The organism is Desulfogranum aggregans, assembly GCF_055398265.1.
In genome coordinates, this window is sequence record NZ_AP042447.1 from 1,226,029 (window position 1) to 1,341,371 (window position 115,343).

Below are 115,343 nucleotides of genomic sequence, written 5' to 3' on the forward strand. Positions count from 1 at the left end.
CCGACGATAGTTACTATGTCATCAAGAGGTTCGTTTTTTACGACCGCCTTGTTGAACGTTTGCAATATATTGTCACAGTTGATGATGGAACCACTGTACTCAGAGAACGATGCAACAGGTACTGCTATTTCTGCCTTCTCTTGGAGCACGTTCTGATTGGCGGCAACCAGTGCAATCCGACAATTCCCAAGCAGCGTTTCCAGTGCCTCACCGTGTACGCTGGCTGAGAGATCATTGTTGAAAACTACCAGCAGATCGGCCTCTTTCATCGCGGCTTCAAAATGCTCTTTTGTTGCATCTATGCCGAGCAGCTGCATTCCTTGACGATTAGCAGATTTATCATCCTGAATGAGGTAGTCATCACCGTCACCATTCTTGATGTACCCGTCACTGAAACCACTGACAACCGCCCCTTTGGTCTCGCCTAAACGCTTGATCGCCACCATCTGCTCTAATGAACAGCTTGGCGAAAGCAGAAAAACCGGATGAGCAGCTGAAGCAATCGCATTTTTCAAGCCGTCAACGGCACTACTCACGGTAGCAGTACCGTTATTGACTTTTGCTTCAGTCATTCGATCTCCGTTTTCTTGCTTGTAAGTCATGCGCCCTTCGTCGCATATAAAGTACCCGTTGACGAGTTCGTTGAGTCGAGGGCGAAAACGGTAGATGACATCATCCTTATATTTTTCGCGATTATGGTCGATGAAGATATTGCAGCCTTTACTGCACCCGTGGCACACACCCTTATCCCTGCTGAGAAACCAGACCCGTTGTTTGAAACGGAAATCGCTACTGGTCATGGCTCCTACCGGACAAAGGTCAACCACGTTGAGCGCATAGCGGTTGTTGAGGGGACGGCCGGGGAAAATATTGACCCTGGCATCATCGGTCCTGTTGACAATGCCAAGCTCACCGGTCTTGGTCACCTGCCGGGTAAAACGAACACAGCGGGCACAAAGGATACATCGTTCCTGATCGTGGATTACACCACACCCGAAATCGAGTTTCTTCCCCTTCTGTACCTGCGGCACTCGCATACGGCTGTCCTGGCAATCGTACTCCTGGTAGTAATCCTGGAGCGCGCACTCACCGGCCTGATCACAGATAGGACAGTCTACAGGATGATTTATGAGCTCAAGCTCCATCACATCCTTTTGAATTTTTTTAATTTTTTCCGCATCAAGTTGAACCTTCATCCCCTCAGCTGCCGGCGTTTTGCAAGCAGGCACCAAAGGTGGCCTTCCGTCTTCGATTCCAACGAGGCACATCCGACAGTTACCGTCTGCACCGAGTGCAGGATGATAACATAGATGAGGAATTTCTATGCCGACGGCGCCAACAGCATCGATCAGGTTCTTCCCTGCTTCGACTTCGACTTCCTGTCCATTTACGAACAGTTTTACCATTTCTGCCATGGTTCTTACCTATCCCTATTGCATTGCTTTTGACAATGAAGCCCTATTTACTGCACATAAGCTTCAAATTCATGCCGGAACTTGTCTAAAAAGGCTCGCACAGGCATCGTACATGCTGCTGACAGCACACATACTGTTTTCATTTCGATATTGTCGCAGAGCTCCCTGAGCAGGTTGACATCATCGATTGTCCCCTCACCATTGATAATTTGCTTCACAATCTTTAACATCCAGCCAAGTCCCTCACGACAGGGCGTACATTGGCCACAGCTTTCATGGTGATAAAAGTCAATCAGATTCTTGACCAGCTTGACCACATCCACGTCCTCATCAAGGACGACAATACCACCAGAACCGAACATGGTTCCGTGCTCGGCCATGGATTCGTAGTCAAGGGTAACGGTTTCAACCTGGTCAGGCGTGAGCACAGGAGTGGAGCTTCCGCCGGGTATAACCCCTTTAAGCTTTTTCCCACCTTTCACACCGCCGGCAAGTTGTTCAATGACGTCTTTCAGCGGCACCCCAAGGGGCAGTTCGTACATTCCAGGCTTTTCAACCAAACCGGATATGCCAAAGAGGTGGGTCCCGGGACTCTTTTCGGTTCCGTACGCCTTATAGGCGTCAGCGCCCTGTGCAACTATATAAGGAACGGAGGCGATACTCTGCACGTTATTAATGATGGTTGGACAACCATACAGTCCTTCTACCGCTGGAAACGGCGGCTTACTCCGAGGTTGCCCTTTTTTCCCTTCAATGGATTCGAGCAGTGCGGTTTCCTCGCCGCACACATAGGCTCCAGCGCCGCGATGAACAGTGACGTCTACCCTATAATCGTTACCAGCGGCCTTTTCACCGAGATAGCCGGCAGCATATGCTTCATCAATGGCGGCCTGAAGAATTTTCACCTGGGTGGTGTACTCGCCGCGGATATAGATGTAGGCATCGTGACTGCCAATGGCGTAGCAGCTGATAATAATCCCTTCAATCAGCAGGTGCGGGTCGCGCACAAGGATGTAGCGATCCTTAAAGGTTGCGGGTTCCGACTCATCGGAGTTAACAGCAAGGTAAACTGGCTTATCATTGTCCTTGGGCAAAAACGTCCATTTCAGCCCTGTAGGGAACCCTGCACCGCCACGACCGCGCAGCCCTGAGTTCTTTACCTCCTCAGTAACCTGCCCCGGCTCCATGCTGAAAGCTTTTTCAACCACGGAGTAAGCTCCGTGCTTAAGTGCCACCTCAAGTTTATTGCAGTCTTCGATATCAAATCGTGCACTGAGTAATTTTACTTCCATCGGTGTTCCCTCCTATTTCAGCGTGGCCAAAAGTGCTTTCATTTTTTCCACGTCCATATTCTCGTGGAACTCACCGTTGACCTGCACCACCGGAGCGGTCCCGCAATGGCCAAGACATTCAACCTCTTCCAGACTGAACTTACCATCTTTGGTTATTTCCCCAGGTTTGAGTCCTAATTCCTGTTCAAGATAGTCTACGATCTGTTGTTTTCCGAGAAGATAGCAGGAAAGCGTACGGCAAACGCATATGTGATATGTACCCATGGGATGAAGGTGGTACATCGTATAAAACGTTGCCACCTCAAACACCTTACTGGCATAGGTACCTATTCTGTCGGCAATGTAGCCGATTGCTTCAGCGCTGATCCAGCCTTCCTGTTCCTGGGCAAGCCACAGGGCGGGAAGAATCATGGATTCACGAGTCGGATAGCGCTTGACGAGTCTCTCGAATTCTGCATCTCGTTCTGCGTCAAACTGAAATGGCGTTCCAGTTTCAATTAGTTGTGATCTATCGCTCATCTGTCCAACTCTCCACCGATAATATTGATGCTACTCAGATTGATAACTGCGTCGGCAACCATTTCACCTTCAACCATTTCATGGAATCCCCCCATGGTGTAGAAACATGGTGGCCGAACCTTGCACTTATACGGTTTGCCTGAGCCGTCAGATACAAAATGAAAGCCTAATTCGCCGTTGGCGGCCTCAAAAGAGTCATACCACTCACCAGGAGGCGTCTTTACGCCTTCAAATATGAGTTTGAAATGCCCGGCAAGACCTTCAATGTTGTCATACACCTTGTCCTTTGGTGGCAGCGACACTTTATTGTTGTGCACATTCACAGGACCACCGGGGATCATTTTCATCGCTTGGCGAACGATGGAGATACTCTGAAATATCTCCTCAAACCTCACCATGATCCGATCGTAAATATCGCCGTTGGTGCCTACAGGGATAGAGAAGTCAAAGGCCTCATAGTTGTAGTAAGGGCTGTCTTTACGGAGATCGAAAGGTACCCCGGAAGCCCGCAGGTTGGGACCGGTAAAACCGTAGGAAAGCGCCAGTTCAGGGGAAAGGGAGCAGACGTCCTGGGAACGTTCGTGCACGATACGGTTTTTCGCCACCAGGGCCAGGGAATCAGCTACACCTTTTTCAATGCCTTTGAGGTGGTTTTCCATATCAGCTTCCCACCCCTCATAGAAGTCCCGATACATACCTCCTATTCGAGTGAAGGAACTGGTCAGGCGAGCACCGCACAGTCTGCTGATAAAATCATAGGCTGCTTCCTTCTCATTGTACAGGTACCAGTAGTTGGTCAGCCCCCCCATATCGACGAACAGCGCGGCGAGGCAGACGAGATGGTCAAGCGCCCTGTAGAATTCCGAGAGTATCACCCGCATGAACTGAGCTCTCTCCGTAATCTCTATGTCCAGCCAAGACTCAACTGCTTTTGCAAAGGCGACATTGTTCATCAGGGATGAACAATAATTGAGCCTATCAGTCAAAGGGATGATCTGGTTATAGGTCCTGTCTTCAGCTGTCTTTTCAAAGCCACGATGAAGATAGCCGATTTCATTGACATTGGCGACGATGCTTTCGCCGTCAAGAGCGGTAAGAATTCGAATCGCACCATGGGTGGCGGGATGGGAAGGACCAATGTTCAAGAACATGATTTCCGTGTTGATGTCCTTCATGGTCTGCGCATCAACACCTTTGACTGCTAATCGTGCCTTAATTTCTTTTTCCAGGCTATCGGAGTCGTAACAGATCTGACGATCGTCAATCCGATAGTCTTTTCGTAATGGATGCCCTTCAAACTGCCAGTGGTTGAGTATTCGCCGAAGGTCAGGGTGCCCTTGGAAGTTAATCCCATACTGATCATAGGTTTCCCGTTCACCCCAGTTTGCCGAATCCCACAGATGGCAGGCGGTAGGCACCCCAACTTCGGGGTCCGCTACCGGAGTCCGAACCTGAACCAGCAGGTTCTTTTCCCAGTTTCGGAGAGTATAGACCACACAAAACCGAGTTTCGGTTTGCTGCGGATAATCTAAATAGTCGATTGCAGTGACATCTAGCAGCAGACCAAAATCCAGGTTCGGATCTTTCCTCAACTTCGCAAGTGTCTGTTCTAGCTCCTCTGGTTGAACCGTGAGGACTACCGAATCCACGCTCGTTTCACAGGGAACCTCCGGGAAGGCGCCCTGAATGAGTTCCAGTGCCGTCGTATTCATATCAGTCGAGAATCCCTTTGAAATCTTTATGGCGATCATCCAATACGCTTTCACCTTTGATGTGGTCCTGGATCTTCATGAGAGCATCAAGAACCGCTTCTGGTCTAGGTGGGCATCCGGAAATGTACACATCGACGGGGATAATCTCGTCAATTCCCTGCACTGTACAGTAATTATCATAGATACCGCCGGAACTGGCACATGCGCCCATTGCTACTACCCATTTGGGCTCAGGCATCTGTTCGTAAATCCTCTTAAGGATTGGAGCCTGCTTGTAACTGATAGTCCCGCAGACAAGCATCAGGTCAGCCTGTCGAGGCGAGAATCGTACAACTTCTGCACCCCATCGTGAAATATCGAGCTGACTGGCTGCAGCACTCATGAACTCAATAGCGCAACAGGCAGTACCAAATACCATAGGCCAAAGTGAATACTGTCGGCCCCAGTTGACAACGACATCAAGTTTTGTTGTCAATACCGAATCGCCCAGTTTTGCTTCTAATCCTAACGCCAATTGAGCACCCCTTTCTTTAAGATGTAAATAAGCCCTGTAAGGAGCAGCACCATAAAGACCAACATTTCCGTGAAACCAAACCAGCCCAGTTCACGAACACTGACGGCCCATGGGTACATAAACACTGCTTCAATGTCGAACAGGAGAAAAAGAATTGCGAGCAGATAGAACTTGACACTGAACTTCTGTTCAGCAAGTCCAATCATTCGCTTGATACCGCTTTCATACGGATCGTCTTTTATCTCGCTTTTCACTCGTGGCCCCAGCACCGTGGCTGCGACCATGAACAACGGGATAAATACGGCAATCCCTATGAGAGCAATTGCCGAGAGAACCAGTTCAGTTGTCATCGCTTCAACCTCTCAACTCTGATTGAATAATTTCGAGCTGCTTGAACATAACCAGCTTCAATTGTTGGACTAAAATAGAAAAAAAATGAACCGCTATTCATTAACTAGAGACGCTCCTTCTGTCAAGAAAAAACAATTAATTCATAAAAATGGGACTTGACACTCCCTCACGAGTGACTAACCAGTTATGCAAGTTGTGCAAACCATGATCACCCTGCCAAGGAATTCCTGCCAGCATTTTGCAGCCTTTTTTGCCCAAGTGCGCGAGCACTGCCCTTTCCTGTAGCCGCTGATGGCCTCATAACTTAAAGCACATTTTGCACACAATCATTCTTCCGTCTCAAGGGTTGCTCGTTTCCCTTATCTTCCGCCTTCTCCATTCCCCTCAACATCAACTCTACGCAGAAGAGACACACCACATCCCGGCCTGCTCCACGATTTTTCCATTCGCACCTGAAAGGGCATGGACGTATTGATCACAAAATGGTAGTAAACAACCAGTCGCCTGCAATACCAACTGCCTGCCTTTTGCGACAGATACTGATTTACAACTCTCAATACGAGCCTCTAGCAGACCATGAGCAAATATCCTCCCGGCAAGCCAGTACCGCCCAAATGGCTAACTCATTTTGATACCCACCTTATAGGTGAAGGCACCCACGAAAAGGTGTATGAAAAACTTGGCGCCCATCTGATTGATGCCGATGGAGAGCGCGGGGTCGTGTTTGCCGTGTGGGCCCCCAATGCGCACAGGGTAGCGGTCATTGGGGATTTCAACAACTGGGATACGACTGCACACGTTATGCGCTCTTCAGATTCCGGGATCTGGAGTATCTTTATCAGCGGCCTTGGAGAGCATACCGTCTACAAATACCATATCACCACCCAGGACCATCAGGGGTTTGACAAAGCCGACCCGTACGGCTTTGCCATGGAGGAAAGACCGCGGACCGGATCAGTTGTAGCCGACCTCGATGCCTACCAGTGGCAAGATCAACAATGGATGGCAGGGCGCCAGGAGCGGCAGGACCTTGCCAGCCCCATATCCATTTACGAAGTCCAGCTCGGCTCATGGCGAAAGCCCTCTGACCCCACCTACGGCGCCCGTTTTCTTACCTACAGGGAACTGGCAGACACCCTTGTACCCTATGTGCAGGAGTTGGGTTTCACCCACATTGAAATCCTGCCGGTGGCCGAATACCCATACGATGGGTCATGGGGATACCAGGTGCTCGGGTTCTTTGCCCCCACGTCCAGGTTCGGGACCCCAACCGATTTCATGTACCTCATCGACCAGTGCCACCAAGCCGGTATTGGCGTCATACTTGACTGGGTGCCCGCCCACTTCCCCAAGGACGGGTCAGGGCTTAATTTTTTTGACGGCACCCATCTCTACTCGCACAAGCATCCATTTCAGGGAGAACATCAGGACTGGGGAACCTTGATCTTTAATTTCGGACGCAACGAAGTCCGCTCTTTCCTCATCTCCAATGCCCTTTTCTGGCTTGATAAATATCACATCGACGGCCTTCGGGTCGATGCTGTTGCCTCCATGCTCTACCTCGACTATTCCCGCGAGGATGGACAGTGGATCCCCAACGAATTCGGCGGGCGGGAAAACCTGGAAGCCATCCACTTTCTTAAAAAGACCAATGAAGTCGTTCACGGTGTGTATCCCGGGGTATTGACCATAGCCGAGGAGTCCACCTCCTGGCCGATGGTCTCTCGTCCGACGTATCTCGGCGGACTTGGCTTCAGTCTCAAATGGAATATGGGGTGGATGCACGACACCCTCAAATACATGCAGACCGATCCCCTATACAGGAAATACCATCACAACCGCATGACCTTTGGTATGCTGTATGCCTTCCATGAAAACTTTGTCCTCCCGCTCAGCCACGATGAGGTCGTGCATGGCAAGCGTTCCCTGTTGAACAAGATGCCCGGTGATGAGTGGCAGCAGTTTGCCAACCTTCGGGCCTATCTCGCTTTCATGTGGGGATACCCTGGAAAAAAATTGCTATTTATGGGAAGTGAATTCGGTCAACGCCAGGAATGGAACTACGATTCCGGCCTGGAGTGGGACGCCTTGGAGTCCCTACAGCATGCCGGTGTGCAGCGATTGACTCGAGATCTTAATCTTGTTTACCAGCATCAGCCTTCCCTATACGAACAGGAATTTGACTGGACCGGGTTTTCATGGATTGATGCCAACGATTCCGACAATTCGGTGCTCTCTTTTATCCGTTATGCAAAAAATCCTGATGACTTTCTGATTATTATCTGTAATTTTACTCCTGTTGTTCGTTCGCAATACAGAATTGGAGTACCGAAACCGGGGTGCTATGCGGAACTCATTAATTCTGATCTTGAAATCTACGGCGGCAGTGGTGTGGCCAACGCTCAGGAAATCTATGCGGCTCCTGAACCCTCCCACGGCCAGGCACACACCCTAACCCTTACCCTTCCGCCGCTGACCACATTACTACTGAAGCTACATTAATCGCTCTCCTGAGGAAACAGACACAAACCCAAACTGAAAAGGCTTATGAAAACACGTACGATTCTCCTGACAGTGGTTGGTATTGTTGTTTACATTTTCATCGCCAGGTACCACGGTGAACTGAAAAAAAACAATCCCCTCCCCAGTGAAACCGCTCCCGTAGCCGTGGCACACGATGCACCTGCTGCGCCGGCTGAACCAGATGCCCTCCATTCTGAAACGCATGAAGAGCATGCTGTAGAAAAGGCAGCGGCAGAACATCCCCCCGAGGTTGCCACTGAACATTCTCCAGAAGTTGCTGAGCCGCCAGCGGCAGAGCCCTCTACGGCAGTATCCCAACAACCCACGCCGGAAGATGCAACACCTGCTGAGCCAGCTGCCCCCTCCCCGGCTCAACCGGATATGGCCGTTGTTGACAGCCAGGAACAACTCAGCGATGAACTGGCTCAAAAAGAAAAACAGATCCTCCAGCTCCTGGAGGCTCAGGAAATTGTAGCAAAAAAATATCAACAACTCCTGCGTCAGCGGGAACAGGATCAAGCTATTATTCGCGCCCTGCAAAAGGGGAAACAGCATGTAGAACAGCAACTTGAGCAGCGTCAACATGCTGAAGAGGCGCTGCAGACAACCCAAGTTGCCTTGCAGGAAGCGGAAAAAGCCGTGGTTACCGCCAACGACCGAATCCGTGGACTCGCAGAGAAAAACAGCGACCTCAGCAAAGAGTACACTGCTGCCAAAGCTGCTGTTCAGCAACTCAAGGCAGCTCTTGTTGACGCTGAGCTGACCAACAGCAAAGCAGAAAAAATAGTAGAGGATAATCAGAACCAACTGAGCAAGCTTCAGGACCAGGTGGAAGCGCAAACCGGAGAAATTGGTCGGCTTAAGGCAAAATTAAGCGATGCGACTTCCCAGCTTGCCATCACCAAAAACAACCTGAAAAAGGCCGACCTCAAAGCTGAGGCGATGTTTCGCTTCGGTCAGGAAAAAGAAAAAGCCCTGCTTCCCTATGAAGAGGAAATTGCCCGCCTGCAGAACCTGATTCTCGACAAAGAAACAGCTCTGTCCGCTGCTGTGGGAGAGGGTGAATCCCTCCATAAAGCAATGAGTTCCGCGTCCGAAGAGATCGAGACGCTCCAGGCCAAAATCAGCGAACAGGCGGAGCAGTTCACCCTGCTCCAGGAAGCTGCCACCTCTACCCAGGCTGCTCTGGAATCTGTGCAAGCCGATCTCGCCGGCAAGGAAGAAGAGCTGGCCACAGCGCTTGAATTGCTGGAAGAGACCGAGGCCAAAAGGGTAGCGACAAGTGACCAGTTCAACGCATTGACCGAATCCCATGCCGCTGCAACCCAGGAACTTGAAGCCCTCTCCACAGCTCAGCAGACCGCCCTGCAAAAAATTATCGATCTTGAAGCTGCACTGGCAGAAAACCAGGCATCATCCAGCGCTCTCCAGGCCAAACTCGATAATCTTACCGAGACAGTGCAACCTTTGCAGGAACAACTGACAGAAAAAGACACTACCATCGAGCAACTCAACAGCCAGTTGCAGGAAATGGTGGAAAAGCATACTGCACTGAAGGAAGAAAACCTCACCCTGGCAGGAAAGATCGATGCAATGATCGCTGACCAGGAGGCGGTTGAGGGACTCAGGCAGGAACTTGAGCAGGCCACCACCGCTCTGGCGGCCCTTGAAGCAGAAAAAGAGGCCTTTGCCGCCGCTCAACCCCAGATAGAAGAACTGCAGTTGCAAGTACAGACCCTGGAAGCATCCCTGGCTGACAAGGAGACTGCAGCGGCTGAAACAGCAGCCCTTGTGGAAACATTGATGCCGTTGCAGGAACAATTGGTCCCTCTCCAGGAGCAGGTACAGACCTTAGAAGCGGCTGTAGCGGCTAATGAAAACGTGATAGCCGAGAAAGAAGCGGCTCTGGCAGAGTCAATGGCTAAAATGGAGGAGCTTGCTGCTGTACAGACGCAGCTGGAGGAAAGCGGACAGAAAAATAGCGAGCTCAACGCCGCCCTTGAAGAACAGAGCGGGCAGCTGGCTGCAGTCAAAGAAGAACTGACCGTTATTCAGGAACAAAACACCGCCTTGACAGAACAGCTTGCCGCGGCACAGGCCGCTGTTGAAGAACAGAGCGGACAGGTGACAACAGTTAAAGAAGAACTGACCGTTGTTCAGGAGCAAAACGCTGCCCTGACAGAACAGCTTGCCGCAGCACAGGCCGCTGTTGAAGAGATTCCGGCACTCAAACAGGCCATTGAAGAAAAAGAGGCCGCGGTCGCTGCTGCCGAACTTCAGCTGCAGGAACTGCAAGCCGTGGACCAGGAAGTTAATCAGCTCAAATCCAACCTGGAAGAGGCGGTCAGTGCTAAAACCGCACTGTTGCAGCAAGTAGATGGCCTTGGCGCTCGCATCCAGGACATGAACACCGCGCTCAGTGAAAGCAACGCCAGCGTCAGCACGCTTGACGAACAACTTGCAGCTACCCAGGCGGAGGTTGCATCCCTTACCACAGCCCTGGAAGAGAAAAAGAGCGAAACCGCCGAGCTTGCAGCGGCACAGGCCGAGAAGCAGGAACAGCTCCAACGTCTTGAGCAGCAGGTTACCCAATTAAACGAGCAGCTCGCCGTCTCAGAGGCAGACAAAGAGGCATTGCTGGCCGCTGAGCAGGATATCAGCGCGCTGCAGGAACAAAAGAATGAACTGGAGGCACAGCTGAACGGTGCGCAGGAAGCAACCGCAACACTTGAAAACCAGGTTGCGACCCTCCAGGCCGAACTTGAAGCCATGAAAGCTCAGCAGCTGCAACTGCAGCTGCAAACCGCTGATAGTGACAATGACGGTGTTAACGATGCCGAAGATAAATGCCCTGAGACTGCCGCAGGGGTAAACGTCGATGCCACCGGCTGCGAACCAGATACCGATGGCGATGGTCTGGTGGACAGCCTGGATCTTTGCAACGATTCCACTCCTGACAGTACTGTTAACGCCCTCGGATGCGCTGCAGAAGAAAACATTATTCTCAGCGGGGTAACCTTCACCATCGGTACCGCTGACCTTACTCCAGAGGCCAGAGAAAGCCTGGACTCAGTGGTGGCAGCGCTGCTCAAAGCACCTGGCATTAGGCTGGAAGTAGCCGGCTACACAGATTCCATAGGCGACGCTGAACGGAACCTGCAGGTATCTACCCAGCGGGCCGAGTCAGTCGTGGCCTATCTGGTGGAACAAGGTGTCGACGCCGAAAGGCTGGTGGCCAAGGGGTACGGCATGGCCGACCCGATTGCTGATAATGCCACCCGTGCCGGCCGGGCCAAAAACCGACGGGTTGAGCTACATCAGTTGGCCGAATAACATCACCAACGTTTTGCTTTACAACCAAGGCCCGCTGCACCTCCTGGTGCAGCGGGCCTTTCTCTTTTTCTCCTGCCTTTTACCCCTCGCAAAAATATCCCGCCGAGGATAGACTCTTGAACGCGAAAATGGTAAACACACCCGTGAGAGGTGTGCGAGCCGGCATGCCGGTTTCTCCAACAAAAATACTACTCAATAAACGACCACCCCCAGTTAAATCCTCATGGAAAGAGCACTGTTAATCGCCTTTGCGGCGGCATTGGGTACCGCTTTTTATATTTGGTTTGCACGAGCGGTGCACACGGAAAAAATGCAGGGATTCATTGATCGTCACCTCTGGCTGATGCATCCCAATGCGATCTGTTACTGGCGCACAGCGATGGCTCTCTTTGCTCTTGGCCTTTACTTTTTTGTCGGCATGCAGTCTATCGCTATCCTTATTTTCACCTTTGCCGCCATCCTTGACGGTGTAGACGGCACAGTGGCACGAGCATGCGGCCTGACCACCAGCTGGGGAGAGTGGCTGGATCCCTTGTGCGACAAAATCACCTACCTCCCGCCTTTAATCGGTTTTGCCTATGTAGGTATTCTTTCCATCAACCTGGTGTGGGTCCTGGTCGGAATAGAACTTTTTGGCCAGTTTTTTGCCCGCCATATTCTCTCGCGTCTCAGCTCTTCTGTTGCAGCCAATAATTTTGGTAAAATCAAAGCGATTATCTGTTTTACCCTGATGATATTCTGTGCCCTGCTGGAGGCGAGCTCCGGTATAATTAACATTGCCGACGAGATTCTGGTGGCATGCATTATCCTGGCCGCTGCCTCGATCTTCTTCAAATTCATTCCCAATCGATTATACGCCGATATCCTTTCCACCCTCAATTTCTTTTGCGGTCTCACCAGCCTTGTCCTGACCCATAACAAGCAATTTGTATGGGCCATCTTCGTCATCATCCTAGGGCAGCTTTTTGACCTGTTTGACGGTCGCATGGCTGAAAAACACGGCGGGACCAAATACGGCCCCTACCTTGATGATGTTGCTGATTTTGTCAGTTTCGGGCTTGCCCCTGCCTATGTCATCATTCAATCAGGAGGGGGAATGGCGTGGGTATTTGCCGTCATCTTCTTTTCAGGAGTAGCCTATCGGCTGGTGCGTTTTGTCACGGTGGATAAAAAACGAACCGATATCCCTGAAGGGGTGTTTAATGGGCTTCCCAGTCCTGCCGGCGCACTGATCGTCCTGGGAGCGGCACTGGTCGCTCCCACTCCCGTACTGTGGTTGATCACCACCCTCACCGTCGGTCTGATGGTCAGCCATGTCCGGTTTGCCCATTTTGCCAGAGTCATCCTCAAACACACCCCAAGGCCGCTGTTTATCCTCACCTGTGCGACCATTACCGTTATGATTGCCTTTATTTTAAAAACCAAAAACGTGGAGATGTTCGGTTTTTTGATTCTTCTGTCCGCTTTTCTCTATCTGGTTATCGGCCGAAAATGGGCCACGCCCCCTCAATCTTAAAAGTCAGGAGGCATAGCCCCTCCACCCGCCCCAGAACCCGGCGTTGGGTCAGGAACCGTTTCGTCGGTTTCCACCATCCTGTACGCCCTGCGGTCGCCCTGGCCATCCCGCAGGCTCTGCTCCACCCGAGGCTGGATTTCAGCAAGCAGCTCTTCCCGCTCCAGATATGGGCATGGTGAAGAATAGGGAAAGTCCCGGCATTGTCGCGGTCTCGCCTCGTGAATGCCACAACGCCTGCACATTCGATCTGTACGAAGAAATACACAGGACCCGTCCGTACGAACTTTGAATGTATTTTTACCTTCCATGTAGCGTTTGCGCACTTCCCCATCGGTTATGGTAAAGTGCCTGGCTATCCGATTAATATCCGACGCGTCCAGGTAGAGGGTTGCCCCTTCCAGTCGGTAACAGCAATAGCCGGGACAGTAGTTGCAATACAGAGTACTGGTTGCCAATACGTATGGTGGCTGATGTTGATGCATTTCCTGCTCTGCTCCTTGCGCCGCGCTCAGGGCGGGCAGAAATCTCGTTCTGGATGTCTTGAACATGTCGATTTTACTCAAGTATAAAGCATAGAGGCAAGTTCGCTTAAGCCATATACCAATGGGGGAAAAGGGACACCGAATCATCAGCGACCGATGGAGCGGAGGAGACAAACACTCCGCTCCATGGCTTCAGCATTAAAGGCGCATACTGCACCAGCGGCCGCTGCAGTTATTCATCCCACAGACTACTCAGGGTATATGGTCCACCTGGCATTTGCCAAAAATCACCGGCAACATACCGTCGATTCCGGTCCAATCCGGCGAGTTCCTTCATGTCGCGCTCGTTCAACTCCAACTCAATGGCCGCCAGGTTCTGCTGCAAACGCTCAGGATTGGATGATTTCGGTATCACTGCCGTCCCCCTGTGCATTGCCCAGCTGATCAACACCTGTGCCGGTGTGGCTGCATGCCTTTCAGCTACAGCAGCAACTGCAGGATCCTCAAGCAGCACAGGCTCATCCTGTGCCTTGAACTGGGCTGGCCGATCCTTTGACCCCAATGGTGAATATGCCGTAAGATAAATATCGTTGCCCTGACAGAAATCGAGCATCCTGGGTTGTTGCAGGTAGGGATGAAGCTCAACCTGATTCATTTCCGGCTTTATCCTTGCTGTTTTCAGCAGGCTATCCAACTTATTGGTGCTAAAATTGGACACCCCGATATGACGGCAGAGGTTCGCCTCGACAAGAGATTCCATGGCTTTCCAGGTTTCGGCAATAGGCATCTCTTCCAGCGACAGAAAACCATCTGCCGCCGAAGGAAAAACAATCCCCTGACGGTGAGCAATCGGCCAATGGATAAGAAAAAGATCGAGGTAGTCGAGCTGCAAATCCTGAAGTGTCTTCTCCACAGCCGGCTGAACGTCAGCAGGCGCATGAGCATCATTCCACAGCTTGGAGGTAATCCATAGATCCGACCTGGCAACGACCCCTTCTGCCACAGACTCGGCAATTGCTTTGCCTACTTCGCCTTCGTTCCCATAAATCGGTGCACAGTCAAGATGACGGTAGCCGATTTTCAGAGCCTCCTTGACGGCGGTATAAACGTCGCCCGGAGTGGCCTTCCAGGTGCCGAGTCCGATAAAGGGCATCTTGTCGCCATTGGTAAATTCCAGCATTTTCATCTTAATCCTCCAGAGTAAGAGAGGCTTTGCGTCGCAAGTCGTTTGCGTCGTCACCCTCTTTTTTCATTCAACGTAACTCCCCTACCCGCGGGGTGGTAACTCCACAGTTTCGTTATCCTCCAATCCGTAACTGTTCTCTGGTGCCCCAAAATTTGGTCAAGCATTTTTCCTCGCATAGGCGGACTATAACGAGAAATAATGCTTGACCGAAGGTGGATTGCACATGAGCAGTTACCATAAAAGAAAATAATAACAAAACAGTACAAACCACTCACTGCCTGAAGAAGTGTAAGTACTTACCTGCAGACGGTCAAGAAGAACGCACCGCTGTCATTGGTGTCTTGCGCTGACGGAAGCCTTTCGGCATAGATCTGCCATGGCATTACTGTCTTATCCCTTGTTGTACGGTTGCCGGGAAGGTGATGACCTTATATGCGGCTTGCCCTGTTGCCCGAAAAACGCAGCATCCCCCCCCTGTTGATTACTCAAAAAAAACATATAGTATAGGTGGAGTGAACTACTCGGCACCATTGGCGACCGGACCACCATTTAACCTATTATTCCTTTCTGTGGAGCCGGAAACCCACAGCGGCAGCTCGTGATAAGGTCGTCCTAGAGAAAAGCAAGCAAGACCTATAGACTGTATTCTGACGTGTATCACGGTATCGGTGCAACATCGCTGCCCCTGCATTTACCTATCCTTCATCATGGCACGAAAAACCTGCAGCAAAGGAGACGTATAAGCGACATCAAGAACAGACAAGGGGAAACAATGGCTCAGATTTTTATTTCCTATCGACGGGAGGATGCCCGGTACGTTGCCGGCATGCTCAGCCAACGCTTACGCAGGACATTTGGCGATGATTCGGTGTTTATCGACCTTGATGCCATCCCTTTAGGGATGGATTTCCGCGAATATATCAATAAGGCTGTGGCAGAATGTGTTGTGCTGTTGGCCATCATAGGCGACAAGTGGTTGACTGCGACTGACCGGCAACACCATCGAAGAATTGACGATCCCTCGGATTTTGTCCGTATTGAGATTGAAGCAGCGATCAGCCGCAATATCCCGATCATCCCCATACTCATTGACAATGCGACCATGCCCGGGCCGGACTCGCTCCCGGAATCGATGCATCCCCTCGCCTATCGGAATGCCGCGGAGTTACGCGCAGGGCGCGATATGGATCACCATATGAAGCGACTGGTTCACGCCTTACAGCGCTTAGTCGGCCAAACCAGCGCCGGGGACAAAATACCGGTTGTTGACTGGCCTAAACCAAAGGACACATCACCCGCAGGTCATTCCATGGCCTCCTTCCGCTTCACCAGAGACACCGGGTGGGCGGGGATGCTCAGTGCCTTCACCCTGCAGGTAGACGGTAAAGTGGTCGGTAAGCTGCGAGTCGGTGAATCGCTTGACGTTTCCGTCACCCCTGGCACCCATCAGGTACGGGTAAGCGGCGCCGGCACCTTCTTTGACTGGGAGCGGGAACTCACGATTGAGGCTGGCCAGTCGCGAGCATGGAAAGTGGCCTACACCATGGTCGGAGGAGTGAAGATGACAGAGGAATGACCGCCCCCCTCCACGCCCACCAGCAGGCCGCTCATCAACCGGAGCTTCAAACCAATCGAAGGATCAGCAGGTTGATGCAGCCGATAAGAAAGCCAAGCAGGGCGCCAAAGAGATTGATGTACTTGAACTGCTCCTCCATGATGGACAACAAGAGCCCTTCCAATTTCAACAGGTCGAGAGAATCCACTTTTTCCCTGACCAACTGGTTAATTTTCAAGGAACCGACCAGTCCCGGCACCTCCTTGAGCAGCATGTTATTGGTTGTCAGGACCGCATATTCGACAATTCCCTTCTGCACTCCATGGGGAATAATTGCATGCAGACTGCCAACCGGCCGATCGAGAATAACATCCACCGCCTTATCCGTCAGGATATGAAGCAGTCGTTCAATATTGGCTGACCGAATCAGACCGACACACTCCCGTGCGATCCACTGGCGAATCTCGACCTGGCGATCCGCGGTATACATCTGATCACTGAGGGTACTGATGGTTAATTCACCCTGATCACACCAGGCCTCCAGACTCTGCTGCAGAATGCCGGGCTGTTCACCGCGCAGACTGGTCAACAGGGACAGCAGCTGCCGAGCCACATCCTCGCTCAGCTTCTGCAGGTTCTCTTGACCCACCTGCTCAAGCCATTCTCCCACCGGCCGATCAAGAGCCGCATCCACCTGGCTGCAAAGCACGCCGGCGATGTGGTCAACCAATTCCGGTTCCTGCAGCCAGCGAACGACATCCTCTTCTTTGTCGGTAAGGTAAGTATCAATGGTTGCTGTAAGTGAATCCATATCAATGAATCCACGGGCCATAGCCCCCATGGGTCCCATGGATTCAATAAAATGGTCCACTCCGCCGAGGATACCCTTATTCAACCGTTCCCGGATAAATGGTTCAGAAAGCTGACGGCCCATCTGTGCCAGGAGATCCGGTGTATGTTTGCGAATAGTCCCATGGAGGAGTTCAATCACCTGTTCAGGTAACTGGGCCCGCAACGGGTGCTGGCTGACTGCTGCTGAGCCGAGCCACCGACGCAAGGTGCGGGCAACATGCTCCAGGGTAGCCGGATGAGCTACAATGTGTTCAATAATCCCCTCCAACACTGCATACAGCGTTCGTCGAGATGGCTGACTGACCAGTTGATTGATCTGTTTATCGCCCATCTCCTGCAAACGTTCAGAGAGAAAACCATAAACCTGCTCCTCCCACTCCTGCCTAGCGAGAAAAGCTCCGAGCCCAACTCCAAGCCGCCTTTTGAGGGTTTGTACGGCAATTTTAAAATAGGACTGAAACCGTTGCGGGATAAACGAAGAAAGGGGCCCGAGGTCTTTACCGAATAATTGATGCAGACGGTTATCGATAAGGGAATAAAGATGTTCCTGAAACGGCTCTCTGGAGAGGGCGGAACCGATCTCCATGCTGGTCAACAGGTGTTCCCCGACCATCTCCCCTATGTTTTCAGCAAGTTCATGCCGCTTGGAAGGGATAACGCCGGGAGTCATGGGGATGCGCAGGCCAAACACATACCACGGTTTAAGCGGCCGAAAAAGCATGCGAATGGCAATACGGTTGGTCAGATAGCCGATAAAGGCACCAATAACCGGTGGCCCGGCATAGGTGGCGAGGAAGAGGAGATCTACGGGTTCCATAGAGGTTGGATAAAAAAAGAAAAGGGATTACAACAGGATGAACAGCATCATCCTGTGACGATATCAACAAGTTGCATGGGGTGTTCTATAAGATAGGTTGCCCCGTGCTGCCGCAGTTCATCGGCTTCCCTGAAGCCCCACAGCACGCCGACACTGTCCAGGCCGGCAGCGGCCGCTGTCTGCATATCCACAGCGGTATCGCCGACGTAAAGCACCCTGCCCTGATTGACCGGCAGCAGCTGCAAAATCTCCCTGGCGCCAGCAGGATCGGGTTTTTTCGGGACCTGCTCACGCTGACCAAGAACCGTATGAAACCGCCATTGGGGCAAAAGCCGATCAACGCAGATTCGGGTAAAGTTGTCAGGCTTATTGGAAAGAATGGTTAAGTGCACCCCCATCTGCGATAACGAATTCAGCATTTCAGGCACACCCGCGTAGGCATCGGTTTCCCTGTCCCAGTTGGCAGCGTAATCCTCACGGAAAAGTTCAATGGCCTGAGCAAGCATTGCCGGTGTTCGATGGTGATCGGGCAGAATACGCTCAACAAGCGTTGCCATGCCGTCGCCGACGAAGTATCGATAACTGGCCACGGGATGAGCTTGCAGGCCCAAGGCTTCCAGAACACGATTGCCGGTCCCGGCCAAATCAGCCAGTGAATCGAGCAGGGTACCATCCAGGTCAAAAATAACAGCTGTATAACGCATGATGTGTGTTTCTCCTGGTGGTTCGTACGCATCAACGCCCGAAGGCTCTTTTCATGTGATGCAGCGGTGACGTCCCTTATACCAGTCAACGATTATCATCGTAAGCCTTTTTTTTTCTGAACACCTTCAGGACCCGCTCTTCGATCCCGATACACAGGTCTGCGAGGCTGGCACTTTTCCGCGGCTCAAAAGGACTTGCGGCACCGATGAGCTTTTTGCTGGGAAAACCAGGGTGGTTACGCTATATATTCTTGTCATTGTGATTTTGTCCAGTCAGCTGACCGGCTGATAAAGAAAGCGGACCACATCACACTGCATGCAGAGTAGGATAAATCGTCGCCCATGCAAGCGATACGCACTATACACCTCTCCCTCATTCTTTCAAGCGCAGGTACCTCAACCAGATGGAGCAAAATACGCCGTCCTCCAAGATCATCATCGATCTGATCAAAGTCAGTAAAATGTATACTCCTGATGTTGTGGCACTGGAAGATATCACCTTTTCCATTCATGAGGGAGAAATGGTCTTCTTAACTGGCAGGAGCGGTGCCGGCAAGACCACGCTGCTCAAACTCATCAGTAAAGTGGAAACGCCCACCAAAGGCATGGTCGAAGTAGACGGAGTGGACATTTCGAAAATCCCCAGAAGTAAACTCTATACCCTACGCAGAAAAATCGGCATGGCCTATCAGGATTTCAAGCTCCTGCCCGAACGTTCTGTTGCCGCCAATATTGCGGTGTCAATGGAGGTTGTGTACCGCAAGAACTCCTTTATCACCAAACGCACCAGAGAGCTGCTCGAACAATTAGGCCTGCAGTCAAAACACCAAACTCCAGCCGCAGAACTCTCCAGAGGCGAACAACAACGAGTAGCCCTCGCCCGGGCCGTTGCCAACCATCCTGAGATCGTCCTGGCCGATGAGCCGACCGGCAACCTTGACGCCCAGACCACCGAACGGGTGATGACACTGTTCCACGAATTGCACCGGCAGAAGACGACCCTCCTCATTGCAACCCATGATGCCTCGATATATGATGCTCAGCAGAACCGGATTATCCAGCTTCAGTTCGGGCAACAGCACGAACAGGCCCAACCCAACGTCGCTCTCCCCCTTTACGCCACCAACTGATAGCCGCTCATGAGCCTCTTATCCTCCGCATTGCATCACACGGGCCGTAATATGCTCCATACCTGGAAATCCCAGGTCATGACCCTGTTTACCGTCTCGCTTTCAGTACTCATTTTTTCTTTCTTCTACCTTTCCTACGTCAATGCACTCTCTGCCGGAAAAGAGCTCGGTGACGATCTGCGGCTGATTGTCTATCTCGACGAAGAGCCCTCTGCCCCTTTGCAGGAAGAGTACCGAAGAAAAATCACAAAGTTCGATGCGGTCGAACAGATCACCTTTGTCAGCAGCAGCCAGGCCTTTGATCGATTCGCCCAACAGCTGGGCGATGAACGAGATATCCTCCTGGATATCCCCAAAGATTTTCTCCCCCCCTCCATAGAGGTTTCCCCGATCAAGACCCTGGATAGCCTTGCGCGGATCAAACGTTTCTCCGACTACCTCCACACCTTGCCCGGAGTGCTGAAAGTCCAGTACGGAAAAGAGTGGATTGAACGGTTCTATTCGTTTATCCAGCTGATGCGAATCGTGGTCATTCTCTCCGCGGGACTGCTGGTCATGACCACCACTTTCATGGTGGCCCATACCATTCGCCTTACCCTCCTTACCAGAAGAAAGGAACTGGAATTGCTGCGCCTGGTTGGTGCGACCAATAACTATATTCGGATGCCGTTTATCATCGAGGGCGTCTTTCAAGGGCTGGTCGGAGCCAGTCTGGGTCTTGCCGCACTTTATCTGCTCTTCAAATGGATTCTGCTCCAGTTTTCCGGCTCAACCCTGTTCCAGCTCTTTCCTTTTTCGTTTCTTCCGCTGTCAACAGTCGGCATATGCATTGGTGTATCGACTCTTCTCTGCGCCTTTGGCAGTTTTTCCTCTACCAGAAAGACCCTGCACCTTTGAAGTTTTTCATGTGCGTTTTCTCCTCATTTCTGTGCTTTTTTTTGCTGCTGCCGCTGAATAGCGCCCGGGCCGACAGCCAGCCTAGCGATCCGCCGATCGAGCGCCACACCATCAACATTGGAAAACTGCGGAAAGCCATTCAGCGACACCAGGAAAAGGTCAGCGAAACCGGCCGTAAGGAAAAAACCATTCTCGAAGAAATTGAGAGTGTGGATGCGCGTATCGAAGAACAGCGTAAAAAAATAGCCCTGATTGAACAGCAGATACAGGAACAGGAAGCCCTGATTGCAGCCAAGGAACGGGAAATCGAGACCATCAATCAGGAAAAAGAGGCGCTGCAGCAGCACCTGATACAGCGGCTTACATCCTATTACTACATGGGTAAAATCAATTTGCTCAATGTCACCTTTTCTCAGGAGAACCTGCCCGACCTCATGGTGTTTAACGACGCGTTTCGTTCCCTGGTCACCTATGACCGTGAGGTATTCAACGCCTACCGCCAGAAAAAATCCGCCGTACAACAGGCGAAACAGGCCCACGAACTGGAAAAAACGGTCAAGCTCTCCTTTCTGCACCAGTCCGAAGAGGAAAAAAAGGCTCTTGATTTCATTGCCGAGGAAAAAAACACCCTCCTGCACAAAACAAAAAACCAAAAAAACCTCTACGCCCAGGCACTCACGGAGATGCGCAAGGCCGAAGGCGACCTCACTTCCACCATACTGGAATTAAAAGAAAAACAAGAAAAAAAGAGCAAGGGATTTCTCAACAGCAAGGGCACATTACCCCCGCCGGTTGCGGGATCGCTCCTTTCACCATTTCAACAGGGAAAGGAGCAGGACAGTCCTCTGAGCAACGGTATAACTGTTACCACCGACGATGGGACCAAAGTTCATGCCATTTATGAGGGAAAGGTTATATATGCCGGTTATATGCGCGGATTCGGCAAAACCGTGATCATCGACCACGGCCACCTGTATTATACGGTCACGGCCAGACTGGACGCACTCATGATCGAGAAAGGGGACGCGGTGAATGCCGGACAGCTGATCGGCACCACCGGCAACATCGCCACCCTGTTTGGTCGGGGGCTCTACTTTGAAATCCGTCACGGTTCCACCCCTATGGACCCGTTAGCGTGGCTGAAACCTGGAGCTTACGGACAGTAATCAGCCCGCTTGCCGCGGGTTCTGCGCCGCACTGGTTTTTCCATATAGAGATTGCTTCTCCGCCCCTTTCCCAGTAGGGTAGGTGGTGTTCCCAGTTCACCCTAGATAATCAGCTTGAATGCCATGAACCATACCCTGCGCTCCCCCCTCTTTCGACCGGCAGCTCGCTGGATTCCCCTCTTCCTGTTGCCGCTCTTTCTGTTTTGCGCGTTGACGGCGGCACTGGCCGAGGACAATGACCGCCACGCACGCGATACCTATCAGCAACTGGAAATTTTTTCCAATGTTCTGGTACTCCTCCAGCAGCACTATGTAGATGATGTGGACACCGAACAACTTGTCGCCGGGGCCATCAACGGCATGCTCAACTCGCTTGACCCCCATTCATCCTACATGACGCCTGAGGACTTTAACGAACTGCAGGAGGAAACCCAGGGAAGTTTCAACGGTATCGGGATTGAGATCACCATTCGCGACAACGTCCTGACGGTCGTCGCCCCCATTGAAGGGACGCCTGCGGCGGAAAAAGGACTGCAGGCCGGGGACCAGATCCTCCGTATCAACGGAACGCCGACAAAAAATATGAACCTGGTAGATGCAGTTAAAATTCTGCGGGGCAAGATCAATACCGAAGTGACGCTGACCATCTTCCGGGAGGAGTGGAAAAAAATACGGGATATCACCCTGCGCAGGGATGTGATACCGCTGCAATCGGTCAAAGCAATGCTGCTGGAGCCCTCAATTCTCTATACCCGCATCAGCAGTTTTCAAGCCTCGACGACCAGGGATTACCGCAAAGCGCTGCGTGCTGCCACCCGTGAGCAGCCGTTAAAAGGTCTTGTGCTCGATATACGCAACAACCCCGGCGGTCTCTTGGATCAGGCAGTAAAAATTGCCGATATCTTTCTCGACCAAGGGGTAATTGTTTCCACCAAAGGCCGAGACGGCAAGGAAGAAATGGTGTTCGAGGCGCATAATGGCGGCCCATACAACGATTTCCCCTTGGTGGTTCTGGTTAATGGCGGCTCGGCCAGCGGAGCCGAGATTGTCGCCGGTGCACTGCAGGATCATAAACGCGCTATCGTCCTCGGGACCACCACCTTTGGCAAGGGGTCGGTGCAAACCATACTGCCAATGCCGGGAGGGGCGGGCATACGACTAACCACTGCCCGTTACTATACCCCCAACGGCACCTCCATTCAGGCAACCGGCATCCACCCGGACATTGTTGCCCCACCTATCAAGGTGGTACGGAATGAGGAAACACCGTTCAACGAACCCAAAGTGCGGGAAAAGGACCTCCCAGGCCACTTCACCAACATCGGCCAGGAAGCTGGCAAAGACGAAGAAGCGTTACCGCCTGCGGCCACAGAAACGGAAAACGCTCAAGAGACGGAAGAGACGGAGGCAGTTGCCGACATGCTTAGCAGCGACAGTCAACTCCAGACAGCGCTGATCATCCTGAAAAGCCTCGACATTGCCGCCGGTGGCAAGGTTCCTCTCCCTTAGTTACGGGACGCTGACTAGCCAGCTGGGCAGAGCTCAGCCGAGACCGAGTTCCCGAAGAATGTGCTCATTACCGGTCCAGTTCTTGCGGACTTTTACCCATAGTTGCAGACGAGCTCTGCATCCCAGCAACTGTTCGATGTCCCGCGTCGCCTGGGTACGAATAGTGGCAAGCATTTGGCCACGATGACCGATGATGATCCCCTTCTGGGTGCTCCGTTCAACCACGATAGTGGCATGAATAACCACCGGGCCATGGGGATCACTTTCATCAAAGGAATCAATGACCACTGCAGTGGAATACGGGACTTCTTCTCTGGTCAGACGAAATATCTTCTCCCTTATAATCTCCCCCACGATGAAACGCTCTGATGCATCGGTGGGAATATCGTCAGGGTAGAACTGCGGGCCCTCAGGAAGTCTCTGCACAAGCTCTTGAACCAGAACGTCCGTCCCCGAACCGTTGAGCGCAGAGATCGGGACCACCGCATCGAAGGTATGGTGCTGGATGTACCAGTCGGTCAGGGGTAACAGGCGCTCAGGACGAATCAAATCGATTTTATTGAGTGCAAGAATAGTCGGCACCGATATTGCCGCAAAATAGTGCCGGTATTCTTCTTCCCGCTTGGCAAGTAATTCTTCCGTCAACTCCGCACTGTCATCGATAAACAGGACCAGGTCGGCCTCAGACAGGCTTTCCAACGCCACCCGCATCATCTCCCTGTTCATAATGTCACGCGCTTTATGCAGCCCCGGGGTGTCCAGGACGATCATCTGGTAACCGTCACCGGTGACAATTCCAAGGATACGATTGCGCGTTGTCTGCGGCTTATTGGACACAATAGCTATTTTCTGGCCAAGCAGGTGGTTAAGTAAAGTTGACTTTCCTGCGTTGGGTGGCCCCACAATAGCGACAACCCCTGAACGGTAACTATCTTGACTCACGTTTTTACTCCGGTTTACATATTGACATGAAGGATAGCCTCAAGGGATTTACCGGTCCACCGGCGCCCCAGCGTGGTAGCTGATGCAGCGGCCCACTCGCCCATGAGCGACTGTCCCAGTCAAGAAAATAATGTAAAGAATATAATGACAAAGCGGCATATTCCTGCTATCCACTGTAAGGTTACCATGACTTTCGAACTTCGCAATGTGTTAGATACATGATCAGCCCCGGCAACATCGTTGAATATATCGACGGCGGTAAATTTATTTGTGCCCTCATTACCAGCATTTCTGATAAACGCGTCCACCTTATCAATCAAAATGGTCGTGAAATCAGTCTGCCGCAATCCCGAATCGTCACCCTCTCGCAGCACCGGCATCCGCACGATACCACACGGGAGGAACAAATCCAGCTGCTAAAAAGCGTTGCAGAAAGGCGCGCCTCCCTGTCGCAGGCAACCAATCTTGAAGAATTATGGGAGGTAATTAACGAAGAGGAGCAGAGCAGGTATTCGGTGTCGTTTTTAGCCGAGCTCGTCCATGGAACGACCCTTGACGATGACCATATTGCAGGATTTGTGCGGGCGGTTTTTGCTGATCGCTTTTTCTTCAAATACAAAAACAATCAGATAACCGTCCACACAGAAGAACAGGTTGAGCATCTCCGGGAGGAGCGGAAAAAACAGCTGGAAAAAGAACAGCTCCTGCAGTCCGGTGCCAGGTATCTGCGCAAAATAGCAAAAGGAGAATCGATTTCCACTGAGGAATGGCCGGATAGGGACCGATGTCTCTACTGGCTGTCGCAGTACGTGCTCCACGGCAATGACGGAGAGGAAAGCGCCTTGGTGCGGGACCTGCTCAAAAGGGCTGAGCTGACGGCCCCCCACGACGGCTTCTCCACCTTGGTCAAAGCTGGATACTGGGATGCCGACGAAAACCTGCCGCTGCTGAAATCGGAACATCCTGATGAATTCTCCACTGCCAGCCTGATCAATGCTGAGCAGGTCATAGAGGCGCCTCTGGAAAAACTGCTCGAGGACCCTAAACGCAAGGACTTCCGGGAGCTTCCCATACTCACCATCGACGGGGCCTTTACTCGCGACTTTGACGACGCACTCCATTTCGAGCAGCTGGACAACGGCAAGGTACGCATAGGCATCCATATCACCGATGTCAGTTACTACATTTCGCCTCGTGCGCCCCTCTTTGCCGAGGCCCAGGAACGGGCAACCAGCCTCTATTTTCCTGAAGGGCACGTTCCGATGCTGCCTAAATCGTTATCACTCGATGTCTGCAGCCTGATCAAGGGAAGGACGCGACCGGCGATCAGTTTTCTGGTAACTCTGGACGAATCGGGCATGATCACCCACAGCACGATTGTCCCATCCGTCATTCAGGTGCATCGCCAGCTCAGTTATCGGGAAGCCGACAGCATGGTGGAAAGCGATCCAGCCCTCGCAGGCCTGAACGCTGTCTGGAAAAAACTGCGCCAGAACCGGGTTGATCGCGGCGCACTGCTGCTCCCCTTTCCTGATGCCAATATCGACATCCGGGACCGCAACAATATTCATGTGTTCCTGGCGCCCGTGGATACTCCGTCGCGCAGCTTGGTCTCAGAGCTCATGATCCTTGCCAATGGCGTGGCAGCAGATTACCTCGCCGGCAGAGGCGCTCCGGGTCTCTTCCGCTCTCAGCCGCCGCCAAAAAAACGCCTCATTTCCGGGAGCAGCAACAGTCTCACCGATATAGCACTCCAACGCCGCTTCCTCTCCCGCGGCGAGTTGACAGCCCACCCAAAACCCCACAGCGGATTGGGCCTCAACAGCTATACCACCATCACCTCGCCGATTCGTCGTTTTCTTGATCTGGTTATGCAGCACCAGATCAGCCACATGATTCACGGGAAAGGCATCCTCTTTTCCCAGGAGGAGTGCAAAACCTTTGCCGGCACCATCCAGCAGAAACTCAGTCGGGCCAATGCCATTCGGCAGCAGCGGCATCGCTACTGGATTCTCCGCTACCTCGAACCGCGCCAGGGCCAGATGCTGAGTGCGCTTGTCGTTGGCCAGGGGCCCAAACGGGTAAACCTGCTGCTCACCGACTGCCTGTTTGACATTGACCTTCCGGTCAACCCCTATTTTCCGGTGGAGGTAGGTGATACCGTTCGGGTAAAGATAACGCGGGTCAATCCTCTGGACAATCTGCTCAGGGTGGAGTGGTAGGCCGCTCAGTCCTCGTACACATCGGCCTCGGCAAACGACGGGGCCGCCATATCCTTTGCCGACAATAGCGGCTCACCTTCCAGCGGCCAGTCTATCGCCAGCTGCTTATCATTCCAGATGATTGCCCGCTCATGCTCGGGTGCATAGTAATCGGTCGTCAGATAGAGAAATTCGGCAACATCAGACAGTACCACAAAACCGTGCCCAAAACCTTCCGGCACCCAAAATTGTTTCTTATTCTCTGCACTCAGACGGATACCCGCCCACTGGCCGAAGGTCGGAGAATGCTTGCGGAGATCAACAGCCACGTCAAATACTTCTCCGGCAATCACCCGCACCAGCTTTCCCTGGGGCTGGCGAATCTGGTAATGAATGCCGCGCAGGACCCCGTGTCCTGAACGCGAATGGTTCTCCTGCACAAAGGGCCGCATCAGGCCTGTCTTTTCCTGCCACCGTTTCAGGTTGAAACTTTCATAAAAAAAACCGCGTTCATCACCAAAAACGGTAGGTTCGATAATAAGGACATCGGGAATGGTCGAGGGTGCTACAATCATAGTAAATCCTGATAGGGTACTTATCTGTTGCTGTACATTGTCTCATAGTATTGCCGGTAGGAACCATTGATAATACGCTCCATCCACTCGGCATTGTTCAGGTACCAGTCAATGGTTTTCTCTATCCCCTCCTCAAAGGTGTAGCGGGGTGTCCACCCCAGGTGGTCTTCAATTTTCCCGGCATCGATGGCGTAGCGGCGGTCGTGTCCCAATCGATCACTGACAAAGGTGATCAGTTCCCTCCGCGGTCGACCCGATGGCAGCAGCCCCACTTTGCGGTCCAACAGGGAGCACAACAGCTCAACCACCTCGATATTCTTTTTTTCATTGTGTCCGCCGATGTTATACGCGTGACCAACGGCTCCCTGTTCAATGACCCTGACAATGGCTTCACAGTGGTCAACCACATACAGCCAATCGCGGATATTGGCTCCATCCCCGTATACCGGCAGTTTTTCCCCTTTGAGGGCGTTGTTGAGCATCAAGGGAATCAACTTTTCGGGAAACTGGTATGGTCCGTAGTTATTGGAACAGTTGGTTATCAGAACAGGAAGCCCATAGGTGTGACCATACGCCCGAACAAAGTGATCGGAAGAGGCCTTGGACGCAGAATAGGGCGATCGTGGATCATACGCTGTGTCTTCGGTAAAATACCCGGAAGGTCCCAGCGAACCGTATACCTCATCGGTGCTGACATGCAGAAATCGCTTGTCCTCCGCTCTGCCGCTACCCTGCAACCAGGCTTTTCGGGCGGCCTCCAACAGGGAGAAGGTGCCAAACACATTGGTTTGCACAAAGGCCTCCGGACCGGTAATCGACCGGTCTACATGCGACTCAGCGGCAAAATGCACCACCGTATCAATAGCCTGTTCAACGAACACATCTTCCATCAGCTGCTGATTACAGATGTCGCCATGTATAAAATGATATCGGACGTTGTCGGCCACGTCCGTGAGGTTTTCAGGGTTGCCTGCATAGGTCAGTTTATCCAGGTTGAACACCTGCCACTCAGGCCGCTCGGCAAGCAGCAGGCGAACAAAGTTGGCACCGATAAATCCGCACCCTCCGGTAACGAGTACATTTCGTTTCATGAAATATGTTCCTTCTCTCTCCACCCTATGGGGCGGGTTATTCCTTTTCAGTGACGGCGAGTGTTTCTTCAGCTTGAGGATGGTAACAATGAGAGCGCTGAAGACGCCGGACAACCGATTGGCCCATCAGGGCTCCCCGCCTGGGGGAGTATCCTCTTCCTCATCTTCAACCGCAAAAATAATGGCTGCTCCGCTGGACAAGGCCTGGGCTACTTTTTTTCGTGCCGAGGTCAGCGTACGCTGCACCGTTCCTCTTGATACGCCCATCTGCTCACCAGCCTGTTCTTGAAACAAACCTTCACCATCGCATAGTCGCAGTGTCTCAAGCTCATCCTGGTACAGGTACACCTTGGGCAAATCATGCAATGGCGTCCCTGCCGGTTTGAAAGCCCGTTTACAAAAAGGTCCTTGACATCGACGTATTTTCTTGGGTCGTGGCGACATGTTTCTTTTTCTGGTAAGGGTCCGCTGCTCCGGTTACGAAAAAAAACCGATCGGTCCAGGGCACAAAAAGTTCAGGATGCCCGCTGCTCGAGACTGGCTGCACACCGCCCCCTCTCAGATCACAGGCAGTATATCCAGCGTGTGGCAGTCATACTTTTTTTCATCAAAATATACAAGGAAACTTCCCCCTTCTCCTCTCCATTATGCAGCGGTTGAACACCCCGGCAGAAAAAAAAGCCATGGTTTCACTCCAGGGAGATAATGGACAAACGATAGCCTATGCAGTAAGGTAGCAGGTTTTGTACTTTCATCGCTTTTCGTGCCGACAGCACAAGCGCAGCCCCTATACTACTGTTTCTATGAATCGCTTTGTCCCACACCTGATATTACTGCTCCTGCTGTGCCTGGCAGCGCCTTTTGCCAACCAGGCAGCGGCTCAGGATCATCTTCCTCCGGAGCTGAAGGATATCATCGTCACCACTTCCAAGACAGACCTGTTACTGTTTGCAACGGTGGAAAACTCTTTTACTCCCGAAATGATTACCGGTGTGCAGAACGGTATCCCCATTATCTTCACCTTTTATATCGAACTCAACCAAATCAGAAACAACTGGTTTGACTCCACGCTGGTCGACACGACCATTGCCCACACCATGACCTACGACACCATCAAGGAAGAGTACCGCATCGAACATTCAACCAAACCGGGCAAGGTGCAAACCACCCGATCACTGGAAGAAGCCAAGGAGCTTATGGCGGAACTCAACAGTATGCGGGTGATCTCCCTGGATCAACTGGAGCCCGACTCCCCCTATTCGCTCCGCCTGAAAGCCACCCTGGAGAAAAATACCCTTCCCCTGGGAATGCATTACGTACTTCCCCTCACCTCCCTGTGGGACTTTGAGACCGATTGGCGAACCATTGAATTTCGCTACTGATTATGATGCAGCTCCGGATGGACTATGCTCACTCCTGAACAGAAAAGAAAAAAACAACGGCTGATACGCTATGTCATCATATTCTGCCTGCTCCTGATCCCGATCCTCGGGTACCTGCAGCGCGGTCTCCTCAAAGGCGATTTTCACCTTCCCTTATCCAGCACGGTCCTCATTTTTGCTCTGATCAACATCAACGGGCTGCTGCTGCTGTTGATGGTCTACCTGGTATTACGCAACCTGGTGGAACTGGTCTTTGAGCGCAAGCAGAACATTCTCGGCTCCAAGCTGCGAACGCGTCTGGTCGCCTCCTTCATTGCGCTATCCATGGTGCCCACTATCCTGCTGTTCGTCATCGCCCTCCGATTTGTCTCGACCTCGATGGACTACTGGTTTAACTCCAATGTGGAAGACTCGCTCGAGGCCTCTCTCAAACTTGCCCAGTCGCTTTTTCATGATACCGAACGACGCACCGAGGTCATCGGCACCCAGTTGGCGGAACTGCTGGAGAATTACACTGTCGATATCACCGATATAGCTGCCCTGGAACAACTTTTTCAGCGAACCCTGGCCATCGCCCCACCGGGAGCTCCGGACAGCATTGCCCTCATTGACGACAACGGCCGACAACTGCTTGCCCGTCGCGGACCACGGCTGCAGCAGATCGTATTGCCGGCCGTCCCTTCCGAGGCAATGCGTCAGGCAGCCAACAACAACGCCACCGAACTCATCACCACCAACACCAGTGTGGGCGAGCTGATCCTGGCTATTGTTCCGGTCCACGTTCCCCTGCACTACCGTCAACCGGCATTCCTCGTTACCTCGCTCCTTATTCCAACGGCCAAACTGGAGCAGATGCACGCTGTTTCCGATGGCATTACAGGCTACAGACAACTGGTTATCCTCAAAGCACCGATCAAACTCAGCCTGATCATCATGATGCTGATAACCACCCTGCTCATACTCTTTGGAGCAATCTGGTTCGGCTTTTATATTGCCCGGGGCATCACCGGACCGATCAACAAGCTGGCCCTTGCGACCAGGCGGGTCGCCGACGGAGATCTCAACTTTGTTATAGAAAAAGAATCAGAGGACGAGATGGGGCTGCTGGTAGACTCTTTCAATTCGATGACCTCCGATATCAAGGCCTCCAACGAAAAACTGGCGGTCACCCACAAAGCGCTCCAGGAAAGCAACCTTATTTCCGAGCAGCAGCGGCATTACCTGGAAACTATTCTGGAGAATGTCGCTGCCGGGGTTATTGCTCTGGATGAAAAAAACAAGATAACGACCATCAACCGCTTTGCCGAGGAGCTCCTCCATATCCAGCCGAACCGGCTCGTCGGCAAGGATTTTCACGAATTTCTGCCCAAGCCGCACATCATGATCGTGGAGAGCTTTCTCAACGAGTTGCTTCACACGGGCAAACATTCCATTGAGCGCCACCTGCGAGTAACGGTGCGAAGGGGAGAGACCCTCTCACTCCAGGTCAACATTACCCGCATGGTCGACAAAAAGAGTAACCCCATCGGTTTTGTCATCGTTTTTGACAACCTGACCAAACTCGAAAAAGCACAGCGGCTGGCTGCCTGGCAGGAGGTTGCCCGGCGAATTGCCCATGAAATAAAAAATCCGTTAACCCCTATTCAGCTTTCCGCACAGCGGTTGCGTAAACGATACCTGGACAGCATCACCAAAGACATCGATATCTTTGATCAATGCACTGCCACCATCGTTAATCAGGTGGAAGAAATCAAGCGGCTGGTCAGTGAATTTTCCGATTTCGCGAGAATGCCGAAAATCCATAAGGAAAAGGCCGATATCCAACAGATGATCGAGGAGATCTATTATCTCTATCGCGAAGCGCACAAGCACATCGCCTTTACCCTGGAAACTGATGACCAGCTACCGCGATTCTGCTTTGATCCGGTGCAGATCAAACGGGTAGTCATCAATCTGCTGGATAATGCGGTGAGCGTAATGGAGAATGGCGGCACCCTGTCCATCCGCCTTACCTTCCAACAACAGGCTCCCCGCACAGTACGCCTTATCGTCGCCGACGATGGTCCCGGAATCTCCGAGGATGTCAAGCTGCGTCTTTTTGAGCCTTATTTCTCAACCCGCAAATCCGGTACCGGCCTCGGCCTGGCCATTGCCCATACTATTGTCACCGAACACAACGGGGCGATCCTGGTTCACGACAACACGCCGACCGGCACGGTATTTACGGTTGAATTACCCCTGGACTCCTGATATTGTAGGTCGTCCGTCCACCACAGTCGACTTTGTATTTTCCGATCCATCCACCGCCCTCCGCCCATGGCCATACATATCCTCATCATAGACGACGAACAGCCCATCCGTGAGTCGCTCTCCGGAATTCTTGCTGATGAGGGGTTTGCCCCGCTTTCTGCCGGCTCGGCAGAAGAAGGTCTGCAGCTGCTTGCTGAAGAGGAAGTCGACCTGGTCCTGCTCGATATCTGGATGCCCGGCATGGACGGGCTTGAGGCATTACAACTGATCAAAGAGCAGTTTGACCTTCCCGTGATCATGATCTCCGGCCATGGCACCATCGACACCGCGGTACAGGCCACACGAATCGGCGCCTTTGACTTCATCGAAAAACCGCTTTCCTATGACAAGATCATCCATTCCATTGGCCGCGGCCTGCATGTCGCCCGGCTGGAGAGGGAAAACCAACTGCTCAGGGAAAGCGGGCCAAGCAAACCCGATATTACCGGCAACAGTGCGCTCATCACCTCCCTTCGTGAGCAAATCGAGCGGGTTGCCCCAACCGATGCATGGGTACTGATTCGCGGCGGGCATGGAACCGGGAAGGAGCTGGTCGCCCAGACCATTCACCGCAAGTCCTCACGCAACAACCAGCCAATGATCGAAGTGAACTGTGCCGCAATACCCGAAGAATTGATCGAGTCAGAACTGTTCGGCCATGTCAAAGGAGCATTTACCGGGGCCACTGAACCCAAAAAAGGCAAATTCGATCAGGCCAACGGCTCAACCCTTTTTCTTGATGAAATCGGCGACATGAGTCTCAAAAGCCAAGCCAAGGTACTGCGCATCCTGCAGGAACAGAAATTCGAACGGGTCGGAGGGGCCAAAACCATCAATGTCAATGTACGGGTTTTGGCTGCCACCAACAAAAACCTGGAAGAGGAAATGCATAAGGGAAATTTTCGCGAGGACCTCTTCTATCGTCTCAACGTGGTCCCGATCAACGTGCCTGACCTCAAGGACAGACGCGAAGATATCCCCCTGCTGGTCGATGTTTTTTTGCACAACTACCGCAAAAAAGGAATTGGCAACAAAAAGATATCGCAGGAGGCACTCACGGCACTTATGCGTCACGATTGGCCCGGCAATGTTCGCGAGTTGCGCAACATGATCGAACGGCTGGTGATCATGACCCCTCAGGACGTTATTGCCGACAGCGATGTGGCCCTCTTTCTTGGCGGGGAAGCGGTTGCTCCCGTCGCCTCCAGCTCTCCGCTCCACCAATTCGCCCACCTGCCCTATAAGGAAGCCCGCCGTGCCTTTGAAATTGATTACCTCAAGGCAAAAATCATGGAAAACGAGGGGAATATTTCCAAAACCGCTGAACAGGTCGGCATGGAGCGAAGTCACCTCCACAAAAAATTGAAAGCGCTCGGCATTGATGTCGCTTCCATAAGCAAACAGGCGCATTAAACCACCGGCACCTGCCCCGAGCCCATCCATAAACTCTTCGTTACAAGGTCTAATCATGGTTTTTCCAGAATACCGTCCGCGCAGAATGCGGCAAAATGCAACCCTGCGCTCCATGATCCGGGAGACTCGCCTCTCCCCCGATCAACTCGTTTATCCCCTGTTTGTCTTGCCTGGCAAGGACAAGCGCGAGGAAGTACCTTCCATGCCCGGCGTATTCCGCCTGTCCATCGACAGGCTGCAGGAGGAGGCAAAAGAATGCCTTGCCCTTGGGGTTCAATCGGTCATCCTCTTTGGTCTTCCGGAAAAAAAGGATGGTGTCGGCTCAGGGGCCTATGCCAAAAACGGTATCATTCAGCAGGCAATCAGGGAACTGAAAAATCGGACACCGGAACTCAACGTTATCACCGACGTGTGTCTGTGTGAGTACACTGATCACGGTCATTGCGGCTGCCTCCACAATGAGGAGGTGGACAACGATGCCACCCTGGAGTTGCTGGCAAAAACTGCCCTTTCCCACGCCCAGGCCGGGGCAGACATGGTTGCTCCATCAGATATGATGGACGGCCGTATCAGCGAAATTCGCGCCGTGCTGGATGAAAACTCCTATCACATGACCCCAATCATGTCCTATGCGGTCAAGTATGCCTCTTCCTTTTATGGTCCGTTTCGTGATGCTGCAGACTGTTCGCCCCAATTCGGAGACAGAAGAAGCTACCAGATGGATCCGGCCAACAGTCGGGAGGCGTTGCGGGAGGCGACATTGGACGTTGAGGAGGGAGCAGACATCCTGATGGTAAAACCGGCAGTTGCCTACCTGGATATCATCAGGCAGCTGCGCGACGAGTTTGACCTGCCGGTGGCAGCGTACCATGTCAGTGGTGAGTATGCCATGATCAAGGCAGCTGCGGAAAAAGGGTGGATTGACGGCGAACGCGTCATGGCAGAGACCCTGCTCTCCATCCGTCGAGCAGGTGCAGACATTATTCTTACCTATTTCGCCAAGGACATGGCCAGATTGCTGGCTAAGGCCCAATAGTAGCATTGCCCAAAAACAGCGAGCCGGCGCCACCTCGCGTCGGCCCTGTTTTCCCCTTGCTGCTGCTATGGCTGGGTCGCGTAGCTTTTCTCCCCCACCCTGAGATACCGCCAATACAAACCCACCGCAATCAACGCCCCCACTCCATCGGCCACCATATCGGCTGCTGATGCTTGGCGACCGGCAATAAAGAACTGGTGCACCTCGTCACTCATGCCATACAGGAGGCAGAGGCCCCACACGGCAGCAGCTGTGGCTCTGGGATGATATCGCCAGGAAGATGGCGGCGATGCCAGGCAGCAACTCCAGCCAAGAACGGCATACACACCGGCGTGGAGAACCTTGTCCAGGTTGCTGATCTGGGGGAGCTGCAGGGCATCACCCGGCTGATGGGAAAGAAAAAAAATGATTCCCATGACCACGATCATGGGAAGAGAGCGCGCAATCCGAAGGTACATGCCTCCTACCTGCCTTTATAGCCGGTCTGATTAGCTGGAAATGTGGACCTGATCGAGAAGTTCCGCAGAGTATCGTTTGTGCACCCTGCGGATGGCGGCGTGAATCTGCTGCGTTGGTGCTCGCTCCAGCTGGATTTCCTGCGTATCACTATAGGCGGTGAGGAACAATTGCTTGTCGCGGATCGCAAAGGTGTGACTCCAATTGATCTCGATGGTCTCGCTGTTTTCCTCGATGGGTATCGCAAGGGGTTCACCGGCTTGTGCTACCTGCACCGCATCCGTATCCGTCACCTCCAGCAGCCAGGCATCTCCCATGACGTCACTGTAAAACAGAAAAACACCAAGCTCAAAAAAGCTCCCTTTTTTTTCGGCCGCAGCCTGCTGTATCCGCTCGATAGCATTAGTCAGGGTCAGCTTAACCTGGTCGTCCTGGGTCTTGCGCTGCTCCAACTGTTTGGCTGTCAGGCAACAGTGCTTGTATTTCTTTCCCGATCCACACGGACAGGGCTGATTTCTCCCGATCTTCCCCATTGTACCTCTTCCCTGGTGATTACATGATAAATTACCCCTACCCACCGGAAACTGCGGTGGGTAGGCACAGCAATTAACAGATTATGCCAATCCACACAAGTGGCAATGTTCCGCGTCCATGCAACGCAAAGTCAAAACCGTATTGAACTATCCTTGAGTGAACCCTGTATGGATTGCTCAACACTACTCCCACCCCTGGCGAAAATGAACAACCACCTGTATAGATTCGACAAAACTATTCTTGAAAAGAGCGGGTCGACGAGCATTGGCAGAAGCCTTAGGAGCATTTGGAATAGCCGCAATCATGGCAGACTTCACACCCTTCCTCAAAGATCAGTTTACCGCTGCACTCCGGACAGATGGAGGCAAATCCGTGCTGGGTGCCGGCCATGAACGATTTAAGGAGTTTGCCAAGCTGTGCGGGCAGGTCGAGCATATGGCCGCTTGAGCGGTCAAGCTGCTTGATGATCTCATCCATGGGGATCTGGTAGCGCAATGCCAGGGAAACCAGCCGGCAGGTAGTGGTCCACATGGTTGATTTATCCTTGAGGTCGACCCGATTATCAAAAGGAAATTTGGCAAAAACCTCCATGGGGTTTTCATTCTCGTCAAAACAGACAATGATATACATGGTGTTTTCGTTGATATCCTTAAGCCGGTACCGTTTTGCACTGAGCACATCCGGCAGTGTATTTTTCCTGACCGGTCCTGTTGAGGAAACCACAGCCGTCTGCTCGTTGCCGGTGGCAACCGTATTAAGCACCTGGTGGTCGCGGGAACCGTCTCTATAGACGGTCAGCCCCTTGCACCCCAGTTCAAAGCCAAGCAGGTAAGAGGTCCGCACATCATCCAGGGTAGCGGATGAGGGGAGGTTGATGGTCTTGCTGATAGAGGAATCAACTCCATTCTGCTGCAGGATCCCCTGCATGCGGATATGTTTTTCCGGCGAGATATCCTGGGCAGTGCGAAAAATCTCCTGCCATTTTTCAGGAATCTGTTCATGACCGATAACCGTACCGGATTGCGCCACTTCCTCCAACAGCGCATCCGAGTAAAAGCTCTCACTCTTGGCTATTTTCTCAAACAGCTTGTTCACCATCAACAGCCGATCGCCATCCATGACGTTTTTTTCCATGACAATGGAAAAATAGGGTTCACACCCCGACGCACAGTCAGCAATCATCGAGACGGTTCCGGTCGGCTGAATGGAGGTCAAGGCTGCATTTCTCCGTGCGGGATAGGTGTTGATTGCCGGATCATAGGCTGGAAACGGCCCTTTCACCTTGGCGACTTCAATGGACGCCTGCTCGGCCTCGCGACGAATAAAGGCCATCACTTTGGCCGATGCCTCGCGTCCTTCTTCGGTACCGTACGGGAGTTCCATCTGGATCAGCATATCGTGCAGCCCCATGATCCCCAACCCTACCTTCCGGGTTTTCTGGGTCATCTCTGCGATTTCTGGAATAGGAAACCGATTACAGTCGATAACATTATCTAAAAAGCGAACAGCAAGGGCTACGGTTTTACCGAGTCGCGGATAGTCGACCTTGCCCTCCTGCACGTACTGGCCCAAGTTGATGGAGCCAAGGTTGCACGACTCATACGGCAGCAGCCACTGCTCTCCGCAGGGATTGGTCGCTTCAAAGTCACCCAGCTGCGGGGTGGCATTGTCGCGATTGGCGGCATCAATGAAGAGCACCCCCGGCTCGCCATTGTGCCAGGCAAGATCTATGATCTTATTGAACACGTCCGCTGCCCGCAGACTTTTCACGGCCTTGCGGGTTGACGGATCCACCAGGTCATATTCTTGGTCGTCTCGGACCGCCAGCATGAACTGATCGGTAATCGCCACACTGAAGTTGAAGTTGGTGTACTTATCCTGCTCCTGTTTGGCACTGATAAAATCAAGAATGTCCGGATGATCGACCCGTAAAACCCCCATGTTGGCACCGCGTCGTTTCCCGCCCTGCTTGATGGTCTCAGTCGCCGCATCAAAAACAGCGGCAAAGCTCAGTGGCCCTGATGCAACACCCTGCGTTGAGCGCACAGCAGAATTTTTTGGCCGGAGCCGGGAGAAAGCATACCCCGTACCACCGCCGGTTTTATGGACCAGGGCACCATTGCGGATGGAGGTAAAAATACCGTCCATGGAATCTTCCACCGGCAGGACAAAGCACGCGGACAACTGACCGAGATCAGTGCCTGCATTCATGAGGCAGGGCGAGTTGGGTAAAAAATCAAGGTTGAAGATCATGTCAAAGAATTCATCACGGACCGTTTCGTAATCTTCCAGGTCCTGGTCGACCTGCGCCACCGCATTTGCCACGCGACGGCAGAGCGTCTCCCAATTCTCGATAGGCCTCCCCTGCTCATCTTTCAGGTAGTAGCGACGGTTTAACACCGTTTCAGCGGTTTCAGTCAGCTGGTGTCTCGGCATTTCACGGGTCATGTGTGTTCCCTCTCTCCCATGGGTAGCAGGTGTCAAAACGTGTTGACCATACATATACACGTTCGGTTACCGGTAAGTTAGTTATATAAGCACATCAGCTCTGTTCCACGCAGGATAGGATGGCACAAGGCGGTCACCAGAGCTGTGGTAGTAGCAATAAAATGGAAATCTGCGCTTGAAAAAGCTGGGTTTAAATAATGATGCAAACCTGTATCACTGCCTTCTCTACGGCCTGCGTGTGCGCGTACACAACGGTAATGATGCAGGAGGCAATGAAATTGCCCATACTGTACAGGTATCGCTCAATGCAATGCCAACGCCGCAAAGGTACGTGGTCTGGACGAACCATGTAACGTCGTGGTGAGCCTGGGTTGTGTACAGATAGCGCTCATGCGTTGACAAACGCGCTCCGTAAAAATTCAAGCCCCAAGAGGTCACGAATGGGGATGCCCAGGCCAATGAACCACAGACCGACAAACCACTTCGCTGGGATGAATGCATTCGGGCGATCTGAAAAATTCAACGAACAAACAGGAAGAAAAACCGCACGGTTTCCTGCCTGATCGCAAGCCACATTATCACAACATATAGCACCCTTCAAGAAGAAACTGCCCCATATATTGTGTTTTTGACAGAAAAATAAAAAACCGCCCATTATCAATGGGTTCAGCCCAAAATCACCTGGCGGTGGTAAAAAAAACACCATTTCCACGCAAAAGGGTTGCCACGACTCCACTGCTCACAACCGAAAAAAGGTCTGCCATTGAAGGGATGCATGCATGTCAGCGGCAGCAAAGTCCTGATGAAGTCCAAGCGTAAACCGCAGAGCAGAGTTTTTGGCCACAGTCTTGGAGTAGATGAAGGAAACATCATACACCATCTCATGAGCTTCCAGGCCCATATAGGCGATTTGCCCCTGCACACCAAAAAGTGATTCCCCCCTCGCGGGAAGAACCGCACCAAAAGTGAACAAAGGGCCGAAATCCACTGTATCCGCAAAACGATCCGAGGCAAGCAGCTCCGCACCTAAAAGCCCAAAGAGCAACGTATGCGAACCGGCAATGGTGCTGACACCGAAACCGAGACTTCCATCAGCAATCAATGCCTGTTGCTCATCACCAAAGGTGAACTGCCGCAGAGACACCTCCCCTTTCCAGGCAAGGGGACTAGCGACCGCGCTTACAGGAGAAACCGAAAGAATATTGAGCAGCTTCATTGACTCCAGCTCAAACCGCTGCTGCTGCGGATAGAAGCGAAACCGCGGATACAGCACCTCTATTTCCGCCCCCTGGTCGTACCCTCCAGGAGGATCAAACAGATCATGGAGTACCGGACGCACCCCCACCTGGAAAAACGGTTGTTGTTCATCCCAGCCCAGCCCGATATCCATTCGAGCGGTATCATGTCCCTGGTCCGGTCGAACCAAAGGGGCTGTCCAATGCGGCTGCGGTGCAGCATTTGTGATGGTGCTGCGCACTCCAGCGAGCCGATGGAGTGTCTCTTCCGTCTGCCGCCCTGCAGCGTCATCCATGGAGGCCATTCGGTAGCGTAAAGCGGTGTAGGCGAACTCAAGCACCCGGGCGGCATCCGAGTCGCTCACCCCCAGGCCCCTTAAGTCCTCGGGGTTGACCTCACCTTCGACCACCCTCCTGGCAAGGGTGACTAACCACCCGTCCATGCTGGTTGCCCGTTGCTCCAGCTGGGTGCGCAGGCTTGGTCGATAGCTCACCTGCTGCCCCCCTCCCAACGCAGCATACAGATCACGAACAGTATCCACAGGAAGAGTCCACAGGGAGAATTGATCGGTCAGCCGGAGTTGGGGTCGCACTACTTCCAGCAGGTTCAGGAGTTGATACGAACAATTTTCGTCGAAAAAGAAGTAGGTGAACTCTGCCTGCTGCAGTTCCCAGGCATGGAGCAGGAGCAAACGGGTCTCTTCAGTTGTCAGACTGAGGGGGTACTCCCATATATCGCGGTTTTCCAGCTGACCGTATCGGGTAGCGTGGAGATAATATGGTTCTGCGGTGAATGCACCGACATAGCCCCCGAAAATGCCCTTTAGCGCATATTCCATCCCGCGCTCTCCGTCGGTGCGCGCTGCAAACCCGATGCTGGCAGAGAGAAGCGGATGGGCAGGCGAAAACTCTGCTGAATCGATTCGCAGCAGCGTATGCCCGAACATGGAGGCGGGATTATTAAGGTAAGATACAGGATACACCAGGGTAACCCCGGAGGGGTTTATGCCGGCCAGCCACTCTTCCAAGGCTGGGCAGCGTGGGGGCGAGAAAGGCAACGACGACAACTCCTTTGCCAGCACGTGTTGAAGAAACTGGTAACGGGCCGGAAAACGGCAGCGCACATCTTCTTTCTGCTGGTCCAGGGCTTGGTTCAACAGCTGCGCGAGGGTTGCCTCGCCCTCAGCTACAGGGTCATACCGGCCCCGGGGAGAGAGAAAAAAATCGCCTTCCTCAATGCTGCTTTTTCCTGCTCCGGTAGGGCCTGCATCTCTCGGATAGTGCAACAGGCGACGCCACTGGGCCGACGCCCACACTCCCTTTTCTGCAGCAGCCTGCAAAAGCAACGTCCGGTCATCGGCAAAGCAACAGCTCTCCGCGCCAGCCAGCAGCAGGATTACCAGGACAACCGCGTGGTACCTACAAAGGGCCACAGACAAGATGGGAAGCGGTGTTCGGCTGGACGGTATGCCAGTGGCCACAGCGAAGATTTCAGACGGTCAAGGGTGAACCAGTGACGCAGCGACGAGGGTATGGTTGAGGATGAGCAGCATATCTTCCGGGGTGGTGGCTGGCGAGGGATAGAGCTCTCGGTAGTTCTCCCTGGTCAATTGATAGAAGGTGTCCCTTTCTGCATCGGGGATATGCAGGAGGGCGCCAAGGGCTGCCAGGTGCTCTCCATTGCCTGCGGCCATTTCCCCTTTGAGGCTGGCAAAATTTGCCCGGGTAAAGGCTTCTACGCCTGCACTGCCGCTGCCGGAAGCCCCAGGACTGCTACTGGAGCTGGCATCAAGGGTGACATTCACTGTTTTGTCCAGTGTGTTGGTGGTACTTTCAGTGGGAGCGGTAGTGGTTGCGCAGCCTGACAACAGCAGCATTATTGCCAGCGCCATCGGCAACCCGAACCATGCCCCGCCTCCGGTGCCCGCTCCAGTTTTAGGTGTGGTGAACATGCAACGCTCTCTTCTTGTAGTTTTTTGCCAAAAGCCGTGAACGCCCAACAGGGTGAAGATGCGAGACACCCGTCTCTGTGGCATCTTACAGCGCTTCATGGCTTGCCGACCAAACCTCCCGGCTTGACGACAGCATCCCGCACAGGTGACGCATCAGGCAAGCAGAGGCATACGAGCTGCTGCATATCGCTTGAACAGGCAACTTTCAAGACCCAGCCTCAGCATCGTCAAGACCCCAGCGTTGGAGGCGTGCACACCTGCAGGATATTCGACCACCACCGTGCCGTCAACCGGCAACCGCTCTGCCTCCCCGCCTTTTTTGCTTGCGGCTTGCCAATTCATGCAACCTTCATTATAGTACCAGCAGCATTCCTGTCGTGTAACTATTTCGGGCCTTTTCAGGCCTTTTCTTTTTTTTAGAGGAAATCACCCATGCTGAAGACCCTGGCTCTCTGCACCCTGCTGTTCGTGCCCCTTAGCCTGCACGCCGCCCAGACAAACACCACCATGCGTTCCGGCGACCTGAACTGGTCGGTCCAGAAAAAATGGACCATGTGGGTTACCCCGCAAGCCTTTGTTCACTCGCTGGACAACAAAAAAACCTTTGTCCTCGGGACAGATTCCAAGGTACATGTTTTTGACCTCACCGGGAAAAAACTGGGAAGTATACCCGTTGCCCCTGATGTGGTCGACATTGATATCTCCCCCCGTGGTGAAATGCTCTATCTCCTCGGCAAAGACGACCGCAGCTTCACCGTACTCGACATCAGCGTCACTCAGACCATCGATATCAGTACGGCCCCCATCCTCGGCAATCCGCAAGCTCCGGTGACCCTGGTTGAATTTTCTGATTTTGAGTGCCCCTACTGCAGCAAGGTCAAACCCATCCTCGACCAATTACTGCAGGCAAACCCGAAAACCCTCAAGGTAGCGTTTAAGCATCTGCCCCTGCGAATGCATCCCCAGGCCGAGCATGCCGCACGAGCAGCCATTGCCGCTCAGCAGCAGGGAAAATTCTGGGAAATGCATGACGCACTTTTCGCAACCGAAAAAGTGACTCCCGAATCCATCGACGCAGCAGCGGTCGCCCTTGGGCTGGATATGGAACAATTCCGTAAAGACAAGGAATCCAACGCAACCCGCCAACAACTGGCCAGGGACATGTTCGATGCGCAGAATGCAGAGGTTACCGGAACCCCTACCCTGTTTGTCAATGGTGTGCGGGTCAAAAGCCGCTCGCTCAAAGATCTGCAGGCGATGATTGACCAGGAAATGAAACAGGCAGGCGAACAGTAAGATGGGCTCCAAGCATGCAGTCAACTCCATGGTCAGCAAGGACATGGAGTTTATCGACAACACCACCGCCCAGATACTCTTTGGCGAATTTAACCGCAACCTGCACACCATTGAGCAGGCCACCGGGGTCAACATCCATGTACGGGGCAGCAATGTACAGATTGAAGGACGAAGCCATGCAGTCGGTATAGCCGAGTCCACCCTTCGCCAGCTCTATGCCCTTATTCAAAAAGGGTACCCGGTCTTCAGTCAGGATATCGCCTTTGGCGTAAAAATCCTTGAATCCTCGCCCCAAACACCCCTGGAGGAAATTTTTCTTGATAAGGTATACATCACCTCCCGCAACCGGGTAATTTCACCCAAGTCCGTCAACCAGAAACGCTACATAGAAACCATACGCAACCATGATATTGTCTTCGGAATCGGCCCTGCCGGTACCGGCAAGACCTATCTGGCCGTGGCCATGGCCGTCTCCGCATTGGCCAGCGAAAAGGTAAACACCATCATCCTGACCCGGCCCGCGGTCGAAGCCGGAGAAAAGCTCGGTTTCCTTCCCGGAGATATGGCCCAGAAGGTTGACCCCTACCTTCGCCCCCTGACCGACGCCATCAACGATATGTTGGGTCAAACCAAAGCCCAGGAGCTGGTAGAGCGCGGAGTGATCGAGATCGCCCCGCTGGCGTTCATGCGCGGCCGTACCCTGAATAACGCCTTCATCATTCTGGACGAAGCCCAGAACACGACCCAGGAACAGATGAAAATGTTCCTCACCCGGATCGGTTTTGACTCCCAAGCGGTTATTACCGGCGATGTTACCCAGATCGACCTCCCCGGCAATCAGCGCTCAGGCCTCATCCAGGCCAAACGAATCCTTGACGGTATTCAGGGGATCGGCTTCAGCCACTTTTCCAAATCCGACGTGGTCCGTCATCCGCTGGTACAGGAAATCATCCAGGCATACGAAAAACAGGCTACGAGCCACCAATAACAACCAGTGCCCGCCCTTGGTCTGCCATGCATTTCACCTCTACCGAAGCCGTCAGCAGCTACACCATCAATCGCTCCCTGCTCAGGCGCCAGACTGCGGAGCTCCGTTCCCTGCTCAAACTGGGCAAGGCCCAGCTCAGCGTTGTCATGATGAGCGATCGGGAAATGGCCGATTACAACCAGCAATACCGCAACAGGCCGGGTCCCACCAATGTCCTTTCTTTTCCGGTTGATCCGACTGACAGCGGATTCATTGTTCCACACGGCGAGCTCGGCGATATCCTCATCTCCGTGGAAACCGCTGCCCAAGAGGCCCGTCGGATGCACATTTCACTCCACCAGCGGTTGGTGGAACTGATCATTCATGGCCTTCTCCACCTGCTCGGCTACGACCACGAACGTTCGGAGGAGGAGGCTGTAGCCATGTGGGACAAGGAAAAAGCACTTTTCCGTCAACTTCTACACACCAGGAGAACAACCATGCCGCAACTTGCCATTAACGTTGACCATGTTGCCACCGTACGTCAGGCACGCGGAACCAGTGAACCTGATCCGGTTATTGCCGCAGGCATCTGCGAACTTGCCGGTGCCGAGGGCATTGTGGTCCATCTACGTGAGGACCGGCGACATATCCAGGACAGGGATGTACGGCTCCTCCGGCAAACCGTCAAAACCAAGCTGAACCTCGAGATGGCCATTGCCCGCGAGATCATCGACATTGCTCTGGAGATACAGCCGGACATGGTCACCCTTGTACCGGAAAAACGTCAAGAGCTGACCACTGAAGGCGGCCTGGATGTAGTGGGAAACTTCAAGCGGGTGAAAAAGGCGGTCGCTAAAATGAACAAGGCCGGGATTCCGGTTTCCCTGTTCATTGATCCCGATGCCGTGCAGGTGGAGGCATCAGTCGAGGTAGGAGCCACCTTTGTGGAACTGCATACCGGACGCTACTGCGAGGCAACTGCAGACGAGGAGATTGATCAGGAGTTTCGGCTGATTGAACAGGCTGCGGAACTGGCCGATGACTCCGGCTTACGGGTAAATGCCGGACATGGTCTTGATTACACCAACGCCGCGCATATTGCAGCCATCCCCACCATTGAAGAATTAAGTATCGGTCATGCGGTGATCAGCAGGGCGGTAATGGTCGGGCTCGACCAGGCTGTGCGCGAGATGCGCGCTATCGTTAAAGCTCCTTACCAAGCGCTGTAATATCCTCATACGAGCCGAGAACAATCAGGATGTCGCCTGTATAAATACAGGTGTCGGGCTTGGGGTTGAACAGGAAGGTACCATCCTCCCGCTTGATGGCAACCACAATGACGTCATGTTTTTTCCTGATTTCCGCCTCGATCAGGTTTTTTCCGATCAAGGGTGAGCTTGAACTCGCCCTGAGCTCCTCCATGAGCAGGTCCAGCTCCCCGGCCCGCATGGTCAGGTCGATGAAGTCAGTAACCGTTGGACGGACGATAAGATGAGCCATTCGTCTGGCGCCGATGGCATAGGGCGAAATCACTTTGGAAGCGCCGGCCCGCATAAGCTTGGTCTGCACTCCGGAAGCCCCGCTTGACCTGGCCAGGATATACAGTTCGGGGTTCAGCCCCCTGGCTGTCAGCGTGATATAAAGGTTGTCGGCATCAGTGGAGACAACCGACACCAGGCCCGTGGCCCGTTTAATCCCGGCACTCAGCAGGACGTCATCATCGGAGGCTTCCCCCTCATAGGCCAGGTAGTGAAGCTCCTCAACGTCATGTATCACCTCCGGGTCATTATCAATCACCACAAACGAACGGTCATTCTCTTCCAGGATCTTACAGATTTCCCTGCCGATTCTGCCAAAGCCGCACACCAGGTAATGATCATGGAGACGGGCCACATGCTGGTTCATCTTTCTCCTCCTGAATATCCCACGTATCTCCCCTTCGATCATGGTTTCCGTAATCTTGCTGAACGTGTACATCACAAAGCTCACGCTGGTGATGACCAAAAAAACAGTAAAAACCTTCCCGGTCGGATGGATGGGAACAACGTCACCATAACCAACTGTAAATACAGTTATAATTGTAAGATACATCCCTCCCCAGAAACTGGTGTTCTCAAACAGCATATAGCCGATGGTCCCGGCAAAGAGGAGCATGAGGAACAAGCCAGTGATAATGAGGGCTTTACGCATGAGGTGGCCAAAGTCGGGGTATAAAGGGTAACTGCTTGATTATATTTTTACTGTTAGCCCTACTATAGCACATTCTCCTCATTTTCCACGCGGTGATAGCACTGCAAATGTGATTTGACAAAAATATTTCAGCTGTGTATACAGTACCGCATTGTGCCCGGATGGCGGAACCTGGTAGACGCAAGGGACTTAAAATCCCTCGGCCGTATGGCTGTGCGAGTTCGATTCTCGCTCCGGGCACCAAGAAACAGCAAGGGTTAACAAGCTGAAATAAAACAGCTTTTTAACCCTTTTCTTTTTTCCAGTAGCCCCTCTCCTTCCCTCTGATCTCAGTTTTATTTTGCCTTTTTCTGCTCCTTTTTTACTATATTTTGTGGAGCAAAAATGGAGCAAAAATGATATTGAGAAAAAAAGATAGCCAGGATTGGCCCCAGAAAGGGAAAGAAAAAAACATCATACTCTGTGACCATTCGCCTCAAAGGGTATAAATCTCTTACCAGGACTTTCGATACCAAGGGAGAAGCACGAACGTGGGCCGCTGAGGTCGAGACTGAGGTTAAAAATACATGATTTAAAGCCCCTCGCCATGCACAAATAACCCCTGAAGAGGTCTTGGAAAAATACCTCAAGACGGTTACTCCCCAAAAAGCGCTGACAACCCAGGAGCGAGAAAGAAGAATTGCAAAACTGCTGAAAGAAAATTTTGGCAGGGATACATTATTACCTGATATCACCGCCGCTATTATTGCCAGGTATCACGATACACGCTTGAAGAGTGTGTCCGCGTATGCAGCTCGACTTGAACTGGCCATCATTTCCCACCTCTTCACCAAGGCCCGTAAAGAAGGGGAACTCCCCGTTGAAAACCCCGTTAACTCCATTGAAGGTCCGAAGGTTCCCAGAGGCAGAATATACGCTGCAAACACCCCTTGATAAAGAGCAAATAACATCGCGCCAGCATAGGGGAGGTATGATATTTTAGACAATCATTCCATCCTCTATATGCACTGATCGCGTAGCCATCCTCGCGTAAGCTGGGTCGTGGGTCACCATTACCAGCGCAAGTCCGTCCTTATGCAGTTCAGAAAGCAAGTCCATGATTTTTTCACCGGTACCCTTATCAAGGCTGCCGGTTGGCTCGTCGGCAAAAAGGACCTTTGAAGACTTTACCAACGCCCTGGCAATTGCAACCCTCTGTTGCTCGCCACCGGAGAGATTTCCTGGTAGACGATCAGCCTTATCGGAAAGTCCAACCCGTTCCAAACAGGCCCGCGCTTTTTCCGTCGCCGCTTTTTTCACTGGTTTTACAGACTGCATAAAAGGTAATAGAGTATTTTCCATTACCGTCAAATAGGGCAGCAGATGGTGGAATTGAAAAATCACTGAGAAATCAGACTGCCGCAGCCTATTTAGACGTTTTTCTGAGAGTGCCGACAGGTTGTCATCTCCATAATGAAGCTCTCCACTATCGGGACGAACAAGGGTAGACAGGACATTCAACAGGGTGGTCTTGCCGGACCCGGATCGGCCGACAATGGAGATAAATTCTCCATCATTAATATCGACTGAAACATCTTTCAAAACCGGCACGACCTTATTATCTGTAATGAAATGTTTAGATATATTCTTTGCTGACAACATCATTTCTTATTCCTTAAAGCGCCACCAGCGCTGTGGACGGTTCGACTCTAGCACCCTTCCAGGCAGGGTAAGCTGCCGCAAATACGGATACCAAAGAAAAGAGCACTACGGTCATGAGCATATGGGTCGTTGAAAAAAGAGGAGTCCCTCCTTCGCCCATATCCAGAAATTTCAAAACCTGAAAACTTGCACCAAAACCTACCAGGTAACCGATAAACCCAGAGAGCATGCCGATTAAACCAGCTTCTATACAAAAAATGAGAAAAACCTGTGGCTTGCCGTAGCCAAGAGAGCGAAGGATACCAATATCTTTCTTCCGTTCACTCACCGCCGACATCATGGATAACCCCACCATGGTCGCAGCAGTCACCAAAATTACGAGACTTATACCAAACGCCAGTTTCTGGACAAAATGAATGGAAGCCATACGCTGGTTTATCACCTGCTGCAAGGCCTTCACTTCGGCTCCTGGCAATTTTTCCTGGAGTTGTGCAACAATATCTTCGATAGGGCAACCTGAGCAGAGCGCCGCCACCTCGATAAAGCTTGTGGCCCCAGGTTTACCCTGCAGCTCCTGAAGAGCTGATAGGTTCATAAAGATGACGGTATCGTCATCATTGCCGGTCTCATAGAGGGTAGCTGAAACGGTAAACTCTTTGCCCAGAAGAGGAACACGATCTCCGGTTTTCAGTTGCAGTTTTTCCGCAGCCTTACTGCCGACAAGCACCTCATTGAGTTGCTCAGGAAAAGTGCCTTTGGGCGCCCAGTAGCTTTTGATGCGACGCTGTTCATTCCAGCGAACTCCAACTAAGGCAACAGCCGTATTTTTTACCATGGTCATGGTTACCAGGTTGGGCGCAACAGCACTGAGCCGTTCTTTAAATTCAATACCGCGAATTGCCTGTATAGACTTCTCCTCATCAAGATCTCGAATATCAAACAGCATATCACCCATATGCAGCCCACCGTAGCTCACGCTCAATTTCTCAGTCAGCGGCGAGATAATGATGTTGGCACCAAAAGCGATTAGCTTTTTCTCAAGGTTGTGCCCCACGACCTTTGAAACCTCATATAAGGCCACAATGGATATAACTCCAAGGGAGAGGATCAAAAGGAGCAGCAGCGTTTTTGACGGTTTTCTGCGGATATTCCTTATAGGAATAGTGAGAATGTTCATGGTAAACCTCTAGAAAAAACGAGCGCCTGAAAGAATATCTTCAACCTTGATCACAAGGTTCCCCCCTACTATCTCCCGGCGAAGCGGTGCCGGGTTGCAACCGCCTTCTACTACGTTGATCTGGCTGGAATGAAATCTCATACCGCAATTGTTACAGATCACGAATTCTCCATCCTGGCTGTAGCCCTTTTTTTCGCGAAAACAAACATCGCAGGCATCAAAAGCTGCGCGCAGAATTCCATCGCTGCTCTTAATGACAAAAAACTTAATTTTGGCATTACTCCCCTTATAAACGTAATAATGGGCTTTACCGTCATCTACGGTCTTGACAGGAATGAGCAATTCGTCACCAGCAGCAGAAACGCTTTCATACCTATCGAAAAAACCAAAAGCATGACCTTCTCTCGTATTCACAACGCCACACGCGATTATTACAATCGCTACGATTGAAAAAAAATTTGCATACATTTCTAAACCTTACAAATAAACAGAGACATTCCGAGTTCTTATCGGAATTAGATTAGGCTAACAATGGGCAGGGGCGGACGACTGACTGCTTATTAAATAATTAAAGAGCAGTGAAGGGTATAGAAGGCGGGTTGTCTCCATTGAGCTGGGGACTTTAGCGAAAAAAAGTGGTACCTCACCGGCAATTCCTGCACCAAGATTGCTATAGCAGGCTTGACAAAGGTCATATCGTTTACAACTGGACGAGTAACAGCTGAGGCTCTTTTTTCCACACCACCGCTGTCGCAATAGCCACCATGAGAGCAATCAGACTGAGGTACTCTCTCTTCAGGTGGGGGCGCAGCGGCCTTATGAGAATATAATTTTTCGCAGCAGGAAGAGGTATCGCTTACAATACCGCAATGGCTACAATCAGGTGGACAAAAATACCCCCCTGCTGGCGCAATACCAATGCCAACAATTGCTACAACTAGCAGATGGATAATGGAGTGGTGAAAAATTATCTGCATTGTCAAAGGGTAAAAGGAATGAACCTGAAAGCGAAAATATACTACCTTGTGGCACAAAAAGTCAAAAGTATTTCACCCTCCACCGCAACTATCGTTTTTTCGGTGCTCCGAGTTATCGGTTAGCACGAAGAGGTTGTTCAACCCAGGAACAGGTCTTGCGCCGGCAACGCTTACATCTTAAATGAGGTATTTCTTAATCTTATTATTCAGAGTTGTCCTGGTGATGTTAAGGAGTTTAGCAGCTTCGCTCTTGTTACCTGCAGTTTGTTCAAGAGTTTGGATGATTGCCTCTCTCTCGATCTCCTCCAATGGAAGTCCTGCCATTTTATTTAACTGCTCACTCTGCAATTCCGCTTTTGCAACAGATTGAGCAACCGTAGGTGGTAATTCCCTTTCAGTAATGTAGTTTCCAGTACAAAGTACAACTGCGCGTTCAACAGCGTTTTCAAGCTCACGCACATTTCCAGGCCAGTCATACTTAACAAGGCAATCCATTGCCAATGGGCTAAAATCGACAATGTTCTTTCTATTTTTTTCAGCGTGTCTTTGCAGGAAATATTTTGCCAATAGAGGGATGTCATCCTGGCGTTCTCTGAGCGAAGGGACCTCTACAGTTACAACGTTTAATCGGTAGTAAAGGTCTTCACGAAAGCGGCCTTCTTTGACTCCATCAAGTAAATTTTTATTCGTTGCTGCAATAATTCGCACATCTGCGTGTAAAACTGTATCACTTCCAACCCGCTGGATCTCCCGTTCTTGAATGGCTCGCAGTAATTTGGCCTGCATAGGCAGGGGAACCTCACCAACTTCATCAAGAAAGATAGAGCCCTTATTGGCTTGCATAAAACGACCGTCGCGGCGCTTGTCCGCTCCAGTAAAAGCACCTTTTTCGTGGCCAAACAGTTCCGACTCAAGAAGGGTGTCCGCCAGCGCTGCACAGTTGACTGACACGAGAGGTTTATTGTTTCTGCTGCTACACCCATGGATAGCTTTGGCTACCAACTCTTTACCAGTTCCACTCTCCCCAAAAATAAGTATAGTGGCTTCTGATGGTGCAATGGCTTGAATCATTTCTTTGAGCTCTTTCATCGGTACGCTTGAACCAATAATTAATGAAAGGGCGTCAGAGGCAGAGAGCAGCTGCTTGAGAGACTTATTTTCTCTGCTCAGTTCTTGATGCGCTAAAGAACGCTCTAAGGTGAGCTGCAGTTCGTCAAAATTAAGTGGCTTGGTAAGGTAGTCATATGCTCCGAGCTTCATTGCTTCAACAGCTGTATCAACTGATGAATATGCAGTCATAATGATAATTGGTATAGAAGGGTTCGTTATTTTGATTTCTTTTAACGCCTCTATGCCACTTATATTAGCCATGCGTACATCCATGAGGATGCAATCAAAGGGTTTTTCATGAACCTGGTCGATGGCACCTGAACCATCTTTTGCTTCCACCGTATCAAAGCCCCACCCACTTAAAACCGTTTTCAGCATCGACAGGTGTGCATTATCATCATCAACAATAAGAATCTCGCCTTTCATACGTGTTAACCTTTTATTTCTTGAGGCAAGTAAATAGTAACTTCAGTACCTTTTCCCTCTTCAGAGAAAATAGAAATCTTCCCGTTGTGTGCGTCGATTATTTTCAAAACTATTGCCATGCCAAGGCCTGTGCCTGTCTTTTTGGTTGTAAAGTATGGGTTAAATAGCTGGTTCCTGGTGTCTTGCGACATCCCTCTGCCGGTATCTGTTATTGTGATTTTGATTCTGTCCCCAGCAGAGGCTACTGTAGTTTTCAAAAGTCCTCCATCCGGCATTGCCTCCAGACTGTTGAGATAAATATTCATCAAAACCTGTACAAACCGATCAGGATCGACATAGATAGTTTCAATACCATCCTCAACCTCTAACACCATATCTGGTTTCGCCTGCTGAGTTGAATCAGGTTGAATAAGCCTCAGTGTTGTATCAAAAACAGATTGAACATCTACGAATTTTGGTTTTATGTCAGATGGTCTCGAGATCTCAAGCAGTTCTGTGATTACTCGATTAAGCCTATCGGTTTCATTGACCAGGACCTCTGCCGCTTCACTGTTCTCAGGATCATCTTTAAACAGAGACTTGAAATATGTAGCGTATCCTTTAATTGAGCTTAGAGGATTCCTTACTTCATGCGCAACTCCAGCAGCGAGGTTGCCAATTGCCGCCATTTTTTCCTTTCTTTGTATCTCTGCTTGTAGCTGTTTAATTTGTGTCAAATCTTTAATGAGGTACATTCGCCCGACGAAAAATCCGTCATTTGTCAGCACCTCAGTTGCTATAACAGAAACGGGTATTTCTTTTCCGTTTTCATGGTAGAGCACCAACTCTTTCTCTATTACTTTATTACTTTTTTCCGTAATTATCTGCATTGAGTTAACTGCAGACGGTAAAACCTCTTGAGAACTACACCCAACCACTTCTTTGACATCGAGACCTAATAAATTTCCTGCTATTTTATTCATATAATAAATGTTGAGGTCACCATCAGTTAGAATGATCCCTTCTGGTAGGTTGTTGATCATTTCTGAAGACATAGCACTAATATTACTCAATAGTTTCCTTGACCTAGTGTAGTTTTGCGCCCAAAATAGCGATACCACACCAGCGATACCAAGTAGCAGTAAAATGCTAGAAATAAGAACCATAAGTTTAATATCTTCAGCCATAGCCTCCTCGAAGGATGCCGTGTCCATGCCGATTATAATAACTGGTCGGTTGTCCGGATGAAGCAGCTTTTCGCTCTGGAGTCCTTTGGTCCACTCTTTCCCATGCCATACGCCCATTCTGTTTTTCATCATTTGTCTTCCATTTTTCATCATATGTCGCATGTGAGACTGGGGCTGGCCAGGTAGTACGGGAAGAAATAATTTGTATACTTCGAAAGCTGCAAGAGAGGTGCTTGGCACTGTGCGCCATTTCACCTCTTTATCGGCTTCAAGAGCTGTCATGGCGTTTTGGTCGAGAAATATTTTCCCTATTTGCTCAGGTTCACTGTGAGCAATTATCTCGCCGCTTGAATCTACAATGGCAATATATAAAATATCTGGTTGTGTAGCGGTTTCCTGAATGAGGGTTTCAAGTCTTGGCAGAGTACCAAACGCACCCATCATTCCCGTTCTCGCTCCAGCTTCAAAGGCACGGATAAGAGAAGCACCTTTCTCGTTTAAAAACTTGACCATATATTGCCTCTCCCTGTTGTAATTCATGAAGGCAAGCACAATGACAACAATGGTAAGAATAACACTCATACCTATAACTAACCATATGGAAATATTGCCAAAATACCGTCTCTTCAATTGAGGCATATCGTATCCCTAAGTTTCTGAAGCTTGCATTGTGTCTATTTTTTAACCGCCGCCCTTTACAACTGTACAAAAATTAAACACCCGCTTGGTGTGAATCAAGGATAATTGAATCGAGAAACCAACACTGACTCGACTAACAACCTGTTATTGCATGAATATTTCCAACAACTCGGTTTTGGCACGCGAGATGCTTTAGAGAAAGCAAAGAAACAACAGAGACAATATTTTCTCATAAACCAAAACAGGAGATGTTGAACATGAAAACTAAAATACTCGCAGCAGTAGCAGCAACAGCAGTTATCGTTGGTTTCTCAGCAATGAACGCCTCAGCATGGGGCTGGGGTAATGGAGGTCACCGCATGATGGGTTCAGGAATGATTTCCGAAGCTGGCGTCACGGCTGAAGAGAGGCAAATTTTCCTAGACGAAACAAATGAGATTCGAAGAAAGATTGCGGCGGACAGAGCTGAGTTGACTGCTTTAATGGCTGGCCAAAACCCAGATAGCGAACGCGTGCGAGAGCTAACGCAAAGTATTGCTACTCACCAAATAGCAATGCAAGAGAAGGCACGAGCTTATGGCGGAGGAAAAGGAAGGATGCATGGTGGACGAATGATGAATACTGGATACGGTCCGTGTATGTGGTAAGGGAAAAGTCGCTTAAGGGGAGTTCTTCTCCCCTTAAAAAAACAATCCGATCAGGGAATTAGTTATGTGGAATTGTAGTAATTGGGGTGCTGGTTTGCCATTTGGGCTGGGGAACATTTTTATGGGCTTTGGTCCATTTGGCGGCCTGTTGAGCCTGGTTATATTTGTTATTCTTTTTTATGTGATGGGGAAGTTGATCATGTCACTATTTTCCATGCCAAGGGCCAACACGGACAGGCACGATTCTCTGACTATTTTGAAAAACAGGTATGTAAAAGGAGAGATTTCTCAAGAGGAGTATAGCAGGATGAGAGAGGTTCTCATGGGGTGATCAATATGCGCTTAGCGATGCAGTTCAAATCGTAATGACCAACCAAATTCGCCCACACTCACAAATCACATTCCAACACGCTGAAAAGTTTGTATTCTTATGCAACTTCACCTTTGCCAGGATGGATAAATCGCGGCAATGTCATCTTCACACCAACCTTGCTTCGCAGCAACCTGGGGCCGATCTATCTCGGGAAAAGCACTCACAGGCCATCAGTGGTTTGCGCAACAATGCATACTTTCAGAATTCACTCGGGGTCTAGAGTGGGCCATTATTGTATGGATCTTGTGAAAAGTGGAGGGTAGGATCACATTTTATTGAGAATTTTCCCGAGCAGAGTGGAAAAGGTTTTGATCTCTGCGTTGGTAAGCTCTGTGGATATTTCGCTAGTAAAATCTTCATGAAAACGGTGATGTTCCGCAAACATCTTTTCACCTTTTTCTGTGAGAATTACAAAGTATGATCTCCGATCGGTATCGTGGGGTTTTCTTGCAACTAGATCTAATTTCTCGAGTTTATCTACAGCAATTGTAAGTGTACCGGTTGTAACGCCAAGCTTTTCAGCCAGCTCTTTCATGCGCAGATTTTTCCTGTGCCCTATAACTTCAATCGTATGCATTTGTGCTGGTGACAGACCGCTGTCTTTGACGACAGAATGCTCCCACGATGAAATCTTGTCATACAGTTCAATTAGTTGATGCGAAAGTGTTTCGATACTCATAACATCTTTATATTAATCAAGATTATGCAATAGCTTGGCACATTCCATATCCAGAAAATCCAATTATTACAACACCGGCAAATCGCATTATGAACGGTTCCACCCAGTCCTTCTGCAGGCTGTGAGCCATCTTTGTTGCTCTGAAAATAAAAAAAATTACAGCGCCGACAGCTATTGCAGTTGATACAGCATACATCCCAAAGACAACCGTTGCATTCCACACACTGCCCGCATTCAAGGCATATGTATACATTACAGCAGCCGTCGGACAAGGGACGATCATATTAACGAAACCGATCGCGAACAATGCTTGAGGAAGGAACTGTTTGTTTTTCGCCAAACTCTTAACCCGCCCCATGACACTGTGATTATGATGGTGTGAATGGTCATGGTGATGATGGCTGCAGGCGCAATTAGATGAGTGTTCCTGCTCATGAGAGTGATCATGCTCGTGATCATGACTATGTAAAATGTGGGGGTCATACAACAATAACAGTCCGATTACAATGAGAATAACGGACGTTACTACTTCAACCCAAATACCCATATAGACAGGTATTATCTGCGATACAGCGCCTAAACTTGCGCCGAGAACTAAACAAGCTACCGCAGTTCCACCCAAAAACATAGTCGTGAGCAATGTTACTCGGGAGCCTTTTTTCTCACCGGATACAAATGGTGCAAGAACAAGCCACGAGTGTCCGCAGGGGTTTACTCCGTGGAGGAGCCCCAGCAAAAAACTTGATTGAATAGCTGCCAGTAAAAATGTTTCGCCTTCCATACCCTCTCTTCTCCTAAAAAATGAAGAGTTAGCATATCAGAAATATCTCATCTGTCAAGTTACTTGAGCATCAAGCTTTTCGCCTGTCAAGATTGTCAGCGACTTACTAATTGTGATTACAGGATTTCTTTTTCTCAAGGTGCCAGTTTCATTTTTTCCACAACAGGCACTGCCACGATGTGGCATTATTTTCTTGACATTAACGACCTTTATTTTTAGGATTGCCAAACTTTTAAAACAGCGCCTAATACACAGCTGCCGAAAACTGGAAAAATAAACATTTAAGGAGTTATTGTGATGAAAAGAGTGTTGCTGCTACTGATAGCTACATTTGTAGCGATGCCGACTTTATCAGCTTTTGCTAAGGAAGAAATAGTTGTTTATTCAGCTCGTAAAGAGCATCTCATTAAGCCATTATTTGACATGTACACCCAGAAAACAGGTATTGACGTTAAATTCATAACAGGTAAAGCGGGTGCCCTGCTGGAACGGTTGAAGGCTGAAGGAGCTAACAGTCCAGCTGATATTTTCATCACCGTCGACGCAGGCAATCTTTGGCAGGCAGCTGAAGAGGGTGTGCTTCAGTCAGTCACCTCGGATGAACTCAATGCCAATGTGCCCGCCAACCTCAGAGATCCTGAAGGAAGGTGGTACGGTCTCTCTGTCCGTGCCCGGACAATAGTGTATAATACCAACACTGACGCTGGCGAGGAGCTGACCAGCTACGAAGATCTTGCTCAACCAGAATGGAAGGGGCGTCTGGTCTTGCGCACTTCAAAGAAAGTATACAACCAGTCCTTAGTGGCTTCACTTATTGCCGAACATGGTGAAAAAGAGACCGAAGCTATCGTCGCCGGCTGGGTGAACAATTTGGCTGTTGATCCATTTAGCAACGATACCAAAGCTCTTGAGGCCGTTGCCGCAGGTATCGGTGATGCGACCATCGTTAACACCTACTACTTTGGTCGTCTTATGAAGAAGGAACCTGGGCTTCCACTGGCAATCTTCTGGCCGAACCAAGAAACCAGCGGCGTGCATATGAATGTTAGTGGCGCTGGTATCACTGCCAATGCCAAAAATAAAACAGGCGCGCTCAAGCTCATCGAATGGCTTTCCAGTGAAGAGGCCCAGGTTCAGTTTGCCGGTTTAAATATGGAGTACCCTGTTAATACCACAGTAGCGGTAGATCCGGTTGTGGAGAAGTGGGGAGAGTTTAAAGGCAACCCCATGAATGTCGCCAGGTACGGTGAGCTCCAAGGGAACGCTATCAAGCTCATGGATCGCGCAGGCTACAAATAAGTCAGCTAATGAATCTGCGTTTTCCGGTCAAGGCTCGCTTTGATGTCTGGCAGTTTATCGCCACCATCATCGCGGGCCTCGTCGTCGTCCCCATAGGGGTCCTGCTTACGTCCGTATTTAAACCGGAACGTGACATTTGGAACCACCTTGCTGAAACACTCCTGGGCTCACTCCTGCTTAACACCTTCTGGTTGAGCCTAGGTGTTCTCATTTGCACCTCCTTGCTCGGCGTAAGCCTTGGATGGCTGACAGGTGCGTGCTCCTTCCCTGGGAGACGAATATTTTCCTGGGCATTAATTTTGCCCCTGGCAATGCCAGCATATGTGCTCGCCTTCATCTTTATCGGGGTAATGGATTTCACCGGACCAGTTCAATCTGCTCTTCGTGGTTTTCCTGGGTTTGAGCGCACGATGTTTGAGGTCAGGTCCACCCCGTTTGTCATCCTGGTGCTCAGTCTCACTCTTTACCCATACGTCTACCTGCTGAGCCGGACCGCCTTTCTCAGCCAGGGGAAGGGGTTGATGGAGGCAGCGAGGACTCTCGGGGTGGGACCGTGGAAGGGTTTTTTCAAAGTAACACTACCCATGGCACGTCCGTGGATCGTTAGTGGTCTTGCTTTGGTCCTGATGGAAGCCCTTGCTGATTTCGGAGCGGTCTCCATATTCAATTTCGACACCTTCACCACCGCAATATACAAGGCGTGGTTCGGTTTCTTCTCATTGCATGCAGCAGCTCAGCTCTCATCTATCCTGGTGCTCTTTGCGCTTGCCCTTATCATGGTCGAAGCACAGTATCGATCCAGAATGAGATTTCACACCTTAGGCAAAAGCAGCGCGGTTCATAGCCGAATCGTCCTCCAGGGAAAGCATGCTATTGGGGCCACTCTCTTTTGCTCAACTGTGATGCTCATTGCTTTCATCCTTCCAGTGATTCAGCTCGTAATCTGGGCATATGAATCTGTCCGCGAAGATCTCTTACCTGTTTACAGCTCTTTGGCCATGCAAACGCTTATGCTCAGCCTCAGTGCGGCGCTGCTTACCTGCTCCGCAGCCCTGCTGCTCAGTTATGCGAAGAGGCGCTCCCGGTCAAGGCTCAACGTGATCCTCTGTAAGGTGTCCACCATGGGCTATGCATTGCCGGGTACTGTACTGGCGGTAGGCATATTCATTCCGGGTGCCTGGGTGGATACACATCTTCAGGGAGTGATGACTACGCTTTTCTCTATAAAGACCGGCCCCCTGATTCAGGGGACGCTGGTCGTCATGCTCTCGGCATATATGGTTCGCTTCATGGCTGCGGGATTTGGTGCTGTAGATAGTGCCATGCTGGGGATTAGTCCAAACCTTGATGAGGCTGCGGCTCTTTCTGGGGTAAAAGGAATACACCTTATCAGGCGGGTACACCTGCCATTGTTGCGAAAAGGTATGCTGACGGCCTTCATACTGGTGATGGTAGATGTCATTAAAGAGATGCCGATTACTCTCATGACTCGCCCCTTTGGCTGGGACACTCTGGCTGTGAAAATTTATGAACTTACGAGCGAAGGCGAGTGGGAACGTGCCGCTTTACCAGGCCTGTTTCTCATTCTAGCTTCGCTACTCCCCGTCATTTTACTTACTCGACACTTGGAAAAATGATAATGACAGAAAAACAACCGTTGCTCCAGGTCGAGGCTGCGACCAAAGCATATGGTAATAAAGAGGTTTGCAAGAATGTCACCTTTTCTCTCGACAAGAGCGATATTGGCTGCTTGCTCGGCCCAAGCGGTTGCGGCAAAACCACCTTGCTGCGAATGATAGCCGGCTTTGAACAGCTCGAAGGAGGCATTATTCAACTCGATGGAATTACTGTTTCGTCTCCGTCTCTTAATGCAGCCCCTGAAAAAAGATGCATTGGCATGGTGTTCCAGGACTATGCCCTCTTCCCACATTTGACGATCAGTGAGAATGTCGGTTTTGGTTTATGTAACGCCGCACAGAAAAAAAAGAATGCTCGAATCGAGAAGTTACTGGAGTTGGTCGGGCTAACCGACGAGGGGGGAAAATATCCTCATGAAATTTCCGGGGGGCAACAGCAGCGTGTAGCACTAGCACGTGCACTTGCTCCCGAGCCAAACCTACTGCTCCTTGATGAGCCTTTTTCAAATCTCGATGCATTGCTCAGGGATCGATTAACGGTGGAAGTGCGTGATATTCTCAAAAAGGCTGGAACTACGGCCTTGCTTGTCACCCATAATCAGCACGAAGCCTTTGCGGTTGCAGATAAGATAGGAGTGCTTTTCGAGGGGAAGATGCAGCAGTGGGACAGCGCTTATACCATCTACCATAAGCCAACAAATCTCGAAGTAGCAACTTTCGTCGGTGAAGGCTCTCTTATTTCCGGTCGGGTTATCGCCCCCAACAAAGTCAAATGCAGTCTCGGCATTTTAGACGGAGATCTTTCACTTCCCTGTGAATCAGGCTGCGAGGTAGACGTACTGGTGAGACCTGAAGATGTCCTTCACGTCGAGGATTCCCCCATACATGCGAAGATCATCCATAAATCATTTCGCGGACCGAACATTCTCTATAAACTCGGCCTGGATTCCGGTGAACAATGCCAGGCTTTGGTATCTAGTCACCACAACCACGCCCCTGGGGAAGCTATTGGTATTACAACAGAGGTCGACAATCTGGTCGTTTTCCCAAAACAAGGATCTTACTAACAGCCTTTACCTCCTTCATAAGTCAACCAACTGACGTTCAGGTTTGCTATCAACAGGGCAGTACAAGTGGTTAACATTCTGATAGTAAGATGAAAACAACACATCTTTTTAATATAATTAACCATCCTTTATTTGTCCTCGTTACCCACTTGAACCGATTTATACTTTTTATACCATAGATTGCCTTGCCAGGTCACATCTCAATTCTTTATTAATATCAAATAGTTAAATATTATATTCATTGCTCTTGAGCTGGGAGTCGGCGCTGATTTTGGGGAGAAATATCGACGATGCTCAGGAAACACCTTTCGTTTGGGAAGGTATGGGAATTGGTCACCTTCGATGTGGCAATGTTCAGCACGCAGCTCAAATCCGGAATCCGGTTATATCACAGGATCATCTCGTGTGAACAGTAGATCTGGCTAAACAAACGAACGAAAAGGGAAAAACAAGAATTTACTGAATACGCCATGTTCATGGAGAATGTTTATTCCGATCCCCCAAAGCAGGGTGCCACCAGCCGCTTCCGCCCATCTTGAAATCCATGCAATCTGGGCCATTCTTTTGCCTAAGCGAAGACCGATGATGGTAAACAGTCCGGCAACTATCCCTATAATCAAGGCCGGAACAGCTATTGCGACATCCATCATCGACATGGACAAGCCGACAGCAAGGGCGTCGACGCTGGTAGCAACAGACAAAACTACCAGAGTCATTCCCCGGGTTGAATCTTTGGTGATATGTTCGTCTTCCTCAGTTCCGGAAAGCCCTTCCTTAACCATATTGCTGCCGACTAATGCCAGTAAGGCAAAAGCGATCCAGTGCGCATAAGATTCAATATAACTCTGTATACTGGTACCGAGCCACCAGCCAATGACCGGCATCATTGCCTGAAACAGGCCGAAGTGCCAGGATAGGCGAAATGTCTGCCTGGGGCTGACACTCTTCAAATTGACACCGGTTGCCAGAGCCACTGCAAAGGCATCCATGGCAAGTGCTACTGCGACTCCAAAGATTGCAACAATATGCATTTATCATTCCTTGTGATACTCGTGAAATGACGCCTTTGTACAGAATCTATACCAATATAACAAGGAGGAAATGTACCCTGAAACAATCGATTTTCAGTCATCAGGGGAAATTATCGGAATGGACAGGCCAAAAAAACACCGAGTGCTGGACTTGCTTGATCTGGTGGGATTAGCAGGTGAAGATAGAAAGTACCCTCATGGAATTTCCAGAGGACAGCAGCAACGGGTAGTGCTTTGGCACGTGCACTTGCACCAGAACCAAACCTGCTGTTTCTTGATGAGCCATTTCAAACCCCGTTGCATTACTCAGGGATCGCTTGACTGTGGAGGTACGGGGTATTCTCACAAGAGCAGGCACGACAGCCCTGCTTGTCACCCACAACCAGCATGAAGCTTTTTCAGACGCCGATAAGATAGGCGTCTTATTTGAGGGAAGAATGCAACAATGGGATAATGCTTACGGCATCTACCATAAACCTGTGCATCCCGAAGTCGCCAGCTTCGTGGGAGAAGACAACCTTATTAACGGGAGAGTAGCTGGACCGGGAAAAGTCAAATGCTGCCTCGGAATCTTGGAAGGAAACCTGTCATTGCCATGGGAACAAGGATGCGAAATTGATATTTTAGTTAGACCAGAGGATATTCTTCACATAGAAGAGTCTTCCGTAGAGGCAGAAGTGTTGCATAAATCTTTTCAGAGACCCAAGACCCTCTACCTTCTCCAACTTTCACCTGGAGAGAAATCTCAAGCCCTGGTTTCCAATCATCATAATCACTCCATCTGTGGGGCCATTGGGATAGTCCCAGAAGTTGACAACATTATAGTTTCTCTTAAAAAAGACACTTTTAAAGCGTGAAAAAAGGAACAAAAACAATACGTTAATACGAGGCTCTCAATCTCGGTAGAGCAAACACCACGGTTTTGTGTTGACAAAACCGACCAAAACGTTCACTCTAGAACAATCGTTCTGATCATGAATCTGCTTGGAAATTTAATGACTACTGCTACAAAAACCACCGATCGTCGAGAGCTTATTTTAGACACTGCCCTACATTTATTCTCCGAGCGTGGGTACTTCAATACGTCTGTTCACGATATTCAAAAAGAAGCGAACGTTAGTATTGGTTCAATTTATCATCATTTTGGCAATAAAGAGACAATTGCTAAGGCTCTACTTGCCAAGATCGAGGCAGCCATGGTTGATGAAATACGCATGATCATGGAGGATATCCCATCGGCCCATGATAGATGTAAAGCTGTCCTCAAATACCTTTTTGAAGCAACAGAGAGCTGCAGGGATGAGATGCAGTATATGCTTTATGCCAAACACAATGAGTTCATTCCGGATGAAGGACCAGTGTGTACCTCACGTCCTTTTTCGCTCATGAAAGAAATCATCGTTAAAGGCATGCAAACAGGAGAAATCAGAAAACTGACTCCTGAGATTGTTGGAGTAAATATTTTTGGTGGAGCTATCAGACTTATCTGTCTGCGGATAGACGGAGTAATTGACCAGCCGCTTCCTGCATATCTGGACGAGTTTTGGGAGTGTGCCTGTTACGGAATTAAAGCGTAGTTTTTTTAATCTCAAAATAGAACGAGTGTTCGTTCTAAAGCAATTGGATTAGTCATGAAAAACGGAAAAAAACAACTTTTCGTACCCACTTTTTTCTTTCTTGCCATCCTGGCGTTTGTCTATCCCCTGCATGCAGCGGTGCCAGGTGACAGCCATGCTCTGGAGGGAGTAAAGACAACCAAGGCTATCTTTGACATCAACTTTAGTGAGCCCAAAAAACTGGCTTTGTACCTCAGTGTTATTGATCAAACACACACAAGCCTTGTGGTTCAGGGATATAAGCCTGATTTTGTCATTGCGTTTCGCGGGAGCTCGGTTCGGTTGATCACCACTGAAACCTGGGCCTTTAGCGATGAAGATCAACCTCACCTGCAAAAAGGAGCTGCTCTTATCAAAAAGCTCGGTGATCAGGGTGTTTTGTTTGAAGCGTGTAACATTGCCACGCAGCTATTCAAGGTGGATAACGCTACCCTTATCTCTGGTATCAGGCCAGTGGGCAACACCTTTATCTCGCTTATTGGCTACCAGGCAAAAGGGTACTCCTTAATACCGATCCAATAATTTTCTATTCGAGAGAACCACAGGTGCACTCACATAAAAACGACTCTATAAAACTATTTGGAACCGCTGTTATGCTCCTGGCATTACTTCTGGTTTTTCCAACCGCTGCAATGAGTCAATCTTCCCTGTTTGAACAAGTTTCAGAAGATGTGTTTTTGGATGCAGGACGCAATCTTTTTTGGCAGGTCAAGCGGATGAAAAAGACAGCAAGCAAAGAAGGTGTAGACCAGTACCTGTCCACTCTGAATCAGGGAGAACATAACGATTGGAGACTGCCAACAAAGCAAGAGTTATTTCGGTTGTTCTCTGTTTTTGATCTGAAACGAAACGGTACGGTCAAAATTCGATTGGAAGGAAGTTACTGGCTTGCAGATGCCATGGGGCTGGCCCATGTTGGCGCTTGGGAAATTGGTGACCAGTGTGGTCCCATCCGAACCTTTTATCAGGAAAAAGCCGGTTATATAAGGGCAATACGCCCCTAACATTTAGAACGAGGAAGTAAAATGTTGAAGAAAATAATGAGTTTAGTTGCTACCTGTCTGATGCTGACAGTTGGAGTAAGTGTTGCTGATCATTTGGATTCAGGGGAGCTCCTCAAGCAAAAAATTGCGACAGCTAAAGCGAGTACCCAGTCGATAGACAACAAGACCTTACACGGGTGGATTGAAGACGGCGAAAAAAGCTTTGTCCTTTTGGACATCCGTGAACCCGGTGAAGTATCAGCAGCAAAAATAGAAGCTGACGAGTCAATGGATATCCCCAGAGGATTGGTTGAATTTGTGTTTACCAAAAAGGTAACTGACCATGACAAGCCGGTTGTTGTTTACTGCAAGAAAGGTGGCAGAGGTGCCCTTGCTGCAGCTACCTTAAAAGAACTTGGATACAAAAACGTGTACAACCTCGATGGCGGTATTCTCAAGTGGATTGCCGATGGCTACCCTGTGAGCAACTTTTTTGGTGAGTTTGAAGTGAAAAATCTTGATTCAAACTTCGATGAAAAAAGCTGATACTTGACACATCACTGGATTTGCCTCTTTTTTAAATGTAGCTACTGGACCTGGAAGCTTTGTGCTCCTTTCTTCAGGATCAGTAGCTGCTTTTTCATTGAATCGTTTACAGATAGTTTATGAAGAAGAACCCCTGTAAAGAAAAAGAGTACAGAATGAACATACAGTTGTTCATGACTCTTTTTCTTCCTTTTGTAATCATCGGTGGATATTTTTATCCGTTAATCGGCTTTACCATTGTTGCTATGATTATGCTGTTCATGACCTTGGCAAATAAAAGGGGCCGTATGTACTGTGGATGGCTCTGCCCTATGGGAGCATTTCATGAGCGCTTCTTATCAGAAATAAGTCTGCACAAAACAATTTCACCGATGTTTAGGACAACATGGTTTCGCTGGTTTGTTTTTATTACAATGATGGGCTTTATGACCTGCCGGCTAACCCTTGCTTGGGGTGATGCCGAAGCAATTGGTAGTGTTTTCCAGATGATGTGGACCGTGTCCATGACACTGGCCATAGCGCTTGGAGTATATTTTAAAGCACGTACCTGGTGTGTAATATGCCCCATGGGCTCACTCCAAGGAATTTTCAGCAAAAATACCTTCCGGCTGCATGTCGCAGGTGATTGCGTGGAATGTGGTAAATGTAAACAAGTCTGCCCTATCTCGACATACCCTGGAGAGTTTAGAAACGACACAGGTGATGGAGAAGTTCCCTCAATTGAGTGTCTCCGTTGCTATAACTGCGTTGAGAATTGCCCCAAGGGTTCGCTTTTATTCAAATAAGTAGTTTTATCTGTTGGAATCTTTTTTGAAAAAGAGAGTTTGCAAAGTGCTCCTGTCAGGTAAAAAATAGGTTCATCCGGCAAATGCGTACTTTTGAGAAATGAATGGAAAAAGGACATGACTTGAGACAGGTTGTTTGTTGTTTAGACAAACAACCTGGAGGTCTCCGTCATGTCCCAATCCATACTTTACCACGCTTTTGGCATCAAGGGTGTAACTAACCGATCCACATACTTCCTTGGCAACGCTCTTTTCTTTTGTGTTGAAGCAACAGATTGCCATCGGTGTTGCCCTCAATGTGGTCAAAGAGAATGCATCTTCAGAGGGTCAATTTTCGATGCTGATTGACGGTTTTGGTATGGTTTGCAGTTGGTCCCTTGCTACAGAGTAGCATTTCTCATAAAAAACCGGGGTGCCATCTCCCCGGCCCTCTCGTTGATTTTTCCCAGTCATTTTCGCGCAGATTATCCAATAGCTATCTTTACTATTCTATTTACCGAATCCCGGGCTATCTGGGGCCAACCTCCTTTAATCATATAAATTAACTTTCTTTGCCTCTCGTTTTTTCCGTCTTTTTTTCCGAAATAATGGAAAAACCAAAAAGCCGAAATATCATCAACTAAAGAGCCTGTGTAACCTCATCTTTTTACTAAGGATTGATTTTTAGTTTTCAATGGGTCGATTATTGCATTGATAATCGTAACTGATCTCTTTTTTTGGCCGCGCTGTTAAGAATAAATAATCTTAGGAGGCGCTATCAATGAGAGCTAGAAATCTTAAAGTTTTTTTACTTACAGGCTTGCTCTTAATGCTGGTTAAAGCCTCGTCGGCAGATTTTATAAAATTGCATTTTGACGACGGCCTCTATCACGCCGGAAGCAGAGGAGCAGCTGTCGCATCAATCGATGATGTCTTCTCAAATACTTCAGCCCATGATGTGGAACAGGTCTTGACTTCAGCATCGACATCAACTGAATGGTGCATAGCTGAAGGCTCCATGACAACAAATCCACACTGCGCACCAACTATCCTGCTACCAACACGATTACTTTCTGTCCCTGAATCATCCACCTTAGCGCTCTTTGGAATCGGATTAGCATTTATTGCCGCCGTGAGCAGAAAAAAACTATTTAATTCTTTCAGGTACAATGGATCGATATGGTAAAATCGAACAACCACACCACCTTGATTTAATAACAAAACGCTCAGCCCCAAAAAACAGGTATCGCCCCCTATGGTAGTTCTACGGCCTATTAACGGCCTGCGTAGCTCCTTGATATAGTTTCCACAGTAGTGACCGGCTCCCGCCATGGTTTCTCCGCGCATCCTTCCTCAATGCCCTCTTCCCCCAACCCGTGGCACCGTCGGCAGGTTGGTAACCGTTTACTCTCTGGGTTTTGAATATCGTTGTCGGCCCATTCAAGCTATGACGGTGCGTAGATAACCTGCTCGATTCGCTGCTGCCGTTCTTTCAATCAAGCAACGCTTCAAGCTCTCATAAACAACGTGGAGATGTCTCCCCCCTAAAAAATCTCCTTGTTTTTCCACCACTCAAGCATTGCAAGGCCACTCCGCTGAATAATACCCCATCAATGGAGCAAAGCGGCTGGCAAATGACAAATCAAATAATTGCAATACACCCCCTCTATTTTACTCCTTACTGTATACTCCCCGGAAAATGCCTATTCCCCTTTCAAGGTTTTCCATTGGAACCTGTATCGACTGGTCTCAATCCAAATTCATTGGCATGCGCACTCTGCACTCCTTTACCGTCCCCAGGGGAGCTTTTCATAACCAATCGATTTCATCAAATCCCCCTGTACACCAAGAAGAGCAGAGCCATGAAAATTCATGGCATATGCAAGTTTACATCACTCTCTCCTTCGCGAGGCTCTTTTTCACAGAAAATACCTGTTGCCTTTACCCTCTAAATATTTATTTTTTTAAGTAAATAAAGAGCAATCAACACAAAAGCAAACTGCAAAGGTCAAATTTCACTTCCATATACTTCTCCTATTGCTCTTCATTTCCAAGCATATTTTTTCACCTATGCAGAACCAAACGAATGACTGATTGGTCATATGGAAAGAATATCAAATAGTTCATAAATATCCACTCACTTCAACGAGGTGCATCATGAATGACTTCTGGGAAGAAATTTTTGACACAGAGCAAGATTTAGACAATTTGAGCGACGAGCTTGAATCAAAAAAAAGACAGACAGCAGATGCAGAGAGGAATCACCGCGATCTCAAAGAAGCTAGGGACCGACTTGTTGCTCTGATTGATAAGGCATACAAAAAAATGATAACCGCAAAACAAAAGCATTGTGAGTCAAGAACAGCAGAAGATGAAAGCGAATACGAGATGTGGCGGCATATCTATATAGCACTCGATTATTGGTATCATCGATCCTATGAGCCGGATGTCCGCAAAGCGTGGAAAAGGGTCCGTGAAGCATGGCGGGAGGAAGAAAGAGCCCGAGATGAATTCGGCGATAAATTACTGGAACTTGACCGATTAAGAAGGAATGCCGAACGTTGGGAAAAAGCTCGACGAGAGCGAATTCGCGAACAATGCCATGTGCCCATCCGCACCAAGGCGGTAGCTCTATCAGACCTTCCGCAGGAAATAATGGATCTAGAGGTGAACCTTCCGCACAAATGGCCGGACCTGATTGAGACTCTCGGGCTCCCAACCACGTACTTCCTACGTTAACCCACTGCTGCGCTGAGAGCGAAAGGACTTTCACTTTCAGCATGGTTTAGCGATTCCTTTGCCCGCGAGGTCCACTATATCTTTTCTTTTTAGAACACTCCATCTCGTGAAAGGCCACATGGTTTGCAAAGAAAAGATATATAGGGATGGAGGATCAACCATGAGCGCTGAATAAAATATCCTGCTTACACCCAGCGTCAACCCCATTTCATCTGCAATTACCGGCTTCCAGGCGGCATCTTGCCTAGATCCCCTGATCAAGCCTCCCCTTTTCCCACCACCTGTCTTTAACCCAGCCGAGTAGCCGTCAAATAAGTACATTTCAGCACAAGAAAAACACCTCTCATGGTCATGGAGTTTCAATGGAGGAAGTTTCTCCAACCCACCGAAAGCTGTCGTTTTTTTTGCAACCTCTTTTTGATTGTTTTTCTACTTTTTGGTACAGTTTGCCGAAGTTCGTTGGTACTCACTATCTTTTAATGGAGAATCCACATGTCCAGTCAGCAAACGACGCTTGAAACCCTGGAGCGACTCAGAGCAGAGTCTGTAACCGCCGGTGGGCAAAAGGAAAAGGAGAAACAACACCAGAAAGGGAAATTAACCGCCAGAGAACGGCTGCACCTTCTCCTTGATAAAGACTCGTTTGAAGAATTCGACGTGCTCAAGATCGGCCGCGGGAGCAATCTGGGAGAGGGCGCCACCTATTTAGGCGACGGCGTCATCACCGGTCACGGCACCATCGATGGCAGAGAAGTCTTTGTTTTCAGCCAGGATTTCACTATTATCGGCGGATCGCTTGGCGAAGCGCATGCCCAAAAAATATGCAAGGTCATGGACCTGGCCGTCAAGGTTGGTGCGCCGATCATCGGCTTAAACGACTCCGGTGGTGCCCGAATCCAAGAAGGGGTGGATGCCCTGGCCGCTTATGGGGAGATTTTTCACCGCAACGTACGCGCCAGCGGTGTTGTGCCGCAGATTTCCTGCATCATGGGTCCTTGTGCCGGCGGGGCTGTGTACAGTCCTTCCATCACGGATTTTGTGTTTATGGTCGAGGACACCTCCTACATGTTTGTTACCGGCCCCAGCGTGGTAAAAACGGTAACCCATCAGGATATTTCCTCAGAAGATCTCGGCGGAGCAAGTGTCCACTCCACCAAAAGCGGGGTAGCCCACTTTACGGTCCCCAACGACGTCCTTTGCCTGCGAGAAATACGTCGCCTGATCAGCTACCTACCGTCCAACAACAAGCAGCGTTCGCCAATTCTCGACTTAAGTGACTCCCCTACACGCACCGATCCTGCCCTTGACTTTCTGATACCTGCCAATTCCGCAGAAAGCTACGATATGCACGTCGTGATCAATTCCATCCTCGATGGCGCTGAATTCATGGAGGTGCACAGCAACTTTGCCCGCAACATTATCTGCGGCCTTGGCCGTCTTGGCGGTCAAACCGTCGGCCTTGTCGCCAATCAGCCTGCCGTGTTGGCCGGGGTTCTTGACAACGACGCCTCACTAAAGGCCGGACGTTTTGTCCGCTTCTGCGATGCGTTTAATATACCACTGATCTCGCTGGTTGACGTTCCCGGGTTCATGCCCGGACCAGACCAGGAACACGGCGGTATTATCCGGCACGGCGCCAAGCTGCTCTATGCCTTCACGGAAGCGACCGTTCCCAGGATATCGGTGATCGTCCGCAAGGCCTATGGCGGCGCCTACCTGGTGATGAACTCCAAACATATCCACTGTGATGTCAACTTTGCCTGGCCGACAGCAGAAATCGCGGTCATGGGACCAAAGGGGGCGGCAGAGGTCATCTACAGAAAGGAAATTGCCGCTGCCGAAGATCCGGAAAAGGTGATCAACCAGCGGATGGAAGAGTATCGCGATGCATTTGCCAACCCCTTCCTGGCAGCCCAGCGCGGGTATATTGATGATGTTATCTTCCCTCGTGATACCAGGTCGCACCTCATCCGTACCCTGCAGATGCTCGACAGCAAACGAAGCCAACAAGCTGACCGTAAACACGGCAACATCCCATTGTGAGGCGCACTATGTTTCAGAAAATACTTATCGCCAATCGAGGCGAAATAGCAATCCGAATTATCCGCACCTGTAACCGTTTGGGGATCAGCACCGTTGCCGTCTATTCCGACGCTGATCATCGCAGCCTCCATAAACAACTGGCAGATGAAGCCGTATATATCGGAGAATCCGCCTCCCAACAATCCTATCTGGTCATTGACAAGATTATCGACGCTGCCAAGAGCACCGGCTGTGAAGCAATACACCCCGGCTACGGCTTTCTGTCGGAAAACAGCGCGTTTGCCAAAGCCGTTGCCGATGCGGGAATCACCTTTATCGGCCCCGGCTCCGAAGCGGTTGATGTCATGGGCGACAAGATCACGTCAAAAGATCTGGCCAAAAAAGCAGGAGTGCCGGTCATTCCAGGCCACATCGATGCGGTAAAGGATGATGAGGAAGCACTGCGACTGGCCGAAGAGATCGGCTACCCCATTCTTCTCAAACCGGCTGCAGGAGGCGGGGGCAAAGGGATGCGCATTGTGCATGACCCAAAAGAAATGTCCGCCGCCCTGGCTGCAAGCAGGCAGGAGACCCAAAAAGCCTTTAACGACACGCGCATTTTTGTCGAGCGCTATATTGAAAACCCACGCCATATCGAAATCCAGATCCTGGCCGACAGTCATGGCAATGTCATACATCTCGGTGAACGGGAGTGCTCCATTCAGCGTCGTTATCAAAAAGTGATCGAGGAGGCCCCCTCCTCCGTGGTTACCCCTGAACTACGTGACCGAATGGGAAAAGCTGCCTGCGATCTCGCGACTAAAGCCGGCTATGTCAATGCCGGCACGGTTGAATTCGTGATGGGGCCGGATAAATCCTTTTACTTTCTGGAGATGAATACCAGGCTCCAGGTTGAGCATCCAGTCACCGAGCTGGTGACCGGGATTGACCTGATCGAATGGCAGATGCGCATTGCCTGCGGTGAACAACTGCCCATCACCCAGGATCAGGTGAGAATCACCGGCTGGGCCATTGAAGCCCGCATCTGTGCCGAGGAACCGACCCGGGATTTTATGCCGTCAACCGGCATGATCACCCGTTACTTTGCTCCGCAGGGAGAGAACATCCGGGTAGACAGCGGGGTCAACATCGGCAGCAGAATTGAGATGTACTATGACTCCATGCTGGCCAAGGTGATCAGTTACGGCAAGACCAGGGAGGATGCTCGGCTGGACCTGATCGAGGCCCTTAATGGCTACCATATTGAAGGGGTATCGACCAATATCGACTTTGCCACGAGTGTCCTCTGCCTGCAGGAATTTGCCGAGGGCGAGTTGAGTACCAATTTTATCGAACAGCATTTTTCAGACGGCGTGTGCAAGCGTTCTCCCTCAGGCCAGCATTTACGGCTTTGTGCGTTGGCAGCTACCCTGATTCACCATGTACGTACGGTTGCGGTCAGGGAATCGCTGCGGCCTATGGTCTCGGAAATCGGCGGCACGCATGATCCAGACGTCAAACACGCGTACACGGTTCGAGCAGATGATACCTCCTACGACGTTGTCCTCGAGGGTCCGATCATCAGCGGTCAATCCATGACCATCAAAGTCGATGGAGTTGACCATAAAGTCAAAATTCCTGTTTTTGAGTTCTTCCGCAGGCGCCTGAAACTGGTAATCAATAACCAGCCCTACCGTTTTCGCCTGGTGGTTGGCGATCAGTTCATGCATGTTTCGTTTAACGGCATATCGAAAATTTATGAGGTGTACTCTCCCCAGGAATGGGAAATGATGCGGTACATGCCGCAAAAAGAGGAGCGAAGCCAGAAAGATCTGCTGCTCTGCCCTATGCCCGGTCTGGTTGTTGATGTCAAGGCCGCAATAGGGGAACAGGTGTATAGGGGGCAAGACCTTGTCATCCTTGAGTCCATGAAAATGGAAAGCGGCGTTGCCTCCCCCCTTGACGGCGTAGTTGCCGACATCCTGGTCGAAAAAGGGCAGACCGTCGAAGCCGAAGAAGTGCTGATTCGCTTTAAACAGTGAAGTGCCCTGGGGTGATTCCACCGGCCTTCAGCAGAGAGTCTCCATTCAAAAAAAACAAGAGGTAGATAAATCCAGCACCTGCTCCAGGCGAGCAGGTGCTCCCCTCTTCTCCGTTTACTGCAGTGGTGCTGAAGGAACGTGGAGATATGAACAGTAATCGTATGGTTCGGCCACACAAGGAATATCCTTTTCTTTTGTAACGATCTACTTTTTTTCCGGGGTCACCCTGCAGTGAAGGCATTTTTCTGAAGCTGAAGGCTTCTATCATCAGTATACCTGTATCCGTGAATGAGCTCGACTCAGGCTCTCAGCCGTTACCGATTCAGGTTGTATCAATACACCGAAACAAGGAGGATACGATGAGTGAAATGCTGGCCAAAGAATTCGAAAAAAATGACAAAAAAATCCGCAAACAGGCAAAAAAACTGGGGATGATTGTTATCAGCAATCGTGCCCGCCTGTTCATCGATGGCCGCCCCAAAAGACGATGGTGGTTTGCAGATGCCAAAACAGGCATCCTGGTCTCCGAAGAACACGGCCTCTGCGACGACGAGGCCCTTGCCAAACTGGATCGCTGTAAACAACAGGCTGCAGCCATATAGGCCGCACATTTCCCCCAACAACTCGTGGAAGGACTGACTCTGCGCCCCTGCAGTTGCAGTCCTTTTTTCATTGCATCACTTCACCTTTGCGTGGTGCGCCCCCTTCCCTTGATGCATTCCGCACGCCGCAACTGTACCCAACAATTACAGACACAATATAAACTGTGCCCAGAATAAACCCGCCTGACTGTGCCTGTACAATCTACGAGTGAGCATGTATAGTTGCCCTTATGTTTGCCACCAAAACCACTGCCACCAAACCATCGCCCCTGTATCAGGAGGTGGCTGACCGGATCACCGGCCTTATCGACAACGGCACCTTCCGTACCGGTGACCGATTGCCTTCCATTCGTCAGCTCAGCGTACAGCTGCAGGTCAGCATCAACACCGTCAAAATGGCCTACTGCCTGTTGGAAGATCGGATGGTGATCGAGGCCAAGCCCCAATCCGGGTTCTACGTCAAACCTCGTCTTCCTCAACTGCCCCAGGAGCCGGACGCTGCTGACAGCCCTCTTCTGCCATCAGAAATCACCTCGTCCACCCTGGTAATGCAGATCATGCAGGACGCACTGGATCAGCAGAAAGTCCAGTTTGGTGCGGCAATTCCAGCCGAAGATCTTGTCCCGGCTCAAAAACTTCATCGCCTCCTGACGACCGTTACCCGCAGGCACGCCAGCGAATGCGCCGGCTATGCCATGCCGCCGGGAAACCGTCGACTGCGCAACCAGATCGCCCGCAGGATGATCAAAGCCGGCTGCACCCTCAACCCCGGAGAAATTCTCATTACCACCGGAGCGGCTGAGGCCGTCTATCTCGCCCTGCGCACCCTCTGTCAACCCGGCGATACCGTCGCGGTAGGCGCACCACTGTATTTCAACTTTGTTCAGATGTTTTACAGCATGGGGCTGCGGGTGCTGGAGATTCCCTCTTCACCCACCACCGGTATCCAGCTGGACCCTCTGCAGACCGCACTGGAAAAGGGTCAGGTCGATGCCTGCCTGGTCATCTCCAACTTCAACAATCCCCTTGGCACCACCCTGGACGACTCGAAAAAAGCGGCCCTGGTCACCCTCCTGGCCGATTTCGGTATCCCGCTTATCGAAGACGACATCAACGGCGACCTGGCCTTCAGCAACGACCGCCCTTCGGTTGCCAAGGCCTGGGACAGGGACGGCGGGGTAGTACTTTGCTCTTCCTTTTCCAAGACCATTGCCCCGGGATATCGAATCGGCTGGATAGCTCCTGGAAGATTTTTCAACCAGCTGCTCCACCAGAAAATGGTCACCAACATCGCCACCCCGACCCCGACCCAATTGGCGGTCGCCGAATTCCTGGAGAATGGAGGCTATGATCATCACCTGCGTACCGTCAACCGGGCCTATAGCGAGCGCGTCGCCCAGATGGCTGAAGCCATCGGCGACACCTTTCCACGCGGAACCAGGGTCTCGCGGCCCCAAGGAGGCTTTACCCTGTGGGTGGAACTCCCCCAACCGGTGGACACCATAAGGCTGTACACCCGGGCCATCGCCGAAAATATCACCGTTGCTCCAGGGACGGTCTTTTCAACAACCACCGGCTTTGCTCACTGCCTGCGACTCAATGCAGCCTGCTGGTCGGAAACGAACCGCTGGGCCGTACAGCGTCTGGGAGAACTCACCCACCACCTCATGGACCATACCATTTAACCTGCGCCACAAACAAAAAAACCGATGAAAAACTTCCTCTTTTACATGGCCACGGTCCTCATTTGGGGATCAACCTGGATAGGCATCAAGATGCAGCTGGGAACGGTTGACCCGATGGTATCGGTCGCCTACCGATTTTCACTTGCAGCAATCCTGCTTTTCGGCTGGTGCGCCCTCTTCCGCATAGAGTTGCGCTTTTCGGGCCGGCAACACCTGTTCATGGCCCTGCAGGGCCTGCTCCTGTTCGGCTTCAATTACCTCCTGTTTTACGTTGCAGAGCTCTACATCAACAGCGGGCTGGCTGCGGTCCTCTTTTCCACTATCCTGTTTATGAACGTGATCAATGGCGCCATCTTTCTCGGCACCGGTATAAACCGAAAGGTGATTGTGGCGGGTTTCTTCGGTCTTCTCGGCATCGGCCTGGTCTTTCGTCCGGAGATCAGCACCTTTTCTTTCGACAACCATGGCCTGCGGGGCATCCTTCTGTGCATAGTCGCCACCCTGCTGGCATCCCTGGGCAACATCACCTCTGCCTACAACCAGAAAACCAACCACCTTCCCATCATCCAGACCAATGCCTACGGCATGGGGTACGGCGCATTGGCGATGATTGCCACAGCCCTGATGAGCGGTAAGGTCTTTGTTATTGAGCCGACTGCGGTCTACCTTGGATCACTGGCCTACCTGGCGATATTCGGGTCCATCATCGCCTTTGGCTGCTACCTTGCCCTGGTTGGCAATATCGGTGCAGACAGGGCCGCCTATGCCACCCTGCTGTTTCCGTTGGTGGCCCTGCTGATCGCCACCATCTGGGAAGGGTACCACTGGACTCCTTCAGCGGCGGCAGGGATGCTGCTTATCCTGACCGGCAACGTTATTATGGTGCATAAACGATGGGCACTGCCCAATTTTTTCCGTAAACGACTGTGCTATCGATAGTGATTGCAGCAGACCATTCCTTCCCCAGAGCATGGTCCTTTGCCTCCTCTCTGTATCAGGCGGCCATGCTCTGCATCTCTTCCAAAGGCCGCCTACCCTTCTGTTGACAATATCAACCGTCTGATTTTGCATCGCCGCAGACGAAACAGCATGATAAATTTTCCAGACAGGATACAATAAGGGCAATACAGGGGGCTGCAGTCATTGCCCCTCCTCGCTCATGAGGTTGCGGTTATTGATGACCGAAAAGCACCTCAATAGCTTTTCCTCTCCACCTACCGGGCTCTTCTAGCACGTTACTGACCCTATCCTATGGTTGTTTCTCACATTGCCTCAACAGTACCGCTTTGGCCGGACAATACCGCCAGCCTGAGAAACAGCACCCGCCCCCCTGACAGCCAACCATGCTGGGCAGCGGTGCGATTGTGGTTCGTGCTCCTCCTTATTGCCGCTTTCCCTTTGGCAGCGTATGGCAACGACCAGCAGCCGCACTACACGGTTGCTATCGAAGGAGTGGAGGCAAAGCTGCTGGACAATGTGCGCGCCCATCTTTCCCTGATTCGCCACCAGACGGACAGCTCCTTTTCCACTCAGCGCCTGGATGAGGATATCCAGCGAGCACGGGAGGAAATAGGTACCGCCCTGCAGCCCTTCGGATATTATGCACCAGCGATCGAGATTACCTCATCGGGCCCGCCCGCAGCTCCGCTGGTCCGGGTGAGCATTGCCCCTGGCTCCCCTGTTCAAATCACCCAGGTTGTCCTTGCCTGCGAGGGCCGTCGATGTGCTGATCAAGCGGTTCAGGAACGGTTGCAGGCCTTTGCCCTGCAGCAGGGCATGGTTTTTGATCACCAGCAATATGAGGCTGCAAAAAAAAACCTCCTCAACAGCATCCTGAATCTCGGTTATCAGCGTGTTGCCTTCAGCAAAAGCCTGGTTGAAGTATCTCCTCCCCGTCTTTCAGCTACCATCAGACTGACCGTCGACATCGATATCCGCTACACCTTTGGCCAGCTTACTTTTGAGTGCGACTTTATCAACCATGATCTGCTTCGACGCGTTGTTGCTTATCGTGAGGGAGATCCGCTTTCACCGACAACGTTGACGAATATGCGCCAATCCCTGCTGGGCACGGGGTATTTCGAGACCGCAGAACTGCACTACGACCTCAACACCGCTGATGCCCAGGGGCGGGTTCCGGTAACAGTGGCCCTCACTCCGGGAAAACGTAACCGCTATGGGATCGGCATCGGCTATGGTACGGATACCGGTGCCCGGGGAACCCTTGAATGGTACAACCGACGATTAAACCGTCTCGGCCATCAGCTGGATATGGCATGGCGTCCCTCTGAGCGTAAAAGTTATTTCGGCGGCACCTATACGATTCCGATCAGCGATCCGCGGACAGAGCGTCTCTCCATTCTTGGGCGCTGGGAAAACGAGGAGTTTGACGAGACCGAGACCACCGGCTGGTCATCTCAAGTCAGTTACGACCACCTGAAACAGAACGGGGAATACAGCGTTTACCTGCGTCTGCTTGATGAGGATTATACCATCGGCTCCAACGGTGATCATGCAACCATCCTCTCGCCCGGAGCAAAAATTACCTGGAGATGGGCTGACTCCCGGGTGTTCACGGCCAAGGGGATGAGCCTTTCTGCCGAGGTCAAGGGCGGCAACAGCAACCTGCTTTCCGACACTACCTTTGTGCAGGGCACCCTGGGCGGAAAAGGCATCCTTGCCTTTAACAGCTCCTGGCGATTGATTGGCCGCGGCAACATCGGCGCGACAGCGGCAGATGATTTCTACGAGTTGCCGCCAACATACAGGTTCTATGCCGGCGGCGATCAGAGTGTGCGGGGATATGGCTATAAGCGGATCGGACCAAAAGATGACCAGGGAAATATTATCGGCGGACAATATCTGCTCACCTACAGCGTAGAGCTGGAAAAGCGTCTGTTCAAGGACTGGGGCTGCGCCCTCTTTTTCGATAGTGGAACGGCTACCAACTCCTGGGAGAATCTACGCATGCGCAACGGCGCCGGCGTAGGCCTTCGATGGTTTGCTCCTTTTGGTCAGGTTCGGCTGGACGTTGCCAAGGCCCTGGACACAGCCAACAGCTGGCGCCTGCACTTTACCATGGGAGCCGATTTCTGATGAAGAAAACCCTTATCTTCTTCCTTTTGGCCGGCTGCCTGATGCTTGGTTGCAGCTGGTGGCTGCTGGCCACCCCGGCCGGGATCAACGTGCTCCTCGCTGCTTCGACCAGGCTGCTGCAGGTCGAGGTGCACGCAGACTCCATCCAGGGAGGTCTGCTGGGAGGCGTCACCCTCACGGGCCTGCAGTATGCAGACCAAACCCAGTCCCTACACGTTCACCACCTCAACCTTGCCCTGAATTGGCAGAAGATCCTCCAGGGTACGCTGGCCATGGACCGACTGGTTGTCCACGGGGTACGCTACGCACACAGGCCCGCGCCCAAGCCTGCTCCAGCCGCCACGACCAACAACCCCTTTTCCCTCCCCTTGCCGGTGGAATTGGGGCTGCTGCAGCTCGAAGACCTCACTTACCCCCACGAGGCGGAGGCTGCCCCTACTGTTGTTCACGCTCTCACCATCACTGACCTGCGCCTGAGCCAGGAAGAAATAAAGTTTCAGCAACTTGACCTCCATGCTGATCAGGGCTCGGGAACCTTCCATGCCCGTCTCCCCCTACAAGCACAACGAATAGTAGACGGCCGGATCGATTTTGCCATCAACCTGCCCGGGTATCAGCCCATTGCCGGCAGCAGCACCATTCAGGGAGAGCTCTCGGGGCTGGAATTCACTGCCGCGTTCAAAGAGCCGTTCCCGCTCACCTGTTCAGGCACCTTCCAGCCCAAGGGACCGCCGCAAAAGCTTTGGCAGCTTTCCCTGGAAAGCGACCGTGTGCTGCCTCACGCGCTCAACCATGGGTGGACGGCCATTGAGCTGATGGATGTACGGCTTGCAGCAAACGGAAATTTTGACCATGCCGCGGTTACCGTGCAGACGCTGCTCAAGCAGGAAGGTTTTCCCCAGGGAGTGCAGGCCAACGCCTCTTTTACGGTCCGTAAAGACGGGATGGAGGTGGAACGCCTCCACATGGAACACAACCAGGCAAAGGCCAACGCCCGCGGCAGCATCCGCTGGAACAACGGGTTCGCATGGCAGGCAGCCGTGGAAGGCGAAGGGATGGACCCAGCCCTCTTTTTCCCGGGATGGGAGGGCGTACTCCAGTTGCAAGGCAGCAGCCAGGGGCATATCAGCGACCGGGAATCGACGGCAACTGTGGTTCTTGACCGCCTTGACGGTACCCTCAGAGGATACCCGGTACAGGCCAGTGGTACCCTGAGCAAGCAGGGGGAGAAGTATACCGTTGACGCAATGGAGGTGGAAAGCGGCGAATCACGCCTGCGCCTGCATGGAACCTGCGACAGCAGCTGTGCAGTTGAGGTTGCACTGGATGCTCCGGACATGAGGGCTCTCTGGCCGGAGGCGCAAGGACGGCTGCGCCTGTCCGGCAACCTCACCGGCCCCAGGGAAAGACTGCAGCTGAACACCACCTTTAACGGCGAGGCCCTTGCCTATGCATCGTGGTCTACCCGCGCCCTCTCCGGAGCGGCAGAGGCTGTGCTCGCCCAAGGCGGCAAGCTGGCCGCAAACATCCGTATCGACCACCAGCAGCTGGGAACGATCCCTGTTGCCCGCACCATGGTAGCCCTGCAGGGGACCACCGAGCAGGTTGAAGCTCAACTGCAGGTGGAGGACCATGACTGGCGGCTAAAAAGCACGATGACTGTGGAAAGGCAGGCAGCAGCAGTGCAGGCCCTGGTCACCCAGTTCACTCTGCATGGTCCAGACCGGCCACAGTGGCAGTTGCACGCCCCGTTTGGCGCGACCTATCAAGCTGGCAATGTCCATACTGACGAGGCCTGTATGGTCGAGCCGCAGGCAGGCCGTGTCTGCGCCCAGATGAGGTATACGTCAGACGGCCGGTGGCAGATGCAGGGCCGTTTTTCCGAGGTGACCAGCGCAGTCCTTCAACCGTTCCTGGCCGATGTACCACCGATGAAAGGCTCTTTGCAGGGCAACGTTACCCTGGAAGGAGCAGAGGGCGGCCTCAGCCGGGGGACAGCCGTCCTCGAGGCCCGAAAGGTATATTTTTCAGAAAAAGAGAGGCCCGACCTTGCCCAACTGGGGGTGATAACAGGCCGGTTGACCGCTGCCCTGGAGCAGGCAATCCTTACCGGTTCATTGGATCTGCAGAACCGGAAAGGGAGTATGATGAAGGGCAAGTGGAGGCTTGCAAATATCCATCTGCCGGCCATGGAACCGGAACAGATCCAGGTTACCGGTAAGGGCCGCTTTCTCCTGCACGATGCTGCCCAGCTGAACCCCCTCTTTGGCGAATCGGTCAAGATGACAGGTGAACTTGAAGGGGATTTTTCGGTAAACGGCCCAATGATCGCACCACGCCTGGTCGGCAAGGCATCTCTGGACAAGGGGACAGCAGCATTCCCCGGCCTGGGCATTGTGATCGACCCCTTGACCCTAGAGGTAAACGGTACCCCGGAAAAAGTCGGCTTGACCCTGCAGGGCCGTTCAGGCGAAGGGGTCCTGTCCGTCAACGGTTCCTTTGTGCCTGCCGCAGGGACAGACCAGGAAGTGCAGCTCTCCATCCAGGGGAATGATTTTCTCACCTACAATGCCAACGGATACCGCATCGTCACCTCTCCTCGCCTGAACGCTGTTCTCAGCCGGGAAAAGGGCAGCGTAAGCGGCGAACTGCTCGTCCCCGCAGCGACTATCGCCCAACATGCCGGGAACGGAAAAATCTCTCCTTCAGCAGATGTGTTGATCATCGACTCGGAGCAGCAGACAGGCAAACAGGATTGGCCGCTCTTTGCCGACATCGACCTGGTAGCCGGAGAGGACGTATACATCAACGCTTACGGATTGCAGGGGCAGATCAGGGGCAGGCTGCGGGTTATCGATCGTCCCCAGTCGTTGCCGGTGGGGACTGGAACGGTGCGGATTGTAAACGGCAGCTTCGGCATCTACGGTAAACGGCTCGCCATTGACGTCGGTCGGCTGGTTTTCGCCGGGGGGCCGTTGAATAACCCGGGAATCGAGGTCAGGTCTGAGCGAAGACAGGACGGCCAGGTCACCGGTGTGGAGCTCAGCGGCCTCCTCCGCGACCCGGAAATTCGCTTCTACTCCTCGCCGTATAAGGAGCAGTACGAGATCCTGACCAGCCTGCTTGAAGCCCCATCCGACCGGCAAAACGGTAACTCGGGCAACGTGTTTGGTGAACTTGCACAGCGTGCAGGATTGACCGGCATTGCGAAAGCGATCGATACTCCAGGCCGCTTGCTGGGCATCGACGACATCAAGATGGAAACCGGCGATAAGCTGGACAGCCTGTCGCTGATCATCGGCTCCTGGCTGACGCCCCGTTTTTACGTAAGCTACGGCCGCAACCTGCTTGATGAAACCGGCACTTTTACCACCCGATATACCCTTGGCAAAGGCTTTTACCTCAAGACAGAGACAGGAACCACCAGGAGCAGCGGCGACCTCAAATACGAATTTGAGCGCTGAACATTCCCATGAGGCACGACGGGTTCTACGGACGGCGAAGGGCGTTCAGCACCTCTTTCGTCGGCTCACCGCTCTGCTCCATGCCGGCCTGCTGCTGGAAGGTGCGGATGGCCTGGCGAGTACCGGAGCCGATGCTGCCGTCAATCTCCCCGGTGTAAAGCCCCCTGCGCTGGAGCCGCTCCTGCAGCTCATACTTCTCTTCCATGTTCAGTGAACCGGCTGGCCGCGGCCACTGTTGCACCATCCCCTGATGACCGGCAATCCGATCGGCAAGCAGACCAACGGCCAGGGCATAATAATCCGAGTTATTATAGCGTTTGAGCACAAAAAAATTCTTGAGCGCCAAAAAGGCCGGGCCATTGACGCCTGCCGGCATTTTGAGGATGGCCCGGTCATCGGGTCGCGGAAAGGAGCGGTCCAGCGGTCGTGCAAACCCGCGCGCCTGCCACTGGGCGACGGTGCGCGTGGTGCCGATCTCGCTCGCCTGCACATCTGCCGGGGCCACCACCTCATAGCCCCAGGTTTTGCCGGTCTGCCATTTATTCTGCCTGAGCAGGTTGGCTGCAGTGGCCAGGGCATCGGGTATGGAATTCCAGATATCACGCCTGCCGTTGCCGTCCATGTCCACCCCATAGGCCAGGTAACTGGTGGGAATAAACTGGGTATGGCCCATGGCCCCTGCCCAGGAACCGGTGAAGTTCTGGATGGAGACGTCACCGGCCTGAAGAATCTGCAGGGCAGCAGCCAGCTGGCTGCGGGCAAACCTGGCCCGTTTCGGATCCCCGTACCCCAGGGTTGCCAGGGCCCGGGGCACGTAGTGCAGGCGCTCCGGGCGCTCCAGCACCGCTCCGTAACTGGTTTCCATGGACCAGATGGCCAGCAGGACGGACGCACGCACCCCAAACCGGCGGGCAATGGCCTCCAGCGTCGGGCCATGCTCCTGTTGCTTCGCCCTGCCCATGGCAACGGTGCGCGCGTTTACCCGCACGTCAAGGTAATCCCAGACCGTGGTGGTAAACTCCGGCTGATAGTTGGCCTTTTCCAGCACCCGCTGATCGGGCGAGGTAATGCCCGCAAACGCCTGAACATAGGTCTTCCGGGTGATGCCCTGCTTGGCTGCCTGCTGGTAATACTCGGCAATCCACTGCTGAAAAGCGGAGTCAGCCTGTGCGACGGACATCCCTGCTGCGCCTGTGTGCACGATCAATAAACACAGGACAATTAAGCGCCATACGCCTGCTGTATTCACCATAGGAGAGCACCTCATTCACTGCACTGCGGGATTAGCCTAAATTTCACTTTGGTCAAGGGAGATCACAGTAGCCGAATTTTCTCTTCATGACAAGCAGGCCCGTACACCTCTCTCGGTTCATATCCACACGCCATGGTGCAGGGTTATTTTTCCACGGCCAATAGCCGGGAGTTGTTGCTGTTTTTCCTGAGACGTCCTATAGTACGGGGTTTTAACACACTGGTACATTCTTCCGAATCACACAGCCATGACACGAACTTACCAAGAGATTAACGAAAAGATAGCCTCCGGCAAAGCAGTGGTGCTCACTGCAGAAGAGATCATCGATTATGTTGATAAACGCGGCCTGGAGCAGGCAGCCAAGGAGGTGGACGTGGTAACCACCGCCACCTTCGGCCCCATGTGCTCTTCAGGCTGCTTTCTCAACTTCGGCCACAGCACGCCCAAGATGCGCATCACCGAGGCCTGGATCTCGGATGTGCCGGTCTATTGCGGCATCGCGGCGGTGGATGTCTATCTGGGTGCCACCGAGCTGCGGCATAACGATTCGGCCAATATGTACTACCCCGGCGAATTCCGCTATGGCGGCGGCCATGTGATCGAGGACCTGGTGGCAGGCAAAAAGCTGCAGTTTTTCGGCCTCTCCTATGGCACCGACGATTACCCGCGCCGGGAAATCAGGACCATGTTCGATATCCATGACCTGAACCAGGCCATCATGACCAACCCGCGCAACTGCTACCAGAACTACAATGTGGCGGTCAACACCTCCGACAAGACCGTCTACACCTACCTGGGCATCCTCAAACCGCGGATGCGCAACATGACCTATTGCTCCGCCGGGCAGCTCTCGCCCCTGCTCAACGATCCGCTGTACGAGACCATTGGGGTGGGTACCTCGGTGTGGCTGGCAGGCGCACGCGGCCTGGTCTATGCCCAGGGCACCCAGCACTGCTCCGACGTTGAACGCGGCGACAACGATGTACCGATGGAAGGCGCAGGAACCCTGGCTCTGACCGGCAACATGAAGGAGATGCATCCTGAGTTCGTCCGCGGCGCCAGCCTCAAGGGCTATGGCGTTTCCCTGGCCCTCGGCGTGGGGGTGCCCATCCCCATCCTCAATCCGGATATCCTGCGGCGAGTGACCGTGAGGGACCGGGACATCTACGGGAGCGTGATCGACTACAGCGTTGATTACCCGCAAAAAACCGGCAAGGTACTGGCGAAATACTCCTATGAGGAGCTGCGTTCCGGCCAGGTGGAACTCAACGGACAGAAGGTGGCGGTTTCCTCCATGTCGTCCTACAATAAGGCGCTGAAAATCTGCAATCTTCTCAAAGCGGAGATCGAGGCAGGCGATTTTCTCCTTTCCCAGCCCAGCCAGCGGCTGCCGTTAAACCAGGGGATGCAATCGTTAGAGATTAAAGGACCGGCAAAATGATCACTAAAAAAGTATACCTCTACTTTCCAAAAAGCGAGACCGAGAAGCCCATTGTCTGTGAACTCATCCGCAACTTTGACCTGACCATCAATATCTTCCGCGCCAAGGTCACTCCGGAGGAAGAGGGCTACCTGTCGCTGGAGATCACCGGCAGCGAAGAACACATCGAGCAGGCCTACGAGTTCCTCAATACCTTTGATGTGGTCATCCATGCCGGCAACAAGGGCCTGCACTGGGACAGCGAACGCTGCACCCACTGCGGCAACTGCCTTGTCCATTGTCCCACCGGTGCGCTCCACTTTACTGACCGATCGACGCGGACCGTCAATTTTACCGAGGATAAATGCATAGAGTGCCTGTCCTGCATCACCAACTGTCCGTTCGGTGTGTGCTCCTCGGCCTTTTAACGCCATCCGCCTTCACCGGACAGCGCGATGCGCAGCTTCCGTTCGTTTTCCTGGAAAGATACCAATCTGCGGGTCTGTGGTGAGGAGTTCGCGCTCATCACCCGGACCATTGTCGATGAGCGCAAGAAACTGGAACGCTATATCCGCAGGCACCCGGCTTTCCGGAGCGCACTGACGCCGATTGCCCTGCTCGACCATGCCCCGGCAATAGCCGAGCAGATGGCGGCAGCCGCCCGGCTCACCGGATTAGGCCCCATGGCCTCGGTAGCGGGCACCCTGGCACAGCGGGGCGTGGAAGCGGCCCAACAGGCCGGAGCGACCGAGGCGATTGTGGAAAACGGGGGCGACATGTTCGTGCTTGCCCATACCCCGGTCACCATCGGTATCTATGCCGGCCGTAATGCCATCAGCAGCAACCTGGCCTTTTACCTGGAACCAGAAGAACTCCCCCTTGCCATCTGCTCCTCGTCCAGCCATATGGGGCATTCCATCAGTTTCGGCCAATGCGACCTGGCCACCGTGATCGCTGCAGACGCCGCCCTTGCCGACTCCGCCGCCACCCTTGCCTGCAACGAAATCTGTGCGGACAAGGATGTGGAAACTGTGCTGGAGCAAACCGGGGCCATCCCCGGCGTGCGCGGGATACTGGCGGTAAAAGATGGAAAAATCGGCATCTGGGGCCAGATCCCCAAGCTGGTCCGCAACCTGGACAGCACCACCCGCGGCAAGATCACCCGCGACCACCGCTCAGATTTTCACCGCAGCTGAGAACCCTCTCTCTTCCCTGCCTTAGGCCACCTACAGGAAGAGGGTGTAGGCCGGGTTATCGGTCTCTTCTCGGTAGCGGTACCCAAGAGCGTCCAGCCGCTTTTCCAGCTTGCCACTCTTTTTCTCCGGGCACTCGAGCCCTACCAGCACCCGTCCGAAATCCCCGCCCTGCATACGGTAATGAAACAGTGAGATGTTATGATTGCCACGGGTAGCGTCGAGAAAGCGCACCAGGGCGCCGGGTGTTTCCGGAAACCAGAACCGAAACAGCCGCTCGCAGCGGACGGCAGACGACTTGCCGCCCACCATATAGCGTATGTGGGTCTTGGCCAGGTCATTGTCGGTCAGGTCCTGGTTGGTAAATCCGGCCTTGGTCAACCGCCGGCCAAAGGCATGCCGCTCCTCCTCGCTGGTGATGGAGATGCCGACAAAGATATGCGCCTGCGTGCGGGAAGCGAGCCGGTAGTTGAATTCAGTGATATTGCGATCACCCACCATATCGTGGCAGAATCGTTTGAGGCTGCCCGGCTGCTCCGGAATGGTAACCGCAAACAGCGCCTCCTGCTTCTCCCCTACCATGGTCCGCTCAGCAACATAGCGCAGCCGCTCAAAGTTCATGTTGGCCCCGGAGTTGATGGCAATCAGGGTCCGGTTGCTGCAACCGGTCTCACGAATGTATTTGAGCAGCCCGGCCATGCCCAATGCACCTGCCGGTTCCACGATTGAGCGGGTCGCCTGGTATACGCTCTTTATCCCGGAGCACAACTCATCGGTGCTGACCCGGATGATGGAATCCACATACTGTCGGCAGAGCTTGAAATTCAGCCGCCCCACGGTTTTTACCGCCACCCCGTCGGCAAACGACCCTACCGACGGCAGGGTCACCCGCTCACCAGCCTCCAGGGAACGAAACATGGCATCACTGTCGTAGGGTTCCACGCCGATGATCTGTACCTCCGGACGAAGGGACTTTACATAGGCAGCGACCCCGGCTATTAACCCGCCCCCGCCCACCGGAATGAAGACGCAATCCAACTGGCCGGGATTTTGGCGCAGCAACTCATCCCCAACTGTCCCCTGACCGGCAATGACCAGCTCATCATCAAACGGAGGCACGTAGGTCATCCCGCTGGTTCGCTGGAGCTTAAACGCGTGCTCGGCAGCCTCGGAATAGTTGTTGCCATGGAGCACGACTTCGCCCCCGAACCGTTTAACGGCACTGACCTTGATCTGGGGGGTGGTTACCGGCATGACGATCACCGAACGGATGCCCAGGCGGCGGGCGGCAAACACCACTCCCTGGGCATGGTTACCGGCTGAAGCAGTGATGACGCCCCTGGCCTGTTCTTTGCGTTTCAACTGGGCAATACGGTTATACGCACCTCGTATTTTAAACGAAAAAACAGGCTGTTTGTCTTCACGCTTCAACAATATTCTATTGCGTAGCTGCTGGGAAAGCACGGTTGCCTCGTCCAGCGGGGTTTCAATGGCTGCCTCATATACACGCGAGGTGAGTATCTGGCGGATAATTTTCTTCACTGCTGCTGTATCTCCGATTGTGCCGCGTTGTAATCCATGGTTTTATGCACCCTGAGGGGACATCGCTCCCTTTTGCCGGCATTCAACCATACCAGGTGGAAGAAAGACAAATACTACCTGCTGGATACGTTGAAAAAATCTGTAGGAGACACCATGGAAAGGCAACTGCAGGAAGCACTCGTCCGTTTTGGCAAAGAGGGAAAAATCACCGTCATGACCGGGGCCGGTATATCAGCGGAAAGCGGCATTCCCACCTTTCGCGGCCCGGAAGGATACTGGACCTTCGGTTCCAAGGAATACCATCCCCAGGAGATGGCGACGTTTCACATGCTGTCTCGCTACCCGGAGGAGGTCTGGCGCTGGTACCTTTATCGACTGGGGGTCTGCCGTCAGGCTGAGCCCAATCCCGGCCACTACGCCCTGGTGGACATGGAGGCGGAGTTCGGCGACCGTTTCACCCTGATCACCCAGAACATCGACGGGCTCCACCTGCGGGCAGGCAACGACCCGCAAAAGATCATGCAGATTCACGGCAACGTGGCCCATATGCGCTGCATGGAGGAATGTTCGCCGCAGGTCTATCCGATCCCGGAGGAAGTGCCGGGCAAGGCCAAGGAAGACCCGTTTACCGAAACCGACCGGCAGTACCTGCGCTGCCCGCAATGCGGAGCCATGACCCGGCCCCACATCCTTCTGTTCGACGAGAGCTACAACGAGCATCACTACCATTTCCAGAGCGCTCTTGCAGCCGCACAACGCACCGATCTGCTCCTGATCGTCGGCACCGCCGGTGCAACCAACCTGCCCAACCAGGTAGCCATGGCGGTCTACCAGATGGGCGGCACCATCATCGACGTCAATATCGAGGAGAACATCTTTTCCGATATGGCACTGCGCAGCGGCAGAGGCTTTTTTGTGCAGCAGCCGAGCGGCACCGCCCTGCCTGAGATTCTGGAGGTGCTGGCCGAGGCAAAAGGCTAACCCCACTTTTTCCTGAACAATGGGGGCTTAGAAGGAAAAGGAAAGGTGCTTTACGCAGGAGCGTTTTTCTCTGCCTGCGTGCTCTGCTTGAGGGCAAAAATCACCAGGGAGGCGGCCAGGGTCAGGGCAATAGCGCCCATGCAGTAGGCCGGATACCCCCCGGCAGCAATGAGCAGGGAGCCGCCGGACGGGCCAAGAAACGAACCGCCATGCATGACCAGCAGCATCATGTTGGCATTGTACCCGCGAAACTGCGGTTCACCGTGATGGTACAGCAGGGCATTCAGCGGTGGAATACAAAGCCCCATGCCCGCCCCGAACAGCACCGCGGTGGCAAAAAAGGCCCAGCCGAACACTCCCACTGCCAATACGCCGTAGCCGAGCCCGGTAACCAGAAAGGCGGAAAGAATGAGGTAATGCTTGGAAAAACGATCAAAGATGGTGCTGCCGAACAGCCGCAGCAGCACCATGATGCCCATCTGGATGGTGAAAAAATACCCGGGCTTGCTGATGCCCAGCTGGGTTCCATACCCTTTGAGAAAGTAAAACAGCGAGGCAAAAAGAAAAAAGTAGGCGCCATTTAGAAAAAGGATAGCTGCCACCGGCTTGCGCAGCAGATTGCGCCGATAGGCCGCACCGGTCGGTCGCTCGTCCGCCTGCCGGCTGTCGCCGGCGCCCCCTTCCTTACGCCGCAGGCTGCGCAGGCCGCTGAACCCCACGGCTGGCAGCAGCATCAGGGCGGTGAGCATATACATGACCGGCGGCGAGGTAATCAGCCCGCTGAGCAGCTCGGTGACTGCCGGCATAATCGAATAGGGCAGGAGCATGGCCACTGAATAGAGGCTGAAGGCAAATCCGGTCTTGCCCGGAGGAATGACGGCAATAAAGAGGGTCATGCATGAGGCCATGGCACAAAACATGGCTGCTCCGCTGGCAATGCGGATCATGGCCAGCGGCAGCATGGTGTCAGCCACCAGGTAGGCGCTGCTGCAGGCGATGGTCATTACCAGCCCCAGGGTCATAACCCCATAGGCATTATCAAGGGTGATAAAACGGCTGAGCCCCCCATACATTACCATGGAGGTGAGCGGATAGAGCCCGATCAACAACCCAGCCTCACTACTGGAGAAACCGCGGGTAAGCAGGTAGGGATAAAAGTTGAAGAATACAGCCGTGTTGCACAGGGTTATGAAGGTGATGGCACAGAGGGCCAGGAATGCGCGGCCGAGCAGTTGATCGTTAGTCATGGGTCTCCTGCAGATGATAGATAACAAAACACAGACCATACGACCATACACCAATACACCACAACCGCAAACAGAGGATAGAGATGCTCACCTGGCTCCTCCTGATCGTGGCCGCTTTCTCTGCCGGCATGCTCAATGCCCTGGCAGGCGGCGGCAGCTTTCTTACCTTTCCCGCCCTTGTCTATGCCGGCATCCCTCCGGTCAGTGCCAATGCCACCAGCGCGGTGGCGGTTTTTCCCGGCTACATGGGGGCGGCAGCAGGTTTTCGGCAGGAGCTGCTGGACTTTGACCGCCCTCAGCTTCGGCGCTACCTGAGCCTGGCGGTTATCGGCGGCCTGATCGGCTCCCTGCTGCTGCTGATCACCTCCAACGCGGTCTTTTCAGCAGTGGTCCCGTGGCTGCTGCTCTTTGCCACCCTGGTCTTTGCTTTTGGTCAGCAGATCACCCGTTGGCTGACGGCCATGGACAGCTCGCTCCATACCGCAGAGACCCCGATCCTGTTGGCAGTATCCATCTACGGCGGCTACTTCAACGGCGGCCTCGGCATCATTCTCCTGGCTGCGTTCATCACCTTTGGCATGCAGGATCTCCACCTGATGAACGGCCTTAAAAACGGGCTCTCCCTGGTGCTGTCCACGGTTTCGGTCATCACCTTCAGCGTGGCCGGCATCGTCCACTGGCCCCAAGCCCTGGTGATGATGGCGGCAACCACTGCCGGCGGCTATATCGGCGCTCTGGTGGCCAAGGCCATGCCCCCTCGCCTGCTGCGCACCATTATTGTCCTGATCGGCCTGATCATGACCGTGATTTTTTTCTCCCGTTCCTGATTCCGCAAGAGCGGTATTATTTCATCCACTGCTGTTTTTCCTGACTGCAGGGACAGGTAAAAACAGGCAAGCTATTGCGTTGCGATTGGTAAACTCAGGCAGCAGTGGAAAGAGACAGTATTTCCCTACCGCTCTACCACTAGGTTGCAATAACCAGGTTATGGTTATCAAGCTGATGGAGGGGAAAAAGGGAAAAAATCGGCCACCACTCAAGCGGGTTGAGAAAACTCAGGGCGATACCCTTGTCGTCGGTTCGAGCGACCTTTGCCGGTGCCTTGATGATTAGCTCGCTGTCTTTGCCGAGCAGAACTATTTCCACCTTTACCTTTTCTCCGACCTCAAAGTCAGGGTCACAGGCCAGGTACATGGCATCGATACTGATATCCCTGACAACACCATGGACAAGTTGTTTTTTTCCAGAATTGATAAGGGCGTTTGCCGAGTAGAGCACTCTTGCCCTGGCCCGATTATGTTCACTCATTTCACTCTCACTCTTCGCTGAATTCTTCATGCTCAACAGGCCCCATCCCTGATGGGACCAACCAACACCACGCGTTACTAATCAATAAATTTCATCATCACTAGGGAGTATATCACACACCCTGAATATGTAAAAAATCCACAAGCATATTTTTTCTCCCTTTGACTGTTTTTCTCGACAAAACCAACACTGGAGAATCATAAGTGCATCCCCACCCCACGAATAAACGAAGCATATTCACGTACCCACACCCATCGCAGTTTTTTTTTGGTTCGCAAGACTGGACAGGGAACACACATCCTGCTGCCTGAGCGCAGCGAGTTCGCAGGATGTGCCCTGGTAAGGCTTGGCCGGTCGACTCCCTCCTTCGGTGGCGGCGTAAGAATACTTATAATCGACTAAATACCCCCTCCCTAGGAAACCCCGCCCATCTTCATGCGTCCTGAGCGCCGGAAAGACTGCCGAAAAGAAGAGTTTGGACTGTTTGAGCGAAGCGAGTTTTCAAACTCTCGGCAGCCTTTTCGGTGCTCAGGAAAAAAAGCATGAAGCGGGTGCCCTTTCTTTTGTTTCGTTTTCTTTGGGCAAGCAAAGAAAATGAAAAAAACATATAGGTATTGGGAAACGGAGAAAAAAAACGGCGGGGCACCCTTTTACTCCACTTTTGGGTGCGCAAAAGGGGAACAAAACCAATGCAGTAAAGCACCAAGAAAAACATGCCATTAGAGCTGAACTTGTAGAAGCCCAGGCTTCCCCTACCACTTTCAACACGTTCAGGACTAACAACCCTGACGGTCACCTACCTTCGTGCATGGTGTCTACGTGGCTATAATTGACCAAAAAACCGCTAAAGGCTGCGTCCCCAACCCCATCGCAGTTTTTTCCGGTGCACAAGACTGGACAGGGAACACACATCCTGCTGTCTGAGCGCAGCGAGTTCGCAGGATGTGCCCTGGCAAGGCGTGGCCGGTCGACTCCCTCCTTCGGTGGCGGCGTAAGAATACTTATAATCGATTAAATACCCCCTCCCTAGGAAGCCCCGCCCATCTTCATGCGTCCTGAGAGCCGGAAAGACTGCCGAAAAGAAGAGTTTGAACTGTTTGAGCGAAGCGAGTTTTCAAACTCTCGGCAGCCTTTTCGGTGCTCAGGAAAAAAAGCATGAAGCGGGTGCCCTTTCTTTTGTTTCGTTTTCTTTGGGCAAGCAAAGAAAATGAAAAAAAATATAGGTATTTTATAGGTGTTTGGCAGCGGAGAAAAAAAACGGCGGGGCACCCTTTAACTCCACTTTTGGGTGCGCAAAAGGGGAACAAAAACAGCAAACCTCCCCCCTACTCAAGCGTCTCCAAAGCCGGAAACATCCCGTCTTCTTCACCAGGAGCAACAACATCGCTCTCTTCGATCGGACCAAACAACTCAACCTCCTCCGGTACCGCCGGCACCGTTTCCTGGGGACTTGGTTCCAGCGTACTCTCCGGCATAGTTTCCAGTACACCCTCCTCCACAGCCGGTTGCGGGGCATCCGGTGACTCAGGCACTGCCTGTTGCAGCTCCTGTTCCGGCACCATCTCGGGCAAAGTTTCCGGTACACCCTCCTCTACTGCGGGTTGCGGGGCAACCGGTGGCTCCGGCACCACCTGTTGCTCCTCCTCCGGCATCACCTCCGGCAAGGTCTCCGGCACAGCCTCCTCCACTGCCGCTTTTGGGGCCTCCTTTTTCCGATCCCGTGAAGCAGGCACGCGATACTCGGCAGGCATCGGCTCACGTGTCTGTACAAGCTCTTCGGGGATGAGTACGGTATCGCCGATTTTCAGGCGGTTGGGATCAAGGGCCTTGTTGACCTCCGCGATCTTGAGCCAATTCCTTCCAGATCCGGTATACCAGCGAGATATCCTGATCAGGGTTTCTCCTTTCCACCTGATGGTGTGTTTGAGATAGGATGCAGCAGGTGGAGCTTTCACCTGCTGTTCCGGTGCAGGTGGCGCTTCTTTCTCCCGGGTGACTGCAGACTGTTGCGCACACCCACTGAGCCACAGCGCAGTACAGGCAATAATCCCATAAAGGATCCACAGCTTGTTTACATTCATTGTTCGCCATTCCCCCCTTGGGCCAATAACTGGTCCAGATATTTTCGGACTTTTTGATTATCCGGCCTGAGTTCCAGTGCCAAGTGCAGGTTTTTCACGCTCTCCTCCGGCTTGTTCAGTTTTTGCTGCATTACCGCCAGATTGAAATAGGCTTTATCTGCATATGGCGGCTTTAGTGCGACTACCTGTTGAAATTGGACTTCAGCTTCTGCATACATTCCAGATGCAGCATAGAGCAGCCCCAGATTAAAAAACGCATCAGGAAAGGTTGCATCCGACAAGGTTGCATTCTGGTAGGCCTCTATGGCCTTTGCATACTGCTTTTCCCCTGCCTGAAGCCTCCCCAGGTGAAAAAAGGCGGCTGTATTGCCGTTATCTGCCTCAATGGCTTTCTCCAGCAAACCGATGGCCTGTTCAGGAGATGTTTTTGCCACCTGCTGCGCGCGGCCTACCAATGCTTGAGCATACAGCGGCAGCAAATCTTCACTCTCCGCCTCTGCCGACTCCTGGTAGGATGCAAGCAGCTCAATGGCGCGTTGAAAATCGCCCTGCTCAATGGCAACCTTTGCCAGCCCCTCATCGGTTACCTGAGGCAATTCCGGCTGCAGAGTCGGGCTCTCTGCACTGGCCTGGTCCGCTGCAGCAACATCGCTTTCTGCAGGTGGTGGCGGAGCCGACACGGTTCCTTCTTCTGCAGCGGCATCATCTGCAGAAGATTGTGGCTTTTGGGCACCTGCTGCCTCGCGTTCCTCTTGCTTTTCTGCAACAGTTGACGAAGCTGACGACTGCAGCGCCGATGCATGGAGGACACCTCCCTCCTCGACGCCTTCACCTCCCTTCAACGATACCTCATTGGTCTGCTCTCCCTCATGGACAAGCGGCGGCTTCTCCCTGTCAACCACTGGCTTACCATTAATGTCTTGCCCCCTTTCTGCATGCAATGGCAGCATGGTATAAAGCCCAATCCCAACAGCTGAAAGAACCACGATACCCAGCACGCTCACCCCGAGAGGAAATACTACACGCCGATTATCGCCCCCCAGTTTTCTGCCTATTCGACGCTCCCCCCCCTCTGTGACTTCAACTGCCGGTCTCTGCTCCTCAACTTTTGCTTCTTCCTGCACCTCATGCGCTTTTCGGCCTTCATGGGGTTGTTCTTCGACTGCGGCATCAGGCGGTTTCACTGCACCTGAATCCTCTGCAGCACTCAAATCCTTTGCCCCAACAAACGCAGAGTCGAATAGATTGATTTCTTCGATACACTCCTGTACATGCCCAACAGTAATTTCCCTTTTTTCATCCACAAAACCAGTCAGCATGGCACGATCACAGAGGATGTTAATCAGCCGCGGATAACCTCGGGTAAAGGCATGGACCTCATCAATGGCCTGTTTGGTAAAAAGTGGTTTTGTGGTACCGGCAACCTTGAGACGGTGGCTGATATACTCCTGGGTCTCACTCGCCGACAGGGGCGCAAGGTCATAAAAAAGGGTGATACGCTGGCGCAACGCACGACAGGCATGCTGCATCAGCTTCTCTTTCAGTTCATTCTGGCCGACAAAGAAGATATTGACCGATTGCAGGCCATGCTGCTCAAAGTTGGACAGCAGCCGGATTTCTTCGAGCAGCTCCTCGGACAAACGGTGGGCCTCATCAATGATAAGGAGGACGAACTTGCCCTGTTCATAGGATTTTTTCAGGAACGCCTGAAAAAAAAGGAGAAAATCGGCCTTGGTGTGAATCTCCACGGAATCATCATAGGCATTGGCGACCAGCTTTAAAAAATCAAGGGTGTCAAGGGTAGTGTGATTGATATTGGCCAGCAGGACATTGTCGTCAAGGCTATCGACCAGGGCATTCACCAGGGTGGTTTTCCCTGTGCCAATATCACCGGTAAGGACCACGTAGCCGTTGGCTTCAAGCAGCCCATAGCGAAGATTTGCCAGGGCCTCCTGATGCTTTTCCCCAGTCCAGAGAAACTGCGGGTCTGAGCTGATCTTAAACGGTTTTTTGGCTAGCTTATAAAACGACAGGTACATACGCACGCTCCACAGTTGAGATGGCAAGAAGGCGACTTGGCGAGCAGCCCCCTCCTCTTTTTACCCTGTAGGGTCTATTATACCCCTGAAAGAGAAGAAAAATCCAACACGAATACAAAGTTCGTCCACAGCAGCAGCCCCTCCATCCGGTTAACAGCCGACAGCTGATTCCGCCTGTTGGTGCCGCAATTACTCCCGCACACTACCATGCAAATCCACGCTTTAAAATTCCCCCTTGCTTTTTAAGACGACCGGTCATATATTTTGTAGCCATGAACGATCGCCAACAAGAAAAAAAACAATTCATCATCAGAAAAGGCCTTAAGGCACTCTACCGCAAAGGGTACAACGCCACCGGGGTTAAAGAGATTACTGATGCGGCCGGCATTCCCAAGGGCAGCTTTTATAACTATTTTCAGTCCAAGGAAGATTTTGCGGTTGCGGCCATGGAGTATTTCACCGGTCGGGAACTCGCGACCATGGAGGAGACCCTTGCCGACACCTCCATCACTCCCCTGCAGCGGATACGCAACCTCTACCAGGCAAAAATCGATCACTTTGTCACTACCGGTCAGTTTTCCTTTGGCTGCTTTCTCTGCAACATCACCCTGGAGATGGCGGATGTGAGCGAAACCATTGCCGCAGAGGCCACCGATGCCTTTACCCGCGAATACCAGCCGATTATCGAATGCCTGGAGGAAGCCCAGCGCCTGGGCGACCTGCCGCCCGAACGCGACCCGGTACAGCTCGCCGAGCTCCTGCGCAATAGCTGGCTGGGGGCCCTGGTGATCATGAAGGCCAACAAGAATAAAGCGGCTTTGGAAAGTTTTCAGCGAACCCTAAACGAGATTATTCTTCGATAGCAGGCACAACCCTTCACAACCCAAAACCACAGCACCACCAACCACAGGAGAAACAGCATGGACAACATCGCATTCAAGGCAATGGTAGTAACCGAACACGAAGACAAAACCTTTACCCGCGAAATCACCCAAAAGCACCTCAACGACCTGCCGGAAGGCGAGGTCATCATCAAGGTGCTCTACTCTTCCCTCAACTACAAGGACGCCCTCTCGGCTACCGGCAACAAAGGCGTAAGCCGCTATTACCCGCACACCCCCGGCATTGATGCTGCCGGCGTGGTGGCAGAGAGCGCCAGCAGCGATTTCACTCCCGGCGAAGAAGTCTTTATCACCGGCTACGACCTGGGCATGAACACCTCAGGCGGCTACCAGGAGTACATCCGGGTGCCTGCAGCCTGGATCGTCAAGCGCCCGGAAAATTTGAGTCTGCGCGAAAGCATGATCTACGGCACCGCCGGCTTTACGGCTGCCCTCTCCTGCTATAAGATGATCAACAACGGGGTCAAGCCGGAGAACGGCCCGGTACTGGTCACCGGCGCAACCGGCGGCGTGGGATCTATTGCCGTGTCCATCCTGGTCAAATCAGGTTACGAGGTGGTGGCAGTTAACGGCATAGTCGACGAGACCGACTACCTGCACAAGCTGGGCGCCAAAGAGGTGATCTCCATCGAGGAGGCAGACGACAAGAGCGGCCGCCCAATCCTCAAGCCGCGCTGGGCAGGCGCCATTGACACGGTGGCCGGCAATATCCTCTCCACCGCGATCAAGACCACCAAGTACGGCGGCTCCGTCACCTGCTGCGGCAACGTGGGTTCTGCCGAACTCTCCTCCTCCATCTACCCGTTTATCCTCAACGGGGTGAGCCTGCTGGGGATCGATTCGGTCAACTGCCCGCTGGATACCCGCATGGCAGTATGGAACAAGATCGCCTCTGACTGGAAACTCGACTACCTGGACGACATCACCACCGAGCTCCCCAACCTGGAAGCCCTGGACGAGCGCATCAGCCTCATCCTTGCTGGGAAAAACCGGGGCCGGGCCATCGTTAAAGTGGCTGAATAACGCACATTACCCACAATAAACTAGTACCATGGCAGGGGACATCCCTGCCATGGCACCTTCAACCTCCAGCTGCCATCAATCGACAGCCACCCCACCAGACTCACCCATAACCGCTTGACAAACACGGTGTCGGGCTCAACCCGGTAACCACCTTCTGCCCATCCTCCACGCGGCCCCACTCGACAGATACCAGCTGGCCGAAGCCTCCTGACAAAAAGTACTAGTCATACCTATCTCCCAAAATACTCTTTAGGGCTGATTGTGTAACAGCATGAAATAGTTTTTATTGCTATGTCATAGTATTTGAGAAGAATCACTAGGGAAATGTTGGGACAACAAAAACCGTTGGGCCAGCGCATAGAAAACAATGATTCTCTGCACTGTTGCTCTGTGCCATATTGAAAAAGAATGCTCGGCAAGCTGAGACCATTTTGAAATTTCACTTTATTTTTCGGCATAATTCGTCCTCCTGTATGGTTGATAAGGACAGTATGCCAAAGGGGGGTACTCACAGAGTGATAAACCCCAAAAAAATATTAAACTGGGCTTTAGTCGTAATCACAAATAAAAATGAAGGCGAATTAAAATGAATAAATCTATCTGGTTCTTATTCGTTACACTTTTGATGTTGCCATTAACTGCACAAGCTAACCTTTATGACTTTCATCTCATTGGTGATGATAACTCACCATCTAATGATGTTGGCCCTCAATTACTGATGGAAGTGACTGAAGGTTCAACGAGTGGAATTGATTTCACATTCCTAAATATTGGTGACATTGACTCATTTATTGCTGACATCTATTTTGATGCGACACCAGATGATGCCATCAATTACGCAAGTTATTCCTTTTCTGAAATTGGTCAAGTCGCTTTCTCTATAGATGCTACACCGGGTAATTTACCTGGTGGAAATACTATCTCTTTTAGTAGTGATTGGGATGCTGATTCAGATAGTCCAGTTGCAAAAATGGGGATCGACAATTATGCGACCGGAGATACAGGAGGACCAGAGTCATTAACGATCAATTTCGCCTACACAGCAAACCAAACATTTGAAGACGTTATTTCGTTAATCAATTCAGGGGACTTACTTGTTGGTCTTCACGTACAGGGAATTGCACCCAATGATAAAAGCGAAGCCTATGTGAACAATATCGTACCAGTACCTGAGCCAACGACAACGGCACTAGTTTTTTTTGGTTTAGGTATAGCAGGTCTTACTGCAATAGGTAAAAGAAGAAAGTAATTTATTCCCACATATCCGGAATAAAAATGGCAAGGCCTCGGCTTTACCTTTTTTTATTGCTCTTAACAAGGTCAAAAGTAACGAAGAAATCTCTTACTACGTGTACCTCCTGTTGCCATAAACGAGCAAGAACCTGTTCCCGCCCGTTGCGGAGTGCCTATCCATAAAGCGTTTCTATCCTCCGGATGGCTTCAGTGTCATTGACCTTCCCGAGATACCGCTGAGTTGTTGAGAGGTCGGCATGCCGCAGGATTACCTTGCTGACGATTTGTATTGGTGTATCAGACCTTGAGGCATACTTGGCTGCTTGGCGTCAGAGACCATGTGCCGAATCTCAATATTGACCAAATTCTTGCCTTCTTCACCATTGGCCATGCAACGGCGTATGATATCGGAAATATACGTTCATCCGTGTCCAAATTATTGACTTTTACATATTTGCTTAATCTTACCAGGCTTTTTTCGTGGAAAACAAACCGTCTCTTCAGCTCTTCTCCACTTTTTTTGTTCTGAATGCTCAGGGAGTTACCCTGGATATTGCCAGCCGTGAGGCTCAAAACTTCACCGATGCGCAAGCCAGCTCTGGCCATAAGTCCCAGTATCAACCTGTTCCGGACATTCATGGTCCGGAAAATTATCTCATCGACTGTTCTCTTATCCACAATTTGCTATTGAATAGGCTGCGACCACCCCAATTTCTGAGCCAACAGTCACCTTCCTCTTCGGTTTAGGTTTCGCAGGCCTTGGCAGCGTTATTTATAAAAAGCGAAAATTTTCTCAGAGAAAATGAACCCTCATCCATAAAATCCAGCTTGCCTCCGCACTCGCCCTCCCAACCGAGGAGTGCGGAGGCTGCGTTCATCTTACTGCATTCTCACAACCCACCACATCACAACTGCGACTCAATCGGCAGCAACCCCACAAGGCTGACGCCCAATCGCTTGAAAAACGAGGTGTCAGGCTCTACCCGCAAAACGACTTCCTCGCCGTCTACTGTGCGTACCCACTCGATATCATCACCGCCATAGCCATCGGGAACCAAGCGCAGCTGATACACCTTGGTCGATTTTTTCGCATCAAACGATTTGCCAACCTCCCGGCCCAACTCCGCACTGTGAAAAACAATGCCCAATTCCGTATTTTGCGCACCAGAACGGGGATCAAAGTTAAACGAACCAATAAACAGCACCTCCCGGTCAAAAACATAGGCCTTGGCATGAAGGCTTGCCCGTGATGAACCGGTGAACAGTTTCTGCTTTTTCTGCTCACCTGGCAGCGGGTCTATAGCGGTTTCATAGAGTTCCACCCCGGCACGAAGCAGCTCTTTCCGATATTTGGCATAGCCGCTGTGAACGACCGCCACGTCGGTTGAAGCCAACGAATTGGTAAGGATGCGTACCCGCACTCCCTGACGACGCAGCTGTTTGAAAAACTCGACCCCTTCCGTACCTGGCACAAAGTAGGCGCTCAGCATAAGGAACTCCGAGCGCATAGTCTGTATCAACGGTTCCAGTTGCGGCCCCAGATGCAGCTCTTTGGCCCGGGTGTCGCTGGTGATTTTTTCCGGCTGATCATACACCGCCTTGGCCCTTCCCCAGGCAAACTGCAGGGTATGCTGCCGTAACTGATCGGCCAGGGCAGAATCCTGCAATGCCTCTGTGTATTGCCTGCTCTCCGGTTGATGGGTAAACTGCGCAAACTCCGGCCGCATGGCATCCAGGGCACCAGGGGCTGGCGGCTCTTTCACCAAATGCTCGACAGGATAGGACAACCGGTTATTCCAGTAGGCGTCAAAAGAGGAGGAAACCTCTCCCACCACCGGACCGATGGCCAGTACATCCACATCACCAAAATTCAGGTGGGGATCAGCGGAAAAATACTCATTGCCAATGTTTCGTCCACCAACAACTGTGGCCTGGTTATCCACTGTCAGCGACTTGTTGTGCATCCGCCGGGTGACGCTGCCAAAACGGGTGATCATCTGGGTCAGCCGTCCACTGCCGCGGGTAAAGGGATTAAAAATGCGAATATCGATATGGGGATGCTGAGCAAGGGTGGCAATATTCACATCCCGCCCTTCCAGGCCCATATCATCAATCAGCATGCGTACCCGAACGCCCCGATCCGCTGCCTTGAGCAGCAGATCAGCCAGCAGCCCGCCCACCATATCAGGGTGATAGAGGTAATATTGAAGGTCAATGGATTTTTCCGCAGCCTGAATCAACACCGCCCGGGCGACAAAGGCATCCAGCCCGTTGCCCAGTAACACAAAACCCGACTGGCCAGGGTGTTTGTCCTTCTCCTCAGCAAGCAGTCGGGCCAGCCTGGTCTGCTCGGTATCGGGAATAAAGGTTGTGGTTGTCAGCTCGTTGTTATCCGGCAGACGTGCGCAGCCATGCACCAGCATGAAGATAACCACCAGGCCAACTGCCGCCATCCAGCTTCGCACACGCCACCCTGCATACCCTTTTGTACCCATCACGCCTCCTTGGCAACATTCCGTTCACCAGCAGAATTATCAGCTATGGCCTGAAAATGCACTGCACATATTCTCTATTCATCATACTACACTACACACCACCCGCACGCCTCACAAGGACTAGTCACATACGTATAAAAAATACCAATTTCACAATAGAAATACTCCATGAGGAGGATAGTAATTTTATTAATAACCGAGTAGGTACCTTGCCAAATATGCGTTTGGTGAAGAAGGGAATAGACCCTCCAGCGACGAGCATGCCAGCTTCCAGCCTCTAAGTCAGCTGTTTCAGTACACCATGCGTGCGGCCAAACCAGCAACCGTTCCACCATTGCACATAGTGGTGAATACACTTTTACCTGGCCAGCTACAAGCCAAACACCCTACGAGACCTTGTCTCTGTATAGCACACATGAGAGAACAAAGAGAATCCAAGCGCTTCAACCTACAGCTCCAGACCGAATGCCTGGAGGCGCAGCGGGAATGCGATCACGCACCTTTTCCTGGCACCACCTCCAACATCTCCTCCACAGGCGCATATATCCTCTCTGCTGCCAGGGTGCAGACCGGTGACACCCTTGACCTGTGCTTCCACATCCCTGTACCCACGATCAACGACAAAACCCAGCCCAAAACGATGCTCAATGTCCAGGGCGAGGTAACCCGCATCGCGCACCAGGGGTTTGCGGTACACTTCCGCACCACCTGCCAGATAGTACCTGCAGCAACAGCAACCTCCCCTCCCCCCTCATTCCCCCCAGCCAATCCTTAGCCCTGCTTCAACCAAGTAAAGCAGACGCCCTACACCGGCTCCTAACACTCAACCATTATCCTCTGCCCGTTCAACCATCACAGCACGAGCCGGCATAACCGCCGGCTTCAGCAAGGCAACGCACCAGTCAAGAGCACCCGGCAAAAAGTACTAGTCATACCTATTGCGAAAAACAGTCCTCTCTCACCCTAAAAAACATTCCCTTCGGTGCAATATACTCCGCTGGGCTGATTGTGAAGAAACGCGCGATATATTTAGTTGGGTGGGTCGTAAAAGCAGAGTGCATACCAGCCACAATTTTCGCCATCCACCTCCCTCTCAAAGGTGGAATTCAGCTAATCAATGGCCAACCACTCCCGAGCTTACCACCTGCCAGTGTACGACTTTGAACAATCAGGAAGCAACCAAACATCTCCGGTAGTCGGAGATGACAGCAAAACAAATGGAGGCAGAGATGAGAAATAAGGCATTGAAAACCGCGTTAATTGCTACAATGCTCACCGGAGCGACAATGGTAAATGCACATGCAACTTATATTGACATTGGTGGTGAATTTAATATTCTAAATCTAGATATTAGTGATTCTAAGCTAGACACCATACAATTCGTTGGTGGAACGGTGACAGGTTTATCTCCTGATCCTGATGACAAAATTTCAATAGGCGATGGGGTTTATATAGCTGATTTACTCCTGGAACAAGTAGATCCTATTGAAGACACTTTATCTTCAGGAAAAATTGAAAAAACATATTCATTTACAGAAACAGAATATATTGATGGTTTCGCTATCTATGATCACGAAGACAATAATAAAACTTTATTCGAAGCTGATCTCACGGTAGATTTTCTTAGTGTAAATAATAAAAACGGTGACATCCTTTCTGAACTTCAATTCAACTTAACGAACATAGATACATTTGGAGATTCTACAATACTTAACTCATTCTTGACCCCTAATGTAGGTGTACTTACATTAAGCATACAGTTCACTGGGGATATTTCAACAGCAATAGCCAATGTTGACGGGAATCAGCAAATATTGGCCAGCAACCCTAACACAAGTTCAACTTTTGACGGTAATATTACCCCTGTCCCCGAACCAGCCGTCACCTTTCTCTTCAGCATGGGTCTAGCCGGTTTCGCCGGAGTCATCAGGAAGAAAAGACTCCAACGCTAAGGAAATTTCACCTGCAGGGGCAGCACATTCATCACCTCATGTGCTGCCCTTTCTTTTTCTTCCGTTTGAAAATAATTCAAAAGTTGCGCGGCAAATAGCTTAAAAGAGCAAGGGAGTAGAAATGAAATATAGAAGAAGTTTAGCATATGCAGTTGCAGCACTCCTGGTACTCAGTGGTGCTGCAAGTGCCACTCCTGTGGTAGACGGTAATTTCGACACTACAGAATGGAATGGTTTCTACATTGACGGTGATGGCATTCTCGGGCCAGGCGTTGGAGGGCAAGACTACGATGTTGAATATTTAGGCTACTATATCAACTCAGGCACAGAAACCGTAACTTTTGGCCTACAAACCGGGCATAATTTAGGCACAGACCCAGACAACTTCCTTGATTTTGCGGCAGGCGATTTTGCCATAGACCTTGGAGATAATGGCACATGGGACCTTGGTATCGATTTTGACATCAACACTTCCGATAACACTGTGACGTTCGATCTTTATAACATACCCACTAACCCTGATGACCCTAATGACACTACATATGGCTGGAAAGATGTTGAATACACTGTAGATCCGAACGACCATAGTATTGCAAATCCATGGGCCATTGATAAAAGTATAGTAAAAGATGATAATCTTTTGGCTACTTTTGAAGGCGCATTTGGCAAAACATCTGACAATCAATCCTATGTCATCGAAGGTTCATTCAACCTGGGAGACATAGAAGGCTTGACCCTTGCCGACTTCGCCGCCCCTTCCGTCCTCCACTGGACCATGGAATGCGGCAACGACTTCCTCAACAGCGCTCCCACCGTCCCTGTCCCGGAACCGACAACAACCTTTCTCGTCGCCTTTGGCGCTATTGCCGGGGCCGCTCGCTTGCGCTACCGCCGAAATTCCCGCAGATAAATAGTACCGTTCTACTCAGCCAAGGGACATAAGCCCCCTGGCACACCATAGGTTAATAGACACACCGTTTTTTGAGGCAACCACATTGTTCAGACGTATCTTACTCGCAACGCTCGTTGCATTATCAGGCCATGCAAACAGTGCCACAGCCACCCCTGTCGACTTCATCATGGCAGGTGCACCGGAATCTGCAGTCACGGCTACAGACTTAAACACGCACCCGTGGGGCGGAACATGGCTCACCTGCGCTGACCTGACCGCCACCCTTGCAGGCACTCTTGATGGATTAGCCTTCACTGTTGACGAAGGTGAAACCAAGGAGATCGAATTCTTCACCCTTACGGCAAACGACGGCTTCAGCCTTTTTGAATCCTACGAAATATCGGCCACGCTTGCCTTTGCTTCTCCAGATATCGACAGCAGCAGCGGCACCGGCGGGGGTACCTTTTCCACCTTTTTCGGCAAAATTTCGGGTGGAACCCTGTACTGGGACGACCAGACCCTGCCAGATTACTTGTATGACGATTACGGCAACGAAATTGTTGTTGATTTTGAAGAGGGCTGGACCATAACCTGCGGCAATACCGTCACCGTGCACGCTTCGATCACCAATAACGGTGGAGGCACAGTGCCTGTGCCGGAACCAACGACCTCCTTCCTGGTAGCTATGGGCGCAATTGCCGGGGCTGCCCGCCTACGCTACCGCCGCAGTACACACCACCCGTAGGCTGACAAACGCTGGCAACCGCATAAGGGGAGGAATTGCTCCTGCCCTTATTTTTTTCTTTGTCAAACCCCGGCGATCAAATACAATTATTTGAAATCGGCCTTAATCAGCCAACGACTACAACGCTCAACCACAATGAGAACCCTGCTTAATCACAAGTAAATGCCAGCAATCAACACCAACCATGGCACCGGTAACAGTGCACCTGCAAGATCCAGCTTCAACGTTCTCCTACTGCTGGTAATCATCTTATTTTCCGTTGGTTATTACCCTGCCTTCGCTATACTCGCTGAAAAATGGCGAAACTCTCTCGACTACACCTATGCTTTTTTCACGGTACCGGTCATCATATATATGGTGTGGGCAAAACGATACGAACTCAGCCAACTCAAAGGCGGCACCATAACCGGTTTATGTGCTGTCTTGTTCTCCTCCTTACTCTATATATTTGCCCTTCAAATACAGGTACCGACAGCAATCACCCTATCCATGGTGTGTACCATCCTCAGCTGTTTTCTCTTTCTTTACGGGCTGGCAGCACTCCGATTCCTGCTCATCCCCACCCTTCTTCTCCTGCTGCTCATTCCTATTCCCAACCAGGTGTACGGCACCATCACCCTGCCCTTGCAGTTGAAGGTTACGGAAATCAGCCAGTTGCTGCTCCAGCTTGTAGACATACCTATCTTCACTGAGGGCAACATCCTGCACACCCCGAAAAAGTCATTTGAGGTTGTTGAAGCATGTAGCGGCCTCCGGTCCCTCATCGCGTTGATGAGCCTGAGCCTGATGCTCGGTTACTTTACCCTGTGCAGAACAACCTCCATCCTGCTACTGACTGCCGCCAGCCTTCCGGTTGCGATCGTCATCAACATTATGCGCGTTTTTACCATGGTATGCTTTTACCATTTTTACGGTCTTGACCTTACAGAGGGGACTTATCATCTCATCAGCGGTGCCGTACTCTTCAGTATTGCACTCGTATCGCTCTATTACATCCAATGCCTCATCGAAAAATGGGAACCAGCAAGACTATCAAATTAAGCATACTTGCTATTATTTTTTTGGGCACCAGTCTTGCTGCCTATTCCGCTAAAACACAGCGGTATTCCCCTGCAAGGGACACTGACCTGCGAAGTGCCCTTATTCCTGTTGCCGGGTATAGACTGACCAAACAGATCCAACTGCAGGAGGATGTCACCACCTTTCTGGACTTGGACGACTATACCTATGCAAGCTACAGCAATGAGGACGCCACGATAGACCTGTATGTCGGGTATTATTACAGCGCAGCCAAAATATCCGCAGCCCATTCGCCCCTCAGCTGCTTCCCAGGACAAGGGTGGCAGATTACACAACCCATACAAGGCCAGACAACAATAGGCAACGACACCATCCACTACTCCGAAATTACGGCTGAACTGGATGGTCGAAAAGAATTAATATTCTTCTGGTACCAGGCCTACGACAATACCACACCACATGTTTACCTTAATAAAATCAACACGATAAAAAACAAACTTTTAAAAAAGCAGCAGGAGCATGCATTTATCCGCATCTCTGCGCCAATCCCCTTGTCAACGGGTCAAGAAACAACCAGGGAGTTCATGATTGAGTTCCTGCAAGCATTTTACCCGCAGCTTATAGAGTACATAAAACAACAACCAACCGAAGGCATGGGCACCCTTTCCCTTCAACCAAATCCCTGAATGCACAATGTACGAAAAAACTAAGCAGGATTTAGACAGGACAGTATTTTTCCTGGACGTACTCTTTACGGTACTGACGTTCCTGGTCGTCTTTTATATTCGAAACATTGTAATTGCAGGGGAAAGGGTCGACCTCTTTACGCACATCTTTCTTATTCCTCTTTTCCTTGCGTGCATAACAGGGTTTCTCATGTACTTTGGCGGGTACAGAAGCCCGCACAACACCACCTTATCGATGTACGCCTGGTCTATATTACGGGCACTGGCGCTAACACTTGGCGTTGTCCTCTCCTGCCTGTTTATCCTTCGTATACATAATGCCAGCCGACTGATCGTGTTCAGCTTTATTGGAGCGGAGGTCTTTTCTCTCCTTGCTATCCGGGCCTTTATTATTCACTACTATACCCACTCCATCGCTAAAGGAAATATCGCATCACGCGTCCTTATTATTGGCAGCCACGAACGAGCCAAAGAGTTGACCAATGCGCTGAAAACACAAACCGAGTGGGCTGTACAGGTTATCGGCTATCTGGACCCTGAAGAAGAAGCTGTTGGCACCACAGTCAATAACATTCCTGTAATTGGAACCTTGGATTCAATTACCACCTGCTTGAAGAATAATGTGATAGACGAGGTAATCATTGCCATTACCCGCTCGCTGCTCAAAGACGCTGAGCCAATCGCCCAGGCATGCGAAGAGGAAGGCATCCCCCTTCGTTTTATGGCCGATGTCTTTAATGTGCAGGCAGCAAGGGTGTCTCTCACTACCGCTGGCAATATTCCCCTGCTCTCGATTGAACCGGTAGCTCACAACGATGACCAGCTCATGCTGAAAAGACTGTTTGATGTGGCAGTAACAATAATAGCACTCCCTTTTGTTCTCCCCCTTTTTGTACTTGTTGCCATTGCCATCAAATTAGATTCTCAAGGCCCGGTTTTTTACGTTCAGGAACGCGTTGGCTTAAGAAAACATACATTCAATATGTACAAATTCCGTTCAATGCACGTCAACGCAGAAGAAAAACTCAAAGAGATAGAACACCTCAACGAAGCAGAAGGCCCGATTTTCAAGATCAAAAATGATCCTCGGGTAACCACGGTGGGCAGGTTTATACGAAAAACCAGTATAGACGAATTGCCTCAGCTTTTTAACGTGCTCCGTGGAGAGATGAGCCTTGTTGGTCCCAGGCCGATGTCAGTAAGGGATGTCGACCTATTTGATAAAGGGATTCAACGAAAACGTTTCAGTGTCAAACCAGGCATCACATGTATCTGGCAAATTTCAGGGAGGAGTGACTTACCGTTTACTAAATGGTTAGAGCTAGACCTCCAATATATTGATTCGTGGTCTTTTGCCTTAGATCTAAAAATATTAGCGAAAACTATTCCTGCCGTTGTTTGGTCTAAGGGCGCATCATGACTTTGCAAATTAGCATCAGCTAATGACGACACTCCTTTCCGAGTATAAAAAATCAACATATGAAGCTATCATTTTTTGGTGCTGCATTGAATACAAGAAATCTGGTCTTGCTATAAGAGAGTGGACACTTAGTTAAGCGAATATTAATGAATTGACAGGTGGAGTTTTTTCCTGGATATGAAAATACAGGTAAAAAATATGCCTACTGTTGTTATATCTCGTGGGTCCTCTTGAGTTGCAAAGAAGGACCATATTGCCAGGAGGCTGTAGAACAGCACATGTATCTAAAATGTACTACTTTTTTAAAATATTTCATCTTTTAAAAGATGCTTTGCGAAGTGTGCTGGCGGAGTAACGTTAACTGGAAAGGGGTGACGTGTAGTTTACCACCTGCCGCAGATCTGTTTTCTTGATCAATAGTTATGAAACCCACAAACCTTCTTGTATTAAATACCAGTGTTACTTACCTTCGGTCTCTTCTCGCCGCCGTGTTGATCCTGTTTAGCAGTCGTTGGGTTCTTAGTGCGCTGGGAGAACAGGATTACGGGTTGTTCGCCCTTGTTGGGTCTGTTTTGGTTTTTGTTGGATATTTGAATTCTGTTTTAGCCTCGTCCAGTTCTCGACATTTTGCCTTTGCAATAGGGCAAGGGGGCAATGAAGAGGTAAACAGGTGGTTCAATGCCGCGCTCAGTATTCACGTTTGTTTCGCTTTTCTCCTAACTGGTATTGGGTGGCTATATGCAGACACCGTTATTTTTCAGTTGCTAAATATACCGATGGACAGACAGGAAAGTTGTCTGTTGGTTTATAAAATATCTCTCATCTCTCTGTTTTGGGGGATGGTTTCTGTTCCTTTTGTTGCAATGTTCAGGGCAAAGCAACATATCGCTGAGATTGCAACTTGGGGGATACTGAAGGTACTACTCAGTTTCAGCTTGGCTTGGTATTTGTTGAAGGCTTCCGGGGACCGTTTGCTTCTTTATGCCACAGGAATTGCTGGTATCCATGTGCTTTTTCACCTAGGGCTGATTACCAGGGCTTTGATTCGCTTCAGTGAATGCCGCATACATCTAACCCTTTGGTTTGAGCGTACCAAGGTGCGAGAGCTATTTTCATTTGCTTCCTGGAACATGATTGGCATGTCAGCCCTAATCTGTAAAAACGAGGGGGCGGCTGTGCTGCTTAACCTTTACTTCGGTCCATCTGCTAATGCAGCATATGGAATAACTAGGAAGGTTGCGATGCAGGTTGATCAACTGGCTGCTGCTATGCTCGGTGCCTTCTCTCCGGAAATCACTTCCAGGGAAGGACGGGGGGAACGGGAATCGATGATCAGGTTGTCCATGCAGGCGAGCAAATTCGGGACTCTTCTTGTGCTAGTATTTTTGGTGCCGTTAATTTTGGAAATGGATTATGTGCTGAAGGCCTGGCTTGTTACCCCTCCTGAACATACAGTAACATTTTGCCGTCTTGTATTATGTTCCTACCTGCTTGATCGCCTCACAACAGGATACATGATAGCGATAAACGCCCACGGCAGGATTGCCGCGTACCAGGCAACAGTCGGTACGACCCTCTTGCTTTCCCTGCCTCTGGCGTGGCTGTTCCTAGATGCAGGTTTTGCTCCTACATCAGTTGGGGTTGCTTTTGTCATTATTGTAGCGATGGTCTCTACTGGAAGGCTCGTTTGGGCCAAGAGACTTCTCGGAATATCGATTTTGCACTCCTTTAAGGTGGTAGCTCTCCCCTGTTTATTGATTGCAATGGCCTCTGGCGGTATGGCCTTGGTGCCGTTTTTAGGCTTGCCGCCCTCTTTTGGACGTCTGCTGCTTGTGACAGGGGTGAGTGTTTCCATATTTATTGTTTCGGTATGGGGTTTGGCTTTGGACAAGAAAGAACGTCAATTTTTATTGAGTAACGCCAGAACACTAACCGTAAAGTTCAGGATAGCTCGATAACAACAAAATTAAGATACAGCTATGCAGGATCGGGTATTAAGGGAAGATTTATAGTGAAATCTGGTGTATGGGCATGAGGAAAGAAATGGCGTATCTTGTTGGTTGATCACCACCACGAACACAACCAACAAAAAAAGGATACGCCATGAAACAGACCACTTCACCGACCCCATCCCCACAAGAATTCAATTTCGAAGACCCGCTCTAACGGAATTGCTGAGAAAGAGGACAAGAGAACTAATTTTGCAAACTGTTGGGGAAGAGCTGGGAGCGTTTCTGTGCAAAATTCATCGAAAATGGTTGATGGTCAGGGAGCTGTTGTTTCCAACGGATACCTTCCCAAGCGAACCATTCAAACAGGTACTGGGGATGTAGAAGTATGGGTGCCGAAAGTTAGAGATCGGGGTGGCTCTGGGATTAAATTCAACAGCAGCCTATTGCCCCCTATTTAAAACGTAATTACCAACGAACTTCAGCCAACTTTAGGAGACGCTGTGGCATCGGCGGTGTTCGCATTGCCACGCATGCCAATCTGTCGACCATAGTATGCAGCTCAAATCTTCGGTTGAACCGATAGCAGAACTCAGCAAGATACCTTGGCAGGTGACAGGAACTCACATGGTGGTAAGTACCATGTAGCGCATTTTTAACATTGCCGATCATGACATTGACCCATTTGAAAACACCATACTCATCATATCCTTTGTCTGTATATGCTATGATTGGTTCGTGCTTGCAGCCCGCCTTCTTTATTCCAGGGAAGCAGTTAAGGCCATCAGATACCACCAGCGTGTTGGGAGCTAAATGCACCTTTGCCCATGCTTTGAGCTCTTGTTGTGTAAAACCTTTTACACGGCTCAGGCGCATTTTTACCGGATGCCCCTCCTCGGTAAGGGAGACAGACGCCACAAAGGGTGTTTTTCCCGTTGCGCCGCGGCCTCGAACGCCGTCCTTTTTCTTGCCGCCCCAGTATGCATCATCAATCACAACCAATGCTTTCAATGGTTGGGTGTCGTCTCTTTCTTTCATTGCCTGCTGGAGCTTATGCTTCATGCGTAACGCAGTGTTTGCAGAAACGCCAAGGGTCCGCCCCAGGCTTAACGAAGAGATACCACTCTTTGACTGGGTAAGCAGGTATATCGCAAGAAACCAAACGGTGAGCGGCAACTTGGTTGCCGCAAATATGGTCCCGGCAGTCAAAGATGTTTGGGCATGGCAATAATTGCACTGGAGAACTTTACGCGATGCAATGTGGCAATGCCCGGGGTGGCCGCATCGTGGGCACCTAAACCCATTGGGCCACCGAAATGTAAACAAGGCTTGGTAGCATTTTTCTTCTTCGCCATACTGGGAAAGGAAACTGGTTAAACTCAAGCCCTTCTGAAATTGAATTTGGTTTTTCGCCATGTCGATCCTCCGCTTAATTTGCTCTTGGAGAATTATGACATAGCGGGTTTGTCACATAGTGACGAACCCCCAAAATAAATGTGGCTGAAAATCAGTGGTAATCACGATTTAAAAAAGACAAAAGGTGTTGAAGAATTAGTCCCCTGGCTCTATCTCAAAGGGGTTTTGACTGGGCAGTACCATGAAGCGGTTAGTGTACTTCTTGGCGAACATGCAAAAGGGCTTTCAACCAATACAATCTCTCGGCCCAAAAAGAGCTGGCTCGAAGAATATAGCCTTTGGAGAAGGCAGTCACTGGCCAAGAAACGATATGTATATTGGTTGGCAGACGGAGTGTACAGCAAGGTTCGGCTTGATGAAAAGCTTTGTCGGCTGGTCATCATCGGTGTTACTGACCAGGGACACAAAGAACTTGTAGCTGTTGAGGATGGTTATCATGAACCAACAGACAGCTGGTATGAGGTGTTCGCGGATCTTAGCTACCGCGAACTCACCGTAGGGCCAGAGCTTTGCGTCGATGACGGTTCCCTTAGGTTCTAGAATGCCTTGAACCGGCTCTATCCCAGTTTTAAACACCAACGTTGCTGGGTGCACACTAGAACGACAAATCCGATAGAGTCGACCTTTTCAACAGTTCGCTTAAGGACAAAGAAAAGCCGTAGCTGAGGATCACGGGAGACCACTCTGGCAATGGTCTTCAAGCTATTGGAAAATGTTCAGAAGCGCTGGAAACGAATAAAAGGGTTCAACCGGTTAGCAGAGGTAATAACCGGTGTGAAATTCAGGGATGGGCTAGCAGGTACTGATCAACTGGACAGGAAAGCCGCTTGATCCTCGTACACCACATTTGACAATAACTCCGCTGGTAGAGGCCTGGGCCTCGTTAAAATGTTTTCGCCCCAAAAAGCCGGATGACCCGGATCTGCGTAGTGGAGGCCGCAACCCTGAAGTCGACTTCCACGGCGTAAAGCGGTGCAATGAAACCCATGCCTCAACCACAGATCCGGAATCAAGGCTCTTCAAAAAAGGTAAAAGTAAAGAGGCAAAGCTTTGCTTTATGGGCCACATCCTTATGGCGAACCGTAATGGGGTTGTTGTTGATTCTCGCGTCACCCATGCAAACGGAACAGCCGAGCGGGAGGCAGCGCTCCCCATAGCCACGTCACTACCGGGCAATCATCGTATAACGCTTGGCGCTGATAAGGGCTATGATACCCAAGCTTTTGTTGCTGATCTTTGCCTGAACAAAGCAACGCCACATGCTGCTCAAAAGAAGCATTCGAGGATTGATGGTCGAGCCACTCGGCATGCTGGCTATGCCAACAGACAGAAAATTCTCAAACGGGTTGAAGAGGTATTTGGCTGGATGAAGACGATCGGCTTATTCAGGAAATCCAAATTTCGAGGAGAAGAGAAAGTTGACTGGCTCTTCACACTTACGGCAGCTACCTACAATATGACTCGCATGAGGAATTTAGTGATAGTTGCGTCCGGTTAATACCTAAACCAGGCCGCTGGGGTTATGAAAGCGGGCAACTCCGCAGAATTTCAAAGATCAGGGGCTTTCTTTGGCTTTGGCGGACGCCAAAACCAAGGCAGCTGACGAAAAAAAACAACTTGGCAAAGCTATAGGACCAATAGATTTTAGACTTTCAACAACCTGCTAAACTTTAAGAGAATGTAGTCATGAACACAAACAAAAGGTACAGTCCAGAGTTAAGGGAGCGTGCAGTTCGCTTAGCCTATAAGCAGCGAGATGAATATTCATCGCGCTGGTCAGCCATATGGTTCATAGCGAGCATTTTTCAACCAAGATTCTTTGCGGGATTGGCCTGTTATGGAATTATTTTACTATAAAGACGAGAAGGGGAATTTCGGTGATGACCTTAACCCCTATTTGTGGGAACAGGTCTGGCCAGGATTCAAAAAGTATCAACATGCTGACTGGTTAATTGGCGTGGGTTCAATACTTACTGGAAAAATAAATGAGCTACCAGGTAAAAAATTGATTATGGGGTCTGGGTATTGGCCAATTGGTGCTGGTAAGCCTAACTTATCGAGGTGTCAATTGGGGTTTGTCAGGGGACCATTGACATGTAGAGCGCTTGGATTGGGTGCATCAAAAGCAATAATTGATCCTGCAGTATTGATGAGTAAACTAGTAAATAAAACCGCTAGTAAAAAGGGGGGAGTTGCTTTTATTCCACACCACATTACTCACAACTTTTTTAATTGTCACAAAATTGCTAATCAACTAGGGGTCCGTTATATCGACCCGACTTGGGACTACATGCGAGTGGTTGAGAATATTCTAGAATCAGATAGGATTGTAACTGAAGCTATGCATGGGGCTATTATTGCTGACTCCTTTGGTATCCCTTGGCAGCGTGTTTCTATCTTCAACAGGAGGTATGCTAGTGCCGATGCCGTTGATTTTAAGTGGGAGGACTGGGGTAGGTCTCTAAACATACAGTCTACCCCTACATTTGAGTGGCTGCTTCCTTGGCCCGGCAGAACTAGTGTACGAAGAATTATAAAAATGCCTTACATTGAATATTGTTTGAGCAAATTAGGACGTAAACTAGCTTCAGCCATTAAATATGGAGAGTATCGCTTGAGCGATCGAAAATTTTTGATGAATAAAATCAATCGACTAGAAAAATCAATTGAAAAATTTAAAGTGTAGCTCTAGTTTAATGTAAACGATCACCGGGGAAGCCTCTCAGGTAGCAAGTGTTACATTATTCTCCGCTCCTCCTCTTCGTTGCTGAACGACGACTCATTTTCCTTTAATATTTTTCTTGTCAGTTGCAATGAAACCAAAAATAAGCGTTATAACACCACTGTTTAATAAGCAAAAAACAGTTAATCGAGCTGTAAATTCTGTACTTTTGCAGACATTTACCAACCTTGAACTGTTAATTATCAATGACGGATCTACTGACAACAGCATTGAAGCCTTAAAATGTTTCGATGATTCGAGGATGCGTATAATTCATCAAAAAAACGCAGGCCCTGGTGCGGCGAGAAATCGTGGTGTAAAAGAGGCGAAAGGGAACTTTGTGGCGTTTCTTGATGCAGATGACGAGTGGCTGCCTGAGTTTATAGAGATGACATATAAGGCATTAAAAAATAATCCTGATTGTGATCTTTGTGTGACATCCTTTTTTTATTCAAATACTGTTAATATTGCCAGTTATGAATATGATGAGGGCAAATGGTCTTTGCCAGCAAATTTGAATCCAATTGAGTTTAAAGAACATCTCGACAGTCTACATTCTGCAGGTACTCTGCTGTGTAAACGTGAAATTGTAGAACTTTATGATGGATTTTATGAGAATAAATGTACATATGGTGAAGATGCTTATTTATGGTTAAAAGTAATTTTAAACTCTCAAATATATCGACTTAATACCCCCCTTTTTATTTACCATACAGAGGCTTCTGAACTTTCTTGTACGAGCGGGAGGGATTATTTACCACCGAAGCCTTACCTGCTACATCCAGACCCTATTCGTCAAGTTTGTCCTCGGCAACATGAAGAAATGTTAGAACAATTTTTAGCGTATTGGGCTTTACGGGCTTACCACAACAGTCTTGGTATGAATAAGGGCGAATTGTGTAGAGATTTTTTGAAAAACTTTTCGCTTATGAAGGAGGTTAATTTATTAAGTTATCTTTTATTACGTGGAAAGCTACACTTCCCACAAATGTATAGACTACTAAAAACAATTAGAAAATTTTAAAGTCCTGATTGTTTATCTATAATAAGCAGGAATTAGTATTTGGGAATCTTGATTAATTGTGGCTTGCTGAGCGGTAAGCAAGCATATGAATTTGTGGTTAAAAAATTGTGATTACCACTGATTTTCAGCCACATTTATTTTGGGGGTTCGTCACTATATGATAAACCCGCTATGTCATAATTCTCCAAGAGCAAATTAAGCGGAGGATCGACATGGCGAAAAATCAAATTCAATTTCAGAAGGGCTTGAGTTTAACCAGTTTCCTTTCCCAGTATGGCGACGAAAAAAATGAAGAAGGCGGGCTGCAAGTACGAACCAATCATAGCATATACAGACAAAGGATATGATGAGTATGGTGTTTTCAAGTGGGTCAATGTCATGATCGGCAATGTTAAAAATGCGCTACATGGTACTTACCACCATGTGAGCTCCCGTCACCTGCCAAGGTATCTTGCTGAGTTCTGCTATCGGTTCAACCGAAGATTTAAGTTGCATACCATGGTCGACAGGTTGGCATTCATGGCAATGCGAACGCCGCCGATGCCACAGCGCCTTCTAAAGTTGGCTGAAGTTCGTTGGTAATCACGTAAAAAATAGTATAATCGGCCTCGTGAGTGCACAGAAAACGGCTGGCACCTTCTAAAACCCGGTTCATCCGGTAAATGCGCACCCGGGCCAACGTGCTGATCTAAAAGGATAACTTTATTTGAACCTTTTGTGGTCACTGGTCGCGTTGCGTGCCAACTATCTGAAACCAGATGATATAAAAGACATCAATACTTCAAACTAAAACGCGAAACAGCTAACTCAGCATCCATTTCTCCTTCTGAGAAAAAAAGGAAAATGAACTTGATTTCAAATGATTACGGCTCTGTTCCAGTGACAAGCCTAAATCCAGGTACGCGATTACCGGAAGAGCCTAAAACCCTTGCACCTTCCGACAGTGACACCATGTATATGTCAGTATCCCGTACAATAGTACCAGCATCAAGTATGCCTAAGAAACGATTTACAGGACACCAGATCATTAAGGTCTTCAAGCGGGTCGAGGGAGGAAGAGCTGCGGCAGAAGCGTGCCGCGAATACAGCGTGAGCCAAGCAGCCTATTACAACTGGAAATCCAAGCACAGCGGAATGGAAGCCTCTGAGAGTCAAATGATTCAATAAACTTCGGATGCACCCTTCTTCGGGGTTTCTTCAATATCGGCCCTTCAGTGAGAACGGCTGTTAATTCTATGTAAAAAGGTCTCTTTTTTGAAAAATAATTATAAACAACCCCTACTTTGCTTTGTTACCCGTTATTTTGGAAATAGGAGTGAGGTATGGCTTTGGAGACAAATTATAGGCTTGACTGGAATTTCTCCTTATTTAATAACATGGAAATATAAAAATAAGAGTGATTATCCTTGTAGGGGAATCCCTGTTAATGAGCTGTTGACTTTTAACCCCGAACCTGAAAATGCTGTAGGGTTGAAGCGGTGGATTTTTAGGCTTTGTAACATATACCACCTAAATTTCTATGGATCAGTTGGAGAAGAAAAAAAATCTTTATTACAAACCTTGAGAAAAAAATCTCCTGAAGTAATATTAGTTCACTTTGGTTCGACAGCACTCCGAATTTTGCCGATCGCAAAAAAACTGAGAATACCTATTGTTGCCCACTTTCATGGTTTAGATGTTTCCTCACAATTGACTAATAAATGGTATAAGTGGAGTCTGCTTCGTCATGCAAAAAGCTTTACTGCAATAGTAGTTGTTGGAAATCATCAAAAAAAATGGTTTGTTGAGCAGGGTATTCCTGAAAATCGTATTTTTGTAATTCCTTGTGGTGTACCAACCGAAGAATTCACCCCTCCCTGCACTAAAAGAAATGATATATTAAGATTTATTACTGTTTCTCGAATCAATAAACAGAAAGGTATATCTTTTACAATTAGGGCATTTAAGGAAGTAGCTGAAAATATACCGAACATTCATTTGGATATTGTTGGAGATGGACCACAAATGAGCAGTTCTGTGAACCTCGTTGAGCGTCTTGCGCTAGACGATAAGGTCACATTTTGGGGAGAACAGCCTCAGGTCAAAGTAAAGCAATGCTTAGCTCTTGGCCATGTATTTTTACAACATTCTTTAGATAGTGAAGGCTGGAGAGAAGGTTGGGGCGTGTCAATGGCAGAAGCTGCAGCTATGGAATTGCCTGTAGTAGCAACCCGTTGTGGAGGAATTCCAGAGCAAGTTGAAGATGGCGTAACAGGGTTTGTGGTCGAGCAAAAGGATATTAATGGAATGGCGAAAGCCATGTTGAGGTTAGCAAAAGATAATGAATTGCGTGAAATGATGGGCAAAGAAGGTCGACAGCGAATGATTCATTACTTCGACACTAATATACAAATTTCAAAATTAGAAAAGGTCTTATTAGATTGTTGTCGAAAGTAATTATGTTAGCAAATTCAGAATGATAGAAAACTGATATACCCCTTTGACCAAGTCCGGAGATATATTGATAGCTAGGTATGCTAATGTACCGAGTACTCTAGGAACAAAGTTGTATGCCTCATTTTCTTCGGCACCCAAGTATCTGTAATGTAGTTACAGATTCTATATGTTTCATGCTTTGGCACGGCACTCTAACATAAAAGGCTTGATAAACGTCAATATACTTAGTTGATGTCGGCGTGTTACAATGAACATTGGTTACCAAGCTGAAAAAATTTTGTTTTATTTACTGTAATGACTTTGACAAAATGTTGGACTTTAGTTTGAGAACTGTAGGCACGTTTTACTGCAGTCGAAAAATAAAATCACCAAATATCAGCACGTTGCACTTTCAAGTCTCCTGATTTTGGTCAAAACCTGTAGGCACACGTTTGAGTAGTTTGTTATTGACAGGTTGGGGATACGCATTTAGCATGATAGGCAATCATGTATTTGCGAACTACTCAACGAAAGAACAAAGACGGCTCGGTAACAAAATACTACCAGCTGGCCCATAACGAACGGCATCCGGTCACCGGTAAGGTGACTGCTAAAATTATCCACAGCTTCGGGCGGGCAGACCAGTTGGACCGTGAAGCCTTGGTGCGGTTATGCCGATCCGTTGCCAGAGTCT

Annotated in this window: 99 protein-coding genes, 1 tRNA gene and 4 pseudogenes (2 of these 104 only partly in view); 63 read left to right on the forward strand and 41 right to left on the reverse strand. The window is 50.8% G+C overall.

What is annotated here, in order from left to right; translation table 11 throughout:
• The 6 genes in view from ACZ52Z_RS05705 to ACZ52Z_RS05730 are tightly spaced (at most 47 nt apart) and all read right to left on the reverse strand, a layout consistent with a single transcriptional unit that may run on beyond the window.
• Positions 1 to 1,415, reverse strand: partial view of an NADH-quinone oxidoreductase subunit G gene (locus ACZ52Z_RS05705; protein ID WP_464269790.1) — the 5' portion only. It extends 124 nt beyond the left edge of the window; the window shows 1,415 of its 1,539 coding nt (coding positions 1–1,415); its start codon is at positions 1,413 to 1,415; its stop codon lies off the left edge, out of view.
• Positions 1,416 to 1,462: 47 nt separating this feature from the next.
• A complete protein-coding gene (nuoF, locus tag ACZ52Z_RS05710; protein ID WP_464269791.1) occupies positions 1,463 to 2,707 on the reverse strand; it encodes an NADH-quinone oxidoreductase subunit NuoF in 1,245 nt (414 codons plus the stop codon).
• A 12-nt stretch (positions 2,708 to 2,719) separates the two neighbouring features.
• Complete coding sequence (locus ACZ52Z_RS05715) at positions 2,720 to 3,226, reverse strand: NADH-quinone oxidoreductase subunit NuoE family protein (protein WP_464269792.1); 507 nt, start codon at positions 3,224 to 3,226, stop codon at positions 2,720 to 2,722.
• Positions 3,223 to 4,938, reverse strand: coding sequence for an NADH-quinone oxidoreductase subunit D (locus ACZ52Z_RS05720; protein ID WP_464269793.1), 1,716 nt, complete (start codon positions 4,936 to 4,938; stop codon positions 3,223 to 3,225). The genes ACZ52Z_RS05715 and ACZ52Z_RS05720 overlap by 4 nt, the downstream gene beginning before the upstream one ends.
• A 1-nt stretch (position 4,939) precedes the next feature.
• The gene (locus ACZ52Z_RS05725; protein WP_464269794.1) at positions 4,940 to 5,452 is read right to left on the reverse strand and encodes an NADH-quinone oxidoreductase subunit B; all 513 of its coding nucleotides are present in this window, start codon (positions 5,450 to 5,452) and stop codon (positions 4,940 to 4,942) included.
• Positions 5,443 to 5,802, reverse strand: a complete 360-nt coding sequence (locus ACZ52Z_RS05730; RefSeq protein WP_464269795.1) for an NADH-quinone oxidoreductase subunit A — start codon at positions 5,800 to 5,802, stop codon at positions 5,443 to 5,445. The genes ACZ52Z_RS05725 and ACZ52Z_RS05730 overlap by 10 nt, the downstream gene beginning before the upstream one ends.
• 577 nt (positions 5,803 to 6,379) lie before the next feature.
• Here ACZ52Z_RS05730 and glgB point away from each other — a divergent pair.
• The 3 genes from glgB to ACZ52Z_RS05745 all read left to right on the forward strand — a co-directional run bounded on the left by glgB (position 6,380) and on the right by ACZ52Z_RS05745 (position 13,175).
• Entirely contained in the window at positions 6,380 to 8,305 is a 1,926-nt protein-coding gene (glgB, locus tag ACZ52Z_RS05735; protein ID WP_464269796.1) for a 1,4-alpha-glucan branching protein GlgB, read from the forward strand.
• A gap of 45 nt (positions 8,306 to 8,350) precedes the next feature.
• On the forward strand, positions 8,351 to 11,659 hold the full coding sequence (locus ACZ52Z_RS05740) for an OmpA family protein (protein ID WP_464269797.1): 3,309 nt from the start codon (positions 8,351 to 8,353) through the stop codon (positions 11,657 to 11,659).
• Positions 11,660 to 11,882: 223 nt separating this feature from the next.
• Positions 11,883 to 13,175 carry a CDP-alcohol phosphatidyltransferase family protein gene (locus ACZ52Z_RS05745; RefSeq protein WP_464269798.1) on the forward strand — a complete coding sequence of 431 codons (1,293 nt, stop codon included), beginning with the start codon at positions 11,883 to 11,885 and terminating at the stop codon, positions 13,173 to 13,175.
• Here the strand turns inward: ACZ52Z_RS05745 and ACZ52Z_RS05750 are convergent.
• Complete coding sequence (locus ACZ52Z_RS05750; protein WP_464269799.1) at positions 13,172 to 13,657, reverse strand: YkgJ family cysteine cluster protein; 486 nt, start codon at positions 13,655 to 13,657, stop codon at positions 13,172 to 13,174. The two genes, ACZ52Z_RS05745 and ACZ52Z_RS05750, sit on opposite strands and share 4 nt — an antisense overlap.
• A gap of 232 nt (positions 13,658 to 13,889) precedes the next feature.
• Positions 13,890 to 14,843 (reverse strand): aldo/keto reductase, encoded by a 954-nt coding sequence (locus ACZ52Z_RS05755; RefSeq protein WP_464269800.1) that lies wholly within the window; start codon positions 14,841 to 14,843, stop codon positions 13,890 to 13,892.
• Between the two features lie 772 nt (positions 14,844 to 15,615).
• Here ACZ52Z_RS05755 and ACZ52Z_RS05760 point away from each other — a divergent pair.
• A complete protein-coding gene (locus ACZ52Z_RS05760; protein ID WP_464269801.1) occupies positions 15,616 to 16,419 on the forward strand; it encodes a toll/interleukin-1 receptor domain-containing protein in 804 nt (267 codons plus the stop codon).
• Between the two features lie 46 nt (positions 16,420 to 16,465).
• Here the strand turns inward: ACZ52Z_RS05760 and ACZ52Z_RS05765 are convergent, their stop codons facing one another.
• Together ACZ52Z_RS05765 and ACZ52Z_RS05770 are read right to left on the reverse strand one after the other, a co-directional pair.
• Positions 16,466 to 18,067: a DUF445 family protein gene (locus ACZ52Z_RS05765; protein ID WP_464269802.1), complete on the reverse strand. Its 1,602-nt coding sequence runs from the start codon at positions 18,065 to 18,067 to the stop codon at positions 16,466 to 16,468.
• Positions 18,068 to 18,114: 47 nt separating this feature from the next.
• Positions 18,115 to 18,771, reverse strand: a complete 657-nt coding sequence (locus ACZ52Z_RS05770; RefSeq protein WP_464269803.1) for an HAD family hydrolase — start codon at positions 18,769 to 18,771, stop codon at positions 18,115 to 18,117.
• Positions 18,772 to 19,175: 404 nt separating this feature from the next.
• On the opposite strand from ACZ52Z_RS05770, the gene ftsE reads away from it, so the two are divergent.
• The 4 genes from ftsE (at position 19,176) to ACZ52Z_RS05790 (ending at position 23,473) form a co-directional block, all read left to right on the forward strand.
• Positions 19,176 to 19,901: a cell division ATP-binding protein FtsE gene (gene ftsE / locus ACZ52Z_RS05775; protein ID WP_464269804.1), complete on the forward strand. Its 726-nt coding sequence runs from the start codon at positions 19,176 to 19,178 to the stop codon at positions 19,899 to 19,901.
• Positions 19,902 to 19,910: 9 nt separating this feature from the next.
• Complete coding sequence (locus ACZ52Z_RS05780) at positions 19,911 to 20,798, forward strand: cell division protein FtsX (protein WP_464269805.1); 888 nt, start codon at positions 19,911 to 19,913, stop codon at positions 20,796 to 20,798.
• Between the two features lie 8 nt (positions 20,799 to 20,806).
• Complete coding sequence (locus ACZ52Z_RS05785) at positions 20,807 to 21,964, forward strand: murein hydrolase activator EnvC family protein (protein ID WP_464269806.1); 1,158 nt, start codon at positions 20,807 to 20,809, stop codon at positions 21,962 to 21,964.
• A gap of 123 nt (positions 21,965 to 22,087) precedes the next feature.
• The gene (locus ACZ52Z_RS05790; RefSeq protein ID WP_464269807.1) at positions 22,088 to 23,473 is read left to right on the forward strand and encodes a S41 family peptidase; all 1,386 of its coding nucleotides are present in this window, start codon (positions 22,088 to 22,090) and stop codon (positions 23,471 to 23,473) included.
• Between the two features lie 33 nt (positions 23,474 to 23,506).
• Here the strand turns inward: ACZ52Z_RS05790 and era are convergent, their stop codons facing one another.
• The gene (gene era / locus ACZ52Z_RS05795) at positions 23,507 to 24,415 is read right to left on the reverse strand and encodes a GTPase Era (RefSeq protein ID WP_464269808.1); all 909 of its coding nucleotides are present in this window, start codon (positions 24,413 to 24,415) and stop codon (positions 23,507 to 23,509) included.
• A gap of 218 nt (positions 24,416 to 24,633) precedes the next feature.
• On the opposite strand from era, the gene ACZ52Z_RS05800 reads away from it, so the two are divergent.
• Entirely contained in the window at positions 24,634 to 26,637 is a 2,004-nt protein-coding gene (locus ACZ52Z_RS05800) for a ribonuclease catalytic domain-containing protein (protein ID WP_464269809.1), read from the forward strand.
• A 5-nt stretch (positions 26,638 to 26,642) separates the two neighbouring features.
• Here the strand turns inward: ACZ52Z_RS05800 and rfbC are convergent, their stop codons facing one another.
• From rfbC to ACZ52Z_RS05815, 3 genes are all read right to left on the reverse strand, one after another.
• Positions 26,643 to 27,191 (reverse strand): dTDP-4-dehydrorhamnose 3,5-epimerase, encoded by a 549-nt coding sequence (gene rfbC, locus ACZ52Z_RS05805; protein ID WP_464269810.1) that lies wholly within the window; start codon positions 27,189 to 27,191, stop codon positions 26,643 to 26,645.
• A 20-nt stretch (positions 27,192 to 27,211) separates the two neighbouring features.
• Positions 27,212 to 28,282, reverse strand: coding sequence for a dTDP-glucose 4,6-dehydratase (gene rfbB / locus ACZ52Z_RS05810; RefSeq protein ID WP_464269811.1), 1,071 nt, complete (start codon positions 28,280 to 28,282; stop codon positions 27,212 to 27,214).
• A 126-nt stretch (positions 28,283 to 28,408) separates the two neighbouring features.
• Entirely contained in the window at positions 28,409 to 28,726 is a 318-nt protein-coding gene (locus ACZ52Z_RS05815) for a DUF134 domain-containing protein (RefSeq protein WP_464269812.1), read from the reverse strand.
• A gap of 359 nt (positions 28,727 to 29,085) precedes the next feature.
• Between ACZ52Z_RS05815 and ACZ52Z_RS05820 the strand changes: the two genes are divergently transcribed.
• From ACZ52Z_RS05820 to hemB, 4 genes are all read left to right on the forward strand, one after another.
• Positions 29,086 to 29,664 (forward strand): DUF4390 domain-containing protein, encoded by a 579-nt coding sequence (locus ACZ52Z_RS05820; RefSeq protein ID WP_464269813.1) that lies wholly within the window; start codon positions 29,086 to 29,088, stop codon positions 29,662 to 29,664.
• Positions 29,665 to 29,688: 24 nt separating this feature from the next.
• Positions 29,689 to 31,914: a sensor histidine kinase gene (locus tag ACZ52Z_RS05825; protein WP_464269814.1), complete on the forward strand. Its 2,226-nt coding sequence runs from the start codon at positions 29,689 to 29,691 to the stop codon at positions 31,912 to 31,914.
• 66 nt (positions 31,915 to 31,980) lie between these two features.
• On the forward strand, positions 31,981 to 33,366 hold the full coding sequence (locus ACZ52Z_RS05830; RefSeq protein ID WP_464269815.1) for a sigma-54-dependent transcriptional regulator: 1,386 nt from the start codon (positions 31,981 to 31,983) through the stop codon (positions 33,364 to 33,366).
• Positions 33,367 to 33,421: 55 nt separating this feature from the next.
• Positions 33,422 to 34,402, forward strand: coding sequence for a porphobilinogen synthase (gene hemB, locus ACZ52Z_RS05835; protein WP_464269816.1), 981 nt, complete (start codon positions 33,422 to 33,424; stop codon positions 34,400 to 34,402).
• Positions 34,403 to 34,467: 65 nt separating this feature from the next.
• On the opposite strand, the gene ACZ52Z_RS05840 is transcribed toward hemB, so the two are convergent.
• The 7 genes from ACZ52Z_RS05840 to ACZ52Z_RS05870 all read right to left on the reverse strand — a co-directional run bounded on the left by ACZ52Z_RS05840 (position 34,468) and on the right by ACZ52Z_RS05870 (position 41,369).
• Positions 34,468 to 34,860, reverse strand: a complete 393-nt coding sequence (locus ACZ52Z_RS05840; protein WP_464269817.1) for a VanZ family protein — start codon at positions 34,858 to 34,860, stop codon at positions 34,468 to 34,470.
• A gap of 30 nt (positions 34,861 to 34,890) precedes the next feature.
• Entirely contained in the window at positions 34,891 to 35,391 is a 501-nt protein-coding gene (locus tag ACZ52Z_RS05845; protein ID WP_464269818.1) for a YecA family protein, read from the reverse strand.
• Positions 35,392 to 35,668: 277 nt separating this feature from the next.
• The gene (locus ACZ52Z_RS05850; RefSeq protein WP_464269819.1) at positions 35,669 to 37,840 is read right to left on the reverse strand and encodes an adenosylcobalamin-dependent ribonucleoside-diphosphate reductase; all 2,172 of its coding nucleotides are present in this window, start codon (positions 37,838 to 37,840) and stop codon (positions 35,669 to 35,671) included.
• Between the two features lie 388 nt (positions 37,841 to 38,228).
• The gene (locus tag ACZ52Z_RS05855) at positions 38,229 to 38,552 is read right to left on the reverse strand and encodes a hypothetical protein (protein WP_464269820.1); all 324 of its coding nucleotides are present in this window, start codon (positions 38,550 to 38,552) and stop codon (positions 38,229 to 38,231) included.
• 27 nt (positions 38,553 to 38,579) lie between these two features.
• Positions 38,580 to 40,556 (reverse strand): Lnb N-terminal periplasmic domain-containing protein, encoded by a 1,977-nt coding sequence (locus ACZ52Z_RS05860; RefSeq protein ID WP_464269821.1) that lies wholly within the window; start codon positions 40,554 to 40,556, stop codon positions 38,580 to 38,582.
• Positions 40,557 to 40,574: 18 nt separating this feature from the next.
• Entirely contained in the window at positions 40,575 to 41,027 is a 453-nt protein-coding gene (locus tag ACZ52Z_RS05865) for a DUF3015 family protein (RefSeq protein ID WP_464269822.1), read from the reverse strand.
• A gap of 153 nt (positions 41,028 to 41,180) precedes the next feature.
• Positions 41,181 to 41,369, reverse strand: a complete 189-nt coding sequence (locus tag ACZ52Z_RS05870; RefSeq protein ID WP_464269823.1) for a hypothetical protein — start codon at positions 41,367 to 41,369, stop codon at positions 41,181 to 41,183.
• 90 nt (positions 41,370 to 41,459) lie between these two features.
• On the opposite strand from ACZ52Z_RS05870, the gene ACZ52Z_RS05875 reads away from it, so the two are divergent.
• The 3 genes from ACZ52Z_RS05875 to ACZ52Z_RS05885 are packed head-to-tail and all read left to right on the forward strand — an operon-like array spanning position 41,460 to position 44,522.
• Complete coding sequence (locus tag ACZ52Z_RS05875; protein ID WP_464269824.1) at positions 41,460 to 42,323, forward strand: DsbA family protein; 864 nt, start codon at positions 41,460 to 41,462, stop codon at positions 42,321 to 42,323.
• Position 42,324: 1 nt separating this feature from the next.
• Positions 42,325 to 43,311, forward strand: coding sequence for a PhoH family protein (locus ACZ52Z_RS05880; protein WP_464269825.1), 987 nt, complete (start codon positions 42,325 to 42,327; stop codon positions 43,309 to 43,311).
• Between the two features lie 26 nt (positions 43,312 to 43,337).
• Positions 43,338 to 44,522 (forward strand): pyridoxine 5'-phosphate synthase, encoded by a 1,185-nt coding sequence (locus ACZ52Z_RS05885; protein WP_464269826.1) that lies wholly within the window; start codon positions 43,338 to 43,340, stop codon positions 44,520 to 44,522.
• On the opposite strand, the gene ACZ52Z_RS05890 is transcribed toward ACZ52Z_RS05885, so the two are convergent.
• Entirely contained in the window at positions 44,497 to 45,483 is a 987-nt protein-coding gene (locus ACZ52Z_RS05890; RefSeq protein ID WP_464269827.1) for a potassium channel family protein, read from the reverse strand. The genes ACZ52Z_RS05885 and ACZ52Z_RS05890 overlap by 26 nt on opposite strands.
• A 155-nt stretch (positions 45,484 to 45,638) precedes the next feature.
• Here ACZ52Z_RS05890 and ACZ52Z_RS05895 point away from each other — a divergent pair.
• A tRNA-Leu gene (locus ACZ52Z_RS05895) sits at positions 45,639 to 45,726 on the forward strand.
• Between the two features lie 369 nt (positions 45,727 to 46,095).
• The gene (locus ACZ52Z_RS05900) at positions 46,096 to 46,416 is read left to right on the forward strand and encodes a hypothetical protein (protein WP_464269828.1); all 321 of its coding nucleotides are present in this window, start codon (positions 46,096 to 46,098) and stop codon (positions 46,414 to 46,416) included.
• A 45-nt stretch (positions 46,417 to 46,461) separates the two neighbouring features.
• On the opposite strand, the gene ACZ52Z_RS05905 is transcribed toward ACZ52Z_RS05900, so the two are convergent.
• The 5 genes from ACZ52Z_RS05905 to ACZ52Z_RS05925 form a co-directional block, all read right to left on the reverse strand.
• A complete protein-coding gene (locus ACZ52Z_RS05905) occupies positions 46,462 to 47,124 on the reverse strand; it encodes an ABC transporter ATP-binding protein (RefSeq protein ID WP_464270762.1) in 663 nt (220 codons plus the stop codon).
• A gap of 13 nt (positions 47,125 to 47,137) precedes the next feature.
• On the reverse strand, positions 47,138 to 48,301 hold the full coding sequence (locus ACZ52Z_RS05910; protein WP_464269829.1) for an ABC transporter permease: 1,164 nt from the start codon (positions 48,299 to 48,301) through the stop codon (positions 47,138 to 47,140).
• A 9-nt stretch (positions 48,302 to 48,310) separates the two neighbouring features.
• Positions 48,311 to 48,769 (reverse strand): Fe-S-containing protein, encoded by a 459-nt coding sequence (locus ACZ52Z_RS05915; RefSeq protein WP_464269830.1) that lies wholly within the window; start codon positions 48,767 to 48,769, stop codon positions 48,311 to 48,313.
• A gap of 686 nt (positions 48,770 to 49,455) precedes the next feature.
• On the reverse strand, positions 49,456 to 50,814 hold the full coding sequence (locus tag ACZ52Z_RS05920) for a sigma-54-dependent transcriptional regulator (RefSeq protein WP_464269831.1): 1,359 nt from the start codon (positions 50,812 to 50,814) through the stop codon (positions 49,456 to 49,458).
• Positions 50,815 to 50,819: 5 nt separating this feature from the next.
• Entirely contained in the window at positions 50,820 to 52,562 is a 1,743-nt protein-coding gene (locus ACZ52Z_RS05925; protein WP_464269832.1) for an ATP-binding protein, read from the reverse strand.
• A 314-nt stretch (positions 52,563 to 52,876) separates the two neighbouring features.
• Between ACZ52Z_RS05925 and ACZ52Z_RS05930 the strand changes: the two genes are divergently transcribed.
• Positions 52,877 to 53,266: a hypothetical protein gene (locus ACZ52Z_RS05930; protein ID WP_464269833.1), complete on the forward strand. Its 390-nt coding sequence runs from the start codon at positions 52,877 to 52,879 to the stop codon at positions 53,264 to 53,266.
• A gap of 214 nt (positions 53,267 to 53,480) precedes the next feature.
• Positions 53,481 to 53,597 (forward strand): SHOCT domain-containing protein, encoded by a 117-nt coding sequence (locus tag ACZ52Z_RS05935; protein ID WP_464270763.1) that lies wholly within the window; start codon positions 53,481 to 53,483, stop codon positions 53,595 to 53,597.
• 307 nt (positions 53,598 to 53,904) lie between these two features.
• Here the strand turns inward: ACZ52Z_RS05935 and ACZ52Z_RS05940 are convergent, their stop codons facing one another.
• Positions 53,905 to 54,318 carry a MarR family winged helix-turn-helix transcriptional regulator gene (locus tag ACZ52Z_RS05940; protein ID WP_464269834.1) on the reverse strand — a complete coding sequence of 138 codons (414 nt, stop codon included), beginning with the start codon at positions 54,316 to 54,318 and terminating at the stop codon, positions 53,905 to 53,907.
• A gap of 22 nt (positions 54,319 to 54,340) precedes the next feature.
• On the reverse strand, positions 54,341 to 55,099 hold the full coding sequence (locus ACZ52Z_RS05945; RefSeq protein WP_464269835.1) for an urease accessory protein UreH domain-containing protein: 759 nt from the start codon (positions 55,097 to 55,099) through the stop codon (positions 54,341 to 54,343).
• A 297-nt stretch (positions 55,100 to 55,396) separates the two neighbouring features.
• Between ACZ52Z_RS05945 and ACZ52Z_RS05950 the strand changes: the two genes are divergently transcribed.
• From ACZ52Z_RS05950 to ACZ52Z_RS05960, 3 genes are read left to right on the forward strand one after another with little or no spacing between them, the layout of a single operon-like run.
• Complete coding sequence (locus ACZ52Z_RS05950; protein WP_464269836.1) at positions 55,397 to 56,398, forward strand: extracellular solute-binding protein; 1,002 nt, start codon at positions 55,397 to 55,399, stop codon at positions 56,396 to 56,398.
• A gap of 8 nt (positions 56,399 to 56,406) precedes the next feature.
• Positions 56,407 to 58,035 (forward strand): ABC transporter permease, encoded by a 1,629-nt coding sequence (locus ACZ52Z_RS05955; RefSeq protein WP_464269837.1) that lies wholly within the window; start codon positions 56,407 to 56,409, stop codon positions 58,033 to 58,035.
• A gap of 2 nt (positions 58,036 to 58,037) precedes the next feature.
• On the forward strand, positions 58,038 to 59,102 hold the full coding sequence (locus ACZ52Z_RS05960) for an ABC transporter ATP-binding protein (RefSeq protein WP_464269838.1): 1,065 nt from the start codon (positions 58,038 to 58,040) through the stop codon (positions 59,100 to 59,102).
• A 422-nt stretch (positions 59,103 to 59,524) separates the two neighbouring features.
• Here ACZ52Z_RS05960 and ACZ52Z_RS05965 read toward each other — a convergent pair whose 3' ends face one another.
• The gene (locus ACZ52Z_RS05965) at positions 59,525 to 60,133 is read right to left on the reverse strand and encodes a manganese efflux pump MntP (protein WP_464269839.1); all 609 of its coding nucleotides are present in this window, start codon (positions 60,131 to 60,133) and stop codon (positions 59,525 to 59,527) included.
• A 317-nt stretch (positions 60,134 to 60,450) separates the two neighbouring features.
• On the opposite strand from ACZ52Z_RS05965, the gene ACZ52Z_RS05970 reads away from it, so the two are divergent.
• From ACZ52Z_RS05970 to ACZ52Z_RS06040, 15 genes are all read left to right on the forward strand, one after another.
• The gene (locus tag ACZ52Z_RS05970; RefSeq protein WP_464269840.1) at positions 60,451 to 60,990 is read left to right on the forward strand and encodes an ATP-binding cassette domain-containing protein; all 540 of its coding nucleotides are present in this window, start codon (positions 60,451 to 60,453) and stop codon (positions 60,988 to 60,990) included.
• A 138-nt stretch (positions 60,991 to 61,128) separates the two neighbouring features.
• A complete protein-coding gene (locus ACZ52Z_RS05975) occupies positions 61,129 to 61,710 on the forward strand; it encodes a TetR/AcrR family transcriptional regulator (RefSeq protein WP_464269841.1) in 582 nt (193 codons plus the stop codon).
• Positions 61,711 to 61,764: 54 nt separating this feature from the next.
• Positions 61,765 to 62,271, forward strand: a complete 507-nt coding sequence (locus ACZ52Z_RS05980; RefSeq protein ID WP_464269842.1) for a DsrE family protein — start codon at positions 61,765 to 61,767, stop codon at positions 62,269 to 62,271.
• A 23-nt stretch (positions 62,272 to 62,294) separates the two neighbouring features.
• Positions 62,295 to 62,753, forward strand: a complete 459-nt coding sequence (locus tag ACZ52Z_RS05985) for an Lcl C-terminal domain-containing protein (RefSeq protein WP_464269843.1) — start codon at positions 62,295 to 62,297, stop codon at positions 62,751 to 62,753.
• Positions 62,754 to 62,774: 21 nt separating this feature from the next.
• Entirely contained in the window at positions 62,775 to 63,278 is a 504-nt protein-coding gene (locus tag ACZ52Z_RS05990; protein ID WP_464269844.1) for a rhodanese-like domain-containing protein, read from the forward strand.
• 119 nt (positions 63,279 to 63,397) lie between these two features.
• A complete protein-coding gene (locus ACZ52Z_RS05995) occupies positions 63,398 to 64,063 on the forward strand; it encodes a 4Fe-4S binding protein (protein ID WP_464269845.1) in 666 nt (221 codons plus the stop codon).
• Between the two features lie 997 nt (positions 64,064 to 65,060).
• A complete protein-coding gene (locus tag ACZ52Z_RS06000; protein WP_464270764.1) occupies positions 65,061 to 65,228 on the forward strand; it encodes a PEP-CTERM sorting domain-containing protein in 168 nt (55 codons plus the stop codon).
• A gap of 971 nt (positions 65,229 to 66,199) precedes the next feature.
• Entirely contained in the window at positions 66,200 to 66,781 is a 582-nt protein-coding gene (locus tag ACZ52Z_RS06005) for a hypothetical protein (protein ID WP_464269846.1), read from the forward strand.
• A gap of 492 nt (positions 66,782 to 67,273) precedes the next feature.
• Positions 67,274 to 68,824 carry an acyl-CoA carboxylase subunit beta gene (locus tag ACZ52Z_RS06010; RefSeq protein WP_464269847.1) on the forward strand — a complete coding sequence of 517 codons (1,551 nt, stop codon included), beginning with the start codon at positions 67,274 to 67,276 and terminating at the stop codon, positions 68,822 to 68,824.
• A gap of 8 nt (positions 68,825 to 68,832) precedes the next feature.
• On the forward strand, positions 68,833 to 70,845 hold the full coding sequence (locus ACZ52Z_RS06015) for an acetyl/propionyl/methylcrotonyl-CoA carboxylase subunit alpha (protein WP_464269848.1): 2,013 nt from the start codon (positions 68,833 to 68,835) through the stop codon (positions 70,843 to 70,845).
• Between the two features lie 359 nt (positions 70,846 to 71,204).
• The gene (locus tag ACZ52Z_RS06020; RefSeq protein ID WP_464269849.1) at positions 71,205 to 71,447 is read left to right on the forward strand and encodes a hypothetical protein; all 243 of its coding nucleotides are present in this window, start codon (positions 71,205 to 71,207) and stop codon (positions 71,445 to 71,447) included.
• 230 nt (positions 71,448 to 71,677) lie between these two features.
• A complete protein-coding gene (locus ACZ52Z_RS06025) occupies positions 71,678 to 73,132 on the forward strand; it encodes an aminotransferase-like domain-containing protein (RefSeq protein ID WP_464269850.1) in 1,455 nt (484 codons plus the stop codon).
• 24 nt (positions 73,133 to 73,156) lie between these two features.
• A complete protein-coding gene (locus tag ACZ52Z_RS06030; RefSeq protein WP_464269851.1) occupies positions 73,157 to 74,071 on the forward strand; it encodes a DMT family transporter in 915 nt (304 codons plus the stop codon).
• Positions 74,072 to 74,383: 312 nt separating this feature from the next.
• Positions 74,384 to 76,228, forward strand: coding sequence for an autotransporter assembly complex protein TamA (locus ACZ52Z_RS06035; RefSeq protein WP_464269852.1), 1,845 nt, complete (start codon positions 74,384 to 74,386; stop codon positions 76,226 to 76,228).
• Positions 76,228 to 79,692 carry a translocation/assembly module TamB domain-containing protein gene (locus ACZ52Z_RS06040; protein ID WP_464269853.1) on the forward strand — a complete coding sequence of 1,155 codons (3,465 nt, stop codon included), beginning with the start codon at positions 76,228 to 76,230 and terminating at the stop codon, positions 79,690 to 79,692. The genes ACZ52Z_RS06035 and ACZ52Z_RS06040 overlap by 1 nt, the downstream gene beginning before the upstream one ends.
• 25 nt (positions 79,693 to 79,717) lie before the next feature.
• Here the strand turns inward: ACZ52Z_RS06040 and ACZ52Z_RS06045 are convergent, their stop codons facing one another.
• Entirely contained in the window at positions 79,718 to 80,944 is a 1,227-nt protein-coding gene (locus ACZ52Z_RS06045) for a lytic murein transglycosylase (protein WP_464269854.1), read from the reverse strand.
• Positions 80,945 to 81,191: 247 nt separating this feature from the next.
• On the opposite strand from ACZ52Z_RS06045, the gene ACZ52Z_RS06050 reads away from it, so the two are divergent.
• From ACZ52Z_RS06050 to ACZ52Z_RS06060, 3 genes are read left to right on the forward strand one after another with little or no spacing between them, the layout of a single operon-like run.
• A complete protein-coding gene (locus ACZ52Z_RS06050; RefSeq protein WP_464269855.1) occupies positions 81,192 to 82,385 on the forward strand; it encodes a homocysteine biosynthesis protein in 1,194 nt (397 codons plus the stop codon).
• Positions 82,382 to 82,792, forward strand: coding sequence for an NIL domain-containing protein (locus ACZ52Z_RS06055; RefSeq protein WP_464269856.1), 411 nt, complete (start codon positions 82,382 to 82,384; stop codon positions 82,790 to 82,792). Before ACZ52Z_RS06050 ends, ACZ52Z_RS06055 begins: the two co-directional genes overlap by 4 nt.
• 27 nt (positions 82,793 to 82,819) lie before the next feature.
• A complete protein-coding gene (locus ACZ52Z_RS06060; RefSeq protein ID WP_464269857.1) occupies positions 82,820 to 83,560 on the forward strand; it encodes a UPF0280 family protein in 741 nt (246 codons plus the stop codon).
• 30 nt (positions 83,561 to 83,590) lie between these two features.
• Here ACZ52Z_RS06060 and ilvA read toward each other — a convergent pair whose 3' ends face one another.
• Positions 83,591 to 85,099, reverse strand: a complete 1,509-nt coding sequence (ilvA, locus tag ACZ52Z_RS06065; protein WP_464269858.1) for a threonine ammonia-lyase, biosynthetic — start codon at positions 85,097 to 85,099, stop codon at positions 83,591 to 83,593.
• 153 nt (positions 85,100 to 85,252) lie between these two features.
• Between ilvA and ACZ52Z_RS06070 the strand changes: the two genes are divergently transcribed.
• A complete protein-coding gene (locus ACZ52Z_RS06070) occupies positions 85,253 to 86,080 on the forward strand; it encodes an SIR2 family NAD-dependent protein deacylase (protein ID WP_464269859.1) in 828 nt (275 codons plus the stop codon).
• Positions 86,081 to 86,130: 50 nt separating this feature from the next.
• Here the strand turns inward: ACZ52Z_RS06070 and ACZ52Z_RS06075 are convergent, their stop codons facing one another.
• Positions 86,131 to 87,327, reverse strand: coding sequence for an MFS transporter (locus tag ACZ52Z_RS06075; protein ID WP_464269860.1), 1,197 nt, complete (start codon positions 87,325 to 87,327; stop codon positions 86,131 to 86,133).
• A gap of 83 nt (positions 87,328 to 87,410) precedes the next feature.
• On the opposite strand from ACZ52Z_RS06075, the gene ACZ52Z_RS06080 reads away from it, so the two are divergent.
• Positions 87,411 to 88,154: a sulfite exporter TauE/SafE family protein gene (locus tag ACZ52Z_RS06080; RefSeq protein WP_464269861.1), complete on the forward strand. Its 744-nt coding sequence runs from the start codon at positions 87,411 to 87,413 to the stop codon at positions 88,152 to 88,154.
• Positions 88,155 to 88,293: 139 nt separating this feature from the next.
• Here the strand turns inward: ACZ52Z_RS06080 and ACZ52Z_RS06085 are convergent, their stop codons facing one another.
• The 4 genes from ACZ52Z_RS06085 to ACZ52Z_RS06100 form a co-directional block, all read right to left on the reverse strand.
• Complete coding sequence (locus tag ACZ52Z_RS06085) at positions 88,294 to 88,635, reverse strand: PilZ domain-containing protein (RefSeq protein ID WP_464269862.1); 342 nt, start codon at positions 88,633 to 88,635, stop codon at positions 88,294 to 88,296.
• A gap of 433 nt (positions 88,636 to 89,068) precedes the next feature.
• Positions 89,069 to 89,431, reverse strand: a complete 363-nt coding sequence (locus tag ACZ52Z_RS06090; protein WP_464269863.1) for a hypothetical protein — start codon at positions 89,429 to 89,431, stop codon at positions 89,069 to 89,071.
• A 529-nt stretch (positions 89,432 to 89,960) separates the two neighbouring features.
• Positions 89,961 to 90,716, reverse strand: coding sequence for a LysM peptidoglycan-binding domain-containing protein (locus tag ACZ52Z_RS06095; RefSeq protein ID WP_464269864.1), 756 nt, complete (start codon positions 90,714 to 90,716; stop codon positions 89,961 to 89,963).
• Positions 90,713 to 92,755, reverse strand: a complete 2,043-nt coding sequence (locus ACZ52Z_RS06100; RefSeq protein WP_464269865.1) for an ExeA family protein — start codon at positions 92,753 to 92,755, stop codon at positions 90,713 to 90,715. The genes ACZ52Z_RS06095 and ACZ52Z_RS06100 overlap by 4 nt, the downstream gene beginning before the upstream one ends.
• Before the next feature lie 272 nt (positions 92,756 to 93,027).
• On the opposite strand from ACZ52Z_RS06100, the gene ACZ52Z_RS06105 reads away from it, so the two are divergent.
• Together ACZ52Z_RS06105 and ACZ52Z_RS06110 are read left to right on the forward strand one after the other, a co-directional pair.
• A complete protein-coding gene (locus ACZ52Z_RS06105; protein ID WP_464269866.1) occupies positions 93,028 to 93,618 on the forward strand; it encodes a TetR/AcrR family transcriptional regulator in 591 nt (196 codons plus the stop codon).
• Positions 93,619 to 93,675: 57 nt separating this feature from the next.
• Positions 93,676 to 94,680: a YhdH/YhfP family quinone oxidoreductase gene (locus ACZ52Z_RS06110; RefSeq protein ID WP_464269867.1), complete on the forward strand. Its 1,005-nt coding sequence runs from the start codon at positions 93,676 to 93,678 to the stop codon at positions 94,678 to 94,680.
• 326 nt (positions 94,681 to 95,006) lie between these two features.
• Here the strand turns inward: ACZ52Z_RS06110 and ACZ52Z_RS06115 are convergent.
• Positions 95,007 to 95,138, reverse strand: a pseudogene (locus ACZ52Z_RS06115) (transposase); the annotation flags it as partial.
• A gap of 128 nt (positions 95,139 to 95,266) precedes the next feature.
• Here ACZ52Z_RS06115 and ACZ52Z_RS06120 point away from each other — a divergent pair.
• Positions 95,267 to 95,929 carry a PEP-CTERM sorting domain-containing protein gene (locus ACZ52Z_RS06120; RefSeq protein WP_464269868.1) on the forward strand — a complete coding sequence of 221 codons (663 nt, stop codon included), beginning with the start codon at positions 95,267 to 95,269 and terminating at the stop codon, positions 95,927 to 95,929.
• 281 nt (positions 95,930 to 96,210) lie between these two features.
• Here ACZ52Z_RS06120 and ACZ52Z_RS06125 read toward each other — a convergent pair whose 3' ends face one another.
• On the reverse strand, positions 96,211 to 96,591 hold the full coding sequence (locus tag ACZ52Z_RS06125; protein WP_464269869.1) for a hypothetical protein: 381 nt from the start codon (positions 96,589 to 96,591) through the stop codon (positions 96,211 to 96,213).
• Between the two features lie 227 nt (positions 96,592 to 96,818).
• On the reverse strand, positions 96,819 to 98,408 hold the full coding sequence (locus tag ACZ52Z_RS06130) for a phospholipase D family protein (RefSeq protein ID WP_464269870.1): 1,590 nt from the start codon (positions 98,406 to 98,408) through the stop codon (positions 96,819 to 96,821).
• Positions 98,409 to 98,823: 415 nt separating this feature from the next.
• Between ACZ52Z_RS06130 and ACZ52Z_RS06135 the strand changes: the two genes are divergently transcribed.
• The 9 genes and pseudogenes from ACZ52Z_RS06135 to ACZ52Z_RS06175 form a co-directional block, all read left to right on the forward strand.
• Entirely contained in the window at positions 98,824 to 99,183 is a 360-nt protein-coding gene (locus tag ACZ52Z_RS06135; RefSeq protein WP_464269871.1) for a PilZ domain-containing protein, read from the forward strand.
• Between the two features lie 427 nt (positions 99,184 to 99,610).
• The gene (locus ACZ52Z_RS06140; protein ID WP_464269872.1) at positions 99,611 to 100,360 is read left to right on the forward strand and encodes a PEP-CTERM sorting domain-containing protein; all 750 of its coding nucleotides are present in this window, start codon (positions 99,611 to 99,613) and stop codon (positions 100,358 to 100,360) included.
• Between the two features lie 121 nt (positions 100,361 to 100,481).
• Positions 100,482 to 101,270, forward strand: a complete 789-nt coding sequence (locus ACZ52Z_RS06145; RefSeq protein ID WP_464269873.1) for a PEP-CTERM sorting domain-containing protein — start codon at positions 100,482 to 100,484, stop codon at positions 101,268 to 101,270.
• A gap of 85 nt (positions 101,271 to 101,355) precedes the next feature.
• Complete coding sequence (locus tag ACZ52Z_RS06150) at positions 101,356 to 101,997, forward strand: PEP-CTERM sorting domain-containing protein (protein WP_464269874.1); 642 nt, start codon at positions 101,356 to 101,358, stop codon at positions 101,995 to 101,997.
• 162 nt (positions 101,998 to 102,159) lie between these two features.
• On the forward strand, positions 102,160 to 103,038 hold the full coding sequence (locus ACZ52Z_RS06155; protein ID WP_464269875.1) for an exosortase/archaeosortase family protein: 879 nt from the start codon (positions 102,160 to 102,162) through the stop codon (positions 103,036 to 103,038).
• Positions 103,011 to 103,703 (forward strand): exosortase C-terminal domain/associated protein EpsI, encoded by a 693-nt coding sequence (locus ACZ52Z_RS06160; RefSeq protein WP_464269876.1) that lies wholly within the window; start codon positions 103,011 to 103,013, stop codon positions 103,701 to 103,703. The genes ACZ52Z_RS06155 and ACZ52Z_RS06160 overlap by 28 nt, the downstream gene beginning before the upstream one ends.
• A 7-nt stretch (positions 103,704 to 103,710) precedes the next feature.
• Positions 103,711 to 105,123: a sugar transferase gene (locus tag ACZ52Z_RS06165; RefSeq protein ID WP_464269877.1), complete on the forward strand. Its 1,413-nt coding sequence runs from the start codon at positions 103,711 to 103,713 to the stop codon at positions 105,121 to 105,123.
• 422 nt (positions 105,124 to 105,545) lie between these two features.
• Positions 105,546 to 107,081 carry a lipopolysaccharide biosynthesis protein gene (locus ACZ52Z_RS06170; RefSeq protein ID WP_464269878.1) on the forward strand — a complete coding sequence of 512 codons (1,536 nt, stop codon included), beginning with the start codon at positions 105,546 to 105,548 and terminating at the stop codon, positions 107,079 to 107,081.
• 171 nt (positions 107,082 to 107,252) lie between these two features.
• A pseudogene (locus tag ACZ52Z_RS06175) lies at positions 107,253 to 107,527 on the forward strand (IS256 family transposase); the annotation flags it as partial.
• Positions 107,528 to 107,540: 13 nt separating this feature from the next.
• On the opposite strand, the gene ACZ52Z_RS06180 reads toward ACZ52Z_RS06175, so the two are convergent.
• Positions 107,541 to 108,488 carry an IS1595 family transposase gene (locus tag ACZ52Z_RS06180; RefSeq protein WP_464269879.1) on the reverse strand — a complete coding sequence of 316 codons (948 nt, stop codon included), beginning with the start codon at positions 108,486 to 108,488 and terminating at the stop codon, positions 107,541 to 107,543.
• A 108-nt stretch (positions 108,489 to 108,596) separates the two neighbouring features.
• Between ACZ52Z_RS06180 and ACZ52Z_RS06185 the strand changes: the two are divergent.
• The 8 genes and pseudogenes from ACZ52Z_RS06185 to ACZ52Z_RS06220 all read left to right on the forward strand — a co-directional run.
• Positions 108,597 to 109,319: pseudogene (locus tag ACZ52Z_RS06185) on the forward strand (transposase); the annotation flags it as partial.
• Positions 109,320 to 109,335: 16 nt separating this feature from the next.
• On the forward strand, positions 109,336 to 109,986 hold the full coding sequence (locus tag ACZ52Z_RS06190; RefSeq protein WP_464269880.1) for a transposase: 651 nt from the start codon (positions 109,336 to 109,338) through the stop codon (positions 109,984 to 109,986).
• Positions 109,987 to 110,325: 339 nt separating this feature from the next.
• Complete coding sequence (locus ACZ52Z_RS06195; RefSeq protein WP_464269881.1) at positions 110,326 to 111,174, forward strand: polysaccharide pyruvyl transferase family protein; 849 nt, start codon at positions 110,326 to 110,328, stop codon at positions 111,172 to 111,174.
• A 127-nt stretch (positions 111,175 to 111,301) separates the two neighbouring features.
• Entirely contained in the window at positions 111,302 to 112,234 is a 933-nt protein-coding gene (locus ACZ52Z_RS06200; RefSeq protein ID WP_464269882.1) for a glycosyltransferase family 2 protein, read from the forward strand.
• Positions 112,235 to 112,531: 297 nt separating this feature from the next.
• Positions 112,532 to 112,816 (forward strand): annotated as a pseudogene (locus ACZ52Z_RS06205) (transposase); the annotation flags it as partial.
• A gap of 267 nt (positions 112,817 to 113,083) precedes the next feature.
• A complete protein-coding gene (locus tag ACZ52Z_RS06210) occupies positions 113,084 to 113,401 on the forward strand; it encodes a transposase (protein WP_464269883.1) in 318 nt (105 codons plus the stop codon).
• Between the two features lie 87 nt (positions 113,402 to 113,488).
• Positions 113,489 to 114,670 (forward strand): glycosyltransferase family 4 protein, encoded by a 1,182-nt coding sequence (locus tag ACZ52Z_RS06215; RefSeq protein ID WP_464269884.1) that lies wholly within the window; start codon positions 113,489 to 113,491, stop codon positions 114,668 to 114,670.
• A gap of 486 nt (positions 114,671 to 115,156) precedes the next feature.
• Positions 115,157 to 115,343, forward strand: the beginning of a protein-coding gene (locus ACZ52Z_RS06220; protein WP_464269885.1) for an IS1634 family transposase. Its footprint extends 1,475 nt past the window's final position; 187 of the gene's 1,662 nt are visible here — the first part of the coding sequence; its start codon is at positions 115,157 to 115,159; the stop codon falls past the right edge of the window.

What these genes read in the sequence shown, in the direction of transcription:
- ACZ52Z_RS06000 (WP_464270764.1), top strand. Translation starts at nt 65,061, where the DNA reads ATGACAACAAATCCACACTGCGCACCAACTATCCTGCTACCAACACGA.
- ACZ52Z_RS05915 (WP_464269830.1), bottom strand. Translation starts at nt 48,769, where the DNA reads ATGTATGCAAATTTTTTTTCAATCGTAGCGATTGTAATAATCGCGTGT.
- ACZ52Z_RS06015 (WP_464269848.1), top strand. Translation starts at nt 68,833, where the DNA reads ATGTTTCAGAAAATACTTATCGCCAATCGAGGCGAAATAGCAATCCGA.
- ACZ52Z_RS05910 (WP_464269829.1), bottom strand. Translation starts at nt 48,301, where the DNA reads ATGAACATTCTCACTATTCCTATAAGGAATATCCGCAGAAAACCGTCA.
- ACZ52Z_RS05715 (WP_464269792.1), bottom strand. Translation starts at nt 3,226, where the DNA reads ATGAGCGATAGATCACAACTAATTGAAACTGGAACGCCATTTCAGTTT.
- ACZ52Z_RS06155 (WP_464269875.1), top strand. Translation starts at nt 102,160, where the DNA reads ATGCCAGCAATCAACACCAACCATGGCACCGGTAACAGTGCACCTGCA.
- ACZ52Z_RS06165 (WP_464269877.1), top strand. Translation starts at nt 103,711, where the DNA reads ATGTACGAAAAAACTAAGCAGGATTTAGACAGGACAGTATTTTTCCTG.
- ACZ52Z_RS06040 (WP_464269853.1), top strand. Translation starts at nt 76,228, where the DNA reads ATGAAGAAAACCCTTATCTTCTTCCTTTTGGCCGGCTGCCTGATGCTT.
- ACZ52Z_RS05940 (WP_464269834.1), bottom strand. Translation starts at nt 54,318, where the DNA reads ATGAGTATCGAAACACTTTCGCATCAACTAATTGAACTGTATGACAAG.
- ACZ52Z_RS05780 (WP_464269805.1), top strand. Translation starts at nt 19,911, where the DNA reads ATGAGCCTCTTATCCTCCGCATTGCATCACACGGGCCGTAATATGCTC.
- ACZ52Z_RS05850 (WP_464269819.1), bottom strand. Translation starts at nt 37,840, where the DNA reads ATGACCCGTGAAATGCCGAGACACCAGCTGACTGAAACCGCTGAAACG.
- ACZ52Z_RS05980 (WP_464269842.1), top strand. Translation starts at nt 61,765, where the DNA reads ATGAAAAACGGAAAAAAACAACTTTTCGTACCCACTTTTTTCTTTCTT.
- ACZ52Z_RS05925 (WP_464269832.1), bottom strand. Translation starts at nt 52,562, where the DNA reads ATGAGTGTTATTCTTACCATTGTTGTCATTGTGCTTGCCTTCATGAAT.
- ACZ52Z_RS06180 (WP_464269879.1), bottom strand. Translation starts at nt 108,488, where the DNA reads ATGGCGAAAAACCAAATTCAATTTCAGAAGGGCTTGAGTTTAACCAGT.
- ACZ52Z_RS05770 (WP_464269803.1), bottom strand. Translation starts at nt 18,771, where the DNA reads ATGCGTTATACAGCTGTTATTTTTGACCTGGATGGTACCCTGCTCGAT.
- ACZ52Z_RS06005 (WP_464269846.1), top strand. Translation starts at nt 66,200, where the DNA reads ATGAATGACTTCTGGGAAGAAATTTTTGACACAGAGCAAGATTTAGAC.
- ACZ52Z_RS06100 (WP_464269865.1), bottom strand. Translation starts at nt 92,755, where the DNA reads ATGTACCTGTCGTTTTATAAGCTAGCCAAAAAACCGTTTAAGATCAGC.
- ACZ52Z_RS05755 (WP_464269800.1), bottom strand. Translation starts at nt 14,843, where the DNA reads ATGAAAATGCTGGAATTTACCAATGGCGACAAGATGCCCTTTATCGGA.
- ACZ52Z_RS05965 (WP_464269839.1), bottom strand. Translation starts at nt 60,133, where the DNA reads ATGCATATTGTTGCAATCTTTGGAGTCGCAGTAGCACTTGCCATGGAT.
- ACZ52Z_RS06010 (WP_464269847.1), top strand. Translation starts at nt 67,274, where the DNA reads ATGTCCAGTCAGCAAACGACGCTTGAAACCCTGGAGCGACTCAGAGCA.
- ACZ52Z_RS05790 (WP_464269807.1), top strand. Translation starts at nt 22,088, where the DNA reads ATGAACCATACCCTGCGCTCCCCCCTCTTTCGACCGGCAGCTCGCTGG.
- ACZ52Z_RS05820 (WP_464269813.1), top strand. Translation starts at nt 29,086, where the DNA reads ATGAATCGCTTTGTCCCACACCTGATATTACTGCTCCTGCTGTGCCTG.
- ACZ52Z_RS05785 (WP_464269806.1), top strand. Translation starts at nt 20,807, where the DNA reads ATGTGCGTTTTCTCCTCATTTCTGTGCTTTTTTTTGCTGCTGCCGCTG.
- ACZ52Z_RS06145 (WP_464269873.1), top strand. Translation starts at nt 100,482, where the DNA reads ATGAAATATAGAAGAAGTTTAGCATATGCAGTTGCAGCACTCCTGGTA.
- ACZ52Z_RS05885 (WP_464269826.1), top strand. Translation starts at nt 43,338, where the DNA reads ATGCATTTCACCTCTACCGAAGCCGTCAGCAGCTACACCATCAATCGC.
- ACZ52Z_RS06035 (WP_464269852.1), top strand. Translation starts at nt 74,384, where the DNA reads ATGGTTGTTTCTCACATTGCCTCAACAGTACCGCTTTGGCCGGACAAT.
- ACZ52Z_RS05750 (WP_464269799.1), bottom strand. Translation starts at nt 13,657, where the DNA reads ATGCATCAACATCAGCCACCATACGTATTGGCAACCAGTACTCTGTAT.
- ACZ52Z_RS05760 (WP_464269801.1), top strand. Translation starts at nt 15,616, where the DNA reads ATGGCTCAGATTTTTATTTCCTATCGACGGGAGGATGCCCGGTACGTT.
- ACZ52Z_RS06200 (WP_464269882.1), top strand. Translation starts at nt 111,302, where the DNA reads ATGAAACCAAAAATAAGCGTTATAACACCACTGTTTAATAAGCAAAAA.
- ACZ52Z_RS06050 (WP_464269855.1), top strand. Translation starts at nt 81,192, where the DNA reads ATGACACGAACTTACCAAGAGATTAACGAAAAGATAGCCTCCGGCAAA.
- ACZ52Z_RS06075 (WP_464269860.1), bottom strand. Translation starts at nt 87,327, where the DNA reads ATGACTAACGATCAACTGCTCGGCCGCGCATTCCTGGCCCTCTGTGCC.
- ACZ52Z_RS06135 (WP_464269871.1), top strand. Translation starts at nt 98,824, where the DNA reads ATGAGAGAACAAAGAGAATCCAAGCGCTTCAACCTACAGCTCCAGACC.
- ACZ52Z_RS06060 (WP_464269857.1), top strand. Translation starts at nt 82,820, where the DNA reads ATGCGCAGCTTCCGTTCGTTTTCCTGGAAAGATACCAATCTGCGGGTC.
- ACZ52Z_RS06055 (WP_464269856.1), top strand. Translation starts at nt 82,382, where the DNA reads ATGATCACTAAAAAAGTATACCTCTACTTTCCAAAAAGCGAGACCGAG.
- ACZ52Z_RS06095 (WP_464269864.1), bottom strand. Translation starts at nt 90,716, where the DNA reads ATGAATGTAAACAAGCTGTGGATCCTTTATGGGATTATTGCCTGTACT.
- ACZ52Z_RS05960 (WP_464269838.1), top strand. Translation starts at nt 58,038, where the DNA reads ATGACAGAAAAACAACCGTTGCTCCAGGTCGAGGCTGCGACCAAAGCA.
- ACZ52Z_RS06085 (WP_464269862.1), bottom strand. Translation starts at nt 88,635, where the DNA reads ATGAGTGAACATAATCGGGCCAGGGCAAGAGTGCTCTACTCGGCAAAC.
- ACZ52Z_RS05930 (WP_464269833.1), top strand. Translation starts at nt 52,877, where the DNA reads ATGAAAACTAAAATACTCGCAGCAGTAGCAGCAACAGCAGTTATCGTT.
- ACZ52Z_RS05740 (WP_464269797.1), top strand. Translation starts at nt 8,351, where the DNA reads ATGAAAACACGTACGATTCTCCTGACAGTGGTTGGTATTGTTGTTTAC.
- ACZ52Z_RS06080 (WP_464269861.1), top strand. Translation starts at nt 87,411, where the DNA reads ATGCTCACCTGGCTCCTCCTGATCGTGGCCGCTTTCTCTGCCGGCATG.
- ACZ52Z_RS05745 (WP_464269798.1), top strand. Translation starts at nt 11,883, where the DNA reads ATGGAAAGAGCACTGTTAATCGCCTTTGCGGCGGCATTGGGTACCGCT.
- ACZ52Z_RS05830 (WP_464269815.1), top strand. Translation starts at nt 31,981, where the DNA reads ATGGCCATACATATCCTCATCATAGACGACGAACAGCCCATCCGTGAG.
- ACZ52Z_RS05890 (WP_464269827.1), bottom strand. Translation starts at nt 45,483, where the DNA reads ATGCGTAAAGCCCTCATTATCACTGGCTTGTTCCTCATGCTCCTCTTT.
- ACZ52Z_RS06070 (WP_464269859.1), top strand. Translation starts at nt 85,253, where the DNA reads ATGGAAAGGCAACTGCAGGAAGCACTCGTCCGTTTTGGCAAAGAGGGA.
- ACZ52Z_RS05920 (WP_464269831.1), bottom strand. Translation starts at nt 50,814, where the DNA reads ATGAAAGGCGAGATTCTTATTGTTGATGATGATAATGCACACCTGTCG.
- ACZ52Z_RS06170 (WP_464269878.1), top strand. Translation starts at nt 105,546, where the DNA reads ATGAAACCCACAAACCTTCTTGTATTAAATACCAGTGTTACTTACCTT.
- ACZ52Z_RS05905 (WP_464270762.1), bottom strand. Translation starts at nt 47,124, where the DNA reads ATGTTGTCAGCAAAGAATATATCTAAACATTTCATTACAGATAATAAG.
- ACZ52Z_RS06130 (WP_464269870.1), bottom strand. Translation starts at nt 98,408, where the DNA reads ATGGGTACAAAAGGGTATGCAGGGTGGCGTGTGCGAAGCTGGATGGCG.
- ACZ52Z_RS05945 (WP_464269835.1), bottom strand. Translation starts at nt 55,099, where the DNA reads ATGGAAGGCGAAACATTTTTACTGGCAGCTATTCAATCAAGTTTTTTG.
- ACZ52Z_RS05955 (WP_464269837.1), top strand. Translation starts at nt 56,407, where the DNA reads ATGAATCTGCGTTTTCCGGTCAAGGCTCGCTTTGATGTCTGGCAGTTT.
- ACZ52Z_RS06120 (WP_464269868.1), top strand. Translation starts at nt 95,267, where the DNA reads ATGAATAAATCTATCTGGTTCTTATTCGTTACACTTTTGATGTTGCCA.
- ACZ52Z_RS05765 (WP_464269802.1), bottom strand. Translation starts at nt 18,067, where the DNA reads ATGGAACCCGTAGATCTCCTCTTCCTCGCCACCTATGCCGGGCCACCG.
- ACZ52Z_RS05975 (WP_464269841.1), top strand. Translation starts at nt 61,129, where the DNA reads ATGACTACTGCTACAAAAACCACCGATCGTCGAGAGCTTATTTTAGAC.
- ACZ52Z_RS05825 (WP_464269814.1), top strand. Translation starts at nt 29,689, where the DNA reads ATGCTCACTCCTGAACAGAAAAGAAAAAAACAACGGCTGATACGCTAT.
- ACZ52Z_RS06105 (WP_464269866.1), top strand. Translation starts at nt 93,028, where the DNA reads ATGAACGATCGCCAACAAGAAAAAAAACAATTCATCATCAGAAAAGGC.
- ACZ52Z_RS06160 (WP_464269876.1), top strand. Translation starts at nt 103,011, where the DNA reads ATGGGAACCAGCAAGACTATCAAATTAAGCATACTTGCTATTATTTTT.
- ACZ52Z_RS05870 (WP_464269823.1), bottom strand. Translation starts at nt 41,369, where the DNA reads ATGAATTGGCAAGCCGCAAGCAAAAAAGGCGGGGAGGCAGAGCGGTTG.
- ACZ52Z_RS05845 (WP_464269818.1), bottom strand. Translation starts at nt 35,391, where the DNA reads ATGGGGAAGATCGGGAGAAATCAGCCCTGTCCGTGTGGATCGGGAAAG.
- ACZ52Z_RS05815 (WP_464269812.1), bottom strand. Translation starts at nt 28,726, where the DNA reads ATGTCGCCACGACCCAAGAAAATACGTCGATGTCAAGGACCTTTTTGT.
- ACZ52Z_RS06020 (WP_464269849.1), top strand. Translation starts at nt 71,205, where the DNA reads ATGAGTGAAATGCTGGCCAAAGAATTCGAAAAAAATGACAAAAAAATC.
- ACZ52Z_RS05875 (WP_464269824.1), top strand. Translation starts at nt 41,460, where the DNA reads ATGCTGAAGACCCTGGCTCTCTGCACCCTGCTGTTCGTGCCCCTTAGC.
- ACZ52Z_RS06110 (WP_464269867.1), top strand. Translation starts at nt 93,676, where the DNA reads ATGGACAACATCGCATTCAAGGCAATGGTAGTAACCGAACACGAAGAC.
- ftsE (WP_464269804.1), top strand. Translation starts at nt 19,176, where the DNA reads ATGGAGCAAAATACGCCGTCCTCCAAGATCATCATCGATCTGATCAAA.
- ACZ52Z_RS06195 (WP_464269881.1), top strand. Translation starts at nt 110,326, where the DNA reads ATGGAATTATTTTACTATAAAGACGAGAAGGGGAATTTCGGTGATGAC.
- ACZ52Z_RS05720 (WP_464269793.1), bottom strand. Translation starts at nt 4,938, where the DNA reads ATGAATACGACGGCACTGGAACTCATTCAGGGCGCCTTCCCGGAGGTT.
- ACZ52Z_RS05935 (WP_464270763.1), top strand. Translation starts at nt 53,481, where the DNA reads ATGCCAAGGGCCAACACGGACAGGCACGATTCTCTGACTATTTTGAAA.
- ACZ52Z_RS05800 (WP_464269809.1), top strand. Translation starts at nt 24,634, where the DNA reads ATGATCAGCCCCGGCAACATCGTTGAATATATCGACGGCGGTAAATTT.
- ACZ52Z_RS05990 (WP_464269844.1), top strand. Translation starts at nt 62,775, where the DNA reads ATGTTGAAGAAAATAATGAGTTTAGTTGCTACCTGTCTGATGCTGACA.
- ACZ52Z_RS05730 (WP_464269795.1), bottom strand. Translation starts at nt 5,802, where the DNA reads ATGACAACTGAACTGGTTCTCTCGGCAATTGCTCTCATAGGGATTGCC.
- ACZ52Z_RS05840 (WP_464269817.1), bottom strand. Translation starts at nt 34,860, where the DNA reads ATGTACCTTCGGATTGCGCGCTCTCTTCCCATGATCGTGGTCATGGGA.
- hemB (WP_464269816.1), top strand. Translation starts at nt 33,422, where the DNA reads ATGGTTTTTCCAGAATACCGTCCGCGCAGAATGCGGCAAAATGCAACC.
- ACZ52Z_RS06025 (WP_464269850.1), top strand. Translation starts at nt 71,678, where the DNA reads ATGTTTGCCACCAAAACCACTGCCACCAAACCATCGCCCCTGTATCAG.
- ACZ52Z_RS06045 (WP_464269854.1), bottom strand. Translation starts at nt 80,944, where the DNA reads ATGGTGAATACAGCAGGCGTATGGCGCTTAATTGTCCTGTGTTTATTG.
- nuoF (WP_464269791.1), bottom strand. Translation starts at nt 2,707, where the DNA reads ATGGAAGTAAAATTACTCAGTGCACGATTTGATATCGAAGACTGCAAT.
- ACZ52Z_RS05995 (WP_464269845.1), top strand. Translation starts at nt 63,398, where the DNA reads ATGAAGAAGAACCCCTGTAAAGAAAAAGAGTACAGAATGAACATACAG.
- rfbB (WP_464269811.1), bottom strand. Translation starts at nt 28,282, where the DNA reads ATGAAACGAAATGTACTCGTTACCGGAGGGTGCGGATTTATCGGTGCC.
- glgB (WP_464269796.1), top strand. Translation starts at nt 6,380, where the DNA reads ATGAGCAAATATCCTCCCGGCAAGCCAGTACCGCCCAAATGGCTAACT.
- ACZ52Z_RS05865 (WP_464269822.1), bottom strand. Translation starts at nt 41,027, where the DNA reads ATGTTCACCACACCTAAAACTGGAGCGGGCACCGGAGGCGGGGCATGG.
- ACZ52Z_RS05880 (WP_464269825.1), top strand. Translation starts at nt 42,325, where the DNA reads ATGGGCTCCAAGCATGCAGTCAACTCCATGGTCAGCAAGGACATGGAG.
- ACZ52Z_RS06030 (WP_464269851.1), top strand. Translation starts at nt 73,157, where the DNA reads ATGAAAAACTTCCTCTTTTACATGGCCACGGTCCTCATTTGGGGATCA.
- ACZ52Z_RS05950 (WP_464269836.1), top strand. Translation starts at nt 55,397, where the DNA reads ATGAAAAGAGTGTTGCTGCTACTGATAGCTACATTTGTAGCGATGCCG.
- ACZ52Z_RS06140 (WP_464269872.1), top strand. Translation starts at nt 99,611, where the DNA reads ATGACAGCAAAACAAATGGAGGCAGAGATGAGAAATAAGGCATTGAAA.
- rfbC (WP_464269810.1), bottom strand. Translation starts at nt 27,191, where the DNA reads ATGATTGTAGCACCCTCGACCATTCCCGATGTCCTTATTATCGAACCT.